The organism is Hymenobacter sediminis, assembly GCF_003231285.1.
Lineage (GTDB): Bacteria > Bacteroidota > Bacteroidia > Cytophagales > Hymenobacteraceae > Hymenobacter > Hymenobacter sediminis.
Genome location: NZ_QKNS01000002.1, coordinates 403,699 through 518,105, shown reverse-complemented (window position 1 = coordinate 518,105; position 114,407 = coordinate 403,699). Strand labels below are relative to the sequence as shown.

Annotated in this window: 98 protein-coding genes (2 of these 98 only partly in view); 51 read left to right on the top strand and 47 right to left on the bottom strand. The window is 58.3% G+C overall.

Translation table 11 applies throughout. The features are described 5' to 3' along the window. Positions 1–458, bottom strand: partial view of a hypothetical protein gene (locus tag DNI29_RS24915; RefSeq protein WP_110977704.1) — the 5' portion only. It extends 61 nt beyond the left edge of the window; only the first 458 of its 519 coding nucleotides appear in the window; it begins with the start codon at positions 456–458; its stop codon lies beyond the left edge, outside the window. Between the two features lie 252 nt (positions 459–710). Here DNI29_RS24915 and fahA point away from each other — a divergent pair, with 252 nt between their 5' ends. Continuing rightward, positions 711–1,994: a fumarylacetoacetase gene (gene fahA / locus DNI29_RS08735; RefSeq protein ID WP_202910399.1), complete on the top strand. Its 1,284-nt coding sequence runs from the start codon at positions 711–713 to the stop codon at positions 1,992–1,994. A gap of 233 nt (positions 1,995–2,227) precedes the next feature. Here fahA and DNI29_RS08730 read toward each other — a convergent pair whose 3' ends face one another. Beyond that, entirely contained in the window at positions 2,228–7,441 is a 5,214-nt protein-coding gene (locus DNI29_RS08730; RefSeq protein WP_110977703.1) for a PAS domain-containing protein, read from the bottom strand. A 297-nt stretch (positions 7,442–7,738) separates the two neighbouring features. On the opposite strand from DNI29_RS08730, the gene DNI29_RS24090 reads away from it, so the two are divergent. Continuing rightward, the gene (locus DNI29_RS24090) at positions 7,739–7,990 is read left to right on the top strand and encodes a hypothetical protein (RefSeq protein ID WP_123823143.1); all 252 of its coding nucleotides are present in this window, start codon (positions 7,739–7,741) and stop codon (positions 7,988–7,990) included. On the opposite strand, the gene acs is transcribed toward DNI29_RS24090, so the two are convergent. The 7 genes from acs to DNI29_RS08695 form a co-directional block, all read right to left on the bottom strand. Then, positions 7,974–9,887, bottom strand: a complete 1,914-nt coding sequence (acs, locus tag DNI29_RS08725; protein ID WP_110977702.1) for an acetate--CoA ligase — start codon at positions 9,885–9,887, stop codon at positions 7,974–7,976. The genes DNI29_RS24090 and acs overlap by 17 nt on opposite strands. Before the next feature lie 69 nt (positions 9,888–9,956). Further along, positions 9,957–10,337: a response regulator transcription factor gene (locus tag DNI29_RS08720; protein ID WP_110977701.1), complete on the bottom strand. Its 381-nt coding sequence runs from the start codon at positions 10,335–10,337 to the stop codon at positions 9,957–9,959. Between the two features lie 114 nt (positions 10,338–10,451). Further along, entirely contained in the window at positions 10,452–13,211 is a 2,760-nt protein-coding gene (locus tag DNI29_RS08715) for a sensor histidine kinase (protein WP_110977700.1), read from the bottom strand. A gap of 171 nt (positions 13,212–13,382) precedes the next feature. Beyond that, positions 13,383–13,610: a hypothetical protein gene (locus DNI29_RS08710; protein WP_123823141.1), complete on the bottom strand. Its 228-nt coding sequence runs from the start codon at positions 13,608–13,610 to the stop codon at positions 13,383–13,385. Positions 13,611–13,733: 123 nt separating this feature from the next. Beyond that, complete coding sequence (locus tag DNI29_RS08705) at positions 13,734–15,188, bottom strand: MFS transporter (RefSeq protein ID WP_110977785.1); 1,455 nt, start codon at positions 15,186–15,188, stop codon at positions 13,734–13,736. Positions 15,189–15,353: 165 nt separating this feature from the next. Further along, a complete protein-coding gene (locus tag DNI29_RS08700; protein WP_123823139.1) occupies positions 15,354–16,889 on the bottom strand; it encodes a hypothetical protein in 1,536 nt (511 codons plus the stop codon). A 138-nt stretch (positions 16,890–17,027) separates the two neighbouring features. Continuing rightward, positions 17,028–17,450, bottom strand: a complete 423-nt coding sequence (locus DNI29_RS08695; RefSeq protein WP_110977697.1) for an IS1/IS1595 family N-terminal zinc-binding domain-containing protein — start codon at positions 17,448–17,450, stop codon at positions 17,028–17,030. A 215-nt stretch (positions 17,451–17,665) separates the two neighbouring features. Between DNI29_RS08695 and DNI29_RS08690 the strand changes: the two genes are divergently transcribed. Then, the gene (locus tag DNI29_RS08690) at positions 17,666–18,016 is read left to right on the top strand and encodes a hypothetical protein (RefSeq protein WP_123823137.1); all 351 of its coding nucleotides are present in this window, start codon (positions 17,666–17,668) and stop codon (positions 18,014–18,016) included. Here DNI29_RS08690 and DNI29_RS08685 read toward each other — a convergent pair. Together DNI29_RS08685 and DNI29_RS08680 are read right to left on the bottom strand one after the other, a co-directional pair. Next, complete coding sequence (locus DNI29_RS08685; protein ID WP_110977695.1) at positions 18,013–18,627, bottom strand: recombinase family protein; 615 nt, start codon at positions 18,625–18,627, stop codon at positions 18,013–18,015. The two genes, DNI29_RS08690 and DNI29_RS08685, sit on opposite strands and share 4 nt — an antisense overlap. 110 nt (positions 18,628–18,737) lie before the next feature. Further along, on the bottom strand, positions 18,738–21,059 hold the full coding sequence (locus tag DNI29_RS08680; RefSeq protein ID WP_110977694.1) for an amylo-alpha-1,6-glucosidase: 2,322 nt from the start codon (positions 21,057–21,059) through the stop codon (positions 18,738–18,740). Between the two features lie 285 nt (positions 21,060–21,344). On the opposite strand from DNI29_RS08680, the gene DNI29_RS08675 reads away from it, so the two are divergent. Together DNI29_RS08675 and DNI29_RS08670 are read left to right on the top strand one after the other, a co-directional pair. Then, positions 21,345–24,254 carry a Tn3 family transposase gene (locus tag DNI29_RS08675; RefSeq protein ID WP_110977693.1) on the top strand — a complete coding sequence of 970 codons (2,910 nt, stop codon included), beginning with the start codon at positions 21,345–21,347 and terminating at the stop codon, positions 24,252–24,254. A gap of 71 nt (positions 24,255–24,325) precedes the next feature. After that, positions 24,326–24,559 (top strand): hypothetical protein, encoded by a 234-nt coding sequence (locus DNI29_RS08670; RefSeq protein WP_123823135.1) that lies wholly within the window; start codon positions 24,326–24,328, stop codon positions 24,557–24,559. Here DNI29_RS08670 and DNI29_RS08665 read toward each other — a convergent pair. The 3 genes from DNI29_RS08665 to DNI29_RS08655 form a co-directional block, all read right to left on the bottom strand. Beyond that, a complete protein-coding gene (locus DNI29_RS08665; RefSeq protein WP_110977691.1) occupies positions 24,549–25,403 on the bottom strand; it encodes an SDR family NAD(P)-dependent oxidoreductase in 855 nt (284 codons plus the stop codon). The genes DNI29_RS08670 and DNI29_RS08665 overlap by 11 nt on opposite strands. Positions 25,404–25,426: 23 nt before the next feature. Then, positions 25,427–26,209, bottom strand: coding sequence for a DUF2490 domain-containing protein (locus tag DNI29_RS08660; RefSeq protein ID WP_110977690.1), 783 nt, complete (start codon positions 26,207–26,209; stop codon positions 25,427–25,429). A gap of 75 nt (positions 26,210–26,284) precedes the next feature. Continuing rightward, positions 26,285–27,169: a M28 family peptidase gene (locus DNI29_RS08655; RefSeq protein ID WP_238388048.1), complete on the bottom strand. Its 885-nt coding sequence runs from the start codon at positions 27,167–27,169 to the stop codon at positions 26,285–26,287. 254 nt (positions 27,170–27,423) lie between these two features. Between DNI29_RS08655 and DNI29_RS08650 the strand changes: the two genes are divergently transcribed. The 3 genes from DNI29_RS08650 to DNI29_RS08640 all read left to right on the top strand — a co-directional run bounded on the left by DNI29_RS08650 (position 27,424) and on the right by DNI29_RS08640 (position 30,142). Continuing rightward, positions 27,424–27,807, top strand: coding sequence for a hypothetical protein (locus DNI29_RS08650; protein WP_110977688.1), 384 nt, complete (start codon positions 27,424–27,426; stop codon positions 27,805–27,807). A gap of 168 nt (positions 27,808–27,975) precedes the next feature. Beyond that, positions 27,976–28,902 (top strand): flavin reductase family protein, encoded by a 927-nt coding sequence (locus DNI29_RS08645; RefSeq protein WP_110977687.1) that lies wholly within the window; start codon positions 27,976–27,978, stop codon positions 28,900–28,902. A 55-nt stretch (positions 28,903–28,957) separates the two neighbouring features. After that, on the top strand, positions 28,958–30,142 hold the full coding sequence (locus DNI29_RS08640) for a hypothetical protein (protein WP_110977686.1): 1,185 nt from the start codon (positions 28,958–28,960) through the stop codon (positions 30,140–30,142). Between the two features lie 242 nt (positions 30,143–30,384). Here the strand turns inward: DNI29_RS08640 and DNI29_RS08635 are convergent, their stop codons facing one another. The 3 genes from DNI29_RS08635 to tsaE all read right to left on the bottom strand — a co-directional run bounded on the left by DNI29_RS08635 (position 30,385) and on the right by tsaE (position 32,732). Next, complete coding sequence (locus tag DNI29_RS08635; RefSeq protein WP_123823132.1) at positions 30,385–30,849, bottom strand: hypothetical protein; 465 nt, start codon at positions 30,847–30,849, stop codon at positions 30,385–30,387. Positions 30,850–30,954: 105 nt separating this feature from the next. After that, a complete protein-coding gene (locus DNI29_RS08630) occupies positions 30,955–32,184 on the bottom strand; it encodes an alanine dehydrogenase (protein ID WP_110977684.1) in 1,230 nt (409 codons plus the stop codon). A 104-nt stretch (positions 32,185–32,288) separates the two neighbouring features. After that, positions 32,289–32,732, bottom strand: coding sequence for a tRNA (adenosine(37)-N6)-threonylcarbamoyltransferase complex ATPase subunit type 1 TsaE (gene tsaE / locus DNI29_RS08625; RefSeq protein WP_238388047.1), 444 nt, complete (start codon positions 32,730–32,732; stop codon positions 32,289–32,291). A 204-nt stretch (positions 32,733–32,936) separates the two neighbouring features. On the opposite strand from tsaE, the gene DNI29_RS24910 reads away from it, so the two are divergent. The 5 genes from DNI29_RS24910 to DNI29_RS08605 all read left to right on the top strand — a co-directional run bounded on the left by DNI29_RS24910 (position 32,937) and on the right by DNI29_RS08605 (position 41,105). Then, on the top strand, positions 32,937–33,125 hold the full coding sequence (locus DNI29_RS24910; protein WP_238388046.1) for a DUF3592 domain-containing protein: 189 nt from the start codon (positions 32,937–32,939) through the stop codon (positions 33,123–33,125). Positions 33,126–33,215: 90 nt separating this feature from the next. After that, the gene (locus DNI29_RS08620; protein ID WP_110977682.1) at positions 33,216–34,472 is read left to right on the top strand and encodes a pyridoxal phosphate-dependent aminotransferase; all 1,257 of its coding nucleotides are present in this window, start codon (positions 33,216–33,218) and stop codon (positions 34,470–34,472) included. Between the two features lie 268 nt (positions 34,473–34,740). Continuing rightward, the gene (locus DNI29_RS08615) at positions 34,741–37,206 is read left to right on the top strand and encodes an outer membrane beta-barrel protein (protein ID WP_110977681.1); all 2,466 of its coding nucleotides are present in this window, start codon (positions 34,741–34,743) and stop codon (positions 37,204–37,206) included. A 608-nt stretch (positions 37,207–37,814) separates the two neighbouring features. Further along, positions 37,815–40,277 (top strand): TonB-dependent receptor domain-containing protein, encoded by a 2,463-nt coding sequence (locus DNI29_RS08610; protein WP_110977680.1) that lies wholly within the window; start codon positions 37,815–37,817, stop codon positions 40,275–40,277. Between the two features lie 384 nt (positions 40,278–40,661). Next, entirely contained in the window at positions 40,662–41,105 is a 444-nt protein-coding gene (locus tag DNI29_RS08605) for a TonB-dependent receptor plug domain-containing protein (RefSeq protein WP_110977679.1), read from the top strand. 66 nt (positions 41,106–41,171) lie between these two features. Here DNI29_RS08605 and porX read toward each other — a convergent pair whose 3' ends face one another. After that, positions 41,172–42,740: a T9SS response regulator signal transducer PorX gene (porX, locus tag DNI29_RS08600; protein WP_110977678.1), complete on the bottom strand. Its 1,569-nt coding sequence runs from the start codon at positions 42,738–42,740 to the stop codon at positions 41,172–41,174. Positions 42,741–43,032: 292 nt separating this feature from the next. Between porX and DNI29_RS08595 the strand changes: the two genes are divergently transcribed. The 7 genes from DNI29_RS08595 to DNI29_RS08565 all read left to right on the top strand — a co-directional run bounded on the left by DNI29_RS08595 (position 43,033) and on the right by DNI29_RS08565 (position 50,877). Then, positions 43,033–44,262, top strand: a complete 1,230-nt coding sequence (locus DNI29_RS08595) for an HD domain-containing protein (protein WP_110977677.1) — start codon at positions 43,033–43,035, stop codon at positions 44,260–44,262. Positions 44,263–44,268: 6 nt separating this feature from the next. Next, entirely contained in the window at positions 44,269–46,071 is a 1,803-nt protein-coding gene (locus DNI29_RS08590) for a hypothetical protein (RefSeq protein WP_110977676.1), read from the top strand. A gap of 21 nt (positions 46,072–46,092) precedes the next feature. Beyond that, complete coding sequence (gene lpxD / locus DNI29_RS08585) at positions 46,093–47,133, top strand: UDP-3-O-(3-hydroxymyristoyl)glucosamine N-acyltransferase (protein WP_110977675.1); 1,041 nt, start codon at positions 46,093–46,095, stop codon at positions 47,131–47,133. Between the two features lie 110 nt (positions 47,134–47,243). Next, positions 47,244–48,638: a bifunctional UDP-3-O-[3-hydroxymyristoyl] N-acetylglucosamine deacetylase/3-hydroxyacyl-ACP dehydratase gene (locus tag DNI29_RS08580; RefSeq protein ID WP_110977674.1), complete on the top strand. Its 1,395-nt coding sequence runs from the start codon at positions 47,244–47,246 to the stop codon at positions 48,636–48,638. Between the two features lie 111 nt (positions 48,639–48,749). Then, positions 48,750–49,550, top strand: a complete 801-nt coding sequence (lpxA, locus tag DNI29_RS08575) for an acyl-ACP--UDP-N-acetylglucosamine O-acyltransferase (protein ID WP_110977673.1) — start codon at positions 48,750–48,752, stop codon at positions 49,548–49,550. A gap of 91 nt (positions 49,551–49,641) precedes the next feature. Continuing rightward, on the top strand, positions 49,642–50,274 hold the full coding sequence (locus DNI29_RS08570; protein ID WP_110977672.1) for an ABC transporter ATP-binding protein: 633 nt from the start codon (positions 49,642–49,644) through the stop codon (positions 50,272–50,274). A 243-nt stretch (positions 50,275–50,517) separates the two neighbouring features. Continuing rightward, a complete protein-coding gene (locus DNI29_RS08565) occupies positions 50,518–50,877 on the top strand; it encodes a hypothetical protein (RefSeq protein ID WP_110977671.1) in 360 nt (119 codons plus the stop codon). An 80-nt stretch (positions 50,878–50,957) separates the two neighbouring features. On the opposite strand, the gene DNI29_RS08560 is transcribed toward DNI29_RS08565, so the two are convergent. After that, on the bottom strand, positions 50,958–51,713 hold the full coding sequence (locus DNI29_RS08560) for a DUF4197 domain-containing protein (protein ID WP_110977670.1): 756 nt from the start codon (positions 51,711–51,713) through the stop codon (positions 50,958–50,960). 158 nt (positions 51,714–51,871) lie between these two features. Continuing rightward, the gene (locus tag DNI29_RS08555) at positions 51,872–52,675 is read right to left on the bottom strand and encodes a DUF4197 domain-containing protein (RefSeq protein WP_162303556.1); all 804 of its coding nucleotides are present in this window, start codon (positions 52,673–52,675) and stop codon (positions 51,872–51,874) included. Positions 52,676–52,775: 100 nt separating this feature from the next. On the opposite strand from DNI29_RS08555, the gene DNI29_RS08550 reads away from it, so the two are divergent. The 3 genes from DNI29_RS08550 to DNI29_RS08540 all read left to right on the top strand — a co-directional run bounded on the left by DNI29_RS08550 (position 52,776) and on the right by DNI29_RS08540 (position 55,932). Further along, positions 52,776–54,026, top strand: coding sequence for a competence/damage-inducible protein A (locus tag DNI29_RS08550; RefSeq protein ID WP_110977668.1), 1,251 nt, complete (start codon positions 52,776–52,778; stop codon positions 54,024–54,026). A gap of 162 nt (positions 54,027–54,188) precedes the next feature. Further along, entirely contained in the window at positions 54,189–55,586 is a 1,398-nt protein-coding gene (locus tag DNI29_RS08545; RefSeq protein WP_110977667.1) for a dihydrolipoamide acetyltransferase family protein, read from the top strand. A 139-nt stretch (positions 55,587–55,725) separates the two neighbouring features. Further along, entirely contained in the window at positions 55,726–55,932 is a 207-nt protein-coding gene (locus DNI29_RS08540; RefSeq protein ID WP_110977666.1) for a hypothetical protein, read from the top strand. Positions 55,933–56,059: 127 nt separating this feature from the next. Here DNI29_RS08540 and DNI29_RS08535 read toward each other — a convergent pair whose 3' ends face one another. From DNI29_RS08535 to DNI29_RS08510, 6 genes are all read right to left on the bottom strand, one after another. Beyond that, on the bottom strand, positions 56,060–56,467 hold the full coding sequence (locus tag DNI29_RS08535) for a DoxX family protein (RefSeq protein WP_110977665.1): 408 nt from the start codon (positions 56,465–56,467) through the stop codon (positions 56,060–56,062). A gap of 95 nt (positions 56,468–56,562) precedes the next feature. Then, on the bottom strand, positions 56,563–57,171 hold the full coding sequence (locus DNI29_RS08530) for a nitroreductase family protein (protein ID WP_110977664.1): 609 nt from the start codon (positions 57,169–57,171) through the stop codon (positions 56,563–56,565). Positions 57,172–57,279: 108 nt separating this feature from the next. Continuing rightward, positions 57,280–59,907: a TonB-dependent receptor gene (locus DNI29_RS08525; RefSeq protein ID WP_110977663.1), complete on the bottom strand. Its 2,628-nt coding sequence runs from the start codon at positions 59,905–59,907 to the stop codon at positions 57,280–57,282. A gap of 412 nt (positions 59,908–60,319) precedes the next feature. Then, complete coding sequence (locus DNI29_RS08520) at positions 60,320–62,449, bottom strand: S9 family peptidase (protein WP_202910397.1); 2,130 nt, start codon at positions 62,447–62,449, stop codon at positions 60,320–60,322. Between the two features lie 241 nt (positions 62,450–62,690). Beyond that, a complete protein-coding gene (locus tag DNI29_RS08515) occupies positions 62,691–65,321 on the bottom strand; it encodes a valine--tRNA ligase (RefSeq protein WP_110977662.1) in 2,631 nt (876 codons plus the stop codon). 164 nt (positions 65,322–65,485) lie between these two features. Beyond that, the gene (locus DNI29_RS08510) at positions 65,486–65,836 is read right to left on the bottom strand and encodes a 4Fe-4S dicluster domain-containing protein (protein ID WP_110977661.1); all 351 of its coding nucleotides are present in this window, start codon (positions 65,834–65,836) and stop codon (positions 65,486–65,488) included. A 235-nt stretch (positions 65,837–66,071) separates the two neighbouring features. On the opposite strand from DNI29_RS08510, the gene DNI29_RS08505 reads away from it, so the two are divergent. Together DNI29_RS08505 and DNI29_RS08500 are read left to right on the top strand one after the other, a co-directional pair. Further along, entirely contained in the window at positions 66,072–67,097 is a 1,026-nt protein-coding gene (locus DNI29_RS08505) for an acyl-CoA reductase (protein WP_110977660.1), read from the top strand. Between the two features lie 122 nt (positions 67,098–67,219). Then, positions 67,220–67,531 carry a hypothetical protein gene (locus DNI29_RS08500; protein ID WP_110977659.1) on the top strand — a complete coding sequence of 104 codons (312 nt, stop codon included), beginning with the start codon at positions 67,220–67,222 and terminating at the stop codon, positions 67,529–67,531. A 168-nt stretch (positions 67,532–67,699) separates the two neighbouring features. Here the strand turns inward: DNI29_RS08500 and DNI29_RS08495 are convergent, their stop codons facing one another. The 5 genes from DNI29_RS08495 to DNI29_RS08475 form a co-directional block, all read right to left on the bottom strand. Further along, on the bottom strand, positions 67,700–68,572 hold the full coding sequence (locus DNI29_RS08495) for a nucleoside phosphorylase (protein WP_110977658.1): 873 nt from the start codon (positions 68,570–68,572) through the stop codon (positions 67,700–67,702). A gap of 198 nt (positions 68,573–68,770) precedes the next feature. Then, complete coding sequence (trhO, locus tag DNI29_RS08490) at positions 68,771–69,724, bottom strand: oxygen-dependent tRNA uridine(34) hydroxylase TrhO (RefSeq protein WP_110977657.1); 954 nt, start codon at positions 69,722–69,724, stop codon at positions 68,771–68,773. A gap of 80 nt (positions 69,725–69,804) precedes the next feature. Then, on the bottom strand, positions 69,805–70,437 hold the full coding sequence (locus DNI29_RS08485) for a NeuD/PglB/VioB family sugar acetyltransferase (RefSeq protein WP_110977656.1): 633 nt from the start codon (positions 70,435–70,437) through the stop codon (positions 69,805–69,807). 210 nt (positions 70,438–70,647) lie between these two features. Next, positions 70,648–71,889, bottom strand: coding sequence for a hypothetical protein (locus DNI29_RS08480; RefSeq protein ID WP_123823131.1), 1,242 nt, complete (start codon positions 71,887–71,889; stop codon positions 70,648–70,650). 74 nt (positions 71,890–71,963) lie between these two features. After that, positions 71,964–73,247, bottom strand: coding sequence for a DUF2851 family protein (locus DNI29_RS08475; protein ID WP_110977654.1), 1,284 nt, complete (start codon positions 73,245–73,247; stop codon positions 71,964–71,966). A 104-nt stretch (positions 73,248–73,351) separates the two neighbouring features. Here DNI29_RS08475 and DNI29_RS08470 point away from each other — a divergent pair, with 104 nt between their 5' ends. After that, positions 73,352–74,212: a tetratricopeptide repeat protein gene (locus DNI29_RS08470; protein ID WP_123823129.1), complete on the top strand. Its 861-nt coding sequence runs from the start codon at positions 73,352–73,354 to the stop codon at positions 74,210–74,212. Between the two features lie 79 nt (positions 74,213–74,291). On the opposite strand, the gene lolA1 is transcribed toward DNI29_RS08470, so the two are convergent. From lolA1 to DNI29_RS08455, 3 genes are all read right to left on the bottom strand, one after another. Further along, entirely contained in the window at positions 74,292–74,936 is a 645-nt protein-coding gene (gene lolA1 / locus DNI29_RS08465) for an outer membrane lipoprotein periplasmic chaperone LolA1 (protein WP_110977652.1), read from the bottom strand. Positions 74,937–75,053: 117 nt separating this feature from the next. Further along, complete coding sequence (locus DNI29_RS08460; protein ID WP_123823127.1) at positions 75,054–78,086, bottom strand: FtsK/SpoIIIE family DNA translocase; 3,033 nt, start codon at positions 78,084–78,086, stop codon at positions 75,054–75,056. A 119-nt stretch (positions 78,087–78,205) separates the two neighbouring features. After that, complete coding sequence (locus tag DNI29_RS08455) at positions 78,206–79,936, bottom strand: DUF6044 family protein (protein ID WP_110977650.1); 1,731 nt, start codon at positions 79,934–79,936, stop codon at positions 78,206–78,208. Between the two features lie 104 nt (positions 79,937–80,040). Between DNI29_RS08455 and DNI29_RS08450 the strand changes: the two genes are divergently transcribed. Next, entirely contained in the window at positions 80,041–80,463 is a 423-nt protein-coding gene (locus tag DNI29_RS08450; protein WP_110977649.1) for a hypothetical protein, read from the top strand. Between the two features lie 32 nt (positions 80,464–80,495). On the opposite strand, the gene xerD is transcribed toward DNI29_RS08450, so the two are convergent. After that, positions 80,496–81,398 carry a site-specific tyrosine recombinase XerD gene (gene xerD, locus DNI29_RS08445; RefSeq protein ID WP_110977648.1) on the bottom strand — a complete coding sequence of 301 codons (903 nt, stop codon included), beginning with the start codon at positions 81,396–81,398 and terminating at the stop codon, positions 80,496–80,498. A gap of 146 nt (positions 81,399–81,544) precedes the next feature. Here xerD and aroQ point away from each other — a divergent pair, with 146 nt between their 5' ends. The 6 genes from aroQ (at position 81,545) to DNI29_RS08415 (ending at position 86,405) form a co-directional block, all read left to right on the top strand. After that, positions 81,545–81,991 (top strand): type II 3-dehydroquinate dehydratase, encoded by a 447-nt coding sequence (aroQ, locus tag DNI29_RS08440; protein ID WP_110977647.1) that lies wholly within the window; start codon positions 81,545–81,547, stop codon positions 81,989–81,991. A 276-nt stretch (positions 81,992–82,267) separates the two neighbouring features. Further along, entirely contained in the window at positions 82,268–83,335 is a 1,068-nt protein-coding gene (locus tag DNI29_RS08435) for an aminotransferase class V-fold PLP-dependent enzyme (RefSeq protein ID WP_110977646.1), read from the top strand. Between the two features lie 39 nt (positions 83,336–83,374). Next, positions 83,375–83,935, top strand: a complete 561-nt coding sequence (locus DNI29_RS08430; protein WP_110977645.1) for a MarC family protein — start codon at positions 83,375–83,377, stop codon at positions 83,933–83,935. A gap of 113 nt (positions 83,936–84,048) precedes the next feature. After that, positions 84,049–84,507, top strand: coding sequence for a ribonuclease HI (gene rnhA, locus DNI29_RS08425; protein WP_110977644.1), 459 nt, complete (start codon positions 84,049–84,051; stop codon positions 84,505–84,507). After that, positions 84,488–85,615, top strand: a complete 1,128-nt coding sequence (locus tag DNI29_RS08420) for an acyltransferase family protein (protein ID WP_162303555.1) — start codon at positions 84,488–84,490, stop codon at positions 85,613–85,615. Before rnhA ends, DNI29_RS08420 begins: the two co-directional genes overlap by 20 nt. 67 nt (positions 85,616–85,682) lie before the next feature. Then, complete coding sequence (locus DNI29_RS08415) at positions 85,683–86,405, top strand: tRNA1(Val) (adenine(37)-N6)-methyltransferase (RefSeq protein ID WP_110977642.1); 723 nt, start codon at positions 85,683–85,685, stop codon at positions 86,403–86,405. Between the two features lie 15 nt (positions 86,406–86,420). On the opposite strand, the gene DNI29_RS08410 is transcribed toward DNI29_RS08415, so the two are convergent. The 3 genes from DNI29_RS08410 to DNI29_RS08400 are packed head-to-tail and all read right to left on the bottom strand — an operon-like array spanning position 86,421 to position 89,485. Further along, a complete protein-coding gene (locus tag DNI29_RS08410; protein ID WP_110977641.1) occupies positions 86,421–87,125 on the bottom strand; it encodes an ATP-binding cassette domain-containing protein in 705 nt (234 codons plus the stop codon). Next, entirely contained in the window at positions 87,118–88,065 is a 948-nt protein-coding gene (locus DNI29_RS08405) for a hypothetical protein (protein ID WP_123823126.1), read from the bottom strand. Before DNI29_RS08405 ends, DNI29_RS08410 begins: the two co-directional genes overlap by 8 nt. Before the next feature lie 52 nt (positions 88,066–88,117). Beyond that, positions 88,118–89,485 (bottom strand): saccharopine dehydrogenase C-terminal domain-containing protein, encoded by a 1,368-nt coding sequence (locus DNI29_RS08400; protein WP_110977639.1) that lies wholly within the window; start codon positions 89,483–89,485, stop codon positions 88,118–88,120. A gap of 258 nt (positions 89,486–89,743) precedes the next feature. Here DNI29_RS08400 and cdd point away from each other — a divergent pair, with 258 nt between their 5' ends. Beyond that, positions 89,744–90,238 carry a cytidine deaminase gene (cdd, locus tag DNI29_RS08395; protein ID WP_110977638.1) on the top strand — a complete coding sequence of 165 codons (495 nt, stop codon included), beginning with the start codon at positions 89,744–89,746 and terminating at the stop codon, positions 90,236–90,238. Positions 90,239–90,336: 98 nt separating this feature from the next. After that, positions 90,337–91,011, top strand: a complete 675-nt coding sequence (locus tag DNI29_RS08390) for an alpha/beta hydrolase (protein ID WP_110977637.1) — start codon at positions 90,337–90,339, stop codon at positions 91,009–91,011. Positions 91,012–91,070: 59 nt separating this feature from the next. Here DNI29_RS08390 and DNI29_RS08385 read toward each other — a convergent pair whose 3' ends face one another. The 4 genes from DNI29_RS08385 to DNI29_RS08370 form a co-directional block, all read right to left on the bottom strand. Beyond that, positions 91,071–91,823, bottom strand: a complete 753-nt coding sequence (locus tag DNI29_RS08385) for an SDR family NAD(P)-dependent oxidoreductase (protein ID WP_110977636.1) — start codon at positions 91,821–91,823, stop codon at positions 91,071–91,073. Between the two features lie 14 nt (positions 91,824–91,837). Next, the gene (porT, locus tag DNI29_RS08380) at positions 91,838–92,650 is read right to left on the bottom strand and encodes a type IX secretion/gliding motility protein PorT/SprT (protein WP_110977635.1); all 813 of its coding nucleotides are present in this window, start codon (positions 92,648–92,650) and stop codon (positions 91,838–91,840) included. Beyond that, positions 92,599–93,327 carry a bifunctional demethylmenaquinone methyltransferase/2-methoxy-6-polyprenyl-1,4-benzoquinol methylase UbiE gene (ubiE, locus tag DNI29_RS08375; protein ID WP_110977634.1) on the bottom strand — a complete coding sequence of 243 codons (729 nt, stop codon included), beginning with the start codon at positions 93,325–93,327 and terminating at the stop codon, positions 92,599–92,601. Before ubiE ends, porT begins: the two co-directional genes overlap by 52 nt. A 129-nt stretch (positions 93,328–93,456) precedes the next feature. Continuing rightward, positions 93,457–95,709, bottom strand: coding sequence for an OmpA family protein (locus tag DNI29_RS08370; RefSeq protein WP_238388044.1), 2,253 nt, complete (start codon positions 95,707–95,709; stop codon positions 93,457–93,459). Positions 95,710–96,157: 448 nt separating this feature from the next. On the opposite strand from DNI29_RS08370, the gene yihA reads away from it, so the two are divergent. From yihA to DNI29_RS08355, 3 genes are all read left to right on the top strand, one after another. Continuing rightward, entirely contained in the window at positions 96,158–96,775 is a 618-nt protein-coding gene (gene yihA, locus DNI29_RS08365) for a ribosome biogenesis GTP-binding protein YihA/YsxC (protein WP_110977632.1), read from the top strand. Positions 96,776–96,850: 75 nt separating this feature from the next. Beyond that, positions 96,851–97,312 (top strand): energy transducer TonB, encoded by a 462-nt coding sequence (locus DNI29_RS08360; protein WP_110977631.1) that lies wholly within the window; start codon positions 96,851–96,853, stop codon positions 97,310–97,312. A 29-nt stretch (positions 97,313–97,341) separates the two neighbouring features. Then, positions 97,342–97,953, top strand: a complete 612-nt coding sequence (locus tag DNI29_RS08355; RefSeq protein WP_110977630.1) for a DUF5606 family protein — start codon at positions 97,342–97,344, stop codon at positions 97,951–97,953. Positions 97,954–98,032: 79 nt separating this feature from the next. Here the strand turns inward: DNI29_RS08355 and fbp are convergent, their stop codons facing one another. Beyond that, on the bottom strand, positions 98,033–99,061 hold the full coding sequence (fbp, locus tag DNI29_RS08350; RefSeq protein ID WP_110977629.1) for a class 1 fructose-bisphosphatase: 1,029 nt from the start codon (positions 99,059–99,061) through the stop codon (positions 98,033–98,035). Between the two features lie 148 nt (positions 99,062–99,209). Here fbp and DNI29_RS08345 point away from each other — a divergent pair, with 148 nt between their 5' ends. The 7 genes from DNI29_RS08345 (at position 99,210) to DNI29_RS08315 (ending at position 106,054) form a co-directional block, all read left to right on the top strand. Continuing rightward, the gene (locus DNI29_RS08345) at positions 99,210–100,499 is read left to right on the top strand and encodes an aspartate kinase (protein ID WP_110977628.1); all 1,290 of its coding nucleotides are present in this window, start codon (positions 99,210–99,212) and stop codon (positions 100,497–100,499) included. Between the two features lie 17 nt (positions 100,500–100,516). Further along, positions 100,517–101,053: a GNAT family N-acetyltransferase gene (locus DNI29_RS08340; protein WP_110977627.1), complete on the top strand. Its 537-nt coding sequence runs from the start codon at positions 100,517–100,519 to the stop codon at positions 101,051–101,053. Between the two features lie 153 nt (positions 101,054–101,206). Next, positions 101,207–101,665 (top strand): Fur family transcriptional regulator, encoded by a 459-nt coding sequence (locus DNI29_RS08335; protein ID WP_162303554.1) that lies wholly within the window; start codon positions 101,207–101,209, stop codon positions 101,663–101,665. A 106-nt stretch (positions 101,666–101,771) separates the two neighbouring features. Then, the gene (locus tag DNI29_RS08330; RefSeq protein WP_110977625.1) at positions 101,772–102,410 is read left to right on the top strand and encodes a peroxiredoxin; all 639 of its coding nucleotides are present in this window, start codon (positions 101,772–101,774) and stop codon (positions 102,408–102,410) included. A gap of 245 nt (positions 102,411–102,655) precedes the next feature. Further along, complete coding sequence (locus DNI29_RS08325) at positions 102,656–103,906, top strand: 3-deoxy-D-manno-octulosonic acid transferase (RefSeq protein WP_110977624.1); 1,251 nt, start codon at positions 102,656–102,658, stop codon at positions 103,904–103,906. A gap of 125 nt (positions 103,907–104,031) precedes the next feature. Beyond that, positions 104,032–104,958 carry a ribosome small subunit-dependent GTPase A gene (gene rsgA / locus DNI29_RS08320; RefSeq protein WP_110977623.1) on the top strand — a complete coding sequence of 309 codons (927 nt, stop codon included), beginning with the start codon at positions 104,032–104,034 and terminating at the stop codon, positions 104,956–104,958. A 214-nt stretch (positions 104,959–105,172) separates the two neighbouring features. Then, positions 105,173–106,054: an NAD(P)-dependent oxidoreductase gene (locus tag DNI29_RS08315; protein ID WP_110977622.1), complete on the top strand. Its 882-nt coding sequence runs from the start codon at positions 105,173–105,175 to the stop codon at positions 106,052–106,054. Positions 106,055–106,314: 260 nt separating this feature from the next. Here the strand turns inward: DNI29_RS08315 and DNI29_RS08310 are convergent, their stop codons facing one another. Beyond that, entirely contained in the window at positions 106,315–106,968 is a 654-nt protein-coding gene (locus DNI29_RS08310) for a fasciclin domain-containing protein (RefSeq protein WP_110977621.1), read from the bottom strand. 188 nt (positions 106,969–107,156) lie between these two features. Between DNI29_RS08310 and DNI29_RS08305 the strand changes: the two genes are divergently transcribed. After that, positions 107,157–107,615 carry a peptidylprolyl isomerase gene (locus DNI29_RS08305; protein WP_110977620.1) on the top strand — a complete coding sequence of 153 codons (459 nt, stop codon included), beginning with the start codon at positions 107,157–107,159 and terminating at the stop codon, positions 107,613–107,615. Between the two features lie 235 nt (positions 107,616–107,850). Beyond that, entirely contained in the window at positions 107,851–109,143 is a 1,293-nt protein-coding gene (locus DNI29_RS08300; RefSeq protein WP_110977619.1) for a dicarboxylate/amino acid:cation symporter, read from the top strand. Between the two features lie 94 nt (positions 109,144–109,237). On the opposite strand, the gene DNI29_RS08295 is transcribed toward DNI29_RS08300, so the two are convergent. Together DNI29_RS08295 and DNI29_RS08290 are read right to left on the bottom strand one after the other, a co-directional pair. Beyond that, entirely contained in the window at positions 109,238–109,417 is a 180-nt protein-coding gene (locus DNI29_RS08295; protein WP_110977618.1) for a hypothetical protein, read from the bottom strand. A gap of 231 nt (positions 109,418–109,648) precedes the next feature. Beyond that, positions 109,649–111,178, bottom strand: a complete 1,530-nt coding sequence (locus DNI29_RS08290; protein WP_110977617.1) for a sigma 54-interacting transcriptional regulator — start codon at positions 111,176–111,178, stop codon at positions 109,649–109,651. Positions 111,179–111,338: 160 nt separating this feature from the next. On the opposite strand from DNI29_RS08290, the gene DNI29_RS08285 reads away from it, so the two are divergent. Both DNI29_RS08285 and DNI29_RS08280 read left to right on the top strand, forming a co-directional pair. Further along, entirely contained in the window at positions 111,339–111,638 is a 300-nt protein-coding gene (locus DNI29_RS08285) for a hypothetical protein (RefSeq protein WP_123823124.1), read from the top strand. 77 nt (positions 111,639–111,715) lie between these two features. Then, a complete protein-coding gene (locus DNI29_RS08280; RefSeq protein ID WP_110977615.1) occupies positions 111,716–112,024 on the top strand; it encodes a 2'-5' RNA ligase family protein in 309 nt (102 codons plus the stop codon). A 499-nt stretch (positions 112,025–112,523) separates the two neighbouring features. Here DNI29_RS08280 and DNI29_RS08275 read toward each other — a convergent pair whose 3' ends face one another. Beyond that, the gene (locus DNI29_RS08275) at positions 112,524–113,630 is read right to left on the bottom strand and encodes a vWA domain-containing protein (protein ID WP_110977614.1); all 1,107 of its coding nucleotides are present in this window, start codon (positions 113,628–113,630) and stop codon (positions 112,524–112,526) included. A 158-nt stretch (positions 113,631–113,788) separates the two neighbouring features. Between DNI29_RS08275 and DNI29_RS08270 the strand changes: the two genes are divergently transcribed. Then, positions 113,789–114,073, top strand: coding sequence for a DUF427 domain-containing protein (locus DNI29_RS08270; RefSeq protein WP_110977613.1), 285 nt, complete (start codon positions 113,789–113,791; stop codon positions 114,071–114,073). Between the two features lie 206 nt (positions 114,074–114,279). Next, on the top strand, positions 114,280–114,407 hold the 5' end (the start) of the coding sequence (locus DNI29_RS08265) for a hypothetical protein (RefSeq protein ID WP_110977612.1). 538 nt of this gene lie beyond the right edge of the window; the window shows 128 of its 666 coding nt (coding positions 1–128); it begins with the start codon at positions 114,280–114,282; the stop codon falls past the right edge of the window.

The window sequence follows — 114,407 nt, the reverse complement described above, 5'->3', positions numbered from 1 at the left end:
TGGTCTTTAAAAAAGGCCGTATTTACATACTTGTGAATGTTAGTACCAAAAAAGTAAAGCTGTCCTACCTGGGGTTTTGCCGTCCATGTGTGTGTCAGATTATACTTGCTTAACAGGTGATTACAAGTTGCAGCGAAGAATGCAGCATACCCAACGCAATGTGCTGACTTGGACGTAATAAGTTTGTTTGGGTCCACGTCGTTTTTGGCTGCAGTAAAGTTTAACTGCTTCGAGGTTATTGAAAGACCTGTTTTAACAACTTGTTCAATATTATTATCGATAGCCTTATCAGTATTTTCGTTTATGTATTCAATAAGCCTGGCATCTGTCACTGAATAGGTTGTCCTTTGACCAATAGATCTATACGTCACCAAGTGTCTGTATAACCACCCGCGGAACAACAACCCAATAGCTACCAGAAATAGAATTACCAGAAATAGTCGCTTGATAAATTTCATTATCGCAGTTTGTTATAATAAGGCTATAGACAGCATTTATATGGACGAAGCTTAACGCATTGTTAGTGTCGTGAACCCGACCAGCGGCAAATGAATTAATAAGGCTGCCACGCGCGGGCCTGTGGCGGTAAGCCGAAACAGGAGCAGCGGCTCAAGGTAGCAGCTTTGCGGAATTTTCGGATGAGCCCGGGCGTGGGGCCTCATTCCCGTGGCCCCGCTACCTTTGCCGGACCATCCACTACCCTACTTTCTATGGCTAACCCCAACGACCCGAGCCTGCATTCCTGGATTGATATTGCTCCTGGCAGCGACTTTCCCATTCAGAACCTGCCCTTTGGGGTGTTTGAAACCGAGGAGCGTGGGCCGCGCCTGGGCGTGGCCATCGGCGAGTACGTGCTGGATTTATACGCCGTGTCACAGTTCGGCTTTTTTCAGGATCTGGAGCTAGGGCCGAAGATGCCGAAGATTTTCCGGCGCCGCTCGCTGAACCAGTTTATTGCCTTAGGTCGGCCGGCCTGGCGGGCCGTGCGCCAGCGCGTTTCGGAGCTGCTGCGCCACGACAACGATGCTCTGCGCTCCGATGAGGTAATGCGCGAATGCCTTGTGCGCCAGAGCGAGGTGCGGATGCTACGCCCCGTGAAGCCCCAGAACTACACCGATTTCTACAGCAGCATTGAGCACGCCACCAACGTGGGCATGATGTTCCGCGACCCAGCCAACGCCCTGCTGCCCAACTGGCGTCACATCCCCATTGGCTACCACGGCCGGGCCAGCTCCATTGTGGTGAGCGGCACCGATATCCGGCGGCCCAACGGGCAGCGCAAGGCCCCTGATGCTCCGGCACCTTCTTTTGGCCCTTCGCAGCAGCTAGATTTTGAGTTGGAAATGGCCTTCGTGGTAGGCCGCGGCACCCAGCTCGGCGACACGGTGCCGGTGCAGAACGCCGAGGACTACATCTTTGGGCTGGTGTTGTTCAACGACTGGAGCGCGCGTGACATTCAGAGCTGGGAGTACGTGCCGCTGGGGCCGTTCCTGGGCAAAAGCTTCGGTAGCAGCGTGTCGCCGTGGGTAGTTACGCTGGATGCTCTGGAGCCCTTCCGGGTAGCCGGCCCGGTGCAGGAGCCCGAGCCCCTGCTCTACCTCCGCCAACTCGACCAGCATAACTTCGACATCAATCTGGAGGTAGCCATTCAGCCCGAAGCCGGGCCGGAAACCACCGTGTCGCGCTCCAACTTCGGGCTGATGTACTGGAGCATGGCCCAGCAACTGGCCCACCACGCCTCCAACGGTTGCAATATGCAGGTGGGCGACTTGTACGCCTCGGGCACTATCTCGGGCCCTACCCCCGACTCGCTCGGGTCTATGTTAGAGCTGGCGTGGCGCGGCACCCGCCCCCTACCCCTCTCCGACGGCTCAGAGCGCAAGTTTCTGCTCGATGGCGACACCGTGACCATGCGCGGCTACTGCGAGCGGGACGGGCTGCGCATCGGCTTTGGCGAGGTAACCGGCAAAGTATTGCCCGCCCAACCGCTCTAGCCTGTTCGGCTTTCCTACCCCCTCTGCCCTGTTGAAAGCCCATGCCCTGGCCGGCGTGGGCTTTTCATTTGTTCCGGTTTTGGCGCGCTAGCCTTGCTGCTACCGCTCACCCGGCGCTCGGTTTCTGCTACCCCCCTCAGCACCCAGAACCTATTCAGTCTGCCTGGGCCCTCTGGCACAGAACAAAAGTCCACGCGCCCTACCCCCGGTTTTGGCTTAAGAGTACAGAGAGGTCAGCCGTAGCCACCTGATTCCCCTCCATGAGCCGGGGGCGTGTCAGTGGTTGGAACAAGGGGCAAAGGAATACGGATGCGCACGTAGGCTCCGCCGGTTGGAATGGAGCCGGTTTCCAGCTGCCCCCCAAGCAAGGCCACCCGGTCGCGGATACTGCGCAGGCCCAGGCCACTGCTCTGGGCGGGGCTCCGCACAAAGCCCGGGCCGTTGTCCTCGGCCCGCAGCAGCACCCAGCCCGGCATCGTTTCCAGCTCCAGGGTGGCCTCGGTGGCCCCGCGGGCGTGCTTAACGATGTTCTGGGCCAGCTCCTGGGCCATGCGGTAGAGGGCCAGTTGCAGGGCCGGTGGCAGCGGAGCCGCCTCTTCGTCGAGCTCGATGTGGCTGCGCAACTGTAATTGCGGCGAGCTCATCTTCTGGCCAATGTCTTGCAAGGCCGTCGGCAGCCCGAACTCTTCCAGCGTCATGGGCACGAGTTCGTGGGAGAGGGCGCGGGTCTGGCAAATAGCCTCCCCGAGTAGCTGCTCGGCCTCTTGGCGGGCGGCTGTCAGGCTGGGGTCCGTACTCAGCGGCGGCAGCCGGTCGAGGCGGAGCTTGGTGGCGTACAGGATCTGGCCGATGCCGTTGTGCAGGCTCTCGGCCATGCGCTTGCGCTCTTCTTCCTGCGCCGCCTGTACCGCTTCAAACAAGGCGTGCTGCTGGGTGAGGCGCAGGCGCAGATTGTCGGCTTCGAGCTGTTGCAGCTCCGTGATGTCCAGGTCTACCCCCAGCACCCGCGCCGGCTGACTGTCCTCGCTGGGCAGTACTACGGCCTTCATGCGCAGAGTTTTGACTTGCTCTGCCACGCGCAGGCGCAGGGTTTCCTCAAAGCCCTGGCCAGCCGTCAGGCGCTGCACCAGCTGCTCGGCGCGGGGTCGGTCCTCGTCCAGCACGGCATTGAGGTAGTGGCTGGGTGCGGTGGGGCTGCCCACGGGCAAGCCAAAGAGGTGGTACATTCCATCGGACCAGCGCATGGTGGCCGTATCCAGGTCGTAGTCCCAACTGCCTAGCCCAGCTACGGCTTCGGCCTGCTCCAGCAAGCGCAGATTTTTCAGGCGTTCCTGCTCGGCCGTTTTGCGCTCGGTAATGTCGAGGTTGGTGGCCACTACCCCATCGCCGAGCTTCACAAACTGACAGGCATACCACTTGCCGAACCCTTCGTGGGGGTAGTAGTATTCCATTCCTTGGGGCTCGCCGGTTTCCACCGTGTGCACAATCAGGTCGAAGATGCCTACCAGCCGGATGCCCGGGTACTCCTGGGCGTAGAACTTACCTTCGAGGTCGGTGCGGCCGGTTTCACGTTCCAGCTGCTGGCTGGCCAGCACCAGCCGAAAATCCAGAATGGTGCCGTCCTCGTCGCGCACGGCTTCCAGCACCGACATGGCAATCAGGTTGGTGTCGAACACGGACTGGAGCAGGTCGTGGCTGGCTTGCAGCTCGTGGGTGCGGGCGGCTACTTCGCGCTCCAGCCACGCCTTGTCGGCGACCATGGCCGCCTCAGCCAGCTTGCGCGGGTGAATGTCGGTGGCCGCGCCGAAGCACTCCGCTACCCGGCCCTGCTCGTCGCGGATGGGTAGGGCCTGCACCAGAAACCAGCGGTACTCGCCCGCGGCGGAGCGGATGCGGTGCTCCTGCTGCAGGGGCTGCCCGGTCCGCATCGCCTCGCGGTAGTGCTGTGCCGACTGGGCTTGGTCGTCGGGGTGAATGACGTCGGCCCAGCCGTACGCGCCGGCTTCGGCCGGCGTCTGGCCCGTGTATTCGTACCAGCGCTGGTTGTACCAGGTGGTGTTGCCTTGGGCGTTGCTGCGCCAGAGCAGGTCGGGCACCAGATTGGCTACCGTGCGAAACTCCTCCTCCGACTGCCGCAACGCTTCTTCGGCGCGGGCTCGCTCCAGGCGCGTCCAGATGCGGTGGGTCAGCTCGCGCATCAGCGCGAGCTCGTCGGCTTGCCAGTGGCGGGGCTTCGTGTCGTAGAAACCAAGCAGGAAATACCACTCCCCGCCTCGCCGCAGCGGCACGGTCACCATGGCCCCAATCTGGAAGGCGGCGTACTGCTCACCCTCAGTGCGCGCGTCAGCGAAGACATCATCAATTACGACGGTTTCCCCGGCGCGCGAGGCCCGTTGGAATTCGGGGCTGATGAAGTCGTCGATGCGGTGCTGGCCAGGAATATCCAGGGCGCCTTCCCTGCTCCAGCCGTAAGCTACCCAGCATACCTCGTGTACATCGTCAATCTCAACGAACAAGCACCGCGACAGCCCAAAATGCGCGCCGATCTTCGCGCCCAGCTGGTTTATCGTGTCGTCCAGGCTGGTTAGTTGCGCCAAGTCTTGGCTAACGTCGGCCAAAAAGGCCAGGTTGGCCTCGGCCCGCTTGCGCGCAGTGATGTCCGTTGTGGCCCCAAACCATTCCACAATGTCGCCGCGGGCATCGAGCACCGGCATAGCCCGGGAGGATACCCAGGCCACGGTGCCATCGGCGCGCAGCACGCGGTGCTCCAGCGCAACGGGCTGTTTAGCGGCAATGGCCGCCTGCAAGCTGGCCCACGTAGCGGCTTGGTCCTCGGCCGGGAGGTAGCGCTGCACCCAGGGCGTGCGGGCATCGTTGTGCGGCGCAAAGAAGTTCTTGCCATCCAGCGGCTGCATTTGCTGCCAGTCGGGGCTCATGCGGTAGAACGTGTCGGCACTGGTAGTCACGAACCGTCGGAACTGTTCCTCCGAATGACGTAGCGCCTGTTCGGTGCGCTTCTGCTCGTCGATGTCGAGGACGACCGTGACGCGGCCCGCCAGCTGGCCCTGGCTGTCCATAAATGGCACGGCCAGCACCTTGGTCCAAACATCCGGGCCATTATCCGGCGTGTAGCGCATCTCAATGCCCGGCACTACTTCCTCGCCCCGCAGGGCGCGGGCCCCAGGAAATTCAGTGGGCGGGAGCGGGCTCCCATCCGGACGCTCAGCGTACCAGCGCGGGTACTGCGTCACGTCGCGCGAGGGCATCACGCCGGTGGGCAGGTAGCGCTGCATGTGGTGGTTGGCCAGCGTGAGCCGGCCCTGATCATCGAGCAGGCCAACGCCGACCGGTAGTGCGGCGAACACCGCGGCAAGCGTGGCCTCGCTGGTGCGCAGGGCTTCTTCCACGTGGGCCCGCTCCACGGCGGCCCAGGTACGCTCGGCCGTTTCCTCAACCAAGGCTACCTCCGACGGGGTCCAGGCGCGCGGGGCGTTCTGGTTGACAACCAGCGTGGCCGCCAGCCGCCCTTGCTTGATGAGGGGCACCACCACGGCGGCGCGGATGTCGTTGCTGCGGTAGTTGGCCCGCTGCGACTCGGGTAGGGTCGGGTCGGTATCCACGTCGTGGCACACCCAGGCGTGGCCATCCAGCAGCCAGGGCATGGGCCAGTCGCTCAGGGGGTAGCGGCGGGTGTGGCTGGGCGCCCCCGGCCGGTGCCAGTTGCGGGCCACGATGAACTCCTGGGTGTCGTAGTTCAGGTCAACGTAGTAGGCGCGGTCCACGCTCAGGTGCTGGCCCAGCGCTTCGGCGGCGGCAGCTTGAATGTCGACCGGACTGCTGAGCGGACGCAACGCATCGGACAGGCGCAGCCGGAACGTTTCGGTCTCGGCGGCGTGGCGCAGCCGGGCTTCGTGCTGCTTGCGCTCGGTGATGTCCTCGAAGATGTTTGCCACCAGCCGGCTTTCCGGCCCCCCGATGCGGGAGGTGTGCGTGCGGTACCACTGGTTGATGCCCGCGTGGTAATTCTCGTAGCGCAGCGGCTGCCCGGTTTTGATGACGCTGTCGTAGGCATCGAGCCAGTGCTGCTCGGTGGGTACCACCGTACTGGTCAGCTGGCCCGCTACGCCCCGCAGCCCGGTGATGCGTTCAAAGGCCGGATTGACCTCGACCCAGCGCAGGTCCACGGGCTTTTCGGCCTCATCGTAGATGATTTCCAGGATGGAAACGCCCTCGTCCATGGTGTGAAAGAGCGAGTAGTACCGGTCCTGGACGTGCTGGACTATCTCTTCTTTCAGGCGCAGAATTTCTTCTTGCGCTTGCTTGCGGCTAGTCATGTCGTGGGTGGTAGTCGCTACCCCGTCGCCCAGCTTCACCGTGGACTGGTAGAACCACCCATCAAACTGCTCGTGCCGGTAGTGGCGCTCCGATTGGTCGGGCACGCCGGTTTCCAGCACCTGCTTAAACGTGTCGAAGATGCCTGCCTCGATGACGCCGGGGTTGCGCTGGCACAGGCGCTGACCGATGACGTCGCCGTAGAGCTGCTTGGCCTCGTTGTTGTTGAGCACCCAGCGGAAGTCGATTACCGAGCCCTGCTCGTCGCGCACGGCCTCGAAGACCTGTACCAAGTCCAGGGAGCTGTCGATGGTGCGCTGCAGCAGCTCGTGGCTGGCGCGCAGCTCCTGCTCGGCCTGCACCCGCTCGGTGATGTCCTGCACCAGCCCCCTGAGCTGCACGGGGGTGCCAGTCACGTCGCAGCGCACTTCGCCGTGAGCTTCGAGGGTGCGCTGCTGGCCATCGGCACGACGGATGCGACGACGGTAGGTGTAGGGCTGCCGGGTGAGCACGGCCTCATCGAGCACCTGACGCACGGTGGCCGCGTCAGCTGGGTGCGAGCGGGCATCGATAAAATCCAGCGTGGGTACGAACGACTGCGGCGCTTCCCCAAAAAGCCGGTACATGCCGTCAGAGAAGTAAAAGCTCCCGGTGGCCAGGTCGGCATCGTAGGAGCCGGTGTGGGCCACCTCTTCCACTGCCAGCAATAGCTCACTGCTGCGCTGACGAGCCACCTCGGCCTGGTGGCGGTCCGTCACGTTGTCCCAGAACACCCAGCGCTGCCCTTTGGGGGTAGGCTCTATGCGCAGGCTAATCCACTGCTGGGTATGGGGCAGCCAGTAATCTGCGGGGGTGCTATCTGGCCGGCTTAAAGCCGCCAGCAACTCGGCTGGCAATACGGCGGGCTGTACCTGGGCCGGTAGGCGGCCTACGGCGGCTGAGGCCGGTATTCCCCACAGCGCCGCGGCCGGGGCATTGAGGTAGGCCACCGTGCCGTCGGGAGCCAATACCACCGCTCCACACGGCACGAGGTCTAGCAGGGCCCGGCTGCTTCCCTCTGGCAGTTCGCCCGCGCCACCCGCAGCAGTGGTGGTTGAGGAGTCGGGTGTATGCATGGGTGGCCGCTAGAATAAAACCGCATGTTCCCACGACGCCCGTCGGGGCACTCCGGCGCGGAGCGAATTATCAATCTGTATCTGTGCAAGTAATAGTATTCTTGAGGTTACAACAAGCTCAACCATTGAACACCAACCCCTTTTGGCTGGCTCAACGGGTAGCCTGCGCAATAGGCGAGGCCTAGCTGCTACCCCGTTAGCCCACCAGATGGCCTAAAGCAGTGCAGGAGTATGAATGGTGCGGGGTAACTCTATTGGCCCGGATTCAGGACCGCTGAGGAGGTAGGAGCCGCAGGAATGACGGACGTTGCGGAGCTGCGCGGGGGTAGGCCGGTACGCCGGTGGCACCCTTCGGGCTGGGGTACATTCGGGGGGAGCGGACAGTACCTCAAAGACAGTTATGCCCTAACCAGCTTAACATTTCCGGCTACCAATAGCCGCTTACCTCCGCCAGCTACTACCCCTGCACCGGAGCTAAACAACAACGCCGACCTGATACAGGTCGGCGTTGAGAACAAAAAATGGATTAACCTTATTTCCGGCCGCTGATGATTTCATCGACTACCAGCGGGTCGAGCAGAGTGGTGGTGTCGCCGAGGTTGGTGGTGTCGCCCTCGGCCACTTTGCGCAGAATGCGGCGCATGATTTTGCCGGAGCGGGTTTTCGGCAGGCCCGACACAATCTGAATCTTATCGGGCTTGGCAATTTTGCCGATTTCGGCCACAATGGTTTCGATGATGCTGGCCTCAATGCGCTGGCGCTCCACCTCGGCCTCGGGCACACCCTCGGGGCAGATAACGTAGGCGTAGATGCCCTGCCCCTTCACGTCGTGGGGGTAGCCCACCACCGCCGACTCCACTACGTGGGAGTTCTGATTGATGGCGTTTTCGATTTCGGCAGTGCCGAAGCGGTGGCCCGATACGTTAATCACGTCATCCACGCGGCCGATGATGCGGTAGAGGCCATTTTCGTCGCGGCGGGCACCGTCGCCGGTGAAGTAGTAGCCGGGGTACGGGGCAAAGTAGGTTTGTTGGGCGCGCTCATGGTCGCCGTAGGTGGTCCGGATGATGCCGGGCCAGGCCTGCTTGATGGCGAGGTAGCCTTCCTGGTCGTTGCCTTCAATTTCGGAGCCTTCTTGGTTGAGCAGCACGGGGTGCACGCCGGGCAGGGGCAAACCGGCGCGGGCCGGCACCGAGGGCGTTATACCGGCCAGGGCCGAAATCATAATACCACCGGTTTCCGTCTGCCACCAGGTATCTACCACCGGGCAGCGCTCCTTGCCAATGTGGGTGTGGTACCAGTGCCAGGCCTCCTCGTTGATGGGCTCCCCTACCGACCCCAGTACCCGCAGGGAGTCCAGCGAGTAGCTCAGGACGTGGTCGAGGGGCGCGGCCATCAGGCTCCGGATGGCGGTGGGTGCCGTGTAGAAAATGGTAACTGAGTGCTTGTCAATCACCTCCCAGAAGCGACCGGGGCTGGGGTACGTGGGCACGCCCTCGAACATGAGGGAGGTGGAGCCGGCCAGCAGCGGCCCGTAGAGCAGGTAGGTGTGGCCCGTCACCCAGCCAATATCGGCAGTGCACCAGTACACGTCGTTTTCCTCAATCTGGAAAACGTTGCGGAAAGTGTAATCAGCCCACACCATGTAGCCGGCGGTGGTGTGCACTACCCCCTTGGGCTTGCCCGTACTGCCCGAGGTGTAGAGAATGAACAGCGGATCTTCGGCGTCCATTTCCTCGGCGGGGCAGGTTTTGGCTACCCCCTCGGCTTCCTCGTGGTACCATACGTCGCGGCCTTCCTGCATGTGCACGGGCCAGCCCAGGTGCTCCGTCACGATGACGCGGCGCACGGAGGGGCAGCTGTCCAGGGCCTCATCCACCACGCGCTTCACCGGAATCTGCTTGGCACCGCGGTTTAGGCCATCCGAAGTCAGCACCACGCTGGCCTGGGCGTCGTTCACCCGGTCGGCAATGGCTGTGGCCGAGAAGCCGGCAAAGATGACCGAGTGCACCGCCCCGATGCGGGCGCAGGCCAGCACGGCAATGGCCAGCTGCGGAATCATGGGCATGTAGATGCACACCCGGTCGCCCTTTTCTACCCCGTTGTTGTGCAGCACGTTGGCAAATTTGCAGACCTCCTGGTGCAGTTCGCGGTAGGTTAGGCGCAGGTGGCGGGTGTGCGGGTCGTTGGGCTCGAAGATGATGGCCAGCTTGTTGCCGCGGGTAGCCAGGTGGCGGTCGAGGCAGTTTTCCGTGATGTTGAGGCGGGCACCCTGGAACCACTCGTTGCGGCCGGCCGGCATATCGGAGCTAAGCACTTTGTCCCACTTGCGGCGCCAGGTAAAGGGCTCGGCCACCGAGGCCCAAAACTCTTCGGGGTGATTGATGCTGAGGTGGTAGGCCTCGTGGTATCCTTCCAGGGAGCGGATGCGGGCGTGTTCGGGCATGGGTGGAGAGAAGTTAGAGTTAGATAGTTTTCGGTTGGAATGGGGGTAGGCCGCTTGGCAGTTCAGCCCTCAGGCGGGGGTAGCCAGCAGCTCTTTTACTTTATCCATGAGCTGGCGGGTACTGAAGGGCTTCGGAATGTACATATCCGCGCCCACTTCGTAGCCCTTCTGGATGTCGGCTTCCTTGCTTTTGGCCGACAGAAAAATAACGCGGGTGCCCGAGCGGTCGGGGCGCTGGCGCAGGTGGCGGCACACCTGGTAGCCGTCCACATCGGGCATCATCACGTCGAGCAGCACCACATCGAAAGCGGTACGGTCTACGGCTTCCAGGGCCTCGGTCCCGTTGCGGGCTATACTGACCTGGTAGCCGTTCTTACGCATCAGAAATTCGAGCGACATGACAATGTTGGGCTCGTCATCGACAATGAGAATATGAGGAGTCGTCGGCATGACGGGAGAAAGTTGTGTTCTGGGAGGGCGGGTGAGTGTTCAGGTGGCGGGGCTAGCAGAGGAACGCGGAGAACTGAGCGGAGAGGCGCCGCAGTAGTGTAGCACATAATTTACTTAGCCACTCAGCTGCTCATTCACCGCCACCGGTAGCTCAAACGAAAAGCGGGCACCTTGCTCGGGCGCACTCTCGACCCAGATGCGGCCGGCGTGCAACTCCACGATTTTCTTGGTGATGGCCAAACCAAGGCCCGAGCCTTCGGGCTTGCGCATGGTTTGATTGCGGGCCTGGAAGAATTTATCGAAAATCAGCTGGTGAAATTCCGGGTCGATGCCCTTGCCGTTGTCCTGCACCGTGATGCGCAGCACGTTGGCGGAGGCTTCCACGAGCACCGCAATGCGGCCGGAGCCATCGGAACGGCACGATTTGACGGCGTTGGAGAGCAGGTTCACCAACACTTGCATTAGTCGGTCCCGGTCGCCGGCCAGGGGTAGCAAACCGGGCGGCACGGCCAGGTCTAGGTGAATTTGCTTGTCGCGCAGGAGCTGGCCAACGGCGTCGAGGGCGTCGGTGATGACGTCGGCCACATCCACGGGCACCTTGTCGAGGGTAGCCTTGCCCGATTCGTACTTTTCCAGGTCCAGCACCAGCGTAATCAGCCGGCTCAGCCGTTCAGATTCCTTGGTGATGGTCAGTAGGAAGCGGTGGCGCTCCTCCTCTTCCAGATCGGGGTTGTCGGAGAGGATTTCGGAGAGGGCGCGGATGCTGGTGAGGGGCGTGCGCAGTTCGTGCGTGACGGTGTACAGAAATTCGTCCTTGTGCTGGTCGAGCTCCTGGAGCTGGTCGTAGGCAACTTGCAGCTCTTGCGTGAGGCGCTGCAGCTGGCGCTGCTGCTTCTGGAGCTGGCGGTTGGCTTCCAGCAACTGCTGACTTTCCTTAAGAATGCCCACCACGTTATCAAAGCTGATATCCTCTACCCCCACCGAGGAGCGCAACAGCAGCCGGGCCGAGGCTGGACCAATGGAGCCCGCCAGCAGCTTTTCGGCGTAGGCCAGCAGGCGCGGATCAGCCTGCGGAGGCGTTACTTCATCGGTGACGTGGGCGTCGGGGAAACGCTCGTGGAAGGCATGCAAGGCTTGAATGGTGCGCTTTTTCCCTAGAAAGCCCGTGAGCAAGGCGCGCACATCGGGCAGGGGCGCGGCACCTTGCCAGCCAGCGGGGCCCTCAAAGCCACTGCCGTGCCGAAACACATCCACAAATACATCGGCTTGGTGGTGCTCCAGGGCCGAAGGCGTCTGCAACAGCGACACACCCACATACAGCCCCACGTTGAAAAACCAACTCCAGAACAGCCCGTGCGAGAGGTAATCGAGGCCTTCGAGCCCGAACAGGGCAAACGGCCGCAACCCTGGCAACCCAAACAGGCCGTTGGTCAGCACCGTATCGGGCAGCAGCTCGGGCCCTACCATGGTGGGTAGCACCAAGGTAAAAAACCACACCACAAAGCCCGCCAGAATGCCCGCCGTGGCCCCCAGGCGAGTGCCGCCCTTCCAGTAGAGCCCGCCCAGCACCACCGGTACAAACTGTGCTACCGCCGCAAACGACACCAGCCCGATGTTTACCAGCGGCAGCAAATGCCCTACCTCGGCGTAGTAGCCGTAAGCCAGCAGCAGCACCAGCACCACCGCCAGGCGGCGGCTATGCAGGGCTACCTGCCCCAAGTAGGCAAACCAGTTGGGACCTTCGCCGCGGGCGGCGGGCACGCGCACCAGCAGAGGCATGAGCAGGTGGTTGCTCATCATCACGCTCAGGGCAATAGTTTCCACGATAATCATGGAAGAAGCTGCCGACAGCCCGCCCAGGTAAATAAGCAAAGCCAGCCAGGGGCGCCCCGCTTGCAGAGGCAGGGCCAGCACAAATGTATCGGCATCGAGGTGGCCGGCGCCGTCCAGCAGCCTTCCGCCGAAAGCCAGGGGTAGCACGAACAGGTTGATGACGATGAGATAGAGCGGAAACAGCCACATGGCTTTGCGCAAGTGGTCTTCATTTACGTTTTCGACCACAGACACCTGAAACTGTCGGGGCAGCAGCAGGATGGCCGCCATGCTCAGCAGCAGCAGCGTCAGCCACTGCCCCGGCGCGGTGCCCGCCCCCTGTAGCGTAAACAGCCGGCTCAGGTCGGGCACCTGGGCGGCGCGCTCAAACACGTCGGCAAAGCCATTGAACAGTCCGTAGGTTACAAACAGGCCGGCCGCCAGAAAAGCCACCAGCTTCACCAAGCTTTCCAGGGCAACGGCCAGCACCATGCCCTCGTGCCGCTCGGTGGCTTCAATAGAGCGCACCCCGAAAATAATGGTAAAGAAGGCCAGGGCGACGGTGGTTACGAAAGCCGAGGAAACCCCTACCCCTCCACTAGCCAGCAAGGTCTCACCGCCCCCCGTCAGGATATCGAAAGAAGCCGCAATAGCCTTGATTTGCAGCGAAATATACGGCACCACACCCAGCACGCACACCACCGTCACGAGGGCCCCCAGGGAGGCGCTTTTGCCGTAGCGGGCCGAAATAAAATCGGCAATGGAGGTGAGGCGCTGCAGCCGGCAAATGCGGATGATTTTACGCAACACCAACCAAGCTACCGGGGCCATGAGCGTGGGCCCCAGGTAAATCCCGATGAACTCCAGCCCAAAGTGCGCCGCCCGCCCCACCGAGCCGTAGTAGGTCCAGGCGGTGCAGTACACGGCCATGCTCAGGGCATACACGTAGGGGTTGCTCACCAGGCTCCGCCGCGCCGCCGAGCGTCGCTCCGCCGCGTAGGCCACCGCGAACAGCAAGACGAGGTAGCCGAAGGAAAAGCCAATGACAAGCAGGGTGTTCAAGGGGTGAGCTTGTGAGGTGGTGAAATGGTGAATTTAATGTACTGAGGGCGCCGTTGGGGTAGCAGGCTGAAACCTATCGGTCATTCTGAGCGAGAATGTAAACCTTTACTGAGGGTAAGCTTACTACCCCCAACGGAGCGGCAGAGGCCCTTCGCTCCCGCCCCTCCTAGTTTACCGCCTAACCAGCCAGCCCGTGAGCAACACGAGCCCAACCCAGGCCAGCAACACATAGAGGTAGAGCACCGGAATACCCCCTACCCTGCCCTCATGGTCGAAGACGGCCAGGAAGGGAAAGTTGAGCAGCACGGCAAACAGTACCGCCACAAAAAGCAGTTGCTGCCCCTTGCGCTGCTCGGGGCGCTCCGGCGGAGAAAAGGGAGCGTTTTTCTCAGATGACACAGCAGACTCTTTGATGATCAAATGGTTAATGAAACCTCAAAACAACGAGTGCTTTTTAGCGCGAAATCCGCCGAACCAACGGCCCGACGGATTTCATAAGCTTACAAATTCGCCGTTTTGCCGCTAGTCCATGATGCGCACGTTGCGCTGGTCACGCATGTAGGCCACCCCGATAAAGAAACAAATCAGGGCCACGATGCAGGGATACGCCAAGCCGATCAGGCTGCTGTGCTCCTTGGCGAACGTACCTTCAGGCTGGGTGGCAGCCCATACCCCGATCCAGGTAGCTACCAGCGGCACAAACCCGCCGAATACGCCGTTGCCAATGTGGTAGGGCACCGACAGCGAGGTGTAGCGCACTTTGGTGGGGAACATTTCTACCAGGTAAGCCGCAATCGGGCCGTACACCATCGTCACGAATAGTACCAGTATGAAGGTCAAGGCAATCATGGCCGGGATGTTGGGGCTCAGGGCCTTCATGACGGCAGGCACGGCCTTCCCGGCGGCGTCCACGGTAGCAGGGGTTACCTCAGTAAGCGGACCGGCCAGCTCTTTCAGGCCGTAGAACAGCGGGATAGTAAACAGGGCCCCGCAAATCATGCCCGTCATGATGATGCGCTTGCGGCCGATGCGGTCCGAAAGACTACCAAAGTACACGAACAGCGGTGTGGCTAATAGCATGGCCACTACCAAAATGGTACTGGAGTCCACCAGGTCCATTTTCAGGGTGTTATTCATGAAGGAATACGCCTGAAACTGGCTGGTGTAGAAGATAACACCCTGGCCCATAGTAGCGCCGAACAGGGCAATCATCACCAACCGACGGTTCACGGGGTTCATGAAGGAGTCGCGCAGGGGGTTGGTGCTGGTGGTGCCGGTAGCCTTGGCCTTAGCAAACAAGGGCGACTCGTGCAGCTTGCGGCGGATGTAGTACGAGGCAATGACCAGCAGGCCCGAGAGCAAAAACGGAATGCGCCAGCCCCAGTCCTTGAAGGCTTCCTCGCCCATAATCTTGCGGGTGAGTACAATCACGGAAATGCTCAGAATCAGGCCGCCGGTGGCGGTAATCTGGATGTAGCTGGTGAAGTAGCCGCGCTTGCTGTCCGGAGCGTGCTCGGCCACGTAGGTAGCGGCTCCGCCATATTCGCCACCCAGGGCCAGGCCCTGCAGAAGGCGTAGCACCACCACAATCAGGGGGGCAGCAATACCAATGCTGTCGTAGCCCGGAATCAGGCCCGTCACGAAGGTAGCGCCGCCCATAATCAGCAGCGTCACCAGGAAGGTGTACTTGCGGCCAATCATGTCGCCGAGGCGGCCAAAGAACAAGGCCCCGAACGGCCGTACCACAAAGCCGGCCCCAAACACGGCCAGCGCCCCCAGCAGCGAGTCCTCGAGCTTGCCCTGGTGCCCGAACAGCACCGGCCCGATGATGGTAGCCAGGGAGCCGAAGATGTAGAAATCGTACCACTCGATGACGGTACCTACCGACGAAGCGGTAATTACCTGCCAGATTTTGCTGGACGAAACGGTGTTGTTGTCGTGAGCTAGCGCATCATCCGTAGATGGTGCGCCACCCATGGGCGCGGCACCAGCATAGGCGTCGCGCTGCGGCAGGTTCTGGGACATGATTGGTGGGAGTTGTGGTGGTGAAAATCAGTGGTCAGGTATCCGTTGCCGATTATCAGCTTGCGCTGGAATAACTGCCTGAGAACAGGCAACTATCAACCCGCAACGGATGCCTGATTACAGGAAAATCTGGGTTTGCAGCGTGATTTCCGGCTTGTAGTCCAGGCTGCTTACCTGCCCGGTGGTAAAGTTGGTGCGCGAGAAATCGGGCCGGGCACGGTAGTTCAGGGTTACTTTGGCATTGTGCCCGTCTAGCAGCAGGTTGGCCCCAATGTCATACACGTTGGCATCCTTGGAGAGAAACTCATAATTGCTGTGCAGGTAGGCCACGTAGGGCTGCAGGCGTGCCTTGGGTCCAAATAGCTTCTGGGGTAGCAGGTAGCCTACTTGCCCATAGAAAGAGTCGCCCGTGCCTGACTGCGGAACGGCGTTGCCGCGGGTGCTGGCATTAAATCCATTCACGACCCCGAAGCCGGGGTTTTCGGGTCCTACAAAGCGTACATGGTTGGGCCCCATGTTGTAGTTGTAATACACCCCGTAGAGCGTAATAGCCGTGCGGGCCGCCGTATCCAGCGGCACATCATAGAAGGCATCTACCCCGAACAGCTTCAGGTCGTGCTTGCGGGTAGGAATGTTGGCAAACTGGTCGGCGGTGCTGGGCAGCGTGGTGTACGTGAACCGGTCGTTGGTACCGCGCGAGTACATGGCGTCCTTATTATACAGGAAACCCGCCCCGATGCTGAATACGCGCTTGGTGCCGAGGTAAGTACCCGTGAAGTAGGGCAGCAGGTTCGCCTCGGGCTCCAAGAAGTTATAGCTCACATACCCCTGATACACATGGCTGGTATTCTGCGGGTTATACTGCGCAATGCCTGTACCAGTGTTGGTAGTGATGTTTCCGGTGGTTACAGAGGTAGTGCCCAGGCTTAGTGGGGTGCTGGCCTGATTGGTCAGGAAAGGGTCACTGGCCGAGAAGCGGTAATCAAGCTTGCCGATGCGGCCCTTGGCGTACACCCCCAGCCAGCGGGCAAACTGGTCGCTCTGCTCAATGGTTGGGAAGTTCGTGAGGGGTAGGTCGATGGGCAGAATGCTGGTGGTGCTGGCGCTGGTGAGGCGCGAAATGCCGTTGAGGTAGTGCAAGCCAGCACCCAGGCTCAGGTACTGATTGACTTTGTACTCCGTAACAGCTTCGTGGATGAAGAACTGGGGCTTTTTGCCGGGGCCGGTGGCCTCGCCGGTAGCGCCGCCGCTCACTGCATTCTGGTTGTTGATGCCCAGGTGGGTGTAAATCACGAAGCGGGGGTTGAGTTGGGCCAGTAGCACGAGGCGCGAGCGGCGCAACCCGAAATCTACCTGCCCCTTCTGCTCCTTATTGGGGGCTCGGGTGGTGCCCTCGTTGTTTTTGGTGTAGCGGGTGTACACCTGGTGCCAGGTCATGAAGCGCAGGTACTTCGAGCCGTCGGGCGAGAGGTTTACCTTCATGCCCGCTCCGTAGGGTGCCGACTTGGCGGGCGCTGGCGGGGCTGGTGGCGGGGCCGGTGCGGCTGGCGCAGGGGCTGGGGTTTGTCCGGCGGGTGGGGGCTGAACCTGGGCCGTAGCACCGACTGCCGTCAGCAGAGCACTGGCGGCCAACGCGTAGCGAATATTTCGCATAGGGTTTGGTGGGGTTGAGGGTTGGGATGGGTCGGGGCAGGCAGGCCGCCACGCAACGGTGCCGAACTGGTACCCCAAGTAGGAAAATCCCAACGCAGAAGCCACGCAAACGTTATACTTCTGCTAAGAAATATAGCTCTACCCTTGCCGAAACCGCTCCCAGCGAATCATCATGTACTTATCGCCCAGTTCCGTGACGATTAGGCCGGCTTCCTTGAGGTTCTCTGGCTTTTGAAAAAACTCCGCCAGCTCCTTCTGATTCAGAATTTTATAGGTTGGATGATACTCGGTCTGCCGCGGTGCTTTCACCCCGTACTTTTTCACCCAGTTCATCACCGAAACGTGGCTCACACCCAGCAGCCGCTCAATTTCCCGGTAGCTCACGCCCTCCACGAATAGCTGCAGGGCCTTAATGACGTAGTAGGAGTTAATTTCCTTGCCTGCCTTCGCCACCGAAAAGTGGTAGCCGCAGTTCTTGCACTTATAACGCTGGCGGCCGCCCACAATCCCGCTTTTGGTGGCGTCCGTTGATTCGCATTTGGGGCAGGCAGTTACAGACATAAGCGGGTGAGTAAGGGGTTACTACTAAAAACTATAGCTATTTAGTAAACATATAGTATTTTAGCAACAATTCTTTTTTAACTGAATAGATAAAACGTGTTCTGATGCGAGCTATAAAACACCGTCGAGGCACTTATTTTCGAATTTTCAAGAAAGCACGTGGTGGCAAGCGGCATCTGAGGCGTCTACAGGCCGAAAGCACGTGGCCAGCGCCCTTGCCTATTGATGTCCTATTAGACCGTCAGTATTACTACGAGAAGCTAGGGTTGCACCCCTGGCACTGGCACCACCGGCAGCCGCCGAAGCAGGTGAGGCAACTAGCAGCCCAGCACCTGCTTACCACTTTTTTTGCATGGCAACCTGCCCTGGAACAGCTAGCCGAACCGTTTTACGCCGCCGTGTGGCTGGTCGGGCCCGAGTTTGCGCACAGCTCTGAGGTTACGGTTGGAATCCGGCAGAGCATTGAGCGGCACCTTGCAATACTTGGTGAGCCAGCCCTCGATGGTCCGCCCCTGCCCGCAGAGTATCAGGGGTTCTTCTTCCAAACGGGCGGATTTACACGCTAAGCACTTTTTAGCTTCTGCGCGTAGTTGTAAACCGTACCATAGGCCACATTTAACTGCTTGCTGACCTGGTTCATAGACAGGCCTTCGCGCAGGAGTTGCGCAATGGCCTCCTGCTTGGCCTGGGCGAGCGGGGGACGGGCCACGTGCTTGCCCTGGGCTTTAGCGCGGGCCATGCCGGCGCGCACGCGCTGGCTGATAAGCGCGCTCTCAAACTGGGCCAGCGAGGCCATAACGTGGAAAATCAGCTCGCCCGTGGGCGTGGTGGTATCAATGTTTTCCTGGTAGGAGATGAAGTCAACGCCCAGCCGTTGAAACTCCTGCAGCGCGTTGACCAGCGCCTGCGTGGAGCGGGCAAAGCGGTCGTAGCGCCAGACCAACACGGCATCGAGCTGCCGTTTCTTGGCCGCCGCCAGCAAGCGTTTGTAGTGGGGCCGGTCCTCGCTGGTGCCCGAGGCCTGGTCGACATACTCTTCCACCACGACAAAGCCCCGGTGCTGCGCGTACTCGCGCAGCGGCCGCAGTTGCGTCTCGGGGTCCTGGCCCTTGTCGAGGGTAGAGACGCGGGCGTAAAGTCCTACGCGCTTGGGCAGCGCAGTTGAGTGAGCCGGCATGGCGGTGGGTTAGAGGCTGGGAGCAAGTGGTTGTCCAGAAGGATTAACCCCGTGGGGGTTCACGTAGCGCGGTCATCGTCCGAAGCTGTGCCAGTCCAGCGGCGCGGACCTTATTTTTTGGCGGCATTCAGCACGGGGTGGCTGCTCAGGGGCAGCGGCTGGCAGAAGGGGACCCGCGCCAGCACCTGGTCGTCTTGCTGCTGCCGAGCCAGCCGGGCAGCCGAGGGGGCGGCCGTCTGCGTCGATAGGACCTGGCCCTGCTTATCCAGCAGCTGCAGCGTGAGCTGCTGGGGGGCGGCGGTCACGCGCAGGGTCGCTCCCGCCGGCACCGCCACTGCCACCGGCTCAAAGGGCAGCACGTCCACCCGCGCCGTCAGCGCGCCGTCCGCAAACGTGTACGAGTAGGTGGGCGTGGGGGCTGCCTGGTAGTGGCCCGCCACCTGATTTTGGCCTACCGTGAAGCGGTAGCTCAACTCCGTCAGCTCGGCCGGCAGGCGGGGGGCCAGCGTGAGCAGGTGATTGGGCACGTCGGGCCGGATGCCCAGAAAGTACTGGTACCACACGCGCAGCTGCTCGGCATTAGACCAGGCCTGCAGGTAGGCGCCGGTGAGCTTGGGCCACTGCTGGCCCGGGTGGGGGTAGGCGTCCAGGTTTTCGCTCAGGCCGCCCACCACGCCCCGGGTCAGGGCTTGGCGGTTGGTGTTGGCGAAGAGCCGCCAAGCGGTTTCAACCTGCCCGGCTTCGAGCATGCGCTGCATAGCAATACCGTTGAGCCAGGGCCAGATGGTGCCCCGGTGGTAAGCCGCATCCTTATGGTAGTACCCGGGCGCGAGGTGGTAGGGGTGAAAGTTGGGGTCGTGCCGGTCGAGGGTGGCCACGCCCCAGGGATACACCAGCTCCATCCAGCTTTTGTGCAGCACCTGCCGCGTAAAGGCCGCGTCCGAGAGCAGGTCGAGGGCAAAGAGCTGGTTGGGGCGCAGCGTGAAATCGGGGCGGCCCTGGTGGTCGAGGCGGTCGGCCAGGTAGTCGTGCCCGGCGTCGCGGTAGTCCTGGGCGAAGTGCGTTTTAACTTGCTCGGCCAGCTGGTTCCAGCGGGCCTGGCTCGCCCCGTCGTGCAGCAGGGCCGCGAAGTACGCCCCGGCCCGCAGCTGCTGGTACCAGAGCGCCTGGATGTCGTTGGCCCGGCTGCCGCGCTGGGTGTAAGACACCAAGTTGGCATCGCGGGCGTCCATCCACGTCTCGTTGTCTTCGTGGAGCAGGTAGCCCTTGGCATCGGTCCAATGCTTAAGCGCCCCCGCGATGCTGGCTTGTACCGCAGGGTAAAGCTCGCGCACTAAAGCTGTATCGCCGGAATAGCGCACGTAGTCCTGCAGGGCCAGGACGAAGCGCGGCGTGCCGTCGGTGGTGTGGTAGTCGATGTTGCTCGGGTTCACGATGTTGGGCACCCGGCCGTAGAACTTGGATTGGGGGTCGCGCTCCTGGTACTGGGCAAAAGAGCGCAGAATCTGCCGCGCGGTCGCAAACTGCCCGGTGACGAGCACCGCCCCGGGCAGGGAGATGAACTCGTCGCGCCCCCAGTACTCGTTAAACCACGGCAGGCCCGCGTAAATGCCGTCGCCCTGCTGCCGGGTCACGAGCTGGTCGGTGGTGAGGGCCAGCCAGCGCAGGGCCCGCGTCAGCGAGTCGTTGCTCGACGTGAGGTAGGCGTTGGCTTCCAGCAGGTGGCGCAGGCGCTGCTGGCGGGCCCGCTTCAGGGCCGCGCTCTGCTGCTGGCCGTCGCGCAGCAAGGCCAAGGCATCGGCCTCGTCCCGGCCGCAGGCGATGAAAAAGCCGTCGCCCGGCGCCACGACGCGCTGGTCCTGCACGGTGAGCGGGCCGGGCTGGCGGGCGGCCAAGGCCAGCACGAAGTTGCCCTCCCGGGCCGAGAAGAACGCCACGTCGCCCTGCTGGCGCAGCAACCGCACCTTGTCGCCTTTGAGCTGGATGCCCAGCGGCTGGCTGGCCCCGGTGAGGTCCACTTCGAGCAGGTTTTTCTCGTCGAACAGCCACAGTTCTTCCTGCAGTTGGGGGCCGTGCTGGCGCACCAGCTTTTCGGGGTGGACGGTGACGGCCGCCTGGCGGTTGTCGAGCAGCTGCCCGTTGACAAACAAGTCGTAGCCGCCAAACACGCGCTGTTTGGCCACGTTCAGGCCCTCGAACCAGCTGTATTCCGGGTGCGTGACCTCGTGGGTCTGGGCGCAGTAGAACGCCGCCACTTTATTACTGAACGAGGCGACGCGGTTCGCCGCGCGGGGCACGGCAATGGGCAAGGTGGCGAGGACATCGGGCGGCGCAGTCACGGGCGGGGTACGGGGTGGGCTGGTTTGCGTGCAGCCCAAGGCGAGCAGGAAAGGAAGCAGCAGCCAGGTGGAAGGGCGTAGTAGGGTAAGCATGGGGTTAGGAAAAAGTGCGTAGTAAAACCCACGCAGCGGCCGCCGCTGCGCTTCCGGGTCCTGCCGGTTGCGGCACACAGGGCCACGTGCGGGGGCCGGTCAGTCGGGGATGTGGGGTATCAAAAAGGAACTCCTTTGCAAAGCTACTTTTTCGGGCGTAAAATCGGCCCTGACACCCCGAAAAACCGGGGTGCGTTTGGACGCCCTTTTTGATAGGCCGCCACCCATGCCGCTCGACTTCCTCTCCGTCCCGGAACGGGCGCGCTACCAGACCGTGCCCGCGACCTGCTCGAAGCCGATCTGCGGCAACACTTCCACCTCACCGAGGCCGACCGCACGTTTCTGCTCCCCTTCCGCGGCGCGGCTAACCGGCTGGGGGTGGCGGTGCAGTTGGGGCTGTTGCGGCTGATGGGCTTTCTGCCGGATACCTGGTGGGAGCAGTTGCCGCCCGACGTGCCGCCGTTCGTCGCCGCTCAGTTGCAGGAGGCCTCGCCGAAGTTGAGCGCGTACGGCCGCCGACAGCAAACCCGCAGCGAGCATTTTCTGACGGTGCTCAAACACCTGGGCTTTCGCAAGTGGGAGCCCCTGGACCTGACGTGGCTGGAACCGTGGCTGGTGGAGCGCGCCCTGGAGCACGATGACGAGCGGGGGCTGCTGGCCATGACCTGCCTGCGCCTGCAGCAGGCGAAAATCGTGCGTCCGGCCATTGGCACGCTGGAGCGGCTGGTCGGCAGCCTGAGCGAACTGGCCCACCAGGAAACCTACCGCCGGTTGGCCCCGCTGCTGCGCGAAGACGTGTGCCGGCAGTTGGATCAGCTGCTGGTGCCGGACGAGGCGCTGCGCATCACCCGCCACTGCTGGCTGGTGCAGACCGCCACGGCCGGCAATCCGGCCGCCATCACCACGACCCTGAACAAGCTCCGCTACCTGAGCGAACTGGGCGTGCCGGACTGGGACGTGCGCAGCCTGCACCCGAACCGGCAGAAACGCCTGGCGTTGCTGGCCCGCAACCGTTCCAACCGCCACCTCGAACGCCTGCCCGCCGCCAAACGCTACCCGCTGCTGGTGGCCTTCCTGCGCGAGAGCTACCTGACGCTGACCGACGAGGTGCTCGGTATGTTCGATGCCTACTGGGAACACAGCCTGGCCAAAGCCCGCCGTGCCCACGACCAGTACCAGCAGCAAATTGCCGCGGCTAAGGATACGGCCCTGCGCACGCTGGCCCAGGCCGTGGAAATCGTGTTGGACGAGGACCAGACCCAGGCCGGGCAGGTGCGCCCCAACGTGTTTGCCCGCATTCCCCGCGAGCAGTTGGTGCTGGCCTGGGAGGCCGTGCAAACGATGCTGTACCCGACGCGCCATTCGCATCTCACGTTCCTGGCCAAACGCTACAGCCTGTTCAAGCAATTCACGCCCCGGCTGCTGGCGCAGATTGACTTTCGACACGGCTTTACTGGCGACGACTTCCCGGCCGCGCTGGAACTGGTCGCGGACCTGCAGGCGGGCCGGCGCCGCAAATTGCCGGCAGCCCTGCCCACGGGCTTTCTCAAACCGACCTGGCGCAAGTTGGTCGTGGCGGAAGACAGCCCGGAACCGGACGTGCGCCACGCCTACGAGTTGTGCGTGCTCTCCACCCTGCGCGACCGGCTGCGCTCGGGCGACGTGTACGTGGCCCCGTCGCATCAATATGCCTACCTGAGCAGCTATTTGATTGGTCCGGCCGAATGGCAGCAGGTAAAAGGGGAGCTATGCGCGCAGTTGAACCTGCCGCCGGTGACCACCGACCGCCTCACGCAGCGCCTGCAGGAATTACAGGAGTTGCTGGCTCCGATGCAACGGCTGCTGGAAGCCGGGGGCGAGGTGCGCCTGGAGGACGGGAAACTGGTCGTGGGCCGGGTCAGCGCGGAAGAGGTGCCGGCCGGGGCCCAGGCCCTGCAGCAGGAAATCAGCCGCCGGCTGCCCGTGGTGGATTTGACCGATATCTTGGTCGAGGTCAACGGCTGGCTGGGCTTCACGGACCACCTGCCCGGGCTGGAACACGCCCCGCGCGGCGACGGGCACGACACGCGCCTGCTGGCCGGGGTGCTCGCGCTGGGCTGCAACATTCCGCTCACCGACATGGCCCGCAGCACGGGCCTTGCCTACCAGTCGCTGTGGTGGACGGCCGCCAACTACCTGCGCGACGATACACTCAAGGCGGCCAATACGCTGCTCGTGAACGAGCACCATCGGCAGTGGCTGGCTTCGTATTGGGGCAGTGGCACGTTTTCCTCCTCGGACGGGCAGCGCTTTGCCGTCAGCGGCAAAGTACGCAACGCCCGGTCCCTGCCCACCTACTTCGGCACGGGTCGGGGCGTGACGATGCAGACGCACTCTTCGGATCAGTATTCGCAATACGGCAGCAAGGCCGTGCCGGCCACCTTGCGCGACGCCACCATCGTGCTCGACGAAATCGTCGACAATCAAACGGAGCTGTCCATCGTCGAGCACACGACCGACACGGCCGGCTACTCGGACATTATTTTCGCGCTGTTTGATTTGCTGGGGCTGTATTTCTGCCCCCGCATGCGCGACCTGGCGGACCAGAAGCTGTACAAAATCCGGGGCGAGGACTGGGTTTATCCCGACCTCAGGTTCACCGGCACGCTCAACCCGGACTACATCTGCCGGCACTGGGACGAGCTGCTGCGGCTGGCCGGCTCGATCAAGTCCGGCCGGGTGACGGCCTCGCTCTTCATCCGCAAGCTGCAGGCGTACCCCCGGCAAAACCACCTGACCTACGTGCTGCAGGCCTACGGCCAACTCATCAAAACTAATTTCATTTTGCGCTACTTGCAAAGCCAGCCGCTGCGGCGTCGTATTCACGCCCAACTCAACAAAGGCGAGGAACTGCACGCCTTACGGGCCTGGCTCTGGTTCGGCAGTGAGGGCGTCATCCGGCGCAAACAACAGGAAGACCAGGCCGAGGCCGCCCGCTGCCTGACGTTGCTCACCAACTGCGTGGTGCTCTGGAACACGGTCTACATGCAGGAGGTTCTGCAGCAGTTGCAAGCAGAGGGCTACCCGGTGGACAAAACTCATTTTAAGTACCTCTCGCCCAGCCGCTACGAGCACATCAACCGGTTGGGCAAGTACTCCTTCGAGAGCCCAGCCCAGGTGGGCCCGCAGCACCGTCGGCCCTTACGCCGGCCGTAAGAGCCTTCTAGAGCGGGCAAATTCCTTAGCGTGTAAATCCGCCCCGTTGGAAGAAGAACCCCTATCAGGAGTTGCCCGGCGCAGATAAGCTCGTGTGGCAAACCTACCCCTGGCACATTCTAGTGGATTCGTTTGACTACCCCAACGGATGGCCAGCTTGGGCCCTCGAAAAGCCACACTACCTGTGTGAACCCGAGGACAACGACGCGTACCTGATGGTGCAAACGGGCTGGCAGTGGGTTGGCATGCTGCCGACAACCACCTACCCCTCCGCTCCGCCTGAAACCTCCGTGCTTACGCTGTAAACAGGGCGCTGTCGCCGGCATCTACGTCAAAGGAGGCGCCGCTGATGCGGGCGGCGCCGTCAGTAGCCAGGAACACGGCCATGGGCGCCATGTCTTCGGGCTGTAGCCAGGGCAGGCTGAAGGGCGTGTGCTCGGCCCGGACCTTGGCGGCTTCTTCGGGGGTAGGCGGTGTGTCGGGTTGGGGGCGGTAGTCGCGGTAGGCTTCCGTCAGGCGGGTGTCGTTCATGGTCATATCAGTGGCAATGAGGCCGGGCACCAGGGCATTCACGGTGATGTTGTGCGGCCCCAGGTCCAGCGCCGCCGACTTCATAAACCCCAACAAGCCCCACTTGGAGGCCGCGTAGCTGCTGCCGTGCCGAAAGCCTTTCTTGCCCTGCCCCGACGCCGTGATGATGATGCGGCCACTGCCCCGCTTTACCAGCAGCGGCGCAAACGCCCGCACCGTGTTGGCCGTGCCCGTCAGGTTCACATCGATGACGTCGTGCCACTGCTCATCATTCATTTCCAGAAGGGGCGCAAATACCTGAATGCCCGCATTGGCCACGATGATGTCCAGCCCGCCTAGTTCTTGCTCTATCTGGTGGGCCGCAGCACGTAAGCCGGGCAGGTCCCGAATATCCAGCTCCAAAGTCAAGACTTGGCTTCCCTCCTGCGCCACCAGCCGCTGGGTTTCCTGGAGGCCTTCGGGGGTGGCGGCGGGGTAGGCGGTGGCGGCGCTGACCGGACCAGCTTTATCCAGCAGCACCAACGTGGCACCTTCGCGGGCGTAGGCCACAGCAATAGCCCGCCCGATGCCGCGCGCCGCGCCGGTTATTACGGCGGTTTTTCCTTCAAGTCGTTTCATACGGGAATGGATTGTGGAACCGGCTACTGGGTCGCCTCGGGGGTGAAGTCCAGGTCGTAGAGTACGTTGAGGCGAAAGCCGTGGTTGATTTCGAACACGGGCCGTCCGGAAACTGCCTCCGGCTCGGCGTGCTGGCTGATTTGGTGGAGGTAGTTCAACTCTACCTTGGCGTTGTCACTGAACTGATACCCCAGGCCACCGGAAAGCCGGTTCTGATTAAATACATTGTCGCCTACGTTGCGGCCGAAGCCGATGAACAGCTCGTCGAAAGCATTCAGGTACCACTCGTTATCTTCTACAGTAGGGCCTTGCAGCGGAAACTGCCCCGAGAGCTGGTAGCGAATCCGGTTCTGAAACGCCCAGTCCTGCACCCGGCCCTGCCCTTCCTCGGCACGGGTGCCCAGCCAGCGCTGCTCCAGCCGCAGGCGGTGCGTCAGCGTCAGCCGGCCCAGTGGGTCCTTAAGCGACACATCCTGGTAGAGGCGGTGCTCCGGCTCGGGCCTACCGGGCACGGTGGGGTAACTGCCGTAGCGGTGGGTCTGGAAATAGGTGTAGCCGCCCGAAGCCGTAATGCGGGCCGTGAGCGTGCGCACCAACCCCAGGCGAGCCAGCTGCTGCTGCGGAGCCCGCAGCCAGTTCACACGGCGCCACTGGTACTCCGTGTGCAGGGCCCACTTTTCCGTCAGTTTATGGTCGCCGGAGTACACCAGCCAGCCCAGGGTATTCCGGTCGTTAAGACGGGGCGTCTGGCTGTAGCCATGTAAGGCAAGAGCCCAACAGCCAAGCAGAAGTAGTACTTTCTTCATTAGAAATGCCTGAAACTGCCAGGCACATACCGATGAGTACGCTCCCCGGGGCCCTGAGTTGGCCTGGCGCATTACTTACAGGCTCAGCACCGTGGCCAGCACTGCATCCACGGCCAGCCCGAGGCGGCGCATATCCAGGCGGGCTAAGGTGTCGGTGGGTTCGTGGTAGCTTTTATTGCGGTAGAAGGCAGTATCGGTAAGGAGTAGCGCCGGGTAGTCAAACTGCCAGTAGTTGAGGTGGTCAGAGAAGTCGATTCCGGGGAGCCAGGCCGGAGCTTTGAAGCGCTTCACAGGTAATGCAGCAGCCGTTTTGTAGCGCCGGGCAAACTGCCGCCCAAACCGGCCGTTCCCAAATTTCTGGGCTACCGTTACGTAGTTACCCCGGCTCCCGAACAACAGTTTCAGCGGCCCAAAGGGATAGGCTTGGCTGCCTTTCCGGTCATCGTAGTACCCCAGCATTTCCAGGGCCACCATGCCGCGCACCGGCACGCCGGCCTGGTGCAAAGACTGCGCGTGCACGTAGCTGCCCATTTGCTTGGTGCGGAAAAATGGCGGCTCTTCCAGCGTATAGGCCACCACATCAATGCGACACGGCAGCTGCTGTTGCCGACCCAGCAGGCGTGCCAGCTCCAGCAGTGCCGCCACACCCGAGCCGTTATCGTCGGCACCGGGCTGCTCGCCGCATACATCATAATGCGCCCCCAGCACAATGCGCGGCCCATCTTCCGGCCCGAAATGCCCCAGGATGTTGCGGTAGGTGCGGCCATTCACCTCGTAGGGCTGCTCCGTGGGACGGGCTCCGGCGGCAGCCAGCTCCGCTTTAATGTAGTCAGCGGCTTGGTTCAGGCTGGCTTCGTGGAGGTAATTGCGCGGCTCGGGGGTAGTGGTGAGTGCCACCAGGTCGCGGCGCAGGCGGGCGGTGTCGGCAGCCGGAATACTCTTCGCAGCTGCATTCCCCATGGTGCAGAGCATTGTTGTTAAGAGCAATCCAAAAGTTTTACTCAACCGCCTATATTTCATTACAAATAACTGTGACCCTATAGTTTACGCATTCTACAATATAATCAATCTCGCTGACAATATTATATTTTAAATGCCTGGAGCCGCTGGGGAATATACTCTAGGCGCATCAGCTTCAGTTATATTAACAAATTCAGTTGTACTTTACCGGTCCAGCCTCAACATATAGACGCCCTTAAGGCCATCATAAGCTCATGAAGAAAAAAACTGTGATTACAATTCAGATTACTGCAATGGCATTATTTATTTTTCTCCTTATACTATACATTGCAAATGTAAGTGCGCCTAGAGTGGCGAGATATCAGAAAAAAAGTATAATTGGACGTGTCACTGATGTTACTGATCAAAATAGAAATACAGTCCATGTTAAAATTAATAATGTATATTTATTTTTGAAGCTACCTGGTGATTCTTATAAATATTTATCGCCTGGTGATTTTATAGAAAAGAAAGCAAATGGCCAGGATTTGACTATATACAAAGATAGTGGTGATTATATCAATAAAATTGATTGGGTTTATGTTCGTGAAAATGGGTATATTCAAATAAAAAAGACGAAAACATTGATCAATAAATAACATAGATGCAATGTTTTATTTTTTCTATATCAGATTGATGTATCTGAAGGTTTACATATCACGCTTCGACATTCGGCAGTTTGAGTAGTGGCTGCTGCTAGGCGTTTGAAGATTAATTCCGCGAAAACCAGAACTTCGGGCAACATTTCCTCACTCCCACCATCCCGCATGCCCACCCCTACCCCCTTCCGTACCGTCAACCCCACTGACCTCAAAGCTCCCGACTGGCACGCCTTTATGGTAGGAGCCGTGGCCCCGCGCCCTGTTGCCTTCGTGAGCACTCAGGATGCCGAGGGCAACGTTAACCTCAGCCCCTTCAGCTTCTTCAATTGCTTCGGCTCCAACCCGCCCATCCTGGTGTTTTCGCCCGCCAACCGCGTGCGCGACAACTCTCAGAAGCACACCCTGGAAAACGTGCGCGAAGTGGCCGAGTGCGTCATTCATATCTGCGACTACGCCATGGTGGAGCAGATGTCCTTGGCCAGCACGGAATACGCCAAGGGCGTGAATGAGTTTGTTAAGGCTGGTTTTACCGAGGTAGCCAGTGAGCAGGTGCGCCCGCCGCGAGTTCTGGAAGCCCCGGCCGCCTTCGAGTGCGTGGTAGAGCAGGTGGTGGAGTTGGGCACCAACAATGGAGCTGGCAACCTGGTAATCTGCCGGGTGGTACTGGCCCATTTCCGCGAAGACATTATCCTACCCTCCGGTGTAGGCATCGACCCACACCGGCTCGACGCCATTGCCCGCCTCGGCGGCGACTGGTACACCCGCGCCTCGGGTAGCAGCCTCTTCGAAGTGCCCAAGCCCAACCGCAACCTAGGCATCGGCATTGATCAGTTGCCCGAGCACATCCGCACTTCCGATATCCTCACCGGCAACAACCTGGGCCGCCTGGCCAACATTGAGCGGCACGCCCTACCCTCGCCCGAAGACGTAACCGCTTTCCGCCAGGAGCCCATTGTGGGCTATACCCTCAATAAGTTCCGCGAAGACCCTGCCCGGCAACGCCAGGAGCTGACCCAACTAGGCAAGCAGCTACTGGAAGAAGGTCGCCTGCTTGATGCCTGGAAGGTGTTGCTGCTGGCAGCACCGGAATAGCTTCAGTGAGCCCCTGAAGCAGGGTCGCATCAAGGGGCCTTTCTACTTTCACTTTATGTGCCTCTTGGCACTTCAAAGCCGAATTCCGGCTGCTGTGTACATGCGTGTTTTGCGGATATATCACTTATACATTTTAGCCTGCATCTGGCTAATTATACAAATTGTATTAGCTACTCACCACGGGGTAAAAATAGTTTTTGATAGCCACCGCTATTTATTCCACGCCAGGGAGCTGGCAACGAATAACCATTTAATAGCTGACAGAAATGTTTTATACCTGGGCTATACAGCGCTGCTTGCTTTTTTCTTTAAACTACATTTCGCTACGCAGGCTGTTGTTGTTTTTCAATCCCTATTATCGGGGTTGGCGGCATGTAGCTTATATAAATTAACGCATTATATTTCTAGCAGTTGGCTTGCCGCTACTCTTGCTACGTTGGCTTATATCTGCTGGCCCGATATTCAGGCATGGAATTTCTATATCCACACTGACTCTCTTTTTTGCAGTGTGCTGGTAATTTACTCCTACCTGCTGCTAGCTACCCGGAGCCGCCAACGGTTACTAGCCCTACCCTTATTTGCATGGCTTCTCTTCATACGTCCGCACGGCATAATTGTGGGCATTGCTACGTTCATCTATTGGATTAGCAATTTATATTTCAACAATAGAACTCATTTTAAACGAGTTATAACAACAAGCTCTATTTTATTTATAATTATTGCAGGGCTAGGCTTTAATAAAATATTACAAAACATTTTTCCTTTAGTAGGCATTTACCGCGGTGGCTCCTTATTTGGCGGACATACATTTATGGCTGTTACTTCTGCTACACCGCTCTACGTCCCTGTAGCTACTGATCCGCCATGGCAGCAACTTCTTCTTTTCATCTGGCATAACCCAGCATATTTCATAAAGCTCTTTGCGTTAAAGTTTATTGTATTCTTTGCCCAGATAAAACCCTATTATTCCTCATTTCACAACATTGCAATTATTCTATTTATCTATCCTATTTATGGTTTGGCTAGTATGGCATTCCGCAAGTCACCCGTAACGGTGCCCCAGCGTTTATTTTTTCTAACTCTGATAATAATACAAGCGACCAGCGTAGCGCTAACGCTACCTGATTGGGATAATCGATTTATTGTGCCGGTCCTGCCATTTATATTTCTACTAGCAGCTGTTGCTTTCGTTGCTCGCTTTTCCGTGCGAAAAGCGAGCAACGAAAGCAACGGTTATTAGCGCGACACACTAGTGTGCCAGCTCTATAAAAGCCAAATACACTTTACTTTAGCTTCTTTCAAGAACGCAACTGGCTTCCACTAGCAGCCTCATTAAACCTTACGTTCACTAAAACGCTCCCACTTAGCAGCAGGAACTGAGATATAGCTCGGCCAGTAGTTGGGAAAGAGTCGGCAATAGAACGCCTAAGATGACTTGGAACTGGCAGCTGAGTAATACGCAAATCGAAGCTTACTACCTGCCTATAGTGGCTGAAAGCGGAAGTATTTGGTTTTCAGTTTCCGCGTCAGGTATGGAGGTAGCGGGGCGCCTTGCTCATAGGCTTCCGTTACACGCTGATACTGCTGCGGCCCAAACCGGCTGAGCCGGAAAAGCCCGTACGTGGTGGCCAGTCCTCCCACAAGCAGGTCGCTGTTGGTTTCCTGCTGCCGCGCTTTGTAAAATGACTTGTCCCTTCTTTTCATTTCCGAAGCGGACAGCGCAGCTTTTTCTACAGCTGCCGTAGCCACGGTGCTCATGCCCATCTGCAATATGCTCCGGGTGGCTCTGCTCCGTTGTATAAACAGGTGCATTACGGCCCGTAAGGTGTCGGTGCGGTCATAGCGGGCCGTACTCAAATCAGAATGAATCGGCGCGGTTGGCACCTGGGCGGAGGCAGTGGCGGCCAGGCCGCACCCCGCGGCCATCAATAGTATAGCTCGGAACATAAAACGGATAGAAAATGGTGAGAAGGAAACCAGATATATTCCCTCCGCACAATATTCGCGCCGGTTGCTGTTGCCTCATCCGTGCAGTCCGAAAAATGCGTGATTCTAATTCCGCACGGCAATCATCAGGGCCAGCTCTTTGTAGCGCATGTTGAATTTGCGGGCGATGCTGGCGTTGGTGAGGGAGCCCTTATAGACGTACACCCCGGAGCGGAAATGCTCGTTGGTGAACAGCACTTCGTTGATGCCGCCGTGCTGGCTGATTTCCTGCAGAATAGGCGTAAAAATGTTGCTCAGGGCATTGGTGGCGGTGCGCGGCACCCGCGAGGCAATGTTGGGTACGCAGTAATGAATCACGTCGTACTTGCGGAAGACAGGCTTGCTATGGCTGGTCATCTCGCTGGTTTCGAAGCAGCCTCCCTGGTCGATGCTCACGTCGATGAGTACGGAGCCCGGCGCCATCTGCGACACCACATCTTCGGACACCATGAAGGGTATCCGTCCTTCCTCGGCGTTTAGGGCCCCAATCACGACGTCGGCACGGCGGATTTGTTGGTTCAGCGCGTAGGTGTCGAGGGTGCTGGTGTAAAGCTGCGGGGTGCACAGGTTCATTTTCAGGCGGCGCAGCTTATAAAGGTGGTTATCGAACACCTTTACTTCAGCTCCCAGCCCGGTAGCGGCACGGGCTGCATACTCGGCCACCGTACCAGCCCCCAGAATAACCACCTGCGAGGGCGGCACGCCTGTAATGCCCCCCAGAATCACGCCCTTGCCCTCATTGGAGCGGGCTAGGTACTCGGCGGCAATCAGCATAACAGTGGAGCCGGCAATTTCCGACATGGCCCGCACCACTGGCCGCGCACCAGAAGGGTCCTTAATCAGCTCAAAGCTGATGGCATTGATTTTTTTCTTGGTGAGGGCCGTGATGTACTCACTGGTCAGCGTGCCGAATTGCAGAGCCGAAATCAGGGTTTGCCCAGCCCGCATAAACTCGATTTCATCGTAGGTGGGCGGGGCTACTTTCAGAATAATATCGGCCTCGAACACTTCCTTTTGGGAGTAGGCAATGGTAGCGCCAGCCTCGGAAAAGTCGTGGTCGGAGTACTTGCTGGGCTCCCCGGCCCCACTTTCCAACAGAATTTCGTGGCCGGCTTCCACCAAATGCTTCACAGCCTCGGGCGTAAGGCAAATGCGGTTTTCCTGAAGCGAGGTTTCGCGGGGTAGCCCGATAAACAGCTTCCGTTTCCGCGTTTCCACGGCCAACATGGATTCCTGCGTGAGGTAGGCGCGGCTGGTAGCCAGCGACTCGAATCCGGGGGGTACTGCTTCGGGCATTCTGATTTTGATTAGTAATTAAGAATTAGCAATCAGGAATGATTTCGTCACCCAATGGAGCTGCTTTTCAGCACAACAACCATTATGAGACAATTTATTCATTCTTAATTACTAATTATTAATTCCCTTGAGGTGGGTCCGGTGACGTTGAGCGTGATGACCAGCCGTTCCGAAGGCAACAGTGCCTCGACGCGGCTAGGCCACTCAATCAGGCAAAGATAGCCAGAATCGAAGTACTCTGGCGCTCCAATTCCTTCTGCTTCGGCAGCGTCCTCTAGGCGGTAAAAGTCGAAGTGGTAGATGGGCTGGTTGTGGGCGTCGCGGTACTCGTTCACCAAGGAAAATGTTGGGCTGCTGACATCGTCGGCTACCCCCAAGCTTTGGCACAAGGCCTTGATGAATGTGGTTTTACCGGCTCCCATTTCGCCTTCGAAACAAATAATCGAATGGCCTTCAATAGCCGCTCGTACTTGCGCGGCGGCCTGGGGTAGGGCGTCGAGCGAGGAAACGTCGATGGTTTTGCTGAGCATCAGAATGAAAACAGGCAAGTAAGGCGTATAACTTGAGCCTGCAAATTTGGTTATTCTGCCGCAATAGCGCCCCTACCCCACCTTCTACCGAAAACCTCGATGCTCAGCAAAACCGGGCCTTGCCGTGGGTGCTGGGCACTACCCTTATTTTGGAGGTTGGGCATCTTCGGCTTGTACTAGAATGTCCAATTGCGCAAGCACGGCGTGGCCCGATAGGCTCTGATGGTCCGCAACCACCATAAGAGAAACTTCTACACCCTGACGCCGCGCTACCGCTACAGGCCTGACAGCCTGCAGACCGAATCCGCTGAGAACCACCGCCGCCGAGTTCAGGAACTACGCCCAGGCAGTTCCGTAACCGTCCGGTTCTGGCCCGGTGCTCCGCGCCGGGTGGAGGTAGAAATGCCCTGAGTGGGCCGGTTTTTTCCGGACTTTTCAGGGTAGCAGGGCGCCAGACAGTTGTGGCCTTCTATATTTGGCCGATCCAAACCAACACCTGACATGCAAGTTTCCCGAATGGCCGGCAGCCTGATTGGCTCTGAAATCATCAAAATCGGCAACGAAGTCAACGATATGATTCGCAAGGGGGAGCAGATCTGCAACCTCACCATCGGCGACTTCGACCCAAGCATTTTCCCGATTCCGGCCGAGCTACAGACGGAAATCACCCGAGCTTACCAGAGCGGTCATACCAATTACCCCCCGGCCAACGGCATGGCGGCCCTGCGCGAGGCGGCCGCTGCCTTCACCAAAACCCGCCTGGGCCTGGAGTACTCGCCCAACGATTTTCTGGTGGCCGGCGGCTCACGCCCGCTCATCTACGCTACCTACCTGGCCCTGGTAGACCCCGGCGACAAAGTGGTATTTCCGGTGCCCAGCTGGAACAACAACCACTACTGCCACCTGTCGTCGGCAGAGGCTGTGATGGTGGAAACCCGCCCCGAAAACAACTTTATGCCTACGGCCGAGGAACTGGCCCCGCACCTGGAAGGGGCTACCCTACTGGCTCTGTGCTCCCCACTTAATCCTACGGGCACCGTGTTCAGCAAGGAAGATCTGGAGGCTATCTGCGACCTGGTACTGGCCGAAAACCAACGCCGCCAGCCCGGCGAAAAGCCCCTATACCTGCTCTACGACCAGATTTACTGGCTGCTGACCTTCGGGGCTACTGAGCACTACGACCCCGTGAACCTGCGCCCGGCTCTGCGCGACTACACCGTGTATATTGACGGTATTTCCAAGTGCCTGGCCGCTACCGGGGTTCGGGTGGGCTACTCCTTCGGGCCGGCGGTGGTCATTGACAAGATGAAAGCCATTCTGGGTCACGTAGGCGCTTGGGCACCCAAGGCCGAGCAGGTAGCCACGGCCAGCTACCTCCCCCAGACCGAGGCTGTAGATGGTTTCCTAGGTCAGTTCAAGGAAAAAGTACAGCACAGCCTCGAAGCATTACACCAGGGGCTGCAGGCCCTGAAAGCCGACGGCCTACCCGTTGACTCCATGATTCCGATGGGGGCTATTTACCTGACGGCCAAATTGGACGTGCTGGGCAAAACTACGCCTGGCGGCCAAGTACTCAACACTACCAAGGAGCTGACCTCCTACCTTATCAGCGAAGCTCGTCTGGCTTTGGTACCCTTCAGCGCCTTTGGCACCGACCACAGCGCCCCGTGGTTCCGCATGTCGGTGGGTGGCGCCTCGCTGGAGTCTATCCAAGCGGCTTTGCCCCGACTGCGGGCGGCGCTGGAGGTGTTGCGCTAATTCAGAAGCTCCATTTTAACGCTTAAAGCGAAGCCCTGCCGCACCTGGCAGGGCTTTTTGCTTGCTCAGGTCGTCTGGCAGAAGCTTCCCATTTTTGTATGAAGTCTGGGGTTTCTTGCTATCTTCCGGCATTCAAATCTTAACCTATTCGGTAAGAAGCGAATACCTGCTCTCTATCCATGTTACGGTCGGCTTTGCTCTGCGCCGGCTTTCCGCTCCAGCCTCCTATTGCACTTTCCGTCATTCTCAACCACCGGAACGTGTATCTATGCAATTGTGCTTACTCCGCCTAGCCGGAGGTTTTTCTGTTCTGGCCGGGACAACCCTGCTGGCTTTGCCTTTCTCTTTGCTGGCCCAGGGGCGGCCCGCGCCGATTACTGGCACCGTGCGAACCAGCACCGGCCTTGCCCTGGAATATGCTACCGTTACGCTGCACCGCGCTACGGACTCGGCAGTTGTTAAAACTGAATTCAGTGACGCTGCCGGGCATTTCCGGCTGGAGCCGGGGGTAGCGGAGCGCTACCTGGTTTCGGCGGCGCAGGTGGGCTATGGGCGCGCCTGGCTTGGCCCGGTTGATGCCGCTGTGGCTCCACCTGCTCCGCTTGCTTTTACCCTTATCTCCAATACGGCTACCCAGCTCAAAGGCGTGACGGTAACCGGCCAGCGCCCTCAGTTTGAGCGCCTCGCCGACCGTACGGTAGTAAACGTAGCGGGTAGCACCCTGAGCGCGGGAAGTACCATGCTTGAGGTGCTCGGCCGGGCCCCCGGGGTTTCTCTTGATGCCAACGACAACCTGCGCCTACGGGGCAAAGAAGGGCTATTGGTGCTTATTGATGGCAAGCGTCAGCCCATGACTAGCCCTGAGCTAGCTAATCTGCTGCGTTCCTTACCCGCCGAGCAGGTGAGCTCCGTGGAGCTGATTACCAACCCACCGGCGAAATACGATGCCCAGGGTGGTGCCGGTATCATTGCCATTAACCTTAAGAAAGACCAGCGCCTAGGCACTAATGGCAGCGTAAATGCTGCCTACGGGCGCGGGCGCTACGGTAAGTTCACATCGGGGCTGAGCCTGAATCACCGCCAGAAGAACCTGAATGTGTTCGGGTCCTACGCTTATACCAACCGCCAGAATCTGCAGGAGCTGGACATAAACCGTACCTACAGCCTGCCTGACGGCGGCAGCACCGCTAGCACCCTCAGCCAGCATTTCAACACGTCGCGGGGGCTCCTCCAGTCCCACACTTGGCGAACCGGCGCCGATTATTTCCTGACCCCTCGTACGACGTTAGGGGCGGTGCTCAGTGGCCTGGGCAGCCAGCTGCCGTCATCTGGAATCAACGAGGCCACGTTTTTTGATCAGCAAAATCAGGCGCTGACCCGCTCTACCTCCACCAACCAACGCAACCTGCTTACCCCTAACCTAGGGGGCAACCTGTCCGTGCGCCATCTGTTTCGCAAGGACTCCTTGGGTACGGCGGAGCTCACGGCCGACGCTGACCTGGCCCGCTTTGGCACCACCCGTACCCTGGCCCTGGCTACCCGCTACTTAGCGCCGGCCTCGGCTACCCCCATCCTGCTTACCGGCGACCAGGACGGTACCCTGACCATCTGGTGTGCCAAAGTTGACTATGTGCGGCCACTGCGCTACAACCTGCGCCTAGAAGCCGGCGCCAAGGTAAGCCAGGTTGACTCGGATAATGACGTTCTGTTTGTGCGCACCCGCAATGGTGTAAGCCAAGTAGATGCAGGCCTCACCAACCGGTTTCAGTATTCTGAGAACATCAATGCCGCTTACATCAGCCTTACCCGCACCCGGCCCGGGCTGACTGTTACGGCGGGGCTGCGCGGGGAGCAAACCCACACCACGGGCCACCAAGCTGTGGGGCAGGTTTCGTTTTCGCGAGAGTATCTGCAGCTTTTTCCTAACCTAAGCCTGCGCCGCACCCTCTCCAACAAGCACGAGTTGACCTTTGCTCTTAGTCGACGCATCGACCGGCCTACCTACAACCAGCTGAACCCGTTTCGCTCCTACGTAGACGCTACCTCCTACCGCACCGGCAACCCAGCGCTGTGGCCTAAAACCAGCGTACAAGCTGAACTAACCCACACATTTCGTCAGAAATTCAGCAGCAGCCTGAGCTACACTCGCTCCGCCCGCCCCATCGTGAGCGTGTACCTGCTGGATGAGGACCTGCTGGTGGCAGCCACCGATATTAACCTGCGTACCCAGGAATACTACAGCCTGAATCTTACGGCTCCGCTGGAACCGGCTAAGTGGTGGAAGCTCTACCCCACAGCCGAGCTGTTTTTCATTCAGTTTCGGGGCGAATTGAGCGGCACCGCAGTGCCAACCAGCCGGCCGGGGGCTATTGTGAGTTTGAACAACGCGCTGGCCCTGGGCCACGGCTGGAGCGCCGACCTCAATGGCAGCTACAACTCAAGGGAGCGGTACGCTTTCCAGGACATTCGTTCCTTTGGGCAGGTAGGGCTGGGCGTGCAAAAGTCGGTGGGTAAGGCCACGTTGCGGCTGAACGCCACGGATATCTTCTACACCACTCCCCTGCGGGTTACTTCCCGCTACCAAGTGCTGGAAGAAACCTACCGCTCGGCCCAAGATACACGGGTAGTTACAGCCTCTCTTTCCTACCGCTTCGGTAATGAGAAAGTGGTTGCCGCCAAGCGCCGAGCCACTGGGGCCGAGGACGAAAAGCGGCGGGCAGCGGGCGGATTGTAAGCCCACATACTCTGTTGGGCAGGCCATGCTGACTGCCTGAACCAGAAGTTCCTAGACCATCTAACAAATTTTTGTCGTGCCAGGCAACTTTTATGATCCGTCATACATCTATATGACATATCATTAACAAGTAATCAGGCTGCTTCGCTAAGCTCAATTCTAACGGGGCATTAAACTCGACCTAGAGCATGAACGACTCGACCACTACCCCCGCTACTAGTACCAAGGCGGCTCAGCCGTTTGTAGCGCCTTCTTCAGATTCAGAAAACAGGTCAGGCGGTTCTTTGGGCAGGGCTGCTGGTACCTCCTCTACCCACACTGATTCCAGTGGCATTAACCCTTGAAGCTGCGGGCTACAAGTAATAGAAGCGCTTTTGAAGCGCGTACAGCCGATCTGCAAGCCTGAATTCAGCTGCGGCTGCCAACTGCGGTCGGTGTTAGTTGCAAACCAAAACCTATAAAAAATTAAGCCTACAGAATATTTTATTTTCCAAATACGAAATCATTCGTATGTTTACTACGAAATCTTTCGTAGATATCAATATCACGACTCTCCCGTGGCGGCCGCCGGGTAGCATTTCCTTCCACCTCCTCTCATTCTACTTATCATGAAGACGTTGCTTCGTGGGCAGCACCCAGGGTTGATTCTGCTACCCCTGTTTTCTGTGCTAACCCTACCCCAGGTCCTGGGCCAAGGCCTCACCGGGCAAATTCGCACGGAGGCAGGCAGCCCCGTTGAATTTGCTACAGTGGTTTTGCATCGCGCCGCCGACTCTGCCGTGGTTAAGACGGAGTTTAGCGACGAAAAAGGAGGCTTCCGGTTTGAGCAGGCTGCCGCAGGGCGTTACTTGGTATCGGCTTCGCAGGTGGGGTTTGGGCGGGCCTGGGTCGGGCCTCTGGAAGTTTCGGGGGCTGGTAGTACTTCGCCCCTTACCCTCACGCTGCAAGCTAGTAAGGCTACGGCCCTGAAGGAAGTAACCGTCACGGGCCAGCGCCCTACCTTCGAGCGGGAAGCTGACCGTACCATCGTGAATGTGGAGGGCAGCACCCTGGCCGCGGGCAACACCTCGCTGGATGTACTGCGCCGCTCGCCCGGCGTAACTGTGGATGGCAACGACAACCTGGCCTTGCGCGGCAAACAGGGCTTACTAGTGCTTATTGACGGCAAACGACAGCCCATGACCGGCACCGAGCTAGCCGACTACCTACGGGCCCTACCCGCCGAGCAGCTTAAAAGCATAGAACTGATTACCAATCCGCCCGCCAAATACGACGCCCAGGGCGGGGCCGGCGTTATTGCCATCAACCTTAAGAAGGACCAGCGCCTGGGCACCAATGGCAGCCTGAACCTGAGCTACGGCCGCAGCCAGTACAGCAAATACGTGTCGGGGCTGAGCCTGAACCACCGTCAGAAAAACCTGAACCTGTTCGGCTCCTACAATTATTCCGACCGCGCGGGCATCGGTAAGCTGACCATTCACCGCGACTTTTACCGGTTAGATGACTTGGGCGAGGCATCGCGCCAGCTTATTCGGACCACCGACCAGGAAAACCGCTCCCCCAACCAGTCCCGCTCGCACACTTGGAAAGCCGGCCTCGACTACACGCTTTCGGACCGGACTACCCTAGGCGGGTCCGTGAACGGGCTGCGAAACCGCAACGAGCAGAACGCCCGCAACGAAACGTATGTGCGAGATTTAGAGAGTGCCCGCAACCAGCAATACCGCTCTACCAACAACCGCTGGGGTAGCTACGATAACACGGCTGCAAATTTGAATTTCCGCCACACCATTCCAGACTCCCTGGGTACGCACGAGCTGACAGCCGATGCCGACTACGCCCGCTACCTCAACAACCGCGACCAGCGCCTGGAAACCCGCTTCGACGGGGCCGAGCAGGTAGGCGAAGTCATCACCGGCGACCAACATGGGCGGTTGTCTATTCAGTCGGTAAAGGTGGATTATGTGCGGCCGTTCAGCAAGCAGCTGCGCCTGGAGGCCGGGGCCAAAACCAGCCTGGTATCGGCCGATAACGATGTGCAGTTCTTCACCAATGGCGAGCTGGACTTAAACCGCTCGAACCGTTTCCGCTACGATGAGAACATCAATGCAGGCTACCTCAACCTGAACTACACCCTGGCCAAACTGACGCTGCAGGCTGGTTTGCGGGGCGAGCAGACTAACGCCGTAGGCAAGCAGCAGATGGAGCAGGCAGGCCGCAACCCCGGCTTCAGCCGCCACTATTTCCAGCTGTTTCCTAGTGCTGCCCTGAAGCGGACGTTTTCAGATAAAAACGAAACCAGCCTCTCGCTGAGCCGCCGCATCGACAGGCCTTCGTATGGGCAGTTGAACCCCTTCCGCTCCATTATCGATAAAACAACCTCCGGAGCCGGCAACCCCGACCTGCGGCCCCAAACTAGCTACAACGTAGAGCTGACCCACACCTACCGCCAGAAGTACAGCCTGGGCCTAAGCTACAGCCTGACCAGCAACCCGCTTATTGGGGTAGTGCAGCCAGAAACCGACAGCACCGTGGTGGCCACTACCCGCAACCTGAGCCGCCAGCACTACTACGCCCTCACGTTCACGGTGCCGGTGGAGGTAGCCAAGTGGTGGAATATGTATAATAACGCCGTGTTCTACTACAGCCGCTTCGAGGGCAGCCTGGCCGGCACCAACCTCGACCGGGGCCGTAGCTCCTTTAACCTCAGCTCCAACCACACCTTTACGTTTGGTAAGGGCTGGAGTGCCGAGCTGAATGGGTCCTATCAGTCGCAGGAGGTGTACGGCTTTATTCTGGCGCGGCCCTACGGGGAAGTAAGCGCGGGCGTGCAGAAAAGCCTCTGGAACCGCAAAGGCAACCTCAAGCTAAGCATGGCCGACATCTTCTTCACCCGACCAGAACGGGCCATTTCTTCCTACGACAACTACGTGGAGCGCTTCTACCAGCGCCAGGATTCGCAGCTGGCAACCCTGGCCTTCACCTACCGTTTCGGCAACGACCAGCTGACGCCTACTAAGCGGCGGAGCGGCGGAGCTGAGGAAGAAAAGCGCCGGGCCGGCGGGCAGTAGAACTGGTAAAACACAGAATCTTACCACTAATAATCTACTACCTCTTACTTCCGCATGGAACGCTACCAAACCACTTGCCACGAGCTGTAGGTACTAACCTGCAACTCGCATGAAACAACCCAAAAAACGCTGGGCCTAGACGCCCTTCTAGTGCGGCCGCCTTACGACAGCTGTGCGTATCGGTTCCATTACGCTGCGCAAGCCCTAACGAGCATCCTTTGGAACGAGTAATAAGTATGCACCCTGACTTTGTAATTAAGAAAAAGGGACGCTCAGTTGAGTGTCCCTTTTTACATCTAGCCCCGACCTGCGCTCTGGTGAGTTGCAGATGCTACTAAACCTGTTCAAGGAGGACATGGAATTTAATTGACACTATTATGTGGAATGGAGGCTGTTCTGGCATCTACTAGCAAAACCAGAGTATTGCTGTTTCGCTATTCAACAGTCTTTTACTTTTCTAAATCTCTCCACATGTCCTTCCCTATCGGCTTTTCAATTACCGTTGGCTTACTGCTACTACTTACGCAAACCGCTTATGCACAGCTTCCAGATTCTTTCCAAGCTACAAATCCGCAAAGCCCTGACTCGCCCCGAAAGGTTATTCGCATAATCTGTAGTTCAAGTCTACCAGCTGTTATCGAGCCATTATATATAGCGGATGGAGTACCTGTCGCGCGTGAGTGGGTTGAAGCGTCGAATCCAAATCGCATAAAGAGAGTTGATTTCTTGAAGGGCGCACAAGCCACAGCCATCTATGGCACGCGCGGCGTAAATGGCGTAATTATCATTACCAATAAGAGACGTTTTAGAATAACCCAGTTACACTGAGTCGTATATAAAGCAAATAGCACGCAGAGGCTGCGTGCTATTTGCTTTATATACGACTCAGTGTAACTACCCCTTCGGGCTGAGCACGACGTAGGGAATGATGCATTCCTCCAGCGAGATGCCGCCGTGCTGGAACGTATCCTTGTAGTAGTTCACGTAGTAGTTGTAGTTGTTGGGGTAGGCGAAGAAGTAGTCGCCAACGGTGAAGACGTAGGCGGTGCTCACGTTTTCGCGGGGTAGGAAAATGCGCTCCGGCTTGCGCACCGTGTACACGTCCTTGCTGTCATCGAAGCCCAGGTTTTTGCCGTGCTTGTAGCGCAGGTTGGTATTTGTATTCCGGTCGCCCACAATTTTGTAGGGGCGCTTAACCCGGATGGTACCGTGGTCGGTGGTGATGATGAGCTTGCCTTTCTTCTCCGAAATCACCTGCAGCATTTCGTACAACGGCGAGTGCAGGAACCACGAGCGGGTGATGCTGCGGTACGCCGACTCGTCGGCGGCCAGCTCCCGGATCATGGCCATGTCGGTGCGGGCGTGGCTGAGCATGTCCACGAAGTTGTAGACGATGACGTTCAGCTTGTAGTTGTTGTGCAGGTTAGACATTTTACCCAGCAAGTCCTTGCCGGCCTGCAGGTTAGTCACCTTGTTGTAGCTGTACTTGGCCTTCTGCCCGGCCTTCTGGAACATGATTTCCATGAACTCGGCCTCGTGCATGTTCTTGCCCTCGTCGTCGTCGTCCCACACCCACAGGTTGGGGTACTTCTTCTGGATTTCGCCGGGCATCATGCCCGAGAAGATGGCATTGCGGGCGTAGGCGGTGGTAGTGGGCAGAATGCTGTAGTAAGTCTCCTCCGAGTCAACCGTGAACAGGTCGGCAATGATGGGCTCCAGCACCTTCCACTGGTCGTAGCGCAGGTTGTCGATGAGCACGAAGTACACGGGCGTGTCGCCGGTATCCTTCAGCATCGGGAACACGCGCTCCTTGAACAGCTGGTGCGACATGAGCGGGGCGTCGTCATCGTCGCCGTTTACCCAGTCCTCGTAGTTTTCCGTGATAAAGCGGCCGAAGTAGGTGTTGGCTTCGTCCTTCTGCATGTTGAAGACGTCGGCCATGCTTTTGCCCTCCGTCTCGTTGATTTCCAGCTCCCAGTACACCAGCTTCTTGTACACGTCGGCCCACTCCGAGGGGCTGAGGCGGTCAGAAAGCTGCATGCCCAGCTGGCGGAAGTCGCGCTGGTAGCCGCTGTTGGTGGCTTCGCTCACCAGGCGTTTGTTGTCAAGCACCTTCTTTACCGACAGCAGAATCTGGCTGGGATTAACCGGTTTGATGAGGTAGTCGGCAATTTTGGCCCCGATGGCCGATTCCATGATGTGCTCTTCTTCGCTCTTGGTTATCATCACCACGGGCACGGTAGGGCGCACGGCTTTGATTTCGGTGAGGGTTTCCAGGCCCGTCAGGCCGGGCATGTTCTCATCCAGGAACACAATGTCGTAGGTCTTCTCCTGAATTTCCTCAATGGCATCGGCCCCGGAATTTACGCCGGTCACGTCGTAGCCTTTTTCTTTGAGAAAGAGAATGTGAGGTTTCAGGAGGTCGATTTCGTCATCGGCCCAGAGGATGCTGTATTGTTGCATAATGGAGTCGTGGAGACATTGGCACTGAAGGACTTACTGGCAGCCTACGCGCACCAAGAGGTTCGTTTTTTATTGTCGAGCAAGAGCGTTGCCGCCTTACATACGTAAGAGAGTAACCAAATAGCGGCAAAAAATATTGCGCAAGGTAAATTCTCGGTGAAATTAGGGTGTTGGTTTTGCTTAGCCACTTCCGTTAATCAGGGGGTTTTTACTGTAGTCTGCGCTACTACTGCTTCCTTTGCCTTGCCCTACCCCCGCGGTATGCGCCAACCCCTTGTAATTCTCAAGTCCCTTGAATAAGAAAAAGATCTTCAACGACCCGGTGTATGGTTTCGTGACCATCCCGACGGAGTTGCTTTTTGACCTGATTGAGCACACTTTTTTTCAGCGCCTGCGCCGGATTCAGCAGCTGGGTCTTACCAGTTTCGTGTACCCTGGTGCCCTGCACACGCGCTTCCACCACGCCCTGGGCGCCATGCACCTGATGACGCTGGCCCTGCGCACCCTAAAGGATAAAGGTGTCAAGATTTCGGCCAAGGAAGGCGAGGCAGCTATGGCGGCCATTCTGCTGCACGATGTAGGCCACGGCCCCCTCTCCCACGCGCTGGAGCACAGCATCTTCCATAAAGTACACCACGAGGAGCTAAGCCTGCACCTGATGCGCAAGCTTAACGCTCAGTTTAACGGAGCCCTCGACCTGGCCATTCAGATTTTTGAGGGCACTTATTCGCGGCCGTTCTTCCACCAGCTGGTGAGCTCCCAGCTCGATATGGACCGCTTGGATTACCTCAACCGCGACTCGTTTTACACGGGCGTGCAGGAAGGCCGCCCCGGTGCCGACCGCCTTATCAAGATGCTGACGGTAGTGGATGAGCGGCTGGTGCTGGAGGAAAAGGCCGTGTACAGCATCGAGAACTTTCTGGTAAGCCGCCGACTGATGTACTGGCAGGTGTATCTGCACAAAACCGTGACGAGCGCCGAGCAGATGGTTATCCGGATTATGCAGCGGGCCCGTGACTTGGTGCGCAAGGGCGTGGACGTGCCGGCCTCGCCCAACCTGCACTTCTTTCTCTCCCGCAGCGTCACGCAGCAAGAGTTTGAGCAGGACGATGATATTCTGCGCCGCTTCACCCGCTTAGATGACACCGATGTGTGGGGCGCCGTGAAGCTTTGGGCCGACCACCCCGACAAAGTACTGAACTACCTGGCCCAAAGCCTCCTGGACCGGCACCTTTTTAAAATCACACTTCAGTCCGAGCCCTTCGAGGAGGATTTTCAGCTGGGCATTGTGGAGCTGATTGCCGAGCATTTTCACCTCCCGTACGAGGATGCGGCCCAACTCATGCTCACGGGTCGCATCAGCAACAATGCCTACGATGCCGATGGTCAGGACCCGATTGATGTTCTGACCAAACGGGGGAAAGTGGTGAACGTAGCCGAGGCGTCGGACCTGCCTAACATACGCGCCATTAGCCAGCGGGTAGAAAAGCACTACATCTGCTACCCCAAGGAAATCCTGTAGGCCGGCATGCTCATCCCGCTCCGACGTTCCTTTTCCACCCTGCCCCTGGGGTTGCTGGCGCTGTTCTTTTTGCTGATAAGCGGGAGCCTGGCGGTACTTTACACCCAGGTATCCATAGCCGATTTGTACGCCTTGCGCCACGCTATTTACGCGCGCAACGAAATGCCGGAGTTCGTGTTGCAGGTCACGCCGGGCCGCTACGCCGCGTTGCGCTGGGGGTTATGGGTCGTAGCCGTTGGGGCCGCAGCTATGGCAGGCTATCAGCTTCGAAGCGGGAGATTAGGGCAGGAACTGCGCAGTTTACAGCAAAACCTCAGCCAGGCGACCAGCAGCGTGTGGCGGTCAGTAGCCGGGCTTTCTGCCTCAGAAAAGCTATTGTCGGCAGTCCTATTGGCTAGCATTCTGGCTTTGCGCCTTTACTACGCGTGGGTGTATCCGCTGAGCACGGATGAAATAGCCACTTACGACTACTTTGTGAGCGGCGGCCCCGTAGCCAGTACCAGCTTCTACCCCATCCCGAACAACCACGTGCTGTTTAGCCTGAGTTGCTGGGTAGTGGGCTGGTTTACACTGAATGATGCGCTGATTCTGCGGCTTCCTACCCTGCTCATCAGCCTGATAGGCACCGTACTGGTTTATACCCTGCTGGTGCGACTTACCACCTTCCGGCTGGCTACGCTAGCGCTGGGGCTGTTTTGTCTTTCGCCCCTGAGCCTGTACTACGCTATGTCGGGTCGGGGCTATTTTTTGCTGATTGTGCTGGCAATTGCCCAGTTTTTCGCGGCCCTGGCTGTGCTGCACTCAGTTCGTTACCGGCAGTTGGGGTGGGGGCTGTTTGTTATAACTGGGGTGCTGGGCCTTTATACCATTCCTACCTACGCCTACCCCCTGGTTTCGCTTGGAGCCTGGATCGGCCTGGTGTTTCTTCGCCGCCGCGACACGGCCGGCTTGGTTTCCTTGCTGGTAGCTAGTGCGCTGGTGGGCACCGGCGCACTGGTGCTGTACGGCCCTATCCTTTGCGTTTCGGGGGTGAGGGCCTTAGCCGCCAACAGCTACATTGCCCCCCAGAGCTTGGCTGATTTCTGGGGCTCCTATGCCTTTTATTTGCTGAAACCAGCCCGCGAGTTGTTTGGGCACGAGCAGCTTAGCGCCCCCGGCTTTCTGCTGCTGCTAGTTGCAACTGTAGCAGTGGTGCCGGCCCTACCCGCTTCCTGGCGCCGAATAGTGCTACCAGCGCTGGTACTGGTAGTGCTGCCCTTCGTGTTTATGCCTATTCAGCGAGTCTATAGCCCTTCACGGGTGCTGCTTTACGGGGCATTTTTCTTCTTTCTAGGGGTAGCGGCTTTCGGCGAGTGGCTGCTACAGCGGCTGCGAGTGTCCCGGTGGTTTGGCCTCGTAGCGGTAAGCGTAGTGCTGGCTGGGTATGGCACGTATCAGGTGGCCCACTTCCGCTACGCCGTGCGCTCAGCGCAGGAGTTGGCGCAGCGGCTTGAAGGTTCTTACGCCTGGCTTCGGGCACAGCAGCCCCGCCGGGTGTTCTTCAATGCCCCGTTCCATAAACTCTATTTCCATCACTACGCCCTGACGACGGCCTACCCCCTTCACCTCTTTGAAGCTACCTCAGCCCAGGGCACGCGCTACGACTACGTGGTCATTGCGCGGGGGCAGTATCAGCCTCCGGCCTGGTGCACGCCTGCAGCGTATCGCCTTGTGTATTCCGATGAAGGCGCTACCATCTACCAAGCGGTGGAATACAAAGCGTCTCGCCCCCACTCAGCCTCGGCAGCGGCACTTCGCGCCGGGAAATAGATATTTCTCTACTTTTGCCCAATGGAATTTACCGTAGGTCAGATAGCCGAAGTACTGCACGGTGCAGTGGAAGGAGACGCCACGCAGCAGATTAACCGCCTGGCGAAAATTGAAGAAGCCCAAGCCGGCGCCCTCTCCTTTCTCTCGAACCCTAAGTACGAGCCGCACCTCTATACTACGGGCGCTACGGCTGTTATTGTGAGCCGCACCCTGGAACTCCGGCAGCCCGTGGCCGCTGCCCTCATTCGGGTAGATGACCCCTACACCAGCTTTACTACCCTACTCGAGTTTTACCAGCAGGCAACCCGCACCGGTAAGCGCGGCGTGGAAGAGCCCGCCTACCTGGCTGCCAGTAGCCGCATCGGAGAAAACCACTACCGCGGCGCCTTCTCCTACATTGGGGAGAACTGTGAAATTGGCCGCGACGTGGTAATTTTTCCGCACGTTTTCATCGGCGACCGGTGCAAGATCGGGGACGGCACCATCCTGTATGCCGGGGCTAAGATTTACGCCGAAACCGTAATCGGGGCGCGCTGCACCATTCATGCCGGCGCCGTTATTGGCTCCGATGGATTTGGTTTCGCACCCCAGCCCGATGGCTCCTACCGCACCATTCCGCAGATTGGCAACGTGGTGCTGGAAGACAACGTGAGCGTAGGCGCCAACGCCACGATTGACTGCGCCACAATGGGCTCTACCATTATCCGCGAGGGCGCCAAAATTGACAACCTCGTTCAGATTGCCCACAACGTGGAAATCGGGCGCCATACGGTAGTAGCCGCCCAAACGGGTATTTCAGGCTCCTCCAAAATCGGCGACTTCTGTGTACTGGCCGGGCAAGCAGGTATTGCCGGCCACCTGAGCCTGGCCAATCGCACCACGGTCACGGCTCAGTCGGGGGTAGGCAAATCCATTAAGGAGGAGGGCGTGCTCCTGCAGGGCTCCCCTGCTTTCAATCTGCGCGACAGCCTGCGCTCCAACGCCATCTTCCGCCACCTCCCCGATCTGGAACGGCGCCTTACCCAGCTGGAACGCAACCGGACCGAACCGGAAAAGCCCTAGCTTTGCAGTCTATTGAGTTGTCAGTTGCCAATTGTCAGTTGCCGGGTCCGTTCTGTTTTTCGATGGCCTGATTCCTGACAATTGGCAACTGACAACTGACAACTTAGAAAATGAACGACAAGCAACATACCATCAAGGCCCCCGTCACCGTGAGTGGCATTGGCCTTCATACCGGCGTGCAGGCCACCATGACGTTCTGCCCCGCGCCTATCAACCACGGCTACAAGTTCCAGCGTATCGATTTACCCGGTCAGCCCATCGTGGATGCCGACGTAGACAACGTAGTAGATCTTTCCCGCGGCACTACCATCGAACAGAACGGAGCCCGCGTGAATACCGTGGAGCACACGCTGGCGGCCCTGGTAGGCTTGCAAATTGATAACGTGCTGATTCAGCTGGACGGCCCCGAGCCCCCCATCATGGATGGTTCCAGCTACGAGTTCATCAAGCCCCTGATGGAGGCTGGGTTGGAGGAGCAGAATGCCCTGCGCAACTACTTCGAGATTCCCGACGAAATCCGTTACGTAGATAACGGCCGGGCTGTGGAACTGGCTGCCCTACCCCTGAACAGTTACCGCCTCACGGTAATGGTGGACTACAACTCGCCGGTTCTGGGCTCCCAGCACGCGTCCCTGACCCATATTGACCAGTTCACATCGGAAATTGCCTCGTCGCGCACGTTCTGCTTCCTGCACGAGTTGGAGGCCCTTTATAAATCTAACCTCATCAAGGGTGGCGACCTGAGCAATGCCATTGTGGTAGTTGACCGCGTGGTGAGCGACGAGGAGCTGGATGAGCTGGCGACCATGCTGGGCAAGCCCAAAGTGGCCGTCAAGAAGGAAGGCATCCTCAACAACGTGGACCTACGCTACAAAAACGAGCCCGCCCGCCACAAGCTGCTGGATCTGGTTGGGGACCTGGCTCTGGTAGGCCGCCCGCTGAAAGGCCAGATCCTGGCCGCCCGGCCTGGGCACGCCGCCAACGTGGCCTTCGCCAAGCGCATCAAAAAGAAAATGATGGAGGCGCACACCAGCGCCGCGCCTACCTACGACCCGGCCCGTGAGCCGGTAATGGACATCAACAAGATTGCCGCTACGCTGCCTCACCGCTACCCCTTCTTGCTCATCGATAAAATTATTCACTTAGATGCCAACACGGTAACCGGGGTGAAGAACGTTACGATGAACGAACCCTTCTTCCCCGGCCACTTCCCCGGCAACCCGGTTATGCCCGGTGTGCTCCAGATTGAGGCCATGGCGCAAACGGGCGGCATTCTGGTGCTTAATACCGTGCCCGACCCGGAAAACTACTGGACTTATTTCCTGGGCATTGAGAACTGCAGGTTCCGCCGCATGGTGAAGCCCGGTGACACCATCATTTTTAAGTGCGAGCTTACGGCTCCGATTAAGCGAGGCATTGCCAAGATGAGCGGCAAGGCTTTTGTGAACGGAAAAGTAGTTATGGAGGCAGAAATGTCGGCCAGCATCGTCCGCAAGGGCGCCTAATCCTGAATTAGTAATTAATAATTAGGAATGAATAATTCTCATACGACATCCGCTTTGGGGTCCTTGAGGCAATTCTTAATTATTAATTCTTAATTACTAATTACCCATCGAATGAACCAGCCGCTCGCCTATATTCACCCCGAAGCCAAAATCGCCCAGAACGTGGTGGTGGAGCCTTTCACTACCATCGATAAGGATGTAGAAATCGGGGAAGGCACCTGGATTGGGCCCAACGTCACGATTATGGCTGGGGCTCGTATCGGCAAGAACTGTAAGATTTTCCCCGGCGCCGTTATTGCCGCTCAGCCCCAGGACCTGAAGTTTGCGGGTGAGAAGACGACCGTCCATATCGGCGACAACACCGTTATCCGGGAGTGCGTGACCGTAAACCGGGGCACGGTCGATAAGCTGAAAACGGTGGTAGGGGCCAACTGCCTGCTGATGGCCTACGTGCACGTAGCCCACGACTGTGTCATCGGCAACAACTGCATTCTGGCTAACACGGTACAGGTAGCGGGCCACGTTGAAATTGGCGACTACGCTATTGTAGGAGGTTCCTCGGCCATTCACCAGTTCGTGCACATCGGGCAGCATGCCATGATTTCCGGTGGCTCCCTGATCCGCAAGGATGTACCGCCCTTCGTGAAAGCTGGGCGCGAGCCGCTAACCTATGTAGGCATCAACAGCATTGGCCTGCGCCGCCGCGGCTTCTCCGACCAGAAGATTGCCGAAATTCAGCAGCTCTACCGTCTGTTGTTCCTGAGCGGCTTGAACAACGCCGCCGCCCTTGATCAGATTGAGCTGGAGCTGGCGCCTTCGCCGGAGCGCGACGAGGTAGTAAACTTCATTCGCAACTCGGGCCGGGGCGTCATCAAAGGCTACTCCCGCAACGGCAGCAACTCCGGCGAATAAGATTAGAAGTGAGACCTGAAGAGCTTAGCGCTTAGAGAATGCCCAGGCGCAGTTCTCTAAGCGCTAAGCTCTTCTTTCTAAGCTTTACTATATGCAGATTACTGCCACTGGGCTGGGCAAACGCTTTGCCCGGGAATGGATTTTCCGGGACCTGACGCATACATTTCACTCGGGTACCGCTACGGCCATCCTGGGCCCGAATGGCGCGGGTAAGAGTACGCTGCTCAACACCTTGTCCGGGCAGATTCTGCCTACTACCGGCACGCTGAGCTACGAACACGCGGGCCGGTCCGTAGCGGTGGAGGAAGTGCCGCCGTTGCTGGCTTACGCGGCTCCCTACCTCGAGCTGATTGAGGAACTCACCCTTTCCGAGCAGATTCAGTTTCATACCCGGTTCAAGCCGCTTAAGCCCGGCATTTCTACCCAGCAGCTCATTTCGCTGATGTACCTGGAAAAGTCGCGCCATAAGCTGATTCGGGACTTTTCTTCTGGTATGAAGCAGCGCCTCAAGCTGGCCCTGGCACTCTACGCTGCTACCCCCCTGCTGCTGCTGGATGAGCCAACTACGAACCTCGACCGGACCGGCGTGGAGTGGTACCTGGAGCATGTGCGGGCTACCCTGGCGGGCCGGACGGTGCTGGTGTCAAGCAACGTGCCGGAGGAGTACGACTTCTGCCAGCAGCAAGTACTGATTACTGATTTTGGGGCGAAAGCTGCACGCTAACGGCATTTTTAACGTTGCCTGCGTATTTTGGTACTAGGTGCAGATGGCTGTACCTGGTCAAGCCAACGCTCTTCACAAAAATATTCGGGTTGAAAGTGCCTGAAGCTGCGGGATAAGCCGTTTTTTGACCCTACCCCTGCTGTACTTCTACAACCTTCACATCCATTCCCCACGTATCTTCGCATCTGAAGCGCGGCAGCCTTTTCCTTCGAATTTTTCACCCTTATTGCCCCTAGCAAGGACATGAGACAACACGACGACCTCGACGACGACCTCTTCGATGATGACGAGCTAGATGATTTTGCCACCTCTGGCGGCAGCAAAACGCGCGGTAACCCCGAAGATCAGCTTTCTGCTAAGTACGCCGACTACCTGATGTGGCGCGACACGGGCTCTTCGCACGATGAAGCGCTAGACCTGGCCAGCATGACCGAAGACGAGTTTGCTACCGCCGAAGCCACCGAAGACCCCGAGGGTAGCAACGGTTTCAGCTCCCTCGACGACCTGGACGATGACGACTTCTCCGACGACGAGAACGACGAATATGGCAGCTCCGGCAGCTCCCGCAACAGCCGCCGCAACTCCGACTACGACGACTATTAATCGGTGAGCCTCACAAGAAAAGCCCCGCTGGTGCATCCGGCGGGGCTTTTTTGTTTACAAGGGGGTAGCACTTTCAGGTCTTAGCTCCGGCCAAATACCCGCTTGAGCAGCTCCGTGCCACGGGCCACCGGGTTTTCCCGAATGTTGGCTTCTTCCTGGGCAATAAGTGTGAATAATCCGTCGATGGCCTTGCCGGTAGCGTACTGGTTTAGGTCGGTTTGTACGGGCCTTACCAGCGGAATGCGGTTGTAGCGGGTTGTCAGGTCGGTGTAGTAGCGGGTGGCACCTACTTGGTCGAGGCTCTTCTGCACAATGGGCTTGAATGCTGAGGTGAGCTGATCCGTGGTAGTACGCTTGAGGTAGTTGGTAGCGGCGTTCTTCTCCCCGGTCAGGATGCCCCACACGTCCTTAAACGTAAGGCTTTTGATGGCCGACAGAAAGATAGGCTTGGCGCTCTTGGCGGCGTCTTCGGCCCCGCGGTTCAGGGTCAGTTCAAACTTATCAACCTGGCTACCCAAGCCAATGGAACGGAGCGTAGTAGCCACTCGCTGGGCATCGGGCGGGAAAGGAATCCGGATGAGCTTGTTGAGGTAAAAGCCATCCTGCTTGGAGGCCTGATCGGCACCTTTGCTGATGCCTTGGGTTAGAGCTTCCTTGAGGCCGCGAGCGGCTTCATCCTGGGTGATATTGCCCGTGCTACCAGCTTTAGAAGTAGTAGGCGCCGGAATAGTCGTTTTGAGGATGTCGCCCAGCTTGGGCAGCCGAAGCTGAGCCGAGGCGGCAATATTCAGGCCCAGCAAGAGGGCAGGCAGGGTAAGAAAACGGCGGTAGTTCATAGCGTCAAAAGAGCAGTCAGATGCTGAGCAGCACTTGGCAGAAACCGGACCAAGTTTGAGGTGATACAAGTGATGAGGTGAATAGTGACAGGTAAGTAGAGCTACATAACCCGTTACCGTTTACCTGTTGTCACTACTTACCTCATCACTTGTATCACCTATTTACCAAACACCCGCTTTAGCAGGGCGCTAGTTTGGCCGGCGGGGTTCTGACGGATGCGGCCTTCTTCAACAGCAATCAGCGCGAACAGCCCATCCACCGTCTTTTCGGTGGCGTAGGGCACCAGCTGGGGGTTCAGGGGCGTCACCAGCGGAATCTTGTTGTAGCGGGCTACCATTTCGGCGTAGAGCTTGGTGGCCCCGGTTTGCTCCAAGGACTGCTGCACCGTGGGCTGGAAGGCCGTGCGCAGATCAGCGGCCGTTTTTTCGTAGAGCAGCGTTGTGGCGGCATCTGCCTCTTTGCTGGTTGCCAACGACAACGCATCCTGCAGGCTCAGGTTCTGCACCGCATTCAGGAAAATGGGTTTGGCTTGCGTGGCGGCGGTTTCGGCCGCCCGGTTCATGGCTACCTCAAATTTATCGACCAAGGCCCCCGCGCGCAGCTTGCGCAGGGTAGAGGCCACCAGTTCGGCTTCCGGTGGAAACGGTATGCGGATGTCGGCGTTGGCATTGAAGCCGTCGGTTTCGCCGGCCTGGGCCACGGCGCGAGTTACGCCCTGAGTCAGGGCTTCGCGCAGGCCGCTGCTAGCTTCCTCAGCGGTAAGCGGGGCCTTCACGGCTACGGCGGGAGTAGTAACTTTAGTTGTTGTTTTAACCGTAGTCGTCTTTTTAGCGGGGGCGGCCGTCGTTTTTTTAGTGGTCGTGGTGGTCTTTTTCGCTGTGGTTTTGGTCTGAGCCATGGCAAGTTGCACGGTAGCCAAACTGAGCGTGAGGCCGAGGGCCAGGGTACGAAGGGGAGTCATAGAACGAAAAGAGTGAAAACCAGACGGCCGTTGTGGCGTTGTAAGCCCACGGGACGCCAATATTGCGTCAAATCCGGCACTCCTCCTAACCTCCCCTCCTATGCCTATCATTCCCGACGTTGAAATCATGACAATTGGCGACGAGTTGCTCTATGGGCAAGTCATTGACACGAATTCGGCCTTCATGGGTCAGGAGCTGGGCAAGCTAGGCCTGCGGGTTCGTCAGATTACCAGCGTTTCGGACCGCGCCGATGAAATTGTGGCGACGCTGGACCAAGCCCGGCAGCGGGCCCAGGTGGTCCTGATGACAGGTGGCCTGGGCCCCACCAAGGACGACCTGACCAAGCATGTGCTGGCCCGCTACTTTGGTGCCGAACTGGTGATGCACCAACCAACGCTGGAGCATGTAGAAGGCTTTTTCAAGCGCTTTAACCGCCCCATGCTGGAAGTAAACCGCCTGCAGGCCCAGGTGCCGGCCAACTGTGAGGTGCTGTTCAATGCCGTGGGCACGGCGCCGGGCATGTGGTTTGAGGATCGGGGCACCGTGTTCGTGAGCATGCCCGGCGTGCCGCACGAAATGAAGTACCTGATGAGCAACGAGGTGCTGCCGCGCCTGCAGCAATATTTCCAGACACCCGCCATTGAGCACGTGGTAGTGCAGACGGTAGGCCTGGGCGAGTCGTTTCTGGCCCAGCAGATTGAGGGCTGGGAAGCCGCCCTACCCCCCAATGTGAAGCTGGCCTACCTACCCTACCTTGGCGGCGTGCGCCTGCGCCTCACCGGCCACGACGACGGCCAGCCCAACCTCCGGGCCCGCATGGAAGCCCTGCTCCCGGCCCTGCGCTCCTTACTCGGGGAGCATATTTTTGCCATCGGGGAAATAAAGCTGGAAGAAGCTGTCGGGCAGCTGCTACAAGCACGCGGCCTCACGGTGGGCACCGCCGAAAGCTGCACGGGCGGCCTACTGGCTCACCGCCTCACCAGCATTCCCGGCAGCTCGCGCTACTATCAGGGCAGCGTCATTGCCTATGCCAACGATATTAAGGTGCGCGAGCTGGGTGTAAAGCCCGAAACCCTGGCCGCCCATGGTGCCGTGAGTGAAGCTACGGTAGCGGAAATGGCTGAGGGGTTGCGCCGCCAGTTGGGGGTAGATGTGGCCCTGGCCACCAGCGGCATAGCCGGCCCCGACGGCGGCACGCCTGAGAAGCCAGTTGGCACTGTTTGTATTGCCTACGCCGACGCGAAACGAACCGTCACGCGGCAAATCAGCTTTAACCGCGGCCGCCAGCTTAACCTGGAGTACACAACAACTATGGCGCTCAACCTGCTGCGGCTGGAAGTGGTGAAGTAGTGAAAGGTGAGTAGAGGCGTAAACCGCGCCGGCAGCCTCGCTAAAACGAAAAACACACCATTTCACCATCTCTCCGTTTCCCTTTTTCGCGGCCTCACCATTTCACTTACCTTTGAGGCTCGAAACCCACCCCACCCTTTTTTCCTAACTACCCCCAACCGCATGGCACGAGTGGAAATGACGATGCCCAAGATGGGCGAATCCATCATGGAAGGCACCGTCCTGAAATGGCTCAAACAAGTAGGCGACTCCATCGAACAGGATGAATCGGTGCTGGAAGTAGCCACCGATAAAGTAGACACCGAAGTTCCGGCCCTCCACGCCGGTGTCCTGCAGGAAATTTTGGTGCAGGAAGGCCAAGTAGTAGCCGTGGGCGCGCCCATTGCCATTATTGAAACTGATGCCAGCGCTAGCGCAGCCGCTCCCGCTGCTTCCGCTGAAATTCCGGCTCCATCTGCCAACGGTGCTGAAAAGCCCGCTGCCGAAGTGCCATTTGTTCCCGAGACCAGCCAGACGAACGCCGCACAAGCTGTATCAGCCCAGCCCCAGGCCGGACGTTTCTACTCGCCGCTGGTGCTGAGCATTGCCCGCGAAGAAGGCATTTCGATGACCGATCTGGAATCCCTACCCGGTACCGGCAGCGAAGGCCGGGTTACGAAAAAGGACATTCTGGACTACGTAGCTGCTGGTAAGAAGCCCTTGGCTCCGCAAGCTCCTACCCCGGCTCCTGCCGCTCAGCCCCAGGCTGCAGCTCCGGCTCCGCAGGCCCCGGCGGCTCCTACCCCCCAACCAGCCGCCAACCCTGCTCCGCAGGCAGCCCCAGCAGTTAAAGCAGTACCTTCCATCAGCGGCAACCAGGAGCTGATTGAAATGGACCGCATGCGCAAGATGATTGCCCAGCGCATGGTGGACTCCAAGCGGGTTTCGCCCCACGTTACGTCCTTCGTAGAAGCCGACGTGACCGACATCGTAAACTGGCGCAACAAGCACAAGGATGCCTACAAGAAGCGCGAAGGCGAAAACCTGACCTTTACGCCCATCTTTATTCAGGCTATTGCCCGCGCCATCCAAGACTTCCCGAACATCAACGTATCGGTAGAAGGCGACTACATCATCAAGAAGCGTGACATCAATGTGGGCGTGGCCGTGGCCCTACCCTCCGGCAACCTCATTGTGCCGGTTATTCACAACGCCGACCAGCTCAACCTCAATGGCCTGAGCAAGCGCGTAAACGACCTCGCCAATCGGGCCCGGGCTAATAAGCTGAAGCCTGAGGATCTGGAAGGCGGCACCTACACCGTGTCCAACGTAGGCTCCTTCGGCAACGTGATGGGCACCCCTATCATCATGCAGCCTCAAGTGGCCATCATGGCTGTGGGCGCCATCAAAAAGAAGCCCGCCGTTATCGAAACGCCCCAGGGTGATTTGATTGGCGTGCGTCACTTCATGTTCCTCTCCCACTCCTACGACCACCGCGTGGTGGATGGCTCGCTGGGCGGCATGTTTGTGCGTCGCGTGGCCGACTATCTGGAGCAGTTCGACCCGAACACCACCATTTAGTGCTTGGCACTTAGCGCCTGGTGAGTATGAAAAAGGCCCTGTCGTAGTCACGGCAGGGCCTTTTGGTTGGGTTGGATGTCCTATTTTTGTGGATTGGCCGGATCCTTTTCTACTGGCCCCTTTTTGAATTTCCCGTTATATGAATAAAGTCCTGCCTCTGGCGGCCCTGATTATTGCTCTGGGTCTTATCCTTTTCCTTTACCAGCGCCTGCGCAACACGGAAACCGCCCTGGAAATGGCGCAGAAACGCTTCAACGACTGCGAGCAGGTCAACTTCCAGCTCCAGAACCAGTTGGTGCAAGCTACCCGTGGCCCCGTGCCCGATAGCCTGAAAGTGCGCGACTAGCTCGGAAAAGGCAGCAAACCGAACGAGCCGGCGCCAATGAAATCTAAGGAGGCATTTACTGACTCTTTAGATTTCCGTTGGCGCCGGCTCGTTCCGTTTACCGGTAGTTGAGGGCGTAGGCTCCTGCTTACGCTACTGGCCCTACGCTCCGGTTGCGGGCCGCATCCAGGCTCCAGGGGCCAGGCCCGGCAGCCGACAGGTATAGATAGACAAAACAGTACAGCACAGCCAGCTCACCCTGGTTCACAATGGGCAGCGCGTGCTGGGGCGCGTGGGCCATGAAGTAAGCCACCGCCATCAGGCCCGACAGAATAAATGCCACTGGGCGCGTGAACAGCCCGATCAGTAACAGTAGGCCACCACCAAATTCCAGAATACCAGCTACCAGCATCAGCCCAGTGGCGCCGCCACCGTGGTCGGAGGGCGGCCAGTTAAATAGCTTCTGACTTCCGTGGAACAGCATCAAAAGCCCTGAAACGATACGCAGGACGCTGAGCAGCCGGGCCGACCAGGGCGAGAGAAAAAAAGTTGCCATACTATATAGGGAAAAGAGTGAGTACTACCCCGACAACGCAAAAGCGTCTCGCCGGGATACAGTAAGCCGCTTCAGGCAAGCAGAAGGGGTAGGAATTATGCCAGCACCCAGGTTACTTTTTCCTCCAGAGGTTTGCGGGTGCTGCGGGCCTGGGCGCCGGCTTTGGGGTAGCCCAGGTAGAAGAAGCCCAGCAGCTGATCGTCGGGGCCAAGGCCGAAGAAAGGCTTGGCCTCGGGCAGGTAGGTAACGCCGCCGCTGCTCCAGAAGCCCGCCAACCCGTGCGCTACAGCCGAGAGGTGCAGGTTTTGCACGGCGCAGGCCACGGCCGCTACCTCCTCTACCTCGGGCAGCTCGGGGTTGCGCTTCAGCCCGATGGCAATAATATGGGAGCTGAGCAGCGGATTGTTGGTCATCTTCTCCAGCTTGGCCTGCTGAAATTTCTCGCCCGCGGTGGCCCGGTATAGGTCAGCTTGAAAATCAGCGAGCCTTTGGCGGCCCGCCCCGGCAAATACCACGAAGTGCCAGGGCTCGGTGCGCTTGTGGGTGGGCGCCCAGGTAGCATTTTCCAGCAGCTCGTGCACCAATGCATCGGGCACTATGCGGCCCGGCTCAAACAGCACCGGCTGCATGCTCCGGCGCCCCCGAATCAGCTGGGTGACTTGCGCGGCGTTGAGGGGGGTAGTGTTTTCGGCTTGATTGATCATAGTATAAAAAGAAAAACCGGGGGTTAGATGTTTTGGGCTACCTGCTGTGCTTAGGGTAAAAGAAAATGCCCCTTTGGTAGGGGCATTTTGCTTTGGTGTGCGTTCCGGTTAGGGCCGGCCGCCGCTGGGGCCCTGGGTGGGGGTAGCACCGGCGCCGTTGCCACCGTCGGAGCCGCCGTCCTTCAGGTCGTCGTTGCTGACGGAGCGGCGGCGCTTGGGTTGGGCCATGCTCATCTTACCGATGCGGTAGCTAAAGTTTACGCGCAGGCTGGTGCGGTGTAATACGTTCACGCTGTTCTGGTCCAGCGTAGCCGAGCTGATGGAATTGCGGATGCGGTTGGTAGGCGTGAAGAAGTTATCGGCCCCAAAGCCGATGGTGCCCTTCTTTTCGGCAAAGTCTTTCTTCACGCTCAGGCTATACACCCCGAAACCGCCCTGGTAGCCCTGGAGCTGCACCTGCCGGCCACGGTAGAAGCTGAACGCCTGCAGGCCCCAGCCTTTCGTGAAATTATAGCCTCCCATCAGGCGGGCACTGGCCACCCAGCCCTTGTTACTAGCAGCGTACAGCGGGTCGCTCAGCTTATTGTCCAGCATGGCGTAGTACACATCTACTCCAGCTCCCAGCGTCAGCTTGTTGTTGATGTTAACGTTGGCGTTCATGCTGCCGCCGTAGGCATTCTCCTGGCCAATGTTCTGGAAGCGGGTAATCAGCGTATCACTGCTGATGGTGCGCACAGGCTGGATGGAGCCGGTGGTGTTGCGCGCGAAAGCCGTGAAGTTCAGCGAGGTTTGCTTGATAAATGTGTTATAGCCCACCTCGAAGTTGTTGGTGCGCTCGGGCTCCAGCTCCGGGTTACCGATGGTAACATTCAGGGGGTTAGGCGCCTGTCGGTTGGGGTTCAGGAACTGCAAGGAGGGCCGCTGAATCCGGTTGTTGTAGGCTGCCTTCAGCACGTTGCCGTTGGCCAGCTTGCGCGATACGTTCACGCTAGGTACCAGCACCCCGTAGGAAGGAATGGAAGGTGAGTTTTCGGTGCGGAAGTCGGCATTGATGGTCGTGTACTCATAGCGGGCACCGGCCTTCAGGGTATAGTTTTTCAGGAAGCCCAGGGTGTAGGAGGCATAAGCGGCGGCTACGTTCTGGTTGTAGTCAAACACGTTCGAGAGGTTGGTGCCACTCAGGGCTTGGCCATTCAGGTACGTGGTATAGTCGCTGTTCACGCGGCGCATGATGTCTTTGGCCCCGAACTCCAGCAGCTGCGTTTTGCTCAGCGGCGTCTGGTAATCAGCCTGAATGGTTACCTCCTCGTTGTAGCTATCGTTTTCGTTGCGGCGGTTGTTGCCGGCTCCCTCACCTTCCAGAATCAGGTTGGTGAAGTTGTTGTTGCGCGTGTTGCGGCTGTACTGGCCTAAAATACTGAACTCGCGCTGGGGCGTCTCGAAGGTGCGAGTGTAATTGAGGGTAGCGTCCAGCGTGTTCGAGTTATCGAGCACTTTCACATTGCGCAAGCTGCTGCTGCTTTCCGTAGAACTAGTAACCGGCGTTACCGGGTAAAACGGCACTAAGGGGTAAGAATAGAACGTAGAGTTGGTGGCCAGTCCGTCCTGGTAGCTGGTGCCGTTGCGCAGGCCTAGCTGCACCGAAGCCGAGAGGAAGTTGTACTTGTTGATGTCGTAGTCCCACCCGAAAGAATAGCGCCCAAACAGGTTCTGCTGGCGCGTATCGGCGCTCTGGATGGTTTGGCTGGCCAAGCGGCGCGTGCTCAGGTTGCTACCTTGCACAGTGTAAGACTCTTGCTCGTTGCGGAAGCTGCCGGGCGTGTTGTACTGGGCGCGGCCGCCGCCACCCAGCGAGAAGCCCATCTTCCCTACCCGGTACGAGGCGTTCAAGCCCAAATCGGAGCCACGCAAACCGGCGCTGGAGCGCAAATCCAGGGTAAAGCCCTGCAGGTTATTCTGCTTCGTAACGATGTTGATGATACCGCCCGAGCCTTCGGCATCGTACTTGGCCGAGGGCGAGGTAATTACCTCCACGGTCTTGATCTGGTCGGCTGGAATTTGCTTGAGGGCGTCGGCAATGCTGTTGGCCGAGATGGTGCTGGGCCGGTTGTTGATGAGCACCCGGATGTTCTGGCTACCGCGCAGGCTCACGTTGCCATCGAGGTCCACCGACAGATTGGGCACGCGCTTAAGCACATCGGTAGCGTCGCCGCCGCGGGTGGTTTCGTCTTTCTCGGCGTTGTACACCGTGCGGTCTACCTTCTCCTCTACCATACTGCGCTGGCCTTCCACGCGCACCTCGCCCAGGGCCTGCGCCGACGACTCCAGGGACACGCTGCCCAGGGCCACGGTGTTGCCAGCAGCGGTAATGACTACCCCCGTCTTCTCTACCAGCTTATAGCCGATAAAGCTCACCTGCACGGTATAAGTACCTGCCGCCACGCGCGGGAGTGTGAACTTGCCGTTGTCGTCGGCGGCAGTGCCATCTACCGGTTTGCCGGTGGCCGGGTTTACCAGGGCCACGGTAGCGTAGGGCACCGGTTGCTTGGTAGCAGCGTCGGTAACCGTGCCTGTAATGCGGCCACTCCCCTGCTGGGGCTGGGCAGCTGCGGCCGGTGGGCCACCGGCTCCGGCGGGCCGACCAGCTCCGGCTGGTCGTTCGCCACCACCGGGCATCTGGGCCAGCACCGTGTGGCCGCTACCCGTTATAAGAATAAGAAAGAAGAGCTTTTTCATATGGGTGAGGGGAAATAGCGACGCTCGGCGAGCAGTATTCATCATCCTACCTGCTTTGCTAGCGCAAACCTATCCGGCCGACTAGAGCTACAGAAATGAACCCGACCAAGCGGTTTATTTCTGCCCCGAAAGCCGAAGAAAGTCCGTGTGAATACCGAGCAACCGCAGCCACAGACGCAACTTTGGCTGAAGGGTCGCACGCAGGCCCGGATATTTGCGGAAATACTGCCCAGGCCAAATGAAAAAGCCGCTCCATTCCTGAAGCGGCTTTTCTGTTTATTGCCATCCTGAGCAGAGCGAAGAACCTCTCCCGCTTCGTCCGCACGATTAGGTTAGTCAGCGGGAGAGGTCCTTCGCTTTGCTCAGGATGACAGATAGTACTTGTCGGTGAGCAGGCAGGAAATCAGCGGTCCTAGGCCTTTACGCCCAGCAGCATGAGCATGAAGGCAAACTGCCGGGCCGTATCGTGGATGGACTTGAAGCGGCCGGAGGCACCGCCGTGGCCAGCCGCCATGTCGGTGTGCAGAAGCAGGAGGTTGTTATCCGTCTTTACGGTGCGCAGCTTGGCTACCCACTTGGCCGGCTCAAAGTACTGCACCTGCGAGTCGTGCAGGCCAGTGGTAACCAGCATATTGGGGTAGGCCTGGGCCTTCACCTGGTCGTAGGGCGAGTAGCTGAGCATGTACTCGTAGAACTCCTTTTTATTGGGGTTGCCCCACTCGTCGTACTCCCCGGTAGTCAGCGGAATGCTTTCGTCGAGCATGGTGGTTACCACGTCCACGAAGGGTACGGCGGCCACTACCCCCTTGTAATACTCGGGGTGGTTGTTCACCACGGCGCCCATGAGCAGGCCGCCCGCCGAGCCGCCCATAGCAAACAGCTTCTGCGCGGAGGTGTACTTCTGGTCAATCAGGAATTTGGAGCAGTCGGTGAAGTCGGTGAAGGTGTTTTTCTTCTTGAGTTTCTTACCGTCCTCGTACCACTGCCGGCCCATTTCCTGCCCGCCCCGGATGTGGCAAATCACGTAGGCAAAGCCCCTATCGAGCAAGCTCAGACGAGCCGCGCTGAACGTGGGGTTGGTAGAGTAGCCGTAGGAGCCGTAAGCGTACTGCAGCACCGGCGCGCTACCATCCTTCTTAAAGCCCTTCTTGTACACAATGGACATCGGAATCTTCGTACCATCAGCAGCGGTAGCGTACTGGCGCTCGGTCACGTAGTCTTCCTTGTTGAAGCCCCCTAGCACGGCCTGCTCCTTGAGCAGCTTTTTGGTGCGGGCCTGCATGTCATAGTCGAAGGTGGAGCTAGGGGTAGTCAGGGAGGAGTAGCTGTAGCGCAGCACCGGCGTATCAAACTCGGGGTTTATGCTGATGGCGGCGGTATAGGCCGGCTCCCCGAAGTTGAGGTAGTGTTCCTGCTTGTCCTTCCACCGGATTACACGCAGTTGCAGCAGTCCTTCCTTTCGCTCGCCCAGCACGAGGTAGTCCTTGAACAGCTCCATGTTCTCCAGAAACACGTCCTTGCGGTGCGGAATTACCTCCTGCCAGGCTGTTTTGGCGGTGTTGCTCACAGGCGTTTTCAGCAGCCGAAAGTTGGGCGCACCGGCGTTGGAGTGCACGTAAAACTCGTTGCCGAAGTGCTCCACGTCGTACAGGTGGTCAGCCTCGCGGGGCAGAAACACCTTCAGCGCCGCCGTGGGGGTAGCCGCTTCCAGGAACCGGGTTTCCGACGACATGGTACTACCCGCTTGCAGGAAAATGTACTTGCGCGACTTCGAGCGGCCGACGTGGATGCGGTAGGTGTTGTCCTTTTCCTCGTACACCAGCTGGTCCTTGCTGGGGTCGGTGCCCAGGGTATGACGGTAGAGCTGGTAATCGAGCAGGGTGCCAGGGTCCTTGCGGGTATAGAACACCGTTTTGTTGTCGGCGGCCCACACGGCATTGCCGCTGGTATTGATGATTTGCTCGGGGTAGAGCTGACCAGTTTTCAGGTTGCGGAAGCGCAGGGTGTAGAGGCGGCGACTCACTACGTCCTCAGAATAAGCCAGCACTTGGTTGTCGTCGCTGACTTCGAAGCCGCCAATCTGGTAGTAGGCTTTGCCTTTGCCCAGCTCGTTGGCGTTGAGCAGTACCTCCTCGGGCGCGGTCAGGCTACCCTTCTTGCGGCAGTAAATCGGGTACTCGGCCCCGGCCTCGAAACGGGTGTAGTAGTAGTACCCGTTGTCGCGGTAGGGCACCGACTCATCCTGCTCCTTAATGCGCCCTTTAATTTCCTGGAACAGCTTTTCCTCCAGTCCTTTCACGGGAGCCATTTGCTGCTCGAAATAGGCGTTTTCGGCGTTGAGGTAGCTGATTACTTCCGGGTTTTCGCGCTGATTCAGCCAGTAGTAATTGTCGGTGCGCGTACCAAAAGGAGACTTAAGTTCTTTGGGCTTGATAGCCGCTATGGGAGGTTTGGGCATGGCAGATGGGGTAGCCGACTGAGCCGCAGCCGCACTGCTCAGCAGTACGCCCAGACCCGTCAGCAGGGTATACAATGGTTTCATAGCGCAAGAAATTGAAGTGAACTACTGCGCTAAAGGAAAGAGAAATTTCAATACGAGGGGGCATCCTGTCCTCCCCACTTGTCATCCGGAGCGGAGCGAAGGACCTCTACCGCTTCGCGTGGGTAGTGCTTACCCTTGGTAGAGGTCCTTCGCTCCGCTCCGGATTACAGGTAAGTTTTCCTGCAAACAAAAAGGCCGCCACGTTACCGCGGCGGCCTTTTTGGCAGATTTTCAACTTGTATTACAGTGCGGTTAGGCTCTGCTCCAGGGCCGTAATCTTGGCTTCGGCGTCGGCCAGCTTCTGCCGCTCCCGCTCCACCAGGTCGGGCTTGGCGTTCTGCACGAACTTCTCGTTTGCCAGCTTTTTCAGCACCGAGTCGCGGAAGCCCTGGGCGTATTCCAACTCCTTGGTCAGGCGCTCCTTCTCGGCCCCGAGGTCAATCTGGCCTTCCAGGGGCACAAAGAACTCCGCCCCGCCCGACACAAAGCCTACCGCAGCAGCTGGGGCAGCCTCTACCACACTGATTTCAGTGAGGGCCGCCAGCTTGCGGATGATGCCGTCGTAGTCCTGCAGCAGCTGAGCATCGTCGGTTTTGGCGGCCAGGGTCAGGGGCTTGTTGGGGCCCAGGCCCTTCTGGTTGCGGATGTTACGCACGCCAGCCACGACGTCGAGGGCGCGGTCCATACGGGCCAGCAGCTCCGCGCTGTTCGCCACGGGTTGAGCCTTAGGCCAGGCGGCCACGCACACGTAGTCCTTGGGGCCACGCTCGGCCAGCTCATGCCAGATTTCTTCGGTGATGAAGGGCATGAACGGGTGCAGCAACTTGAGCAGGGTTTCGAGGTAGCCGGTGGTGAGGCGCAAGGTTTCGGGGTCGATAGGTGCCTGGTAAGCGGGCTTGATCATCTCCAGGTACACGGAGCAGAAATCGTCCCACACCAGCTTGTAGATGGTCATCAGCGCATCCGACATCCGGAACTTGTCGAAGTGCTCGTCCAGCTCCTGCAGGGTCGTCTGCAACTTGGCCCCGAACCACTCTACCGCCTTCTCATTGGCGAACGGCAGGGTGGCATCTACCTCCCATCCTTTGATGAGGCGGAAGGCGTTCCAGAGCTTGTTGGTGAAGTTGCGGCCCTGCTCTACTAGCTTGATATCGAACAGCAAATCGTTGCCGGCCGGGGAGCTGAACAGCATGCCGGTGCGCACGCCGTCGGCGCCGTAGTCGGCAATGAGGTCCAGCGGGTCGGGCGAGTTGCCGAGGCTCTTGCTCATCTTGCGGCCCTGGGCGTCGCGCACGATGCCCGTGAGGTACACATTGCGGAAGGGCACTTCCTTGCGGTACTCCAGCCCGGCCATAATCATGCGGGCCACCCAGAAAAACAGGATTTCGGGGGCCGTTACGAGGTCGTCGGTGGGGTAGAAATAGTTGACGTCGGCGTTGTCGGGGTCCTTGAACCCATCGAATACCGAAATCGGCCACAGCCACGACGAGAACCAGGTATCCAGCACGTCCTCGTCCTGACGCAGATCCGAGAGCTGCAGGTCGTCGTTGCCGCTTTGCTCGCGCGCTTGCTTCAGGGCTTCTTCGGCGCTCAAGGCTACCACGAAGGTGCCATCGGGCAGGTAGTAGGCCGGAATGCGCTGGCCCCACCACAGCTGCCGCGAAATGCACCAGTCGCGCACGTTCTCCATCCACACCCGGTACATGTTCTTGAACTTGGGCGGGTGCAGCTTGATTTCGTCGCTTTCGACTACCTCCAGGGCGGGCTTGGCCAGATGCTCCATTTTCAGGAACCACTGCAAGCTCAGGCGGGGCTCAATCACGGCGCCGGTGCGCTCCGAGGTCTGCAGCACGCTGGCGTATTCCTCCACCTTTACCAGGTAGCCGGCATCTTCCAGGTCCTTCACAATGTTGCGGCGGGCGGCAAAGCGGTCCTGACCTACGTACAGCTGCGCTTTTTCATTCAGCGTACCGTCGTTGTTCAGGATGTCGATAACCGGCAGGTTATGCTTCAGGCCCAGCTCATAGTCATTCAGGTCGTGGGCGGGCGTCACCTTTAGGGCTCCGGTGCCGAAGTCGATGCTCACGTACTCGTCCAGAATCACCGGAATTTCGCGGCCCAGCAGCGGAATGCGCACTTTTGCCCCATGCAAATGAGTGTACCGCTCATCGTTCGGGTTCACCGCCACGGCCACGTCGGCCATGATGGTTTCGGGCCGGGAGGTGGCCACCGTCAGGAACTGCCCCTCCTGCCCTACTACCTCGTAGGTCAGGTGGTACATCTTGGCCATCGTGTCCTTGGGAATTACTTCCTCGTCGCTGAGCGCTGTGCCGCCTTTCGGGTCCCAGTTTACCATCCGGATACCGCGGTAAATCAGGCCTTTCTGGAACAGGTCCACGAATACACGCAGCACGGCCTCGGTCAGTTCGGGCTCCATGGTGAAGCGCGTCCGGTCCCAGTCGCAGGAAGCGCCCAGCTTCTTGAGCTGCTCCAGAATGATGCCACCGTACTTCTCCTTCCACTCCCAGGCGTGCTCCAGGAACTGCTCCCGGGTCAGGTCTTTCTTCTCGATGCCTTTCTCCTTGAGCAGGGCTACTACCTTGGCTTCGGTGGCAATGCTGGCGTGGTCGGTGCCGGGCACCCAGCACGCTTCCTTGCCCTGCATGCGGGCCCGGCGCACCAGCACATCCTGAATGGTATTGTTCAGCATGTGGCCCATGTGCAGCACGCCCGTTACGTTAGGCGGCGGAATTACTACCGAATACGGCTGTTTGCGAGGATTGGCTTTGGCTTTGAAGAAGCCCTGCTCCTGCCAGCGCTGGTACCACTTGGCTTCAACGTCGGCGGGAGTATAGGTTTTGGCGATGGACATCGTCGAAGGGAATCAGTTCAGAATACGGGCAAAAGTAGACATTTCGGGCGGGCTAGCCCAGGTATGCTTCGGAGCATAGCGCAGAGCAGCCCGGTAAACAACAAGAGCTGCCTCCAGGTGGAAGCAGCTCTTGGGTAGCTTGGGCTGGTGGCAGCAGGTAGGGCTTAGGCCTCCTGGTGCAGCCACTGCTTTTTGCTGAGCAGCTTTTCCTGCGTTTCGCGGTAGTCGGGGTCATCCACGCAGCAGTCCACAGGGCACACGGCAGCGCACTGGGGCTCCTCGTGGAAGCCCACGCACTCGGTGCATTTATCGGATACGATGTAGTAGTACTCGTCAGAAATAGGCCGCTGGGGCGAAGTGCCGGATACGGTTTCACCGCCGTCTACCTGTACTTCTTTCAAGCTCGTTCCATCGGCCCAGCGCCACTGAGCGCCGCCTTCGTAGATGGCAGTATTAGGGCATTCCGGTTCGCAGGCACCACAGTTGATGCACTCGTCGGTTATCATGATGGCCATAGCCTCGGGTATCTTAAAAAGGTAGGAAAAGAGGATGCTTTGCTAGTACGCAACCCGCCGCAGGCAGGATGCCGACAGGCAAAATTAGGAATTAGCCGTACTCAACAAGAATTTTGACCTCTGAATTCCGTATTCTCTGAAGGAATCCAAACAGGGGTTCCGGAGGTTTACCTACGGGTGTGGTGGGCGCTTCTGCCTGCTCCTCCCCTTTTATCGTTTCGTTTTCCCTTTCTATATGACGCACGCCGACCGCCTGGCTGCTTTCGTGGCCCTTGGCCAGCGCCTCACTGAACTTACTACCCCCGCCCACGCCGATGAACTGGCCGGCCTAGCTGCCCGGGCCCGCAACCAGAACAACTGGTTTGATTTGCCCAACGTCACGTCGGCCATTCGGGGCATCGCGCATCTGCTCGCAGAAGAGCCTCTGCGCCAGTGGTCTGCCCGCTACCCCCAGGAGCCCAGCCAACCTCGCAAGATTGGGGTGGTCATGGCCGGCAATATTCCGCTGGTGGGTTTCCACGATGCCTTGTGCGTGCTGCTCTCCGGTCATATTCTGCTGGCTAAGCTCAGCTCCGATGATACCGTGCTGATGACCTGGGTGCTGGACGAGCTAACGCGCCTGGAGCCACGCTTCGCGGAGCAGATTCAGTTGGTACCACGCCTGAATGCCGCCGATGCCTTTATTGCCACCGGCTCCGACAATACGGCCCGCTACTTCGAGTATTATTTCGGCAAGAAGCCCAACATCATTCGGCGCAACCGCACCAGCCTGGCTGTACTTACGGGCCGCGAAACCGACCACGACCTGGGCCTGCTGGGCGAGGATATTTTCCGCTACTATGGCCTGGGCTGCCGCAACGTGAGCAAGCTCTACGTGCCCGAAGGCTACGATTTCACGCCCCTGCTCGATTCCCTACAGCCCTGGCACCGCGTGCTGGAGCACAACCGCTACCAGAACAACTACGATTATAACAAGAGCATCATGCTGGTGAACCGCGTGCCTCACCTCGACTCCGGTTTCCTGCTGCTCACCCAAAGTACCCAGCTGGTGTCGCCCATTTCGGTGCTGCACTACGAAACCTATAGCAATGAGGTAGACTTGGTGGTGCGCCTGGCCGATGTGGCTACTCAAACCCAGTGCCTTGTCTCGGCGGGTGGGCTGTTTGCCGGTAGCTTTCCGTTTGGCCGGGCTCAGCAGCCGGGGGTAGGTGATTACGCCGACGGTGTGGATACCATGGCCTTTTTAGCAGAATTGGCGTAAAAAAGCAGAGCAGGTGTTGAAGCCCGCTACCTGCCGGGTGCCGCTCATGCGTTCTTCACGCGCGTTTCGGCACCTTAGTTGCCTTCACCTGTTCATCGTTGAACGTTCTATTCTGTACTACCATGATTCCTGAACTGAAGACCACCGACCCGACCATAGAAACCATTGAAAAAGAAGTTATTCCTAACCTGCGCTTCTCCACGGAAGATGTTCTGACGGAAAAAGCCGAAATCCAGCGCCGCCGCCACGACGCCGAACGCGCCGCCACGCTAGGCAACGCTTACCACGGCAAACTCGACATCTATTTCCAGACTGCCGATGGCAGCGTGAAGCGCGTATACACCACCGTGTGGGCTACCCACGAGGAGTACCTGACGCTTAAATCCGGCATCTCCCTACCCCTGCGCGCAGTTCTCAGCTTCGACTTCTATTAACCACCGATTAAAATAGATGTGCATGATTACACGGATTTTTCCGGGTAGTCTATTCATTAAAAAGCCCGCTTGACTGACGTCAAGCGGGCTTTTTGCTGCTGAAGCCGGCACGGTGCTAGAGTTAGCAACGATTCTGTGCAACCCTCAGCATTCGTGTCAATCCGTAGTTTACAGGCGTTCCAGGGTCGTGGCAATCAGGTTGTTTACTACCTGCTCGGAGTTGGTGGCAAATTCGCCGGTAGCACGGTTGGCCACAATGGCGTTCAGCGACACTACCTCGTGGCCCAGCATGCGCCCCAGGGAATAGTAGCCAGCCGTTTCCATCTCAAAGTTGGTAAGGCGGAACTCGCCCTCAGCGCTGTTGTAGCGGAACTGCTGGAACTGCTCAATCAGGTTGGCAAGGCGCAGATCTAGGCGCAGCACGCGGCCCTGGGGACCGTAGAAGCCAGGGCAGGTGAGCGTGTTGCCGGTGACCATACCTGCGCCCAACTGCTCGCGCAGCAAATCGGAGCCGCGCACGCAGTACGGGCGATAATCAAGCTGCAGGCTTTGCTGCACACCACGCGCTACCTCTACCTCGAGGCCCGTTTCCACCAGGGGGTAGAACTGCATCAGCGAGTCCAGCCCCACGGCGTGTTCCGACACCAGCAGGGAACCCACCGGAATATCGGCCTGCAGAGAGCCGCTGGTGCCCACCCGCACGATGCGCAGGTTGATCCGCTCCTCCAAGGGGCGTGGCTCGCGCGTCACGAAGTCAATGTTCACCAGCGCATCCAGCTCATTCATCAGGATGTCGATGTTATCAGTACCCATGCCCGTGCTGATAACGGTGAGGCGCTTACCGCGGTAGTAGCCCACATGCGTCACAAACTCGCGCTTGTGAATGATGGTTTCGATGGAATCGAAGTGCTGGCTAACCGTGGGTACGCGCTCCGGGTCGCCGACCGTGATGATGGTTTCGGAAATATGGTCGGGTAGCAGGTTCAGGTGGTAGATGCTGCCATCCTTGTTGAGGATCAGCTCCGATTCGGCGATGGGCATAAGAGGGGGATTTTTAGAAAAGGAAGGTGCAATGGTACGGCAAAAACCGCAGTTTGGGTTCGTATGACGTTAAACCGGCTACCTCAAAAACAAGCTGTCATCTTGAGCCTACGCAAAGGACCTCTACGAAAAGTAACCTTGATTACTCTCGGTAGAGGTCCTTTGTTAGGCTCAGGATGACAAAACGGAAGCCTTTGCCTACCGCACTGGGGCGCGGTACGACAGCAGGCCCTGCTCGGGGCTGTAGTTGTTGCTGTTCTTGGGGTAGGCGCCGGTTCCGTCGTAAGGGCGCTTATCGGGGTGCTCCTGGCAGGTGGTGGAGCAGGCACCATCGAGCTGCTGGCCGCAGGTTTCGCAGAGTGGAATGTGGGCGTTGCAGTGCGGGTTAGCGCAGTTCACCATCCGGTCGGAGGGCGTATGGCAATGGTGGCAGTGGCTGATGATGCTGGGGTTCACGCTGTTCACGTCCACAGCCACGCGGCCATCGAATACGTAGCACTTGCCCTCAAAATCTTCGCCCCCGGCTTCCAGACCGTACTTAATGATGCCGCCGTGCAGTTGGTATACGTTCTCGAACCCCTGCTCCAGCAAGAAAGCCGAGGCCTTTTCGCACTTGATGCCGCCGGTGCAGTAGGTCAGAATTTTCTTGTCCTTGAACTGCTCCAGCTCCTGCACTTTCTCCGGGAACTCGCGGAAGTTCTCGATGTCGAGGGTAATGGCATTTTTGAAGCGGCCCAGGTTGTGCTCGTAGTCGGAGCGCACATCTAGCACCACCACGTCGTCTTGGTCCTTCAGGTCGCGGAATTCTGTGGGCGAGAGGTGAATGCCGGTGCGCTCGTAGGGCTTGATGTGAGGTAGGCCAACGTGCACGATTTCCGGTTTCACGCGCACATGCAGCTTCTGAAACGTGTGCGCTGGAGCTTCTTCCACCTTGAATTCCAGCGCCGCAAAGCGCGGATCGGCTTTCACCAGGCGCATGTACTCCTCACAGTCGGCGCGCAGGCCCGACACGGTGCCGTTCAGCCCCTCAGAGGCCACGATGATGCGCCCCAGCAAATTCAGGCTCAGGCACAGCCGATGGTGCTCCTCCCGAAACTGCTCGGGGTTCTCAATGGGCGTGTAGCAGTAATACAGCAGAACGAGGTAGTCCATTCTTCTATAGAAGTGAGTGCAAGAGCTTCGAACTGAGAATGGTTTCTGCAGACTTAGCTCTTCGTCCTAAAATCTTGGTCCTAAACTTTTTGGGCCGGGTTGCCGAACACCGTCTGGCCAGCAGGCACATCGGCTACAACCACGGAGCCAGCGCCCACACGGGCCTTGGCGCCGATTTTTACACCAGCCACAACTACTGCTCCGGCCCCGATAAAGGCCAACTCGCCTACCGTTACTTCAGCATTGAGGATGGCTCCGGCGCCCAGTTGAGCGTAGTCGCCCATTTCGGCTTTCACATCTACCACGGCATTAGCGCCGAGGATGCAGCCGTCACCGACTTTGGCGGTACCAGCTACCACGGCATTTGCCCCGATGAGGATGCCATGACCCAGCCATGCGTGCGCCGAAACGCTGGCCCGCTGGTGAATGGCATTCACGGGCGCTACCTCGTATTCCTGGCGCAGCATGCCAGTAAGGCTGCGGCGGCTAGCCGTGTCTTCGGTGGCCACAAATACTTCGCACTTTTTGCCAAGTAGCTTCAGCAGCTCTTTGTCGTCGGTGTTGCCCATCACGGGCACGTCGTTGAGTTCCGTATTCTGCAGAGCGGCATTGTCGTCGAGCAGGCAGTATACTACCACATCGTTGCTTTGAAAGGCATCGAGGGCCGCGGTACCGACGGCTTGTGCGCCCAGAATGATGACAGGGTTTTCCATAGTATCGAAAACGGCCGCGGGGCGGCCGGGGAGAATAGGTTTTGGGAGGACAAAGATACACGTTCTGCCGGCTAGGCCGAGTACGCACGGTGTAGGAAGGGTAGAACAAATGCAACGGTAGTTTTGCTCCCAGGCTTCTGCCTACCTCCTATTATAGCTTGAGCCAGGCTGTAATTGTAGTGTAGAAGACCGATGCAGCCCTACCCCCTACTACAGTTTGAACCGGCGCAGCAGGGTAGCGGCGTAGTCGTTTTGCAGCAGGAGCAGCACTAGAAAGGGCAGGAATGTCACACGGTATCGGTTCAGGGTGCCCAAGTTGGGGGTAGTAAGGCCAAGCAACACGGCCAGCACCAAGCAGTACACCAGCAAGGCCAGCACTAGAGCAAACGGCAGCTGCCCCGCCCGGCCTCGTATCACCGACAGAGCGGCAATGCTCAGAGCTACCAGCAGCCCCAGATTTTCTAGGCCTGCCAGCCGATACAATATGGAGCTTCCCTCCCACGGCCAGGGCCGGGTTAGGGTATTGAAAGCGGCTTGCGGTGAGTGCAGGATCACACTTTCGGTGGTCGGCTTAAGATCGGGGTACTCCAGATGGGGCCGACCCTCAGAGATTTTGAGCAGATCGGAGTAGTTGCGCTGCAGTTGGGAAGTAAACTTGTTGGCCCGAAAAACCGGGCTAACCTCGCTGGCAGCCCAGGCTCCCCCACTCAGCAAGGCCAGCAGCAGCAGCGCCTGCACCACGCGGCTACGGGCTCCACCCAGGTGTTGCACCACCCGGATCAGCCCTAGCCCCGCCAAGCACCCAAACAATACCACGGCGAAGAAATAGCGCATCTTAAAGTGTAGCACCATTGCTCCCAGCAGACCCAGCACTAGCCACCACTGCTGGCCTGAGTTGTAGTAAGCCAGCCGAATAACCAGCACCAGCACCAACGCTCCGCTTCCTACCAGCAGGCTTTCCTTGGTCAGCCCCGACGTCCAGTATACCACTGTGGGCCAAAGCAGAAACCCAACCACCACGCTACCAAGGGTAGCTGCCGGCCACCGCTGCCGAATCTGACGAACCAGCTCCCAGCTGCTTACAAAGCTGAACAACGACAGGTAACACCCATTCAGCAGCGCGTTGCCCAGGCTAGCTAGGTTTAGTACTGAGAGCACCTTCACGAGGAAAAGCGTATTGGAAAAGCCGTGAAACACAAGGTGCCAGCGTCCCCAGTGAAACTCATCGGTGAGCAACATCCGCAGCCACTGGGCGGGAGCCTGCCAGAGTTGCGCGCTCATGCGGTCGGCCCACACCAGAAAGTAGCCGGCATCCTCACTCAGCACTGCTATGGAAATGCCTGTAGCTACCAGCTTGAGACCTAAAGTAGGTAGCACCCAGCGCCCCAAGTCTGGAATACGCCGCACCCTACCTACCCATCCATACACCGCCCACACTAGCGCTACGTTCAAAACTAGAGCAAGGAGCAGGTGAAGCAAGACAGCTGAGGGTTGAGGTAATAGAAAAGATAGTACGGCCGTGCGGGCTAGCGCTGGCGCAAGATACTACCCCCAATGGCACAGCGCACGCACTGGCGCGGCTCGCAGTAGCGCCGGTGCAGGGCCAACAGCCCCTGCGAGTCGGCGGCCGTAGCATTACGGAAGCCGGCCAGCTCATACACGTCCAGTACGTGGTTTTGCTCAGCCGGCAATTGGTCCAGCAGAGTAACAGCAGCCTCTACTTGCTCCGGGTTGCCTACATAATGGGCGTAGGCTACCCGCAACGGCACAACTAGGTTCGTCACCAGCAAATGAATACTGCTACGGCCCAGCACGGCTACCTTCCCTGTTTTACCGGGTCGGTAGTGCGTTTGCCAATACTCGGGCAGCGGGGCAGCAAAGAACTGCTCCAAGGCCTTGATGTCGCGGGCACTTAGTAAGACATCAAACAAAGTAGGTCGAGCGTGCAGCAGACCAGTCAGTTGGGCAAGGCGCACCGTTGGGAAGTTAGCTGGCCGTAGCCGCAGGAAGTTCCAGTCGTGAGTGGCCAGGGCTGTGCCGCTGAGGTTGTACTTATGGCGCAGGAAAGCAAACTCCTGCTGCAACTCCTGCAGGTAGCTATCCGCGGGCTCGACATCTTTCAAGAAGCCGGCCTGCCCAAACACCAGCGCGGCCAACTGGCGCGCGTCGTGACGGTGGCGCCGTATTACTGAAAGTGGCAGGGCTTTAGCCAGGCGGGCCATGGGCTCGGCGTTTTTCTGAAAGCCGAAGGCGGCCGCCAGCGCATGCCAGGTGGTAGCCTCCCAATCCTGGCCTTGCTGCTGGTGCAGGGCCGTTATCAGGTCAGCCTTTTGCTCTACCCGCTCCATGAGGGTGCGGCCGGTCATCATGGTGCGGGCAAGCTCCGATACGCGCGTTAGCAGCGGCGCGCAGGGTAGGGCAGCTTCGGGTGGTTGCTCCCGCAACTGCTCATACGTGGCCAGTAGGTGCGGCGCAATGCGGCTGCCCAAGGTCAGGGACGGCACAACAGTCCCATCGGTCCGGCACACCTCCTGATCAGCGCTATACACGACGTGCAGCACCACTTGGTCGTATTTGAGGTCGGTCTGGTGCTGATGACGAAACCAATCGGAGGCGCGGATATGGATTTCTACGGCGCCATTCCACTCTACCTCTCCCAACTGCAGGCGGGCATTCAGGAAATCGGGACCGGCATCGGGGTTGCGCTGGCCGGGCCGCAGTACGGTTATCGGCTGCCCATCCTCCGTTTGTAATCTGGTTTTATCGAAATACTGGTGCTGCCAGATGTAGTGCAGAAAATCTTCTTGCATAGCGGGATAATACAAGTATAGCAATGTAAAAATAACCTTCTCAGGCTCTTAAAGATAAAAGCTGTGTGCTATCTTGCTATCAGGCTTTCATCATTCTTTCCTATTTGGCACACCTCTCCTCTGATTCGCGGGTTCTATTGGGCAGCATCCGCCCGGCCCTGACATTTTTCTACCGCTCGCGCTTTACGCGCAACTACAGTTCTCGCTACATCCGGCGGGCGCTGGCTATGTTGCACGAGGCCGCAGAGCATGGTAACGGCAGCGCCATGAGCTTTTTGGGGCTAGCTTACAGCGAAGCCTGGGGCGTGCCTCAGGATATGAAAAAGGCAATTTACTGGCTGCAGCAAGCCGCCGACACGGGGCATCAGCTGGCCCGCTACAATCTGGCTGTGGCTTACGACAATGGCCTAGGAGTTACGCGCAACCGTGTACAGGCCTGGCTTCTGTTCCGGGGCCTAGCCACGGAGGGCTACCGCGACGCACAGTTTGGTGCGGCCCATATGTTGTTTTACGGCGAGGGGGTAGTGCAGAACTACTCACAGGCCCGCTACTGGGCCCGACAAGCCGCGCGGCAAGGTCATCCGGAGGCCATGCAATTGTTGGGCACTTGCCTGTTGCGCGGCCTAGGCGGACCAATCCGCTTGCCGGCGGCCCAGCGCTGGCTGAAGCGCGCCGTAGCCGGCGGAAGCTGCCTGGCCGTAAAGCGCTTGGCCGAATCCTGGCAGCACCCCGCCAACACTGTCCGGCCCGAGAGTATAGTCTGCTACCTCGAAAGACTACTTGAAGCCCGAAGCAAAACCGTAGCAACCCAGGCACTATATACGCTAGGCTGTGTTGGGTTGCAGTTTCCTCACCTGCTGCCGGCCCGCCGCAACAACGTCACGGAATATTTCCGCTGGGCGGCCCGGTTTAAGCATGTAGAAGCAGCATTGAAGTTTGCTCAGCTCCAAGGCGAAGATTTTTAAGCTAGAGCAGTGAAGTAAAACAAACCGGCCCGCTCCTGCAGGTAGCAGAAGCGGGCCGGCCATCTTGGCAGCACTAAGGTTAGCGCAGGTCAATCACCTTTACGCCTTTATATTTCGTTTTGTCGAAGTTGAAGGTGGTAGCATCAACCGGAACATTGGGCTGAAACTTGCTGATTTTGTAGGTGTAGCGGTTGCCGTTCTTCTTGAACATCTGCCAGCTTTTCACCGCTTTGTCAGTTTTGCCAACCTTCAGCCGCACCTTATACACGGGGTTGTTGCGGTCCTCAGGCGAGAGTTCAATTACGTCCACCACCTCGCCGCCTTCCTTGGCTTCCTGCACGTAGGCGTACTTGTAGCCTTTCTTGTAGAGGGTGTATATCTGGGAGGGCGAAATTTCCTGGTCCTCGGGCTCGTAGTCGGAGATGTTCACCTCATTCTCAGCCTTCATGTAGGTCCACATGGTCTGGCCGTTGTTGATGACCTCCTGGCCGCTCATTTTCAGGCGGAACTTCTGACCGCTCACCGTAATATCGCCCGACAAATTTTCTTTCACTTTCGCGGCGTCATTCTCCAGCGTTTGGGTGAACGTAGCCTTGAATGCCTTCATCGCCTGATATTTGGCGCTCATCTGGTCCAGAATCTTGCCAGCCTTAGGATCCTGCTGGGCAGTGGCGACAGAGGTCAGCGACACGGAGAGAGCCAGCAGGGCGAGATATTTTTTCATTGCAAAAAGAAAGGTGTCTTTGGAGAGCTTGTATCTGAGAGCCTATACCTCAGATAAGGTTTAAACGGGAATCAGATAAGAACAGAACAAAAGGCGCTAAGTTCTATTTTCCGGCCCCTACTTTGGCAGGCTATTCAACAACTGTTCCAAACTGTATTCATCGGGAATCAGCACTTCCCGCGCTTTACTACCCTCAAACGGTCCGACGATGCCCGCGTGTTCCAATTGGTCGATTAATCGGCCGGCGCGGTTGTAGCCCAGCTTGAGTTTGCGCTGAATCAGGGAGGTACTACCCTGCTGATGCAGCACAATCACGCGGGCAGCTTCCTCGAACATGGAGTCCCGATCAGAAGGGTCGAAGTCGTCGGCATCACCGTTGCCGCTGCCGGCCTCGCCGGGTACTTCCGGTAGCTCGTAGGCATTGGGGTAGCCCTGCTGCTCGCCCACGAAGTCGCAGAGGCGGTCCACCTCGGGCGTATCAATAAAGGCGCACTGCACCCGGATGATGTCGGAGCCCTGGGAAATCAGCATGTCGCCCTGGCCGATCAGCTGGTCGGCGCCCCCGGCATCCAGAATGGTGCGCGAGTCGATTTTGCTGGTCACCTTGAAGGAAATCCGGCAGGGGAAGTTGGCCTTGATGATACCCGTAATAACGTTCACCGACGGGCGCTGGGTAGCCACAATCAAGTGAATCCCGATGGCGCGGGCCAGCTGAGCCAAGCGGGCAATGGGGGTTTCTACCTCCTTGCCAGCCGTCATCATCAGGTCGGCCAGCTCGTCAATCACCAGCACAATGAAGGGCATGTAGCGGTGGCCCTTCTTGGGGTTGAGGCGGCGCTCCACAAACTTGCGGTTATACTCCTTCAGGTTGCGGCAGCCGGCGTCCTTGAGCAGGTCGTAGCGCTTGTCCATCTCCATGCATAAGGAGTTGAGCGTGTTCACTACCTTTTTGGTATCGGTAATGATGGGCTCTTCCGACTCGGGTAGCTTGGCCAGGAAGTGCCGCTCAATCTTGTTGAAGATGCTCAGTTCCACCTTCTTGGGGTCCACGAGCACAAACTTGAGTTGCGAGGGGTGACGCTTGTAGAGCAGGGAGGCCAGAATCACGTTCAGACCCACCGATTTACCCTGGCCCGTAGCACCCGCCATCAGCAAGTGAGGCATTTTGGCCAGGTCCACCACAAACACTTCGTTGGTAATGGTGCGGCCGAAGGCAATAGGCAAGTCCATTTCGGTGGTCACAAACTTGTCGGTATTGAATACCGAACGGATGCTCACCATTTCCTTCTTGGTGTTCGGCACCTCAATACCGATGGTGCCCTTGCCCGGAATGGGCGCGATGATGCGGATACCGAGGGCAGCGAGGCTTAGGGCAATGTCATCTTCCAAGCTCTTGATCTTGGAGATGCGCACCCCAGCATCGGGCACAATTTCGTAGAGCGTAACCGTGGGCCCAATGGTAGCCTTGATGCTGGCGATGTTGATGCCGTAGTGCCCCAGCGTTTCCACAATGCGGTCCTTGTTGGCTTCCAGCTCTTCCTTGGTTACCTGGGCCTTGGCTACCCCGTAGTCGTTGAGCAGCTCCAGGGTTGGGTACTGGTAGCGGGGCAGGTCGAGGGTCGGGTCGTACTCGCCGGTGGGCATGGCCTCTTCTTCCTCGTCCTCCTCGGCAATAACGGCCATGTCGGCGCCAGCCGAAGGGTCCAGCTCGTGGGTAGAGGTAGTGGCATCTTCCACCTCGAAAGAGAGCCCAGCGGGTACGCTCGGAGCCGCGGCTACGGGTGCCACCACGGGCGCAACAGGCGCCGGAAGCGGTGCATCATCGGCCACCAGATCAGCCAAAGACAAGGGGGTAGGCACGCTGGCCACCGCGGCCGGAGCTTTAGGTGCTACGGGGGCGGGGGCCACTTCTGCCTCCGGCATTTCAATAGAGAAGCTAGGCCCGCTTGAGGGGGTAGCAACCAAGGCGGCGGCGGCGCCAGTCAGGGCCGTTCCAGCCGTAGCGGCCACATTCAAAGGCACAGCCGAAGCGGCGGCTAACCCGCCCGCGGCTACTGAAGCAGAAGCAGCGGCTGCTGGAACCGGGCTGGCAACGCTAAAGGCTGGTGCTGCGCCGGCTACCGGTCCGGTACGCTGGGGCTGCGGTGCAGAATCTTCCTCCTCGTCCTCTTGCGGCTCTGGCTGGGCGGCCAGGGGGCCTACCCGCTTGAGCGTAATACCCAGAGTATCTTCCTGGGGTTCTTCGGGCTCGAAGGCTGCAGTGGGGGTAGCGGCGAAGTTGCCCCGGCCAGCCGGGGCAAACGCTAGTTCCTCGTCTGTGTCGTCCTCATCCTCTTCGCCGGCACTGCGGCGCAGATTCAGGTTGAGGCTGGTGACGTTGAAGAAGAACACCACGAAGGAAATCAGCAGGAAAGCCAGCAGCAGCACCGTGCCCCAGCCAATGAGGCTATCGAGCCAGAAGGCCGTTTCGTAACCCACGCCGCCGCACAGGAAATCGAGGCTGTGCGCCAGGGCCGGGTCCACGTCGGGGCTTTGAATGGTGAGCACCACGTAGCCCATTAACACGCTCAGCCACAGCATAGTGAACAGACACAAGGCCAACACGTAGGTGAAGGACACGCCCGCCCGCCGGAACACAATTTTGTAGCCGATAAAGAATACAATAGGAATAGCCGCGAAGGCCGCCACCCCAAAGCCATCCTGAATCAGGAACTGGGCCAGCATAGCCCCCACCAGCCCCAGCCAGTTGCCGGTTTCCTGGCCTGCTTCCTTAAGCGGAGTGCGGCCTACCGTTTCGGTTACGCTTTGGTCAGCGTGGCCCGTGAACAGAAAGGAAATAAAGGCAATGGTGAGGTAGATGGAGCCGATGAGGAAGAAAAAGCCCAGGAACAACTGAAAACGCCGGTCGCGCAGGAAGCCAAAGAGGCCACTCAGGTTCACGGCGGGTAGCTTCATGGGTTTACGGGCGGCCTTGGGCGCCGCCGGTTTGGAAGGCCGGGCAGCAGACTCGTTGCGCCGGGCTTCGCGGATGGGCTCCGGCTCAACGGCACGGGCCTGGTTGCGGGCCGCACGCGGCTCAGCCGCCGGCCGGGGCTCGTTGGTGCGGGCAGGAGCCGCCGAGGAAGGTTGCTTGTAGGTATTTTTAGCCATTAGAGACACGCCAAAGACCAAATCTAGACAATTCCGATGAGTAACCGGGCAGCCGGGTAATGAAGTAATTCTAGCTTTAAATGGACTTTGCCCTCTTCAAAGATCAGCTGCTCAGCTACTCAGTTGCCCGCTTGGTACACCCAAATTCGCCAGTAAGCACCAGGAGTTGTGTAGGCTCCCAGGGGTTGCAGGCCGCTCTCGGCAGGCCGCGCTAGCCGAGCTGCCGACAGCACATAGCGCCCGCCCAGCCGGCGAAACGCCTGAGCATCGAAAGCCCAGTGCTCTACTACCCGCTCTGGCAACGCTGCTACCCGAAAATTCTTGCCCAACTCAGCCGAGTACAGGTAACACCGACTGCCCCAGGCATCATAGTAGGCACGCAACGCTTCGTCTTTCGCCAACTCGCCGGCAATAAGGGGGCGGAACTGGTGTTTATAAGCCAGAGGATAATTATTCAGGTATGCATCCAGAGTATAGAATCCATTCAGGGAAGCTATGGCTGGGGGCATGCCCAGGCAGGCCACCCGGTACTGGCTGGGCTGCTGGCCGGTGCGGGCGGCAATGGCTTGCTGTACCTGGGCAAACAACGCAGGCGCTACGTACGCCGCGTACGTGGGCTCTTCGGCGCGCGCAGCCCCAGCTACCCGGCGGAGGTTGGCGGTCCACTCCCCGTTCATGCCCAGCCCGATGAGCAGTTGCAGCCCCACCAGCGCCCAGCGCGCCCTACCTGATGGCAGATAGCGCAACCCCAGCACCAGCACGCCAAACCAGAGTAGCGGGGTCAGGAAATGAAAACGCGAGAGGTTAAAGGCCCGCAGGGGGGGTAGCCATTTGTGCAAGCCTACTACCAACTGCGGATAGAAGCCGCAGAACACGGCTAGTACTGCCAGAAGCGCCAGCACCCACACCACTTGCCGACCTAACTGCCAACGCTGCTGAGCCGGTAATAAAACCAATGCTAAGCCAATGGCCAGTAAGGGCGCCAACCGAAGAAACAAACTGGCGTGGTACTGCCCCACAAAAAAGTAAAGGAAACTACTCGTGAGCCCCGCCTTGACACCGCTTGGACTGAGGCGGCTGAAATCAAACTCCAGCCGGTGTGGCACAAATTGTCGCTTCAGCAGTGCACTTACCAACGGATATTCCACCACCAAATACAGCCCTGCCATAAGGGCTAGCCCTATTACGGCCGCCCAGGGTACACGGCGGGTACGCCACGCATCCCAAGCCAGCCCTACCCCTACCCCAGCCACTACAAAGGCACCACCTAGCACCAGGTTCGACCAGAGGGGAAAGATAAGTAGGGGTAGCCAGTAGTACCAGGGTGCCGCGCCCTGACGCAGCCGCAAAAAACCCAGCACTACCCACGGCTGGCCCAGCACCGTTATTCCGAACATGGAAAACGCCGGTAGCACTGCCCAGGCCAGCGCCAGCATTGCCCCTACCCCCCGATTGTTCGGCTGAGGCAGGCCATACTTTCTGAGCAGCAAATACATGCCTACTAAACCAGCTAAGCGCACCAGCAACTGATTCAGCAGATACGCCGGCAAAGGGTCAAGCAGCGCGAACAGGCCCACAGTTACGCTCAGGCCGGGCCGCAGAGCATTGCGCGGAATACCGTTCAGTAAGGCCGGCACCTGAGTGGCTGAATCGTAGCTGAGGGCCACGTGGTGGCGCGTAAGCAGCCAAGGTACCGTTAGCTCCGTATCTAGGTTGTCCTCGATCAGAATGTAGGTAGCCCCCGAGCGCGACGCGTATATTAAGCTCAGAAGCAGAAAGGCTACAAGAGCCCAAATGAGTGGAGAAACAGCAGGGAAAGAAAAGCTTTTTCTTGTAGTAGACTCAGGCATAAGGGGGTAGGCAAATCAGCCAACGCAAAGGTAAAATTTCCGATCTGGGCGCTTATCCCCGGCCCGCTTCTTCCGTTATATATACTTCCCCCTATTCTTGAGCCATGTACCAGCGCGTTCTTTCTACACCTACCAGCCCCGACTTCTGCCAGCTGACCTACGATGAAAGCCGCCACTGGCTGCACGCTACCTGGACGGGCTACGTGAGCCCCGAGTACGCTCTGAATGGTGCCTCAGCGGGTTTGGAGATGCTACAGCAGGTGCATTGCCCCTATCTGCTCAACGACAACAGCCAGCTCCAGGGCCCCTGGTTCGACTCGCTGGAGTGGCTGGCTACCGAATGGGGCCCCGCCGCCGCCAACGCTGGGCTGCGCTACGTGGCGCACGTGGCCCAGCCCAATGCCCTCGTTAGTGCCTGGCTCGACCCGGCGTCACAGCGCCTGCTTCGGCAGTTTGAAATTCAGGTTTTTGAAAGCGAGGCTGAGGCTGTAGAGTGGCTGAGCAGTTGCCAGAGCAAGGCAAGGTAGCCAGCCAGACCGGTCAGGCTGTTGAAGTGGGATTAGCTGCGCGGGTGAAACTCCGTGATAACCTGGCGCAGATAGTCCCGGTCGAGGTGGGTGTAGATTTCGGTGGTCGTGATGCTCTCGTGGCCCAGCATTTCCTGCACAGCCCGCAGGTCTGCGCCGCCCTCTATGAGGTGGGTAGCAAAGCTGTGCCGGAACGTGTGCGGGCTGATGCTTTTCCGGATGCCTGCCTTTTCAGCGGAGGCCTTGATGATATTAAATACCATCACCCGCGAGAGACCTGCGCCGCGCTTGTTCAGGAAGACGGTGTCTTCGTGGCCGGGCTTGATGTCGAGGTGGGCCCGGATGCCCTGCAGGTAAAAGCCCAGGTGCTTCAGCGCGTCGCGCCCGATGGGCACCAGCCGCTCTTTACTACCCTTCCCCAACACCCGAACGAACCCTTGGTCGGCGTAGAGATTGGAAAGGCGCAGGCCCGTCAGCTCGCTTACGCGCAGCCCGGAACTGTAAAGCACTTCCAGCATGGCCCGGTTGCGGGTACCCTCGGGCGTGCTTAGATCGATGCCGTCGAGGATCTGTTCGATTTCCGGGTAGCTGAGTGTGTCGGGCAGCTTGCGGCCAGTTTTGGGCGCATCCAGTGTGTCGGTTGGGTCCAGGGTCAGCAGGTCCTCCATAATCAGGAAGCGGTAGAAGGCCTTAATGCCCGATAACGTGCGGGCCTGCGAAGTGGCCGTCATGCCGAGGCTACCTAGCCAGGTCAGGAAGTCACGCAAAATGCGAGTGGTTACTTGCTGAGGCGAGGCCGGCAAATTTTCCACCTCCAAGTACTGGCGCAGCTTCTGCACGTCGCGCACGTAGGCTTCCACGGAGTTGGCTGAAAGGGATTTTTCAAGCTGCAGATAGCCCTCGAACTGTTTGAGGGCAATGGACCAGGTGGACATAGGAAGCGGGGTAGGAACTGGAAAGCACTGGGTGCTGCCCGCAAAAGTAGGAGTTAGTAGCTGCCGTAGCGGGCCAGGGCTTCGGTTGCGCCCAGAATGGCAATACCTTTGTTTTGTATTTCGCCTACCTCCTACCTCTCTCCCCTATGCAGATCCTGCTTCTTAACGGCCCCAACCTCAACCTGCTTGGTCGGCGCGAGCCGGGCATTTACGGCTCCCGCTCTTTCGAGGACTACCTGCCTGAGTTGCGCGAAGCCTTCCCGCAGTTTGAGTTGGCATATTTCCAGAGCAACCACGAAGGGGAACTGATTGACAAGCTGCACGAGGTAGGCTTCAGCTACCACGGCATTGTGCTTAATGCGGGCGGCTACACCCACACCAGCGTGGCCCTGGCCGATGCCATTGCCGCCATTAATACGCCCGTGGTGGAGGTGCACCTGAGCAACCTGCACGCCCGCGAGGAGTTCCGCCAGAAAAGCCTCATCGGCCGCAACTGCGTGGGCAGCATCAGCGGTTTCAAGCTCGACAGCTACAAACTGGCCCTGCATTATTTCGACGGCCAACGCCCAAAACGAGTAGGGTTTAAGGTGTGATTTCTGGTGGGAAGCTGACAGGCAAAGGGTGAGCTTCTCAGGCCGGACGGGTTGGCTTTGGGCTGACACCTGCCAAGGGTTTAGCGTGCGTTAAGGGGTAGGCAAGCTGCGCAAACAGCCTGCCCGCACACGACGCGAATGGTGCGGGCGTTATCCGGTCGGGAGCCTTGGCGTCAGGCTGGCGCCAGAAGCGCGCCCTTACTTGTCACCATTCCTATCCTCACCTCACTACCCAATCAATACCTTTGCGTTTCCACTCCTTAGTCTTTCCTTCCTATGTATACATTCAACCCTGGCCCTTCGCAAGTGTATCCGCAGGTGCGCCAATACCTGCAGGATGCCTTTGATGAGGGCTGGCTCTCGGCCCAGCACCGCGGCGAGCGGTTTGTGCAGCTTATGCGCCAAACGGTGCAGGAGCTAAAAAACAAGCTCAACGTTCCGCAGGACTACACCGTGTTCTTCATGAGCTCGGCCACCGAATGCTGGGAGGTGCTGGCTCAAAGCCTCACCCCTACCAAAAGCTTTCATCTCTACAACGGGGCCTTCGGCGAAAAGTGGTACGAGTACGCCAAAGCCCTCCGCCCAGCTACCACGGGCCTGCAGTTTGGGCCTGATGAAATTCCGGACGTGCACAACCTACCGGGCCTCGATGAGAAAACCGACCTAGTGTGCATCACCCAAAACGAAACCAGCAACGCCACCCAGCTCCGCGACGGCGTGGTGTTGAACATCTACAACCGCCTGCCAGGAAATGCCCTGCTGGCCGTTGATGCTACTTCCTCGCTGGCCGGTATTCAGCTTAAGTACATTAAGGCCGATATCTGGTATGCTTCGGTGCAGAAGTGCTTTGGGCTGCCGGCGGGCCTCTCGGTGATGCTGCTTTCGCCCCGGGCCGTGGAACGCCTGCGTAAAATAAATGAGCGCAGCCACTACAACTCGCTGACGTCTCAGTACGAGAAGATGCTCAACTACCAGACCACCCACACCCCCAACGTGCTGGGAATCTACCTGCTGAGCCGCGTTATGGCCGACCGGCAGCCCATCAAGGCCATTCATCAGCATCTGCAGGACCGGGCCACCAAGCTTTACGATTACTTCGACCAGGCCACGCAGCTTTCCCCGCTTATCACCAACCCCGAAAGCCGCTCCACCACAGTGATTGGGCTGCAGGGCGCGCCCGCTCTTATTGAGGAAGTAAAGCGCCGGGCCCTCACCCAGGGCTTGCAGCTAGGTAGCGGCTACGGCAGCTGGAAGCCCACCAGCCTGCGCATTGCCAACTTCCCAGCCATTCCGGATGCGGCCTTCGAGCAGTTGGTACAGTTCTTCGCCCGCGAGTTTGCCTAAACCAGCGTAATCAAATCAATCAGCGGTAATCTGCGGTTCATGTTCAGCTTCAAGGAAATTGCGTCCGTAACACTCACGCTTTTCGCCATTATTGATATTCTGGGCTCCATCCCCATTATCATCCAGATTCGGCAGCGCGAGGGCAAAATCGAATCGGAAAAGGCCACGCTGGTAGCAGGCCTGCTGATGATAGCCTTTCTGTTTCTGGGCCAGAGCATTCTTTCCCTGTTTGGAGTTGATTTTCAATCGTTTGCCCTGGCCGGCGCCATTATTATCTTCCTGATTGGTATGGAGATGATTCTGGGGGTAGAGCTTTTTAAGCACAACCCGTTGGCTTCCACGGGCTCCATCGTGCCCCTGGCGTTTCCGCTGATTGTGGGGGCCGGCACCATGACCACGCTGCTTTCCCTGCGGGCGGCTTACCAGCTGCCCAACGTGCTGGCTGGCGTGCTCGTGAACCTGGTGTTTGTGTACCTGGTGCTGAAAAGCTCGGCTTGGATTGAGCGCAAGCTGGGCAAGGCCGGCGAGGATATTCTGCGTCGCGTGTTCGGCGTCATTCTGCTGGCCATTGCCATTAAGCTGTTTAAAAGTAATTTTTGAATGAACAGGAAAATGGGCGAAATGTGAAATTGTAAGCGTGGCTGCCTATTAATAAGACAGCGCGCTTCTGCCTTTCACTCCGCTCCTTTTTCCTGTTCTCCACATTTCGCACATTGATTTACCTATTCACCGACGGCTCCTCGCGGGGCAACCCTGGGCCGGGCGGCTACGGCGCAATTCTTCGTTTTGGTCAGCACGAGAAAGAGCTGACCCAGGGCTTCCGCTTGACTACCAACAACCGCATGGAGCTGCTGGCCGTGATTGTGGGCTTGGAGGCCATTACCCGCCCCGAGCTGCCCATTACCGTTGTCACCGACTCGCGCTACGTGGTGGATGCCGTGGAGAAAAAGTGGGTTTTCGGGTGGGCCAACAAGTCCGATTTCGGCAAGAAAGCCAACGAGGACCTGTGGCGCCGCTTCCTGAAGGTGTACAAGCAGCGCTCCGTGCAGTTCCGTTGGGTGCGCGGCCACAACGGCCACCCCGAGAATGAGCGGTGCGACCAGCTGGCCGTATGGAGCGCTACCCAAGGCAAGCTGCTGATTGATGAGGGGTATGAAAGCAACCCCAACTAACCCTGAAACGGCTGTATCCTTAGTACCAGCCCTGACCGGGGTACGGGCGGTGGCGGCGCTGCTGGTGTTTGTGTTCCACCATCGGCGCCTGCTGCCTACCCCTTCTCCAGGCTTCAACTCCGTACTGGAGGCCTTCACGGCGGAGTTGCACATTGGGGTTTCCATTTTTTTTACACTGAGCGGTTACCTGCTGTGCCGCCGCTACTTTTCCTACCGCTTCAGCGCTGGGGGCCTCGGCACGTTTTTGTGGCGGCGCTTTGCCCGAATTTACCCGCTGTATTTTCTGTTGTGCACGGCAGTTTTCCTGCGGCTGTACTTCCGTGGGGGGGTGGAGCCAGCCCAGTGGTGGCAGCAGTACGGCCTGAATATTACCCTGCTCAAAGGCTTCTCGGAGCGCTGGTACCTGAGCGGCATTGGGCCGGCGTGGTCTTTGGCAGTGGAGGAGTGCTTTTACATACTACTACCCCTGCTGCTACTGTTGGCCCGGCGCTTTTCGCTACTGAGCTGGGTAGGCGTGGCGGGCCTTTTGCTGGCACTTGGATTAGGAGGGAGTTACATACTGCAAGGAACTGGCTGGCTGGAATCCAATCGGTTTGTGTTGCAGGCTACCATTTTCGGGCGCAGCGCCGAGTTTCTGATTGGTGCCGCTTTTGCCCGCCTGCCGGCCACGCGCTACCCCTACGCCACCAGTGCAGGGGTAGCGGGAGTGCTGGCGACGCTGCTGCTACTCGTGGGCATCAAGATACGCCTGGCAGCCCAGGTTAGTATTCTGACGCTGCCGGGCTTGGCCGTGAATAATTGGTTTTTGCCCTGTGCCACGGGGCTGCTGCTGCACGGGCTGGCCTCCTACCCCAGCGGACTGCAACGCGTCCTCGGCAGCCGCTTGCTTGTGATTTTGGGGTACAGCTCTTATGCGTTTTATTTAATTCATTTGGGCGTTTTCGCTGATTTTGTGGTGGCCCGCCTGCACCTGTACTTGCCCTCGTCGCCACCATTCCCAGTCTTGCTCTTGCTGACGATTGGTGCTTCCGTAGGCTTGTATTTGCTAGTCGAAAAGCCACTGCATCGGTGGTTGCTACAGCTTGGCTCCTCATCGCGCGCTACCTGATCATCTGCCTTGGCTTAGCTGCCTCACTTATCTGTTTCTTTCCTACCCCCTCCCGTTGCGTTCAGGCATGCCTAACTCCTTTTTCCAGTTTAAGCAGTTTCGGGTAGAGCAGGCTGGGTGCGCCATGAAAGTCAGTACCGATGCCTGCGTGCTGGGAGCCGTAGCTCCGGTGGAAGGAGCTTCGAGCATTTTAGATATTGGCACCGGCACCGGCCTGCTGGCCCTGATGGCGGCCCAGCGTAACCCCAGCGCCCGTATTGAAGCAGTAGAGCTAGACGCGGCGGCCGCCACCCAAGCCACCGAAAACTTCCGGGTCAGCCCCTGGAGTTCACGCCTGATGCTGCACGCCCAGCCGCTGGCAGCATTTGCCGCCACGCAGCCGCTTCCTTTTGAGCGTATCATCTGCAACCCTCCCTTCTTCCGTAACTCGCTCCGCTCCCCCAACGCCGGCCGCACCACCGCCCGCCACACCGCCCCCGATTCGCTCACTTTTGCTGAGCTGGCCCACTTCGCCGCCAACTTTCTGACCTCCGCAGGCCAGCTGACCGTTTTGCTACCCCCATCCGAAATGCACCACTTCGAGCGGGAAGCTGCTTTAGTTGGTCTGTATCCCACTACACGCCTGGTAGTGCATCACCGGCCCGGGAGTAAGGCGCTACGCCACATCACAAGCTTCGGCCGCCAGCCAGGGGTAGTGCAAGAGCAGCAACTCTTTCTGCACGACGCAGATGACACCTCGTATTCCCAGGAATTTCAGGAGCTGTTGGGGCCTTTCTATCTGGCCCTCTGACAGCATGTGTCAGGCTCAGACGACATCGGGTAGCAGCTGCCGCAGATGGGCTAGTTTCTGCTGGTGCAGGGTATCCAGCAGGTCGGTTTGCAGCTGCCCGAAGTGGGTGGCGGGGTAGTGACGCAGCACCCGGCCGTCGGCCAGCACGGTTATTTCGTCGCATAGCTCGGTGAGCGAGCCCAGCAGATGTGAGGTGAGCAGGATGCCTACCCCCTGCCCCCGCAGGCGCCGCAGAATTTCCATCACCAGCAAGTTGGTACTCAGATCAAGCCCATTGAAAGGCTCATCGAGGATGAGGTAGCGAAAATTCTGCACCAGCAAGGCCAGCAAGGCCAGCTTCTTTTTCATTCCCGCCGAATATTCGTCGGCGTACTGATCCAGGGGTAGCTCCAGCAGATAGTTCCAGCCGGCTAAGTCGGGTACGGGCCGCCCCCGAGCTTGCAGGCAGAACTCCACGTACTCGCGACCAGTAAGGCGAGGGTAGAAATACGGCTCGTAGGGTAGCAGACCGGTATGCTGCCGAATAGCAAGGCCTGTAGTTTCCTGCACGGTGCCCTCGTAATCGGAGTGCAGCCCGTAGAGGCAGTGCAGCAGGGTAGTTTTTCCCGCACCGTTGGCCCCCACCAGCCCGTGCAAGGTAGCGGGCTGCAGGGTCAGATCAATGTGGTGCAGAATGGTATGGGGGCCGAAACTCTTGCGCAACCCGCGAATCTCAATCATATCGATACATGGCTAAGCGCCGGTAGCTTTTAAGCATCAGCCCCAGAAAACAAGCCGCCAGCAGCGCACTATACGCGGGGTTGCTACCTACTACGGACAGGCCAACCACCACGGCCCCGGCCTGGGTCAGGCGGCTCAAGGTTGCGTGCGGATAAAAGGCATATTTGGCCAGTACTACCATAGTAAGCACCACGGCACACCAGAACAGCAGCGCTATTGTGCCTCCCACTCCAGCCGGGCTTAAAGCCAGCACGGCGGCCAGCGGGGCCACCGTTAGGCCAAAATAGAGCAGCCCCCACCCAACCCGGCTACGCAGCCACTGCCCGCGTGCGTGCAATACCGGTAGCAGCAAGGTCCAGGGTTCCGCCGGGCCATATACCTCCAGCAGCACGAGCAGCCACCCTATGATGGCCAGCACCGGGCCGGTAGCGGTATAGCGGGTGGCAGCCGCCGCACCCAAAAGCGCCAGCCACAGCAAAGGCAGCCAGCCGCGCCGACTGCCGCCTACCCACTCAAACGCTACGCTACGGAACAGGCTACCCCGGCGAAAACGGCCTGCTTTGTCCTTGGCAGGCGGCGCCAGGGCCACTGCCGCAGTAAGCGCCACGGTAAGTCCGGCGGCCTCAACCCGACCCAAACCCAGCAGCAGGAGTACCACCGGCAACGTCAGCAAGGCATATTCCGCCGCTAGCCAAGGCCGAAAGCGAGGCGCCATCAGCTCCAGAAAAGTAATGTCTTCGCGCTGCCGGTGGAAGCTCCAGGCCAACCCAGCCACTACCACAGGTACTACCCATACCACAGTTGGGCTACCCGCTGCTACCACCAACGCCCGAACCGTACTGAGCCCCAGCAGCGTGCCTAACAGCAGCAACCGCCACCAGCCCAGCTCGCGCAGAAGTCGGCCCAGCAAGCGCGCCCGTAGCAACAAGTAGTTTCGCATGGGCATCTGAACGCCGGAAGCCGCTGATCTATTTTAGATAACCAATAGTAGCCTACCCCCTCCGTTCCGGGGAGGGCCCTACCCCTACTTCCTCCACGAACCGGATGCCATACTCCTGGTCCAGCTCATCCAGAATAGGGTCATAGAGTTCGGGTAGCGTAGGAATAACTACCCCGCGTTGCGTGAGCTTGCCTTGCGCCAGCCGCCGCACCGCCATAGCTACCGGTAGCCCTACGGTTTTAGCCATGGCCGTTTGCACCGTATCTTCCCCAAGTACTACCAGAGAGGAAGTAGCCAGATGTGGCTCACCGTTCAGGGTAAACCCGATGAGGTGCTGCATTACAATCATGTCGTGGTCGGTGGGTTGCAGGGCCCATTTCTCGGTGAGCAGACGTTCCAGAAGCTGGGCCGGGGTAGCATTGGGCAGCCCAACCGGGCGCGCGGAAAACAGCTCCAGCCACGCGAGGCGTTGCATTTCGGGGCCTTCGGGCGTCAGACCGAGGTAGGCGGCTACTCGCTCAGGCAAATTATGGGCTTCGGCGCTAACCGGCAGGTAGGCTTCCACCAGTTCGGCCCAGGTCAGGGTTGCAGGGTTGCCGAGGTGCACGGCATCGTCGGTGAGGCCCAGGCGCACCAAGGCATGCCAGGCAGCGCAATAGCCGGGGCGACGCAGAGTGCCACGGAGCATTGTCGGGATGTCGAGCAGACCGTAGGGCTCCCGGTAGCTCAGAGAATCCCGGTTAGCGTAGCCTTCGAACTCCCCTACCCCTGGCACGGCCAGCGCTTCGGTACGGGCAAACAGCTGCTGGTACGGAATGAAGCGCAGGCGACCATCCTCCAGGTATTTGGCGGTGCTCTGGCCGGCCAGCACCACGTTGCGCGGGTTCCAGGTAAACTTGTACTTCCACGGGTTATCCGCCTCGGCCGCTGGCGCCAGCAGCCCGCCACAGTACGATTTGAACGAAGTAATCTGCCCACCTCGATTCCGGATGCTGGTCAGGAGCCGCATGGCCGACATATGGTCGAGGCCGGGGTCGAGGCCACACTCCATTAGGATGGTGATGCCGGCTTTTTGGGCTTCTTCATCCAGGCTTCGGATTTCCTCGCTCACGTAGCTGGCCGTTACCAGGTGGCGTGCGTGCCGAACGCAGGCCCGCGCCACAGGAGCATGTAGCAGCGCAGGCAGCATGGATATTACCACATCGGCCTCACGCACCAGCTCGTCCAGCTTAGCTTCATCCTGCATATCAAACGGAACAGCACGCGCATAAGCAGCATGAGCCGCTAGCACCGGTACCAGGTGGGCCGGCTGCATATCGGCAATGGTAAGCTGCCAGCCTTCAGTAGCAGCATGGCGAAGCAGGTAGTGCAGCAGAGAGGAAACGGAGCGGCCGGCGCCGAGCAGCAGAATACGGGTCATACGGGGTGGATGGAGGTAGGAAGCGGGTGGGCAGTTTCTGACCATGAAGGGTCACAGACTGCCAATATTAGAAATTTGAAGACAAGCGGCCGGCCCAGCTACTTTCGGTACGTGCGAATAGCGCTTGCCCGAGACGATTGAAAAACCATCTATTTCTGATGGGCACCCTCGCCGTAAGCAAAAAAATCGTACATTCACCGCCCCTTTTCACTACCCGGGGCCGCCAGCCGGAACCGGGCCGTTCTTTTCCCGCCCCCGATGGCCCAACCCCTCCACCTGACCATCACTGTTGACGTGGTGGCCTCCGAAGCTGACCTCTCGCCCGCTGAAGCAACTACCTGGCAGGCCGCCCGCGCCGCCACGGACCACGCTTATGCGCCCTACTCCCACTTCCACGTAGGCACGGCGCTGCTGCTCGACGATGGTTCTATTTTCCGGGGTACTAATCAGGAAAACGCGGCTTTCCCCTCGGGCCTGTGCGCCGAGCGCACGGCGTTGTTTGGCTTGGCTGCTTCCCAGCCGGAGCGCCGCATTGTGGGTATGGCCGTAGCGGCCCGCCCCGCCAACGGCGACTTTGTGCCCGTTACTTCCTGCGGGGCGTGCCGGCAGGTAATGGCCGAGTATGAGCACCGCCAGAAACAAGCTATTCCGCTGCTGCTGCAGGGTCCGAACGGTAGCATCTACCGGTTCAGCTCCCTCTCCGATCTGCTCCCCTTCGGCTTCACCTCCGACGACCTGCCGAGAGTGAATTAGTGAGTTGGTGAACTGGTGAGTCTAACGCCTTATTGGTTCTAGCCCTTATTCACGCAGACCGCACCACAAGCGCAGTCAAACGCACAACCTCACTATTTATGGCTGCTCAAGAACACCATCTGCCGGTCGTGCGCACGGCTCGGTACTACCAATTGGGCGAGCTTTCCGTGGCTACGCGCCGGGTGTGGGTAGTAGCCCACGGCTACGGGCAGCTGGCCATGTACTTCATCCGCCACTTTTCCTTTTTGGTGGAGGCCGACCCCAGCCTGGTTATTGTAGCTCCCGAGGGCCTCTCGCGTTTTTACCTGCAAGGCACGGGCGGACGAGTAGGCGCTACTTGGATGACCCGCGAAGACCGCCTGACGGAAATTGACGATTACGTAACCTACCTCAATCAGCTCTCCGAAAGCATCCTTTCCCAGGCAGCTCCGGAGGTGGCAGTTACAGTCCTGGGATTTTCGCAGGGCGCCGCAACCGTTAGCCGCTGGCTGGCGCAAGCCCCGTTCCGGCCCGTACATCTGGTGTTGTGGGCTGGCGCTTTCCCGCCCGACATGGATTTCACGAAAGCGGCCCACTTGTTACAAGGGTTGCCGGTTACCTTGGTGTGCGGTACCGAGGATGAATTTGTTTCGGAGGAGGCTTTGCAAAAGCAGCTGCGCTTTTTTCAGGAAATGCAGATAGAACCAAGGCTTATCCGCTTTGAAGGCAAGCATGCACTAAATGCTACAGCCCTGGCCCAGCTTAATGAAGCCGAGCTAACAGTCTCTAAATAGAAGAAGGCCGCCCTTAAGGGGAGGCCTTCTTCATCTTACAGGGGGTAGCCGTTGGCGCGTTATGCGTCCTTGCGGATAGAAGTAGCAGAAGCCTGGGCGGCAGGCAGAATTAGCACCTCAGCAATATTGACGTGGGCTGGGCGCGTAACCATAAACTGAATCAGGTCGGCAACATCCTCAGCCCGCAGAGGCTCGAAGCCTTTGTACACGGTAGCAGCCCGTTCCGTGTCGCCCTTGAAGCGCACCTGCGAAAACTCCGTTTCCACAGCGCCAGGGTTCACCTCCGCAACCCGAATGTGGTGGGGTAGCAAATCTAGGCGCATGCCTTTGGTCAGGGCCGCCACAGCCGCCTTGGAGGCGCAGTACACGTTACCGTTGGCGTAGGTTTCGTGGCCCGCAATGGAGCCTATGTTGATGATGTGCCCAGAGTTGCGGCGTGTCATAGAGGGCAACACGGCGCGACTCACGTAGAGCAAACCCTTCACGTTCCCATCCATCATATCGTCCCAGTCCTGCGGGTCGCCGTCCTGAATGGGGGCCAGCCCGTGGGCGTTGCCGGCATTGTTGATCAGCACGTCGATTTCCTGAAACTCCGGGGGTAGGCTTTGGATGGCCGCGTCCACAGCAGCCCGGTCGCGCACGTCAAAGGTCAGCAGATGGGTAGGCACCTCGCCTAGCTCCTGGGCCAGCTCCTCCAGTCGCTCGCGGCGCCGGCCAGTGAGCACCAGCCGAAAGCCAGCCTTACCCAGCGCAATAGCTGTAGCCCGCCCAATGCCCGAAGAGGCTCCCGTAATTAGTGCAGTTTTCGTCATGTTCCGGAAAAAAATTAGCGCCCCGACCAGATGTTCAGGTACAGGGTCACGGTGTTGCTTTTCATGCTCTGCAGGCTGCGGCTATACACATCGGTGCCGGGCTTGTGCAGGTTGCTGAGGCCGTGGGAAAAGCGCAGCTCGGGCGAAAATTTAAAGAACGGATAGAACAGGTCCATCCCTACCCCATACTCCAGCGCGATGTCGCTCGTCTGGGCCTGCAGCAGATTTACCTCGGGGTCCTTGCGGCGGTTGCCGATGTTGAAGCTGGGCCGCACGCCCCCAATAATGTACACCCGTGAGTTACGTCGCCGCTCCGATTTCAGCTTGAACATAATCGGCAAATCAATCTGGGTGCTGCCAATTTCCTGATCCTCGATTTCCTGCGGGTCGTTGCTGGTTTGTGGCGAGTAGCCATAGGGCTTAAACTCAATCCGGCGGGTCAGGAAGCTTACCCCAGGCGCGAAGTTCAAAGCCCCGTAGTCGCCAATCCGGACGTCGCTCAGAAAGCCGACGGAAAAGCCCGGACTAATAACGGAGTTAGCGGAAACACCCTGGTTAGGGTAGCCTTCGGCCTGCTCAATCTTGTAGCGCGAGAAGTTAGGGGCCACAAACATGCCCAGGTGCAGCCAGCGGCTATCATAGCCCGGCAGGTTATCTACCGTTACTGATTTTACTTGTCCGTTGCGGCCGCGGCTGGCGCTGGTCCGGCTCTTGCGCTGGGCCTGGGCGCTGAAGGGCAGTGCCCCAATGGCCAACGCCAGCAAGGCTAGGCGGGCTACTTTTGAGCCGTGTAGATGGAGCTGATACCGAACGTGAGGGGTTGCCATGCAGGAGAGTTAAAGCCGATTTTACGCAGAATGGCCAGGAAATCCTGTCCATCCGGAAAGGCCTGCACCGATTCGGGCAGGTAGGTGTAAGCGGCGCGGTCCTTGGAAATCATCTTGCCAAACACCGGCAGAATATTCTTGAAGTAGAAATTGTAGGCCTGCTTCATGGGAAAAGCAGTGGGTTTGGAAAACTCCAGCACCACCATTTTACCGCCTGGCCGTAGCACCCGGCGCATTTCGGCCAACCCTTTTTCCAGGTTCTCGAAATTGCGCACCCCGAAAGAAGCCGTCACAGCATCGAAGTGGTCATCCGGAAACGGCAGGTTTTCTGAGTCGCCCAGCTCCAGCCGGATGCGGTGGCTGAGACCCTTCTGCTCCAACTTGCGGCGCCCTACCTCCAGCATGCCCTCCGAAATGTCCACGCCTGTAATCTGAGCATCTGGGGTAGCAGCCCGCAACGTTTCAATAGCGAAGTCGGCGGTGCCGGTAGCAATGTCCAGAATACGGGCCGGACGCAGTTGCTTAAGCTCATTCACAGCTTGGCGGCGCCAGTAGATATCCGTGCCCACACTCAGAAAGTGGTTCAGGAAGTCATACTTACCGGCAATGCTGTTGAACATCTGGGCCACCTGCGACTTTTTGCCGGCGGCGTCATCTTTATAGGGTACTACGGACATACTTCTCAGGGCGAAGAACGAGGAAACAGGGGCGAAATTGCCCAAATAGAACGGGCCTGCCTGCATTATGTTGAAAAAAAACGGGTCGGACTACCAGCCCGACCCGTTTTCTTAGTAGCAGACAAGTGATTAGTCGTTGTCCGTCTTCACTTTGGTTTTCGAACCATCAGCCTCCTTAGCCTTCGAGTCGATGGTACCATCCTTGGTGATGGTCTTGCTCTTCTCGTCGTTAGCGCCTTTGGTTTTTACTTTCACCTTGTCGCTGTCCTCATCCACCTTGGTTTTCACCTTGGTGCCATCGGGCAGCTTAGCCTTGCTCTTGCCAGGCTGCAGAGGGGTAGTAGTGCGGGTAGCCGGAGCAGCCGAAGAGCTGGTAGAAGACCCGGTAGTGCCACCTGCCGATGGGTTCGTCAGCTGCGGAGCTGCTTCACCTTCTTTAACAATCACGCGGAACTCCACGCGGCGGTTCAGCTGCATGTTTTCCGGCGAATCATTAGCAGCAGCCGGACGACGCTCACCATAGCTTACCGTCACCATGCGCGTTTCCGAAACACCCGACTTCTTCAGGTAGTTGTAGGCCGCGTCCGAACGGTTCTGACCCAGTACCATGTTGTACTCGTCGGTGTTGCGCGAGTCGCAGTGGCCCTCGATGGAAATGTTTACACCAGGGTTAGCCTTCAGAATCCGACTGATGTTGTTCAGTTCCGTAATCGACTCCGGACGCAGCTTGTACTTATCCGTGTCGAAGTAGATTTTCTTGAACTGAGCGTACTGCGAGGACAAGGTATCTACGTAAGGAACGTAGAAATCTTTCTCAATAACGGTCGAGTCGTTGGTAGAAATCGGAACGGCAAACTCTTGCGTTTCGATGTTCTTGCCGTCTTTCGACACGGCTACCTGGTAGGTACGGCCCGACAGCACGTTCACTTGGTAGTCGCCGGTTACGGGCTTGGTTACGTCGCGGTAACTCAGGGCCGTTTTATCGGCCTGGGTGCCACTGAACACCAACTCTACCCCCGGAATTACGGTGCTATCCTTTTGGGAAAGCACCCGGCCCCGGATAACAGCGTTCTTGATGTAGTTGATGGTGTAGATGTCCTTCTCACCGTAGCCGCCAATGCGGTACGATGACAGGTAGGCATAGCTACCATCTGGGCTCAAGCGGTAGTAAGAGTCATCATCGGGCGTGTTGATGGGGTAGCCCATGTTCTCAGGGCGGCCCCACTTGTTGCCCACCGAGTCCCACTCCGACTTGAAAATGTCGTAACCACCCATGGTATTGTGGCCACGCGACGAGAAGTACAGCGTTTTGCCGTCCTTGCTCAAGTACGGGCTGTCGTCGTCGTAGGTAGTGTTAACAGCGTTGCCTATGCTTTTGGCCGGTCCCCAGTCGCCGCCGGGCTGGCGGGTAGAGTAGTAAATATCGAGGGTACCTTCCTCGGAATACTTGGCCGTAGAGAAGTAAATGGTTAAGCCATCTGGCGTAATGTAGGCATCTCCTTCATAAGCCTTCGAGTTGATGTTGCCATTGAGTTTTTTCGGAGCCGTCCAGTCGCCACCCGACTTCTCCGTGTAGAAGAAGTCGCCGTTTTCGTCCTGGCGGTACATCAGCATTTTGGTGTCGTTGTCGAACACCTGAATGGAAGCATCGTGGCCTTTGCCGTTCAGCACGCCGCTCAACGAACGGGGCTTTTCCCATTCGTCTTCGTCAATGCGCTTGGCTTCGAAGATATCCTCGAAGTACTCACCGTCGGAAGCCAGGTTGCCGCCTTTTTTGCCATCTGCATTACCGGCGCCAGTTACGTTCTCACCACGCGAAGTGAAAAGCAACAGCTTGTCATCACTGGAAATAACGGGGCTGTGCTCCGAGTATTGGCTGTTGATGGTGGGGCCCAAGTTCTTCACGAAGATGTCCTTGGGGCTGTTGAACTGCACTTTGGCGTTTTTGCTGTGCTGAATCAGCTGAGCCAGTTCCTTTTTACGGGTGTCTTTGCTTTTCAGAGTAGCATTGTAGGCCTGGAAGTGTGTAATGGCCTCGTCAAAGTTATAGTTCAGGTGGTCAACCCGACCCAACCAGTACTCTACGTCCTTCGATACGTTCTTTTTTAGGCGCTGCGCTTTATAGATATAGTCGCTGGCCTTCTCCTTATCGAAAGACATGTAAGCAATACCCGCCCGGAACAATGCCTGCGCATTATTTGGCTCCTTGGCCAACACTTGCTCGTAGTAAGGAATGGAGGCCCGGTAGTTTTCTTGGGAGAAAAACTTATTAGCAGTCTTCAGTTGCTTGCGTGTGCTTTGAGCCAGGGCAGGCTGGGCCATAGCAGCCGTAAGCGCGAAGGCGCACGAGGCTTTCAATAACCTTCTGACTAAGTTGTCCATTGTTGGAGGGGTTAGGGAAATAAGGAGTTGCAAGGGAGGAGTTGAGAAATGCGGTACACCGGCTGTGCAGGCACTTTTTCAAGAGTTGCCTCTTATACTGAAAACCTGCGTCAGGGTTGAGGCAGGGCCGGCGAAAGTATGAGACAGGCGCGATTTTCCGGGCCTTGTGCTCGCCTTTTCACCTCTAAATACTGCCCTAAATTCAGGCAATAGGCGGGCAAAGATAGAAATTCTATAATACGACCTTAGCCGCATCCAATTTTATGGTATAAGTGGTAATCAAAAAAAAAGAAGTGGAATATTTCTATTCCAACTGTTCACTATAGCCATTACTGACCGCACAAATATAGTCCGGCTTCTTAAACTACAAGGTTTTTCCCAAAAAAATTATGAATCTACCCGGTAGCTGCTGAATATCTACCTTTGCCTCACAGTTTACGCTTGGCTTATGAATATCCAGGAAGCAAAATTTCTGATGAGCAACTCCCGCGTGGAGGATTGTCCGCCCCCTACGCTGCCGGAATACGCCTTTATTGGCCGGTCCAACGTAGGAAAATCGTCGCTGATTAATATGCTTACCGGGCAGAAAGGATTAGCCAAAACCTCCTCTCTTCCCGGCAAAACCCAATTAATCAACCATTTCCTTATTAATAATAAGTGGTACCTCGTTGACTTGCCCGGCTACGGCTATGCCCGCGTTAGTAAGGAGTCGCGGGTGAAATGGGGACGCATGATTAATTATTATCTACGCAAGCGAGAAAACTTGGCTTGCGTATTTGTGCTAATTGATTCGCGGCACGAACCCCAGGCCGTAGACCTGGAATTTATGGAGCAGTTGGGTTCAGAAGGCGTGCCGTTTGTAATGGTGTTTACAAAAGCCGATAAGCAATCTGGCTCGCGCACCCAGCAAAACGTAACCGACTACCTCCAGAAAATGGAGCAAAGCTGGGATGAGGTGCCTCGGCATTTTATTACCTCGGCGGAAGATAAAACCGGTCGGGAGGATATTCTGCAGTTCATTGAAGAGGTAAATCAGCAACTCGCGCAAGAGGCCGATAATATGTAAATTGGCCCCGTAATTGCCTTTGGCGGCCCGGCTTTCCAGCTGTTGTTTTTATCGTCTTTTCCTTGCTTACCTCTCATGAAAAAATTACCCGTTCTGCTGGGTATCGGGCTGCTGGCTTGCTCCACGGCGGCTATGGCCCAAACCACCAAAGTAAAAGTTAAAACCGACGGGCCGGCCCCGGCGGCTGAGGCAACTGCCCAGCCTACCCCCGCCCGCGGCCCCAAGGCCATTCCGGTAGCGGAGTACTACGAGGGCGGCCAGGAGGCAATGTACGCCTTCATCGAAAAGGAACTGAAGTATCCCATTTTGGCCAAGCGCAACCGCATTCAGGGCCAGTGCATTGTGAGCTTCACCCTGAACACTGATGGCACCATGTCGGGCATTAAGCTGGTAAAGCAAATTGGTGGCGGCTGTGGCGAGGAGGCCTTGCGCGTGGTACGCCTGCTCAAGTTCAACAAGCCTGATTACGCCATTCTGACAAGCCTGCCCATCACTTTTAAGCTACCCGCGCCCGGCCAGGCCGCCGCAACTGAGTAACTTCGCACTTTCAACAATTGCTTTTTCTTATGCCCTACGACCTGAAGGAAGTTGCCGCTATCAGCGGAATGCCCGGTCTGTACCGCCTGCTGAAACCCACCCGCGCCGGCGTTATTATTGAAGCCCTCGATGGCAAAGGCACCCGCTCCGTGGCTTCGGCCCGCAACAAGGTGTCGTTGCTCCACGAAATTTCCATCTACACCCAGGATTACGACCAGACGGTGCCCCTGACGGAAGTATTTGACCGTATTCACCAGAAGCATGGTGCCGAGCTAAGCCTGACCCACAAGTCGGACGACCGGGACCTGACCAGCTTCATGGCTGACATCATGCCCGATTATGACCGGGACCGGGTATACATGTCGGATATTAAGAAACTGGTGCAGTGGTACAATACCGTGAGTAAGCACCTGGAGTACCAGGCTCCAGCCGAAGATGAGGCTCCTGCCACGGAGGAAGCAGCCGAACAGCCCAAGGCAGGCAAGAAAAAAGCAGCTAAGCAGGACGAGGCTACCGCTGATGAGGCTCTGAGCACAGCTGGCATCATTCCGGCGGCAGAGGAAACGAATGCAGCTGGCAGCCCCGAAGCCGCTACTGAGGCTAAGACGGCCAAAAAAGCTACCAAGAAAAAGGCTGAGTAGCACCTGTTACTACCCTTATTAACACAAAGAAAGCCGCCCGGTATGCCGGGCGGCTTTCTTTTTATATCACCTATGCAAACTAAACTTTCAGCACAGCGTCGGCGGCAAACTCAGGGGCCAAGAACTCCTCAACTTTGTCCACCATATCGGATGAGCCGATAAACAGCGGGCACCGCTCGTGCAGGTCGTGGGGCTCAATTTCCAGGGTACGGCGGCGGCCGTTGCTAGACTTTCCTCCTGCTTGCTCCACGATGAAAGCCAACGGGTTGCACTCATACATAAGGCGCAGCTTGCCGTTCGGGGCTTTGCGAGAGGTAGGGTACATATAGATGCCACCCTTAAGCAGATTACGGTGAAAATCAGCCACCAAAGACCCAATGTAGCGAGCCGAGTAGTTCTGGTCTTTGCAGTAGGCCACAAAGCCTTTCATTCCTTCAGAGAAAGATTCAGACACGCCCTCATTAATGGAATAGATGGCGCCTGATTTGGGAGTTTGAATGTTAGGATGCGAGAGGAAAAACTCACCCAGGGAAGGCTCGTAGGTGAAGCCATTCACGCCGTTGCCGGTGGTATACACCAGCATGGTGCTGGAGCCATAAATCACGTAACCGGCCGCTACCTGGTGGGTACCGGTCTGGAGGCAATCCTGGCGGGTGCCCTCCGTACCGGATGGTGATACGCGCCGGTAAATGCTGAAGATGGTCCCGATGGACACATTCACGTCGATGTTCGAGGAGCCGTCCAGGGGGTCAATAGCTACCACGTACTTACCCTGCGCGTTGCCGGTCTGAATCATTTCATCGTCTTCTTCCGAAATGATGGTGCATACCTCGCCCCCATTGCGCAGGGCCCGGATAAAGCGAATGTTGGCAATGACATCAAGCTTTTGCTGATCCTCGCCCTGCACGTTGCGGTTGCCGTAGGCCCCGGCAATATCAATGAGGCCGGAGCGGTTGATTTCGCGGTTTACGATTTTGGCGGCCAAGGCAATGTCGCGCAGCAATTGGCTTAGTTCGCCGGTGGCGTAGGGAAAATCCTCCTGCTTGCGCATGATGAAGCGGTCCAGGGTGGTGCCAACGGGCAGGGCCAGCTTGTCGTGGTTTGTCATGGGTAAGGAAATAAGGTGCGGGTGGGAAAGACCAAAATTAACCAATTTGCTTAAGTAGCCGAGCGAAATTTCGCTGGCGGCGTGATGCAGGTAGTCTACTCGATTCGGGGGCTGCGGGCAAAGCAATGCTTCGTCCTACCTTTGGGCCATGCACGCATCGCATCAACTCCGCGTTTATAAGTTCGGCGGCGCTTCGGTCAAGGACGCCGCGGCCATTCGCAACCTCGCCCACATTGTGCGCACGCACGGGGGTAGCAGCCCGCTGCTAATTGTGGTATCGGCCATGGGCAAGACCACCAATGCCCTGGAGGAGCTCTTCCAACTGGCCCACGCCGGCCAAGATTACACCGCACCGCTGAATAGGCTCCGAGAATTTCACCTGGGCGTAGCGCAGGAATTGGGCGTCGCCGATGATTCCACTTCTACCCCCACGCCTACCCTGGCCGGGCTGCTGGAACAGCTTCAAGATCGGTTGGCTACCCTTTCGCCCGGCGAGTTCGACAAGCAGTATGACCAGGTAGTGAGCTTTGGCGAGTTGTTGGCTACCCTGATAGTGGCCCGCGCGCTGCAGGCACAGTGGCTCGACTGCCGCCCCCTTATCCGTACTGACCACACCTGGCGCGAAGGCCGGGTAGATTGGCCCACCACGGAGCGAAACCTACGGGCTGCCCTACCCCCTCAGTTGCAGCAAGGCCCCGTGGTTACGCAGGGTTTCCTGGGCGGCACGGCCAGCGGTCAGACCACCACCCTGGGCCGGGAAGGCTCCGACTATACCGCCGCCATTCTGGCCTACTGCCTGGGGGCCGAATCGGTGACGATTTGGAAGGATGTGGCCGGCTTGCTCAACGCCGACCCCAAAATTTTTGCTGACACGGTGCGCTACCCCGAAATCAGCTACCAGGAAACCATTGAAATGGCGTACTACGGGGCTTCGGTCATTCACCCCAAAACTATTAAGCCCCTGGCCGTGCGCGGCATTCCGCTCTTGGTAAAATCGTTTCTGGACCCCACGGCCGAGGGTACGCGCATCCACGATTGCCGCCACGGGTTGCTGGCTCCAGCTTTCATCCGGAAAACCAGTCAGTGCCTGATTTCCTTTGAATCCAAGGACCTCACCTTTATATCAGAAGAAAACCTGGAGGTGATTTTTGGCGCCTTGGCTCAGGTTCGGCTCAAGATCAACCTGATGCAGAACTCGGCCATCAGTTTCTCGGTCTGCACCGACTTCTCGGCTTACCGACTGGAGAAGCTGTTAGCCGCGTTGCGCGAGCAGTTCACCATTCACTACAACACGGGCCTGGAGCTCTATACTATCAAGAATTACGATGCGGCCAGCATTCGGCGGCTTACGGAGGGTAGAGAATTACTGCTGGAGCAGCGCACCCGTCAAACGTTTCAGTTTGTGTGTCGGGGCGGCGAAAACGAGTTTATCAAGTAAGCGGCCCGCTGGTTTTCATGATTGAAACTCCTCGCCTCCGGCTGCTACCCTGTTCTCCGGCGCACTTTGCGGCCCTGCTACGCCACGATCTGGCGGAGCTGGCTGGGTTGCTGAACGTGCGGCCAGAACCAGACTGGCTGCGGCACGACGAGGTGTGGGACATTCTGCCGCAGGCCGAGCGTTTCCTGCGCGAGCACCCCGAGGCAGCCGCGTGGTGGCTGTATTTTTTCGTGCACCGCACCCACAAGACGCTGCTGGGGGTAGGCGGATTCAAAGGCGCTCCTTCGGCAGAAGGTTCGGTAGAAATTGGTTACAGCATTGCCCCAGCTTTTCGGCAGCAGGGCTACGCCACTGAAGCTGTGCAGGGGATGCTGGCCCACGCCTTTGCTCAGCCGGAAGTACGCCAGGTACTGGCCTATACCCTACCCCAGCCCAACTGGTCAACCCACATTCTGCAGAAGGCCGGGTTTGTTTTCCAGCAGCAGGTAGCAGACCCCACCGACGGCCCGGCCTGGCTATGGTCCCTACCCCGCAACGCGTACCAAAGCCGCTGAAACAGAAGCTGCGGCAATCGGCCTAGCGGGCGTTTCAGGGCAAAGCAGCAGGCACTTATAAGGTCGGTTCAGAGCAGAAAACCAGCCTAAACGAAACAATTTTGCCCTTCTGCCTCTTATAGCTGTATCTTTGCGGAGAATTATTCTTGTCTAGTGGCTCTTTCTACTGATCCATTTTCTCCTACCCCGCCCGATACGGGACACCTGCGCACCCGGCTGGCCCAGGCCGGCCTACGGGCTACGCGCCAGCGCCTCGTGATTCTGGAAAGCCTGCTCACGCTACCGGGCCACCCGACGGCCGAGCAAGTGCATCGCCAGGTTATCAGCCTGGAGCCTACTATTTCATTGGGTACGGTGTATAAGGCTCTCGATTCGTTTGTGGCTGCTGGCCTGACCCGGCGCGTGGCCGCGGCTGAGGGCACTTCCCGGCGCTACGATGCCGATTGCACGGAACATCACCACCTATTCTGCACCAATACGCAGGAAATCATTGACTACTGCGACCCGCAGCTGGATGCGCTCATCCGCGACTTTTTCGCGGCGAAAGGGCTGCAAAACTTCCAGCCCCACTCCTTTTCCCTGCACATTACAGGCAACAAGGTGATGAAGTAACAGATGACTGGTAATGCGGCTTGTTATCCGCTTTCTTACCCTCTCACTGCCTTTCTCACATTCCACCTGATTTTCCCTTTACCCCTTTCACTTCATTACCAAACTCATGGCAGTTCTCGTAGGTAAGCGCGCTCCTTCTTTTAAAGCTACCGCCGTTATTGATGGCGAATTCGAGGAGGATTTCTCTCTCGACCGGTACCTGGGCAAGAAGCACGTTATCTTCTACTTCTACCCCGCCGACTTCACGTTCGTGTGCCCCACCGAAATCATTGCCTTCCAAGAGCGTCTGGCTGATTTCGAGGCGAAAGGCGTGGCCATTGTAGGCTGCTCGACCGACACGCACTTCTCGCACTTTGCTTGGCTGCAGACCCCGCGCGACAACGGCGGCATCGAGGGAGTAACCTACCCGCTGGTGGCTGACGCTACCAAAACCATTGCGGCTAATTACGACGTGCTGGGCGGTCACTACGACTACAACGAGGCTGGCGAAATGACCTTTGTTGGCTCGCCCCTGGCTTACCGTGGCCTGTTCCTGATTGACAAAGACGGCATCGTTCGTCACCAGGTAGTAAACGACGGTCCGCTGGGTCGCAGCATCGACGAAGCTATGCGCATGGTGGATGCCCTGCAATACTTCGAGGAGAAAGGCGAAGTATGCCCTGCTAACTGGGAAGAAGGCAAAGAGGCTATGTCGGCTACCCGCGAAGGCGTGGCTAACTACCTCGGCAAGCACGCTGCTCACTAAGCGTAGTGCTTACTTAACATCTGAAGCCCCGGCCCGCTGGTCGGGGCTTTTTTTGCGCCAGTGCGGCGGCAGAACCGGAACCATGTACTTTTGCACGAAGCTTCTCCCAGAGCAAGCTGTTCGTATTGCTACTTGCTCCTATTGAGCTTTTTTCATGGGAGTGGCTTCTTTCAGCCATGGCGCACAGAAGCCACGCGCTGGCCCGTCACTTGCGGGCCGCTTCACCTGACATCTGACTACACACGTTGCTTTTTCTATATTCCATAGCCCTACCCCTTTACGCGCTGCTGCTGCGGCTGGTGGCACCCTTCGTGCCCAAGGCAGCGCAGTGGGTGGAGGGGCGGCGCGGGCTGCTGGCTCACATTCAGGAAACTCTGCGCAACGAAACCGCGCCCCTAGCCTGGTTTCACTGTGCTTCCCTGGGCGAGTTTGAGCAGGGCCGCCCCCTGATAGAGGCGTACACCGCCCGCCACCCCGGCCACAAAATTGTGCTGACGTTTTTTTCGCCCTCCGGCTACGAGGTGCGCAAAAACTGGCCCGGTGCTGCCTACGTGTTCTACCTACCCCTCGATACGGCCGAAAACGCCCGCACCTTCCTGGATGCCGTGCGCCCGGAGTTGGCCGTATTTGTGAAGTACGAGTTCTGGTATCACTTTCTTACGGAGCTGCAGCGCCGCCGCGTGCCTACTATCTGCGTGTCGGCTATTTTCCGACCCGAACAGTCGTTTTTTCAGCCCTGGGGCGGTTTTTTCCGGCGTATTCTGAGCAGGTTCACCCACATCTTCACCCAGAATCAAACCTCCGCCGACTTGCTGCGCCAAGCGGGCATAACCCGCGTTAGCGTGGCAGGCGACACCCGGTTTGATACCGTAGTACGCACGGCCTCGGCCCCACCCCGCGCCCTACCCCTCGTAGATGCCTTTACCGACGACTGGTGCCCGGTGTTTATTGTGGGTAGCAGCTGGCCCGAGGACATGCCGGCCCTTACCCCCCTACTGCAACAGTACGCCGATCAGCTCCGCTTCATTGTGGCCCCGCACGAAATCAATGAGCACAACCTGCGCCTGGTAGAAGAGGCCCTGCCCGGCCGGGTGGTGCGCTACTCCCGCGCCGAGGCGGCTACCATTGCCGACAGCCGCGTGCTGCTCATGGACAATGTGGGCTTGCTCAGCCAGCTCTACCGCTTTGGGCACTACGCTTACATTGGCGGGGCGTTTGGCAAGGGGCTGCACAACACGCTGGAAGCAGCCGCGTTCGGCCTACCCCTGTTCTTCGGGCCAACCTATTACAAGTTTCAGGAAGCCCAGGACTTGGTGGAGCTGGGTTGCGCTTTCCCGATTTCCTCGGCCGATGAGCTGCTGACCGCCTTTGGGCCCCTTTTCCACCGCGAGGAAGCTCGCCTGACAGTACAGGACCTCAGTCTGGACTACGTACACGACCACAGCGGCGCCACCGGCAAAATCATGAGCTGGCTTGATGGTAACGTGGTGAGCTAGTGAATAGAGCGTTTGCGTTCCGGCTGCCTATAACTGCGCGGTCTGAACCGTAGACTCACCATATCACCACCTCCCCATTTTACTGCCCAACCACTATTTCACTAGTTCTCCATTTCCCCGCTCGCATGACCGGAATCATCGTTAAATCTACGGGCTCGTGGTACGTCGTGCGCGAAACGGCGACGGGCCAGCTGCACCGCTGCCGCCTGCGGGGCAAGTTCAAGCACAAAGGCCTGAAGGTGAGCAACCCATTAGCCGTAGGCGACCAAGTGGAGTTTACGGTAGAGGAACAGACGGAAGGCGCGGGCGTTATTCATCATATTGAGCCACGCCGAAACTACATTATCCGCCGCTCGGTACACAAGGCCGAGCACGCCCACATCGTGGCTGCCAACCTCGACCAAGCGCTGCTGGTTGTAACGCTGGCCTCGCCGGCTACCTCTTTCGGCTTCATCGACCGGTTTTTGGTGACGGCCGAAGCGTACAGCATTCCGGTCACGCTGCTTTTCAACAAAACCGACCTCTACGATGAGGACCTGGCCGATTACCAAGAACAAATTCTGAAGATGTACCAGCGGGTGGGCTACCCCGGCCTACGCTGCTCGGCGCATACCGGCGAAGGAGTAGCGGCCATTGATGCCCTGCTCGACGGCAAAGTATCTCTGCTCTCGGGCCACTCGGGGGTAGGCAAGAGCACCCTCATCAACGTACTGGTGCCCGACCTGGATCTAAAAACAGCTGAAATCAGCGAGTTTTCCGACAAAGGTGTGCACACTACTACCTTCGCCGAGATGCTGGAGGTGCGCCCCGGCACTTATTTGATTGATACGCCCGGGATTAAGGAATTGGGGTTGGTGGATATGAAGGCCGGTGAGCTGGCCCACTACTTTCCCGAAATGCGCGCCCTGCTCAACCAGTGCCGCTACCACAACTGCCAACACCTGCACGAGCCCGGTTGCGCCGTGCGCGAGGCCGTAGACAAAGGTAAAATTGCCCTCCCCCGCTACGATAGCTACGTGAGCATGCTGGAAGGCGACGACAACCGTAAGTAGGTAGTGAAGCAGTGAAATGCTGAGCTTGGAGCTCTTGCTGTTTGGCTGGAGAGTACCAAGCGGCAAGGCGCAAGTATGTGCCTCTTTAGCCACTTTCAACGTTGAATTTCAAACAACCTGTAAGGCTTGCCGCTTGAACGGGGGTAGCGTCGTAAGCAGAAAGCTGCTTTCAACGACAACTTCCTAGCTTACCAATTCACCCCCTTACCACTCGATGTCACATACCATTGCCTTCCTGGGCCTGGGTAGCATGGGCCTGGCCATGGCTACCAATCTGCTGAAAGCCGGCCACCGCCTTACCGTGTATAACCGCACCGCCAGCAAAGCCGAGCCGCTGCGCCAGCTTGGTGCTACTGTAGCCACTACCCCTGCCGAAGCCGTGAAAGACGCGGAATTCGTGTTTACCATGGTTACCGACGATGCCGCGCTGCAGGAAATCTGCCTGGGTCCCGAGGGTATTTTGTCGGCCTTGCCGCAGGGCGCGGTACATGCCTCGTGCAGTACCGTAGCTCCCGATACCAACCGCCGCCTAGCCGAAGAACACACCCGCCACGGCAGCTCGCTGGTGACGGCCCCCGTATTCGGGAAGCCTGATGTAGCAGCTGCCGGCAAGCTGTGGCTGGCCGTAGCCGGCGAAGCTAGCGCCCGCGAAAAACTGAAACCCGTGCTGGAGCACTTGGGCCAGGGCGTCCATGATTTCGGCGATGATGTAGGGGCAGCCAGCATCGTGAAACTCTGCGGCAACTTTATGCTGGGGGCCGCCATTGAGGCTATGGCCGAGGCCTTCACGCTGGCCCAGAAAAGCGGCTTGGAGCGGCAACAGGTGTATGAGTTCTTTACTTCTACCCTCTTCAACACGCCCATCTACAAAAGCTACGGCAAGCTGATTGCCGAGCGCCACTACCAGCCCGTAGGCGCGCCACCCGCCATCATCCGTAAGGACCTACGCCTGATTCTGGACGAGTCGCGCGCCCGAGTGGTGCCCATGCCCTTTGCCAACATCATCCACGACCACCTCTCTACCAGCGTGGCCAAAGGTGAGCAAAACGATTGGGCTGGTTTCGCCGAGCGCGTAACTGAAGGCGCAGGATTATAGGGAGTGAATGAGGGAACGAGTGGGTGAAGGAACGAGGGTAGTGATGAGAAAAGTACTTGTCATCCTGAGCAGCGCAAAGGACCTCTACCGCTGGTAATCAACAGTTGCCTTCTGTAGAGGTCCTTCGCTCCTGCTCAGGACGACAGATATTGTATTGCCTCCTCCTTCCCCTTGCCCTACCCACCTGCAACCCGTAAAATGCAAAAAAGCCCGGCTGAAACAACCGGGCCTTTTTAACCAATCAGGAAGTTTAAAATTGCTTAGCTGGCGGGCGGCGGGGGAAGCAGCACACCCTCGATGAGGTGGGTGACTCCATTGCTGGAAATGACGTCGGGTGTCTGGATGTTGACGGGCGCATCTTTGCCGTTGCTGACCATCACCTTGCCGTTCTGCACCGAAATCTTGATTTTCTCGCCATTAACAGTGGTTAGCTCCTGACCGTCGCGCAGATCTTGCGCCAGCAGGCGGCCCTGAATGACGTGGTAGGTGAGCACGCCTTTCAGTTTTTCTTTGCTTTCGGGCTTCATGAGGCCAGCCAGCGCGCCATTGGGCAGCTTATCGAAGGCCGCGTTGGTGGGGGCAAATACGGTGTAAGGGCCGGCACCGCTCAGAGTTTCATCAAGACCAGCAGCCTTCACGGCTTTTACCAGGGTAGTAACGCTGGGGGCTAGCACCGCATTCTGCACGATGTTTTTGTCGGGCGTCATGGGCACGTTATCTACCAGTACGCCTTCCTTTTTGCCCATACGCGCCGAGTCCGACAACATCGCCGTGGAGTCTACAGTGGTAGCACCGGGCTCGGTAGTGGTTGCGGTTTCGGACGTTTTACTGGTGTCGCCGCAGCTGCTGAGGCTAGCGCTCAGGGCAGTTGCCGATACCAGGGCAAGGGTAGTAAGGCGGAAAGTCTTTTTCATAAGACGCGAAACAGGGTGTTAAAGGGAGAGATGGTAAAGAGCAGCTTCAAACAGGTGCTATGCTTACGCACCAAAGCTACATCCGGATGCCGCTCGCCCTCAAATTGGCTACCTTTGCGGCTTTCTTCTGTACCCACCCGCTGGCCGGGCGCGTATAGGAGGCCATTCCACCTACTTTTTTACAGACGATGAAAACTGCCGAAATCCACACCAACAAAGGCGTGATGAAAGTGGAGTTCTACGAGAAGGACGCTCCCAAAACGGTTAAAAACTTCACCGACCTGGCCCAGCAGGGCTTCTACGACGGGCTGAAGTTTCACCGCGTGATTCCCAATTTCGTGATTCAGGGCGGCTGCCCCAACTCCCGCGACGGCGCCAAGGGCATGCCCGGCACTGGTGGCCCCGGCTACAAGATTGACTGTGAGCTGAACGGCGACAACCAGTACCACGACCGTGGGGTGCTGAGCATGGCGCACGCCGGCCGCAACACCGGTGGCTCGCAGTTCTTTATCTGCCACTCGCGCGATAACACTGCCCACCTTGACCGCAACCACACCGTATTCGGTAAAGTGGTAGAGGGCCAAGACATCATCGACCAGATCAAGGCTAACGACACCATCGACAAAATCGTGGTAAACGAGGCCTAAGCCCTAGCCAAGCCCAAGACAAAGGCCGTCTGCTCCCGTAGCAGACGGCCTTTGTCATTACATAGCCTGGCACCAGTGCCACCCAACCAAATCACTATGCCCTACCCCCTAATGCGGGCTCAACCTGTAGCAGGAATTAGCGCGAAGTCAAATGGCTGGGCCACCTATCGGCCCGTAACTGTTGTAGCTTGCCTCTTCCGGCGACCGGCGCACTTCCAAGCCTGCCTTCCATCTGATGAAAAAACTTGCTTCTAACCTTACTTTTCAGGTTCTCACTGCTATTGCGCTGGGCATACTTGTCGGGGCTGTGTTTCCCGACTTTGGAGCGGCGCTCAAGCCTATCGGCGACACGTTCATCAACCTGATCAAAATGCTCATCACCCCCATCATCTTCCTGACGGTGGTGCTGGGCATTGGCGGCATGGGCGACCTGAAGAAGGTAGGGCGGGTAGGCGGCAAGGCACTGCTGTACTTCGAGATTGTAACCACGCTGGCCCTGGTTATTGGCATAACGGCGGCCAACCTAGCTCATCCTGGCGCTGGCATTGATGCCAGAGCCTCAGTAGCTACGCAAAGCGCTGCGCAAGCCGCTGAAGCCTCGAAATACACAGCCCAAGCCGCTAGCGGCGAAGGCATGCACTGGGTTGATTTCGTGACGCACATTGTGCCGCATAGCGTGGTAGGCGCTTTTGCCGAGGGTGAGGTACTGCAGGTGCTGCTCTTCGCGGTGCTGTTCGGGTTTGCCCTGAGCCGCATGCCTCAGGAACTGGGGGCGCCTCTTCTGAAAACCTTCGACCGACTTTCCCACGCCATGTTTGGGGTGCTGGCTCTGGTTATGAAGCTGGCTCCCATCGGGGCGTTTGGGGGCATGGCTTTCACCATCGGCAAATACGGGTTGCACACGCTGCTACCTCTGGGCAAGCTCATGCTGGTGGTCTATCTGACGATGTTTCTGTTTGTGTTCGGGGTGCTCAATACCATCATGCGCTTCTATGGCCTGAGCTTGTGGCGCTTCCTGGGCTTTATTAAGGAAGAAATTCTGTTGGTGTTGGGCACTTCGTCGTCCGAGTCGGCATTACCGCGCATGATTGATAAGCTGGAGCGCTATGGCTGCTCGCGCTCCGTAGCGGGCCTGGTGATTCCCACCGGTTACTCTTTTAACCTCGACGGCACGTCCATCTACCTTTCCATTGCGGCCATTTTCCTGGCTCAGGCCTTTGATATTAACCTCACGCTCGGCCAGGAAATTTCCCTGATTGGCATCCTGATGGTGACCAGCAAGGGCGCAGCCGGCGTAACGGGCTCTGGATTTATCGTGCTGGCTTCTACGCTGGCCGCTACCCGTATCATTCCGGTAGAAGGGGTAGCACTGCTGCTTGGCGTAGATCGGTTTATGTCGGAGGCTCGGGCCATTACCAATGTTATCGGCAACGGGGTAGCCACCCTGGTCATCGCCAAAAGCGAAAACGAGTTCGACGAAGCCCGGCACTTATTGGCCCTACAGGGGGTAGGCGCGGCACCAGAGTAAGCCTACAATTGCAGTTCTCTTTTATAAAAATGCCCCGTCTACCAATAGGTACACGGGGCGTTTAGGCGACAAGGGGAGTGCGCGGTATGGGGGCTTAGCGCTTCTGGAAAATCCAGCGGCAGCCGGGCTGATATTTTTTATAAACGGGGCGGTGCAGGCCACCTTTGTAGTAGCGGGCTGGGCCAAAAGTGCCAGCTGCAGCGGTTAGGGAAGGTGCCAGCAGAGCCAGTACGAGGGCGAGGCAAGCGAAACGGGCGGCGAGAACAGCTTTCATATATGTAGGGGGGTAGAGAGTTTCAGGGAGGCAGCCGGCTGGGCTTGCCCGGCGGGAACACTACAAAGGAACAGCACCCAGCGCAGTGCCGGTAGGGAGTTAGCCAGGCTGGGCTAAATCCTATCCTAACCGCTCATTTTCCCGGGCGAAGCTCTACCCCTGGGTTTAAAGCCAACGGCCCGCTTCCAGTTATCACTGAAAGCGGGCCGTCTTCTGCCGTTCTCCTACTATCTACCGGCGCTTGCGCTTCTTCGATGACAGGTATTCCTCATCATCGTCGTCATCATCGCCGAAGTTAGGCATGGTGAACATGCTGCTGAGCAGATCCTTAAACTGCGAACCGGCCGTGAGGCGGTTGCGCGAAATCAGGCTGTGCTCCGACATGCCGTGCAGGGCGAATTCCATCCAGAAGTGGAGGTTTTCCTTGCTCAGCTCACTAGGTACACTTTGCTGCACCAAGTCCTTGAGGCCAGGAACTACGTCCAGTACCTTGCGGTAATCCTCGTCGGAAGCATCGTGTAGCAGATCAATGGTGCGGGAGCCAAACCAGTCCTGTACGGGCTTATACGGGTTGGGCTTGTCCTTCTGCTTCTTGGTTTTCTCGGGGTCGGGGAAGTACTGCAGAAACTGGGTGCGGATGGCCTTGCCCATGAGCTTTTCGGCCACGATGCCCGCACCCTCCTGCTCACCTTCGTACACCAGTTCTACCTTGCCCGTTACGGCCGGCACCGCTCCCAGGAAATCGGAGATGCGCACGTAGGTTTGGGTTTCGCCGTTGAGCAGAGCCCGACGCTCGGCCGCCGCAATGACCTGCTCGTAGGCCGAAATAGTCAGACGAGCCGACACGCCCGACTTGGCATCTACGAACTCGGAGCCGCGGGCCTCAATGGCAACCTGCTCTACCAGATCGTGCACGATTTCGTTGGTCGTCACCAGGCCGCGCTGCTCCTCTCGGATGCGAGCTTCCTGCTTGGTGATGCGCTTGCCGATTTCGATGCTCTTGGGGTAGTGGGTGATAATCTGGGCGTCGATGCGGTCCTTGAGTGGCGTCACGATGGAGCCGCGGTTCGTGTAGTCCTCGGGGTTAGCCGTGAAAACAAACTGGATATCGAGGGGTAGGCGCACCTTGAAGCCCCGAATCTGGATGTCGCCTTCCTGCAGAATGTTAAACAAGGATACCTGAATGCGGGCCTGCAAGTCGGGCAGCTCGTTGATAACGAAAATGCCCCGGTGCGCCCTCGGAATCAGGCCGAAGTGGATTACTCGCTCGTCGCTGTAGGGCAGCTTGAGGGTAGCGGCTTTGATGGGGTCGGCGTCGCCGATAAGGTCAGCCACCGATACGTCGGGGGTCGCCAGCTTCTCGGTGTACCGGTCGTCGCGGTGCAGCCAGGTGATGGGCGTTTCGTCGCCCTTTTCAGCAATAAGATTGCGGGCAAACACCGACAGAGGCTGCAGCGGGTCGTCGTTCAGCTCCGAGCCTTCCACCACGGGCACGTACTCATCGAGCAGGCTCACTAGCAGGCGGGCAATGCGGGTTTTGGCCTGCCCGCGCAAGCCCAGCAGGTTGATGTGGTGGCCGGCCAGAATAGCGCGCTGCAGCTCCGGAATGACGGTTTCCTCGTAGCCGAAAATGCCGGGAAACACGTCTTCCTTGCTTTGTAACTTCTTAATCAGATTGTCGCGTAGCTCCTGTTTCACGGAGCGGGGCTGGTAGCCGGACTGCTTCAGGGCACCAAGGGTGCGGATGTCAGGTTGAGTCATACGGGGGAGTGAGTTACCGGCCTGCCTACGTACCCAGACCAGGGTCAGTCTGGTTCAGGCAGCCGGAATAATAGTATAACTAGCAAGCCGGGCGGTTGGTTCGGGTAAAATTGACTTACCTGCCCGGGCAGCCGAAGTATATCAGATATTTGTTTTCGCTATGAATCTAGCAGAACACTACGATGCGATGCGCGAAGCAGCCGTTTCCCAGCTGCTAACCACCGGCGCCGAGCCCGACCCGCTACTATTCTCCGGGCAAGATGCGCGCCGGGGCATTACGCTGCTGGCCCGCCCACCCGCGCCTGTTACGGCTGCTATTGGCCGCGTCTTAGCTGATTTTCAGCTAATAGCCCCGGAGCATTACTACTACCCGGCAGCCGATATTCATCTGACCATTTTATCCATTATTTCCTGCTACCCTGGCTTTCAGCTGACGAATATTGACTCCGCCGCTTACTAGGAAGTAGTACGCGCTGCCCTTGAGCAGATAGGTCCATTTGTCATCCGCTATGCGGGCCTAACCGCCTCGGCGGGCTGATGGTGCAGGGCTTTCCGGAAGATGATACCCTAAACCGGCTGCGCAACGAGCTGCGAACGGCATTCCGGCGCTCCGGGCTGCAACAATCCATTGACCAGCGGTACGCCCTGCAAACGGCTCACTCCACCGTGCTGCGCTTTACAACTCCCCTGCACTGCCCGGACCAACTGGTAGCCGAGCTCCGGCACCATCAGCACACACCTATCGGCACTTTTCAGGTCGATACCCTGGAGCTGGTATATAACGACTGGTACCAGCGCGCCGCCGACACCGTAGTGCTGGAGCGGTACTTTCTCGGCTGTTCGTAGTTAAAAATAACTATAAGGCTGGGCGGCTAACGCTTGCTCCAGCAGCGCTACTATTTTGGGGCCGGCTGAAGCGCGTGTAGCGCAGCTGCTGTACCAGAAACACAGGTACACTACTTTACCCCGGAAGTCGTGCAGGGTAAAATCCGGGGCCAAGCTTCCCATCTGCAAGCTCGCTGTGCTGCGTCAGGCATCGCGCAGTTCCAGGCGATGGTGGAGTCGCGGTTGTGGGCCCGGAACGCGAGTAGAGCCGCCTGTACCGCCACTAGGTTACCTACTATCTGGTCGCGCAAAGTGGTTTCGCCGAAATCGGCTGTGGTACGGGCATAGAGTTGCTCCCCTGCGTTGGGGGTAGCCGCCAAGCTCCTGAAAGGGCTACTGAGAAGGCATCACCAAGGATACATACTTCATACTACTAGGACACCAAAAAAGCCGCTGAGGTAACACTACCCCAGCGGCTTTCTTATACTATCTTCTCCAATAAGCTACTAGGCTTATTTCATCACACCGACTTGCGGCGGTTGCGCTTGTAGTCTTCAAAAATCAGGTGGCCCAGGCCTTTCAGAGAGCTGTAGTAAGCCTTCCCCTGGTTGACTTCGGTAAACTCCTGCACGAACTGCTGCAGATAAGGATCCGAGGCAATCATAAACGTAGTAATGGGCACTTTGAGGCGGCGGGCAGCAGCAGCCAGATTCAAGGTTTTGTTTACCACCTTCCGGTCTAGCCCGAAGCTGTTCTTGTAGTAGCCATTTCCTTCTTTCAAACAGGTAGGCTTACCATCGGTAATCATGAAAATCTGCTTGTTGGGCGTCTTGCGCTTGCGCAGCAGATCCAGGGCCAGCTCCAGACCGGCTACCGTATTGGTGTGGTAAGGGCCCACCTGCAGGTAGGGCAGCTCTTTCACCTCAATCTGCCAGGCATCATTGCCGAACACGATGACATCCAGGAAGTCCTTAGGGTACTTTTGCTTCACAAGCTCCGCCAAGGCCATGGCTACCTTCTTGGCGGGCGTGATACGGTCTTCGCCGTACAGGATCATGGAGTGCGAAATGTCAATCATGAGCACGGTGCTGGTCTGCGACTTATGCTCATTTTCGCGCACTTCCAGGTCACCTTCCGTCAGCATGAATCCGCCGTCGCCGAGGCCGTGGTTGAGCTGGGCGTTGCGGATGGATTCGGTCATCTGAATCTGCTCCAGGGAGTCGCCAAAGCGGAACTCACGCATATCGGTGCTCAGCTCGTCGCCCTGGCCAGTGTGCGGAGTACGGTGGTTGCCCTGGCCCGATTTCTTGAGCTTGCCGAAGATTTCCTCCAGCGCTGATTTGCGGATGTTCTGCTCGCTTTTGGCCGTGATGTTGAACGCGCCGGGCTGCTGGGGGTCCTCATCAATGAAGCCTTTCTTCTTGAGGTCCTCAATGAAGTCGCCCATGCCGTACTCGTTATCAGTGAGGCCATACTGCTTATCCAGCTCGTTTAGCCACTGCAACGCCTCGCTTACATCGCCGGAGGTGATGGTAACGAGCTGCATGAATATCTTGAAAAGGGAGTCGAAGCCTTTCTCACTTGACTCCTCGGGAACGAAGTCCCGGAAACGAAAGCCTGCTGACATATCTGGGGGAGTGAGTCTTTAGAACAACGGCCGGGGTAGCAATGTTCATCCGTAGCAGCACGCTTCTGCTCTGTGCCGTGTGCTGGGTTATGGTGCTAAGGCCAGATTCTGTTCAATCACCCGCGAGCCAAAGGCTCCGCCCTACCCCCTTCCTACTTATGAAAGCCATATGGAATAATACCGTTGTGGCAGAAAGCGCCGACACCGTTGTCGTGGAAAACAACCATTATTTCCCTGCCGATTCCATCAAACGAGAATACTTCGAGGACAGTATTGCGGGCACCACCTGTCCCTGGAAAGGTCGGGCCAGCTACTACTCGCTGCGGGTAAATGGAGAGCTAAATAAGGATGCCGCCTGGTTTTACCCCGAGCCGAAAGAAGCGGCGCAGCAAATCAAAGGCCGGGTAGCGTTCTGGAAAGGGGTGCAGGTAGTGCCTTCCTAGTGTTGGGCTTGCGGAAAAGGAATGACGTGGCGAGGCGCTAAAAATTATTTATTTACTATATATTTCAGTTATAGCCCGTTAATCAATAGATAATAGAAAAAATACAACTCAATCTTTCTAACTTGCGTTTACAAATGGCGTGCCCTCACATTTAGAGGGCACGCCATTTGGCCTACCTCAGCCTCTTCCTTAATTCCTCTTCCATCATGTTTACTTCTTCTTTTTCTCGTTTGCTGCTCGTTACCGGCGTTGCAACGGCTGCCTTGACAGCCTGCGACTCGACGCGCCCAATAGCTAGCGAATCTTCTGCTGAATCGGTTCCGGCTTCTCCTAC

Excerpts from the sequence above, each read along its gene's own strand:
- fahA (WP_202910399.1), top strand. The coding sequence starts at position 711 with ATGGCTAACCCCAACGACCCGAGCCTGCATTCCTGGATTGATATTGCT.
- DNI29_RS08730 (WP_110977703.1), bottom strand. The coding sequence starts at position 7,441 with ATGCATACACCCGACTCCTCAACCACCACTGCTGCGGGTGGCGCGGGC.
- DNI29_RS24090 (WP_123823143.1), top strand. The coding sequence starts at position 7,739 with ATGACGGACGTTGCGGAGCTGCGCGGGGGTAGGCCGGTACGCCGGTGG.
- acs (WP_110977702.1), bottom strand. The coding sequence starts at position 9,887 with ATGCCCGAACACGCCCGCATCCGCTCCCTGGAAGGATACCACGAGGCC.
- DNI29_RS08720 (WP_110977701.1), bottom strand. The coding sequence starts at position 10,337 with ATGCCGACGACTCCTCATATTCTCATTGTCGATGACGAGCCCAACATT.
- DNI29_RS08705 (WP_110977785.1), bottom strand. The coding sequence starts at position 15,188 with ATGGGTGGCGCACCATCTACGGATGATGCGCTAGCTCACGACAACAAC.
- DNI29_RS08700 (WP_123823139.1), bottom strand. The coding sequence starts at position 16,889 with ATGCGAAATATTCGCTACGCGTTGGCCGCCAGTGCTCTGCTGACGGCA.
- DNI29_RS08695 (WP_110977697.1), bottom strand. The coding sequence starts at position 17,450 with ATGTCTGTAACTGCCTGCCCCAAATGCGAATCAACGGACGCCACCAAA.
- DNI29_RS08685 (WP_110977695.1), bottom strand. The coding sequence starts at position 18,627 with ATGCCGGCTCACTCAACTGCGCTGCCCAAGCGCGTAGGACTTTACGCC.
- DNI29_RS08680 (WP_110977694.1), bottom strand. The coding sequence starts at position 21,059 with ATGCTTACCCTACTACGCCCTTCCACCTGGCTGCTGCTTCCTTTCCTG.
- DNI29_RS08665 (WP_110977691.1), bottom strand. The coding sequence starts at position 25,403 with ATGAAACGACTTGAAGGAAAAACCGCCGTAATAACCGGCGCGGCGCGC.
- DNI29_RS08660 (WP_110977690.1), bottom strand. The coding sequence starts at position 26,209 with ATGAAGAAAGTACTACTTCTGCTTGGCTGTTGGGCTCTTGCCTTACAT.
- DNI29_RS08655 (WP_238388048.1), bottom strand. The coding sequence starts at position 27,169 with ATGGGGAATGCAGCTGCGAAGAGTATTCCGGCTGCCGACACCGCCCGC.
- DNI29_RS08650 (WP_110977688.1), top strand. The coding sequence starts at position 27,424 with ATGAAGAAAAAAACTGTGATTACAATTCAGATTACTGCAATGGCATTA.
- DNI29_RS08645 (WP_110977687.1), top strand. The coding sequence starts at position 27,976 with ATGCCCACCCCTACCCCCTTCCGTACCGTCAACCCCACTGACCTCAAA.
- DNI29_RS08640 (WP_110977686.1), top strand. The coding sequence starts at position 28,958 with ATGTGCCTCTTGGCACTTCAAAGCCGAATTCCGGCTGCTGTGTACATG.
- DNI29_RS08635 (WP_123823132.1), bottom strand. The coding sequence starts at position 30,849 with ATGTTCCGAGCTATACTATTGATGGCCGCGGGGTGCGGCCTGGCCGCC.
- DNI29_RS08630 (WP_110977684.1), bottom strand. The coding sequence starts at position 32,184 with ATGCCCGAAGCAGTACCCCCCGGATTCGAGTCGCTGGCTACCAGCCGC.
- DNI29_RS24910 (WP_238388046.1), top strand. The coding sequence starts at position 32,937 with ATGGTCCGCAACCACCATAAGAGAAACTTCTACACCCTGACGCCGCGC.
- DNI29_RS08620 (WP_110977682.1), top strand. The coding sequence starts at position 33,216 with ATGCAAGTTTCCCGAATGGCCGGCAGCCTGATTGGCTCTGAAATCATC.
- DNI29_RS08615 (WP_110977681.1), top strand. The coding sequence starts at position 34,741 with ATGCAATTGTGCTTACTCCGCCTAGCCGGAGGTTTTTCTGTTCTGGCC.
- DNI29_RS08610 (WP_110977680.1), top strand. The coding sequence starts at position 37,815 with ATGAAGACGTTGCTTCGTGGGCAGCACCCAGGGTTGATTCTGCTACCC.
- DNI29_RS08605 (WP_110977679.1), top strand. The coding sequence starts at position 40,662 with ATGGAGGCTGTTCTGGCATCTACTAGCAAAACCAGAGTATTGCTGTTT.
- porX (WP_110977678.1), bottom strand. The coding sequence starts at position 42,740 with ATGCAACAATACAGCATCCTCTGGGCCGATGACGAAATCGACCTCCTG.
- DNI29_RS08590 (WP_110977676.1), top strand. The coding sequence starts at position 44,269 with ATGCTCATCCCGCTCCGACGTTCCTTTTCCACCCTGCCCCTGGGGTTG.
- lpxD (WP_110977675.1), top strand. The coding sequence starts at position 46,093 with ATGGAATTTACCGTAGGTCAGATAGCCGAAGTACTGCACGGTGCAGTG.
- DNI29_RS08580 (WP_110977674.1), top strand. The coding sequence starts at position 47,244 with ATGAACGACAAGCAACATACCATCAAGGCCCCCGTCACCGTGAGTGGC.
- lpxA (WP_110977673.1), top strand. The coding sequence starts at position 48,750 with ATGAACCAGCCGCTCGCCTATATTCACCCCGAAGCCAAAATCGCCCAG.
- DNI29_RS08570 (WP_110977672.1), top strand. The coding sequence starts at position 49,642 with ATGCAGATTACTGCCACTGGGCTGGGCAAACGCTTTGCCCGGGAATGG.
- DNI29_RS08565 (WP_110977671.1), top strand. The coding sequence starts at position 50,518 with ATGAGACAACACGACGACCTCGACGACGACCTCTTCGATGATGACGAG.
- DNI29_RS08560 (WP_110977670.1), bottom strand. The coding sequence starts at position 51,713 with ATGAACTACCGCCGTTTTCTTACCCTGCCTGCCCTCTTGCTGGGCCTG.
- DNI29_RS08555 (WP_162303556.1), bottom strand. The coding sequence starts at position 52,675 with ATGACTCCCCTTCGTACCCTGGCCCTCGGCCTCACGCTCAGTTTGGCT.
- DNI29_RS08550 (WP_110977668.1), top strand. The coding sequence starts at position 52,776 with ATGCCTATCATTCCCGACGTTGAAATCATGACAATTGGCGACGAGTTG.
- DNI29_RS08545 (WP_110977667.1), top strand. The coding sequence starts at position 54,189 with ATGGCACGAGTGGAAATGACGATGCCCAAGATGGGCGAATCCATCATG.
- DNI29_RS08540 (WP_110977666.1), top strand. The coding sequence starts at position 55,726 with ATGAATAAAGTCCTGCCTCTGGCGGCCCTGATTATTGCTCTGGGTCTT.
- DNI29_RS08535 (WP_110977665.1), bottom strand. The coding sequence starts at position 56,467 with ATGGCAACTTTTTTTCTCTCGCCCTGGTCGGCCCGGCTGCTCAGCGTC.
- DNI29_RS08530 (WP_110977664.1), bottom strand. The coding sequence starts at position 57,171 with ATGATCAATCAAGCCGAAAACACTACCCCCCTCAACGCCGCGCAAGTC.
- DNI29_RS08525 (WP_110977663.1), bottom strand. The coding sequence starts at position 59,907 with ATGAAAAAGCTCTTCTTTCTTATTCTTATAACGGGTAGCGGCCACACG.
- DNI29_RS08520 (WP_202910397.1), bottom strand. The coding sequence starts at position 62,449 with ATGAAACCATTGTATACCCTGCTGACGGGTCTGGGCGTACTGCTGAGC.
- DNI29_RS08515 (WP_110977662.1), bottom strand. The coding sequence starts at position 65,321 with ATGTCCATCGCCAAAACCTATACTCCCGCCGACGTTGAAGCCAAGTGG.
- DNI29_RS08510 (WP_110977661.1), bottom strand. The coding sequence starts at position 65,836 with ATGGCCATCATGATAACCGACGAGTGCATCAACTGTGGTGCCTGCGAA.
- DNI29_RS08505 (WP_110977660.1), top strand. The coding sequence starts at position 66,072 with ATGACGCACGCCGACCGCCTGGCTGCTTTCGTGGCCCTTGGCCAGCGC.
- DNI29_RS08500 (WP_110977659.1), top strand. The coding sequence starts at position 67,220 with ATGATTCCTGAACTGAAGACCACCGACCCGACCATAGAAACCATTGAA.
- DNI29_RS08495 (WP_110977658.1), bottom strand. The coding sequence starts at position 68,572 with ATGCCCATCGCCGAATCGGAGCTGATCCTCAACAAGGATGGCAGCATC.
- trhO (WP_110977657.1), bottom strand. The coding sequence starts at position 69,724 with ATGGACTACCTCGTTCTGCTGTATTACTGCTACACGCCCATTGAGAAC.
- DNI29_RS08485 (WP_110977656.1), bottom strand. The coding sequence starts at position 70,437 with ATGGAAAACCCTGTCATCATTCTGGGCGCACAAGCCGTCGGTACCGCG.
- DNI29_RS08475 (WP_110977654.1), bottom strand. The coding sequence starts at position 73,247 with ATGCAAGAAGATTTTCTGCACTACATCTGGCAGCACCAGTATTTCGAT.
- lolA1 (WP_110977652.1), bottom strand. The coding sequence starts at position 74,936 with ATGAAAAAATATCTCGCCCTGCTGGCTCTCTCCGTGTCGCTGACCTCT.
- DNI29_RS08460 (WP_123823127.1), bottom strand. The coding sequence starts at position 78,086 with ATGGCTAAAAATACCTACAAGCAACCTTCCTCGGCGGCTCCTGCCCGC.
- DNI29_RS08455 (WP_110977650.1), bottom strand. The coding sequence starts at position 79,936 with ATGCCTGAGTCTACTACAAGAAAAAGCTTTTCTTTCCCTGCTGTTTCT.
- DNI29_RS08450 (WP_110977649.1), top strand. The coding sequence starts at position 80,041 with ATGTACCAGCGCGTTCTTTCTACACCTACCAGCCCCGACTTCTGCCAG.
- xerD (WP_110977648.1), bottom strand. The coding sequence starts at position 81,398 with ATGTCCACCTGGTCCATTGCCCTCAAACAGTTCGAGGGCTATCTGCAG.
- aroQ (WP_110977647.1), top strand. The coding sequence starts at position 81,545 with ATGCAGATCCTGCTTCTTAACGGCCCCAACCTCAACCTGCTTGGTCGG.
- DNI29_RS08435 (WP_110977646.1), top strand. The coding sequence starts at position 82,268 with ATGTATACATTCAACCCTGGCCCTTCGCAAGTGTATCCGCAGGTGCGC.
- DNI29_RS08430 (WP_110977645.1), top strand. The coding sequence starts at position 83,375 with ATGTTCAGCTTCAAGGAAATTGCGTCCGTAACACTCACGCTTTTCGCC.
- DNI29_RS08420 (WP_162303555.1), top strand. The coding sequence starts at position 84,488 with ATGAAAGCAACCCCAACTAACCCTGAAACGGCTGTATCCTTAGTACCA.
- DNI29_RS08415 (WP_110977642.1), top strand. The coding sequence starts at position 85,683 with ATGCCTAACTCCTTTTTCCAGTTTAAGCAGTTTCGGGTAGAGCAGGCT.
- DNI29_RS08410 (WP_110977641.1), bottom strand. The coding sequence starts at position 87,125 with ATGATTGAGATTCGCGGGTTGCGCAAGAGTTTCGGCCCCCATACCATT.
- DNI29_RS08405 (WP_123823126.1), bottom strand. The coding sequence starts at position 88,065 with ATGCGAAACTACTTGTTGCTACGGGCGCGCTTGCTGGGCCGACTTCTG.
- DNI29_RS08400 (WP_110977639.1), bottom strand. The coding sequence starts at position 89,485 with ATGACCCGTATTCTGCTGCTCGGCGCCGGCCGCTCCGTTTCCTCTCTG.
- cdd (WP_110977638.1), top strand. The coding sequence starts at position 89,744 with ATGGCCCAACCCCTCCACCTGACCATCACTGTTGACGTGGTGGCCTCC.
- DNI29_RS08390 (WP_110977637.1), top strand. The coding sequence starts at position 90,337 with ATGGCTGCTCAAGAACACCATCTGCCGGTCGTGCGCACGGCTCGGTAC.
- DNI29_RS08385 (WP_110977636.1), bottom strand. The coding sequence starts at position 91,823 with ATGACGAAAACTGCACTAATTACGGGAGCCTCTTCGGGCATTGGGCGG.
- porT (WP_110977635.1), bottom strand. The coding sequence starts at position 92,650 with ATGGCAACCCCTCACGTTCGGTATCAGCTCCATCTACACGGCTCAAAA.
- ubiE (WP_110977634.1), bottom strand. The coding sequence starts at position 93,327 with ATGTCCGTAGTACCCTATAAAGATGACGCCGCCGGCAAAAAGTCGCAG.
- DNI29_RS08370 (WP_238388044.1), bottom strand. The coding sequence starts at position 95,709 with ATGGACAACTTAGTCAGAAGGTTATTGAAAGCCTCGTGCGCCTTCGCG.
- yihA (WP_110977632.1), top strand. The coding sequence starts at position 96,158 with ATGAATATCCAGGAAGCAAAATTTCTGATGAGCAACTCCCGCGTGGAG.
- DNI29_RS08360 (WP_110977631.1), top strand. The coding sequence starts at position 96,851 with ATGAAAAAATTACCCGTTCTGCTGGGTATCGGGCTGCTGGCTTGCTCC.
- DNI29_RS08355 (WP_110977630.1), top strand. The coding sequence starts at position 97,342 with ATGCCCTACGACCTGAAGGAAGTTGCCGCTATCAGCGGAATGCCCGGT.
- fbp (WP_110977629.1), bottom strand. The coding sequence starts at position 99,061 with ATGACAAACCACGACAAGCTGGCCCTGCCCGTTGGCACCACCCTGGAC.
- DNI29_RS08345 (WP_110977628.1), top strand. The coding sequence starts at position 99,210 with ATGCACGCATCGCATCAACTCCGCGTTTATAAGTTCGGCGGCGCTTCG.
- DNI29_RS08340 (WP_110977627.1), top strand. The coding sequence starts at position 100,517 with ATGATTGAAACTCCTCGCCTCCGGCTGCTACCCTGTTCTCCGGCGCAC.
- DNI29_RS08330 (WP_110977625.1), top strand. The coding sequence starts at position 101,772 with ATGGCAGTTCTCGTAGGTAAGCGCGCTCCTTCTTTTAAAGCTACCGCC.
- rsgA (WP_110977623.1), top strand. The coding sequence starts at position 104,032 with ATGACCGGAATCATCGTTAAATCTACGGGCTCGTGGTACGTCGTGCGC.
- DNI29_RS08315 (WP_110977622.1), top strand. The coding sequence starts at position 105,173 with ATGTCACATACCATTGCCTTCCTGGGCCTGGGTAGCATGGGCCTGGCC.
- DNI29_RS08310 (WP_110977621.1), bottom strand. The coding sequence starts at position 106,968 with ATGAAAAAGACTTTCCGCCTTACTACCCTTGCCCTGGTATCGGCAACT.
- DNI29_RS08305 (WP_110977620.1), top strand. The coding sequence starts at position 107,157 with ATGAAAACTGCCGAAATCCACACCAACAAAGGCGTGATGAAAGTGGAG.
- DNI29_RS08300 (WP_110977619.1), top strand. The coding sequence starts at position 107,851 with ATGAAAAAACTTGCTTCTAACCTTACTTTTCAGGTTCTCACTGCTATT.
- DNI29_RS08295 (WP_110977618.1), bottom strand. The coding sequence starts at position 109,417 with ATGAAAGCTGTTCTCGCCGCCCGTTTCGCTTGCCTCGCCCTCGTACTG.
- DNI29_RS08290 (WP_110977617.1), bottom strand. The coding sequence starts at position 111,178 with ATGACTCAACCTGACATCCGCACCCTTGGTGCCCTGAAGCAGTCCGGC.
- DNI29_RS08285 (WP_123823124.1), top strand. The coding sequence starts at position 111,339 with ATGAATCTAGCAGAACACTACGATGCGATGCGCGAAGCAGCCGTTTCC.
- DNI29_RS08280 (WP_110977615.1), top strand. The coding sequence starts at position 111,716 with ATGGTGCAGGGCTTTCCGGAAGATGATACCCTAAACCGGCTGCGCAAC.
- DNI29_RS08275 (WP_110977614.1), bottom strand. The coding sequence starts at position 113,630 with ATGTCAGCAGGCTTTCGTTTCCGGGACTTCGTTCCCGAGGAGTCAAGT.
- DNI29_RS08270 (WP_110977613.1), top strand. The coding sequence starts at position 113,789 with ATGAAAGCCATATGGAATAATACCGTTGTGGCAGAAAGCGCCGACACC.